Origin of the sequence: Dokdonia sp. R78006, from assembly GCF_042466145.1 — a bacterium.
GTDB lineage: Bacteria > Bacteroidota > Bacteroidia > Flavobacteriales > Flavobacteriaceae > Dokdonia.
In genome coordinates, this window is record NZ_JAXHBU010000001.1 from 755,687 (window position 1) to 871,029 (window position 115,343).

The 115,343-nt window shown below is 38.4% G+C and carries 81 protein-coding genes and 1 tRNA gene (2 of these 82 running past the window's edge); 44 read left to right on the top strand and 38 right to left on the bottom strand.

The genetic code is table 11. The features are described from left to right. The 7 genes from SJY37_RS03490 to SJY37_RS03520 all read left to right on the top strand — a co-directional run. Positions 1–1,096: the 3' end of a VCBS repeat-containing protein gene (locus SJY37_RS03490; RefSeq protein WP_298329659.1), read on the top strand. 2,189 nt of this gene lie to the left of the window's left edge; 1,096 of the gene's 3,285 nt are visible here — the last part of the coding sequence; its start codon lies beyond the left edge, outside the window; the stop codon is at positions 1,094–1,096. A gap of 5 nt (positions 1,097–1,101) precedes the next feature. Continuing rightward, positions 1,102–4,440, top strand: a complete 3,339-nt coding sequence (locus SJY37_RS03495; RefSeq protein ID WP_298329662.1) for a VCBS repeat-containing protein — start codon at positions 1,102–1,104, stop codon at positions 4,438–4,440. Between the two features lie 3 nt (positions 4,441–4,443). Next, a complete protein-coding gene (locus SJY37_RS03500) occupies positions 4,444–7,683 on the top strand; it encodes a VCBS repeat-containing protein (protein ID WP_298329665.1) in 3,240 nt (1,079 codons plus the stop codon). Next, complete coding sequence (locus SJY37_RS03505; RefSeq protein WP_298329668.1) at positions 7,683–9,035, top strand: vanadium-dependent haloperoxidase; 1,353 nt, start codon at positions 7,683–7,685, stop codon at positions 9,033–9,035. Before SJY37_RS03500 ends, SJY37_RS03505 begins: the two co-directional genes overlap by 1 nt. 11 nt (positions 9,036–9,046) lie before the next feature. Next, positions 9,047–9,937 carry a GyrI-like domain-containing protein gene (locus SJY37_RS03510; RefSeq protein ID WP_298329671.1) on the top strand — a complete coding sequence of 297 codons (891 nt, stop codon included), beginning with the start codon at positions 9,047–9,049 and terminating at the stop codon, positions 9,935–9,937. Between the two features lies 1 nt (position 9,938). After that, entirely contained in the window at positions 9,939–10,508 is a 570-nt protein-coding gene (locus SJY37_RS03515; protein ID WP_298329673.1) for a pentapeptide repeat-containing protein, read from the top strand. A 170-nt stretch (positions 10,509–10,678) separates the two neighbouring features. Beyond that, positions 10,679–11,284, top strand: coding sequence for a DUF4230 domain-containing protein (locus tag SJY37_RS03520; protein WP_298329676.1), 606 nt, complete (start codon positions 10,679–10,681; stop codon positions 11,282–11,284). A gap of 76 nt (positions 11,285–11,360) precedes the next feature. Here the strand turns inward: SJY37_RS03520 and SJY37_RS03525 are convergent, their stop codons facing one another. The 3 genes from SJY37_RS03525 to SJY37_RS03535 all read right to left on the bottom strand — a co-directional run bounded on the left by SJY37_RS03525 (position 11,361) and on the right by SJY37_RS03535 (position 15,520). Further along, on the bottom strand, positions 11,361–13,652 hold the full coding sequence (locus SJY37_RS03525; protein WP_379952821.1) for a glycoside hydrolase family 65 protein: 2,292 nt from the start codon (positions 13,650–13,652) through the stop codon (positions 11,361–11,363). An 89-nt stretch (positions 13,653–13,741) separates the two neighbouring features. Then, positions 13,742–14,398 carry a beta-phosphoglucomutase gene (gene pgmB, locus SJY37_RS03530; RefSeq protein ID WP_298329681.1) on the bottom strand — a complete coding sequence of 219 codons (657 nt, stop codon included), beginning with the start codon at positions 14,396–14,398 and terminating at the stop codon, positions 13,742–13,744. Between the two features lie 81 nt (positions 14,399–14,479). Continuing rightward, positions 14,480–15,520: a LacI family DNA-binding transcriptional regulator gene (locus tag SJY37_RS03535; RefSeq protein WP_013750926.1), complete on the bottom strand. Its 1,041-nt coding sequence runs from the start codon at positions 15,518–15,520 to the stop codon at positions 14,480–14,482. Between the two features lie 286 nt (positions 15,521–15,806). Between SJY37_RS03535 and SJY37_RS03540 the strand changes: the two genes are divergently transcribed. Together SJY37_RS03540 and SJY37_RS03545 are read left to right on the top strand one after the other, a co-directional pair. Further along, positions 15,807–17,156: a sugar porter family MFS transporter gene (locus SJY37_RS03540; protein ID WP_298329686.1), complete on the top strand. Its 1,350-nt coding sequence runs from the start codon at positions 15,807–15,809 to the stop codon at positions 17,154–17,156. After that, positions 17,146–18,090, top strand: coding sequence for a carbohydrate kinase (locus SJY37_RS03545; RefSeq protein WP_298329689.1), 945 nt, complete (start codon positions 17,146–17,148; stop codon positions 18,088–18,090). The genes SJY37_RS03540 and SJY37_RS03545 overlap by 11 nt, the downstream gene beginning before the upstream one ends. Positions 18,091–18,236: 146 nt before the next feature. Here SJY37_RS03545 and SJY37_RS03550 read toward each other — a convergent pair. Together SJY37_RS03550 and SJY37_RS03555 are read right to left on the bottom strand one after the other, a co-directional pair. After that, a tRNA-Leu gene (locus SJY37_RS03550) sits at positions 18,237–18,318 on the bottom strand. A 178-nt stretch (positions 18,319–18,496) separates the two neighbouring features. After that, positions 18,497–19,882: a cell wall anchor protein gene (locus SJY37_RS03555; RefSeq protein ID WP_298329692.1), complete on the bottom strand. Its 1,386-nt coding sequence runs from the start codon at positions 19,880–19,882 to the stop codon at positions 18,497–18,499. Between the two features lie 288 nt (positions 19,883–20,170). On the opposite strand from SJY37_RS03555, the gene SJY37_RS03560 reads away from it, so the two are divergent. From SJY37_RS03560 to SJY37_RS03585, 6 genes are all read left to right on the top strand, one after another. Continuing rightward, on the top strand, positions 20,171–21,559 hold the full coding sequence (locus SJY37_RS03560) for a dipeptidase (RefSeq protein WP_298329695.1): 1,389 nt from the start codon (positions 20,171–20,173) through the stop codon (positions 21,557–21,559). A gap of 202 nt (positions 21,560–21,761) precedes the next feature. Continuing rightward, a complete protein-coding gene (locus SJY37_RS03565) occupies positions 21,762–22,433 on the top strand; it encodes a hypothetical protein (protein ID WP_298329698.1) in 672 nt (223 codons plus the stop codon). 88 nt (positions 22,434–22,521) lie between these two features. Further along, positions 22,522–22,893, top strand: coding sequence for a BlaI/MecI/CopY family transcriptional regulator (locus SJY37_RS03570; protein ID WP_298329701.1), 372 nt, complete (start codon positions 22,522–22,524; stop codon positions 22,891–22,893). Continuing rightward, positions 22,890–24,944: a M56 family metallopeptidase gene (locus SJY37_RS03575; RefSeq protein WP_298329704.1), complete on the top strand. Its 2,055-nt coding sequence runs from the start codon at positions 22,890–22,892 to the stop codon at positions 24,942–24,944. The genes SJY37_RS03570 and SJY37_RS03575 overlap by 4 nt, the downstream gene beginning before the upstream one ends. Positions 24,945–25,344: 400 nt before the next feature. Then, positions 25,345–26,358: a mechanosensitive ion channel family protein gene (locus SJY37_RS03580; protein ID WP_379952822.1), complete on the top strand. Its 1,014-nt coding sequence runs from the start codon at positions 25,345–25,347 to the stop codon at positions 26,356–26,358. A gap of 211 nt (positions 26,359–26,569) precedes the next feature. Continuing rightward, complete coding sequence (locus SJY37_RS03585) at positions 26,570–27,673, top strand: DUF4407 domain-containing protein (protein ID WP_298329709.1); 1,104 nt, start codon at positions 26,570–26,572, stop codon at positions 27,671–27,673. Positions 27,674–27,729: 56 nt separating this feature from the next. Here the strand turns inward: SJY37_RS03585 and dinB are convergent, their stop codons facing one another. Then, positions 27,730–28,842 (bottom strand): DNA polymerase IV, encoded by a 1,113-nt coding sequence (gene dinB / locus SJY37_RS03590; RefSeq protein ID WP_298329711.1) that lies wholly within the window; start codon positions 28,840–28,842, stop codon positions 27,730–27,732. A 57-nt stretch (positions 28,843–28,899) separates the two neighbouring features. Between dinB and SJY37_RS03595 the strand changes: the two genes are divergently transcribed. From SJY37_RS03595 to SJY37_RS03615, 5 genes are read left to right on the top strand one after another with little or no spacing between them, the layout of a single operon-like run. Beyond that, a complete protein-coding gene (locus tag SJY37_RS03595; protein ID WP_298329714.1) occupies positions 28,900–29,568 on the top strand; it encodes an NAD(P)H-binding protein in 669 nt (222 codons plus the stop codon). Next, positions 29,552–29,920: a VOC family protein gene (locus SJY37_RS03600; protein ID WP_298329718.1), complete on the top strand. Its 369-nt coding sequence runs from the start codon at positions 29,552–29,554 to the stop codon at positions 29,918–29,920. The genes SJY37_RS03595 and SJY37_RS03600 overlap by 17 nt, the downstream gene beginning before the upstream one ends. 5 nt (positions 29,921–29,925) lie before the next feature. Beyond that, positions 29,926–30,303: a VOC family protein gene (locus SJY37_RS03605; RefSeq protein WP_298329721.1), complete on the top strand. Its 378-nt coding sequence runs from the start codon at positions 29,926–29,928 to the stop codon at positions 30,301–30,303. Positions 30,304–30,326: 23 nt separating this feature from the next. After that, positions 30,327–30,794, top strand: coding sequence for a CYTH domain-containing protein (locus tag SJY37_RS03610; RefSeq protein WP_298329724.1), 468 nt, complete (start codon positions 30,327–30,329; stop codon positions 30,792–30,794). Position 30,795: 1 nt separating this feature from the next. Next, a complete protein-coding gene (locus SJY37_RS03615) occupies positions 30,796–31,278 on the top strand; it encodes a YciI family protein (RefSeq protein WP_298329727.1) in 483 nt (160 codons plus the stop codon). Positions 31,279–31,281: 3 nt separating this feature from the next. Here SJY37_RS03615 and pbpC read toward each other — a convergent pair whose 3' ends face one another. The 6 genes from pbpC to ruvC form a co-directional block, all read right to left on the bottom strand. Next, a complete protein-coding gene (gene pbpC / locus SJY37_RS03620) occupies positions 31,282–33,651 on the bottom strand; it encodes a penicillin-binding protein 1C (protein WP_298329731.1) in 2,370 nt (789 codons plus the stop codon). Between the two features lie 2 nt (positions 33,652–33,653). Continuing rightward, the gene (locus SJY37_RS03625) at positions 33,654–39,245 is read right to left on the bottom strand and encodes an alpha-2-macroglobulin (RefSeq protein WP_379952823.1); all 5,592 of its coding nucleotides are present in this window, start codon (positions 39,243–39,245) and stop codon (positions 33,654–33,656) included. Positions 39,246–39,457: 212 nt separating this feature from the next. After that, positions 39,458–39,772: an antibiotic biosynthesis monooxygenase gene (locus SJY37_RS03630; protein WP_298329736.1), complete on the bottom strand. Its 315-nt coding sequence runs from the start codon at positions 39,770–39,772 to the stop codon at positions 39,458–39,460. Further along, entirely contained in the window at positions 39,772–40,530 is a 759-nt protein-coding gene (locus SJY37_RS03635) for a cyclase family protein (protein ID WP_298329739.1), read from the bottom strand. Before SJY37_RS03635 ends, SJY37_RS03630 begins: the two co-directional genes overlap by 1 nt. A 112-nt stretch (positions 40,531–40,642) precedes the next feature. Continuing rightward, the gene (gene hemW, locus SJY37_RS03640) at positions 40,643–41,776 is read right to left on the bottom strand and encodes a radical SAM family heme chaperone HemW (RefSeq protein ID WP_298329742.1); all 1,134 of its coding nucleotides are present in this window, start codon (positions 41,774–41,776) and stop codon (positions 40,643–40,645) included. A gap of 16 nt (positions 41,777–41,792) precedes the next feature. Continuing rightward, a complete protein-coding gene (gene ruvC / locus SJY37_RS03645; RefSeq protein ID WP_144782357.1) occupies positions 41,793–42,347 on the bottom strand; it encodes a crossover junction endodeoxyribonuclease RuvC in 555 nt (184 codons plus the stop codon). Positions 42,348–42,390: 43 nt separating this feature from the next. On the opposite strand from ruvC, the gene SJY37_RS03650 reads away from it, so the two are divergent. Next, positions 42,391–43,350, top strand: coding sequence for a lysylphosphatidylglycerol synthase domain-containing protein (locus SJY37_RS03650; RefSeq protein WP_298329748.1), 960 nt, complete (start codon positions 42,391–42,393; stop codon positions 43,348–43,350). Positions 43,351–43,353: 3 nt separating this feature from the next. After that, positions 43,354–44,490: a glycosyltransferase gene (locus SJY37_RS03655; RefSeq protein ID WP_298329751.1), complete on the top strand. Its 1,137-nt coding sequence runs from the start codon at positions 43,354–43,356 to the stop codon at positions 44,488–44,490. Positions 44,491–44,516: 26 nt separating this feature from the next. On the opposite strand, the gene SJY37_RS03660 is transcribed toward SJY37_RS03655, so the two are convergent. The 9 genes from SJY37_RS03660 to rseP all read right to left on the bottom strand — a co-directional run bounded on the left by SJY37_RS03660 (position 44,517) and on the right by rseP (position 81,186). After that, positions 44,517–45,008, bottom strand: a complete 492-nt coding sequence (locus tag SJY37_RS03660; RefSeq protein WP_298329755.1) for a hypothetical protein — start codon at positions 45,006–45,008, stop codon at positions 44,517–44,519. A gap of 54 nt (positions 45,009–45,062) precedes the next feature. After that, positions 45,063–46,265 carry a lipopolysaccharide assembly protein LapB gene (locus SJY37_RS03665; RefSeq protein WP_298329759.1) on the bottom strand — a complete coding sequence of 401 codons (1,203 nt, stop codon included), beginning with the start codon at positions 46,263–46,265 and terminating at the stop codon, positions 45,063–45,065. A gap of 3 nt (positions 46,266–46,268) precedes the next feature. Beyond that, the gene (locus SJY37_RS03670; RefSeq protein WP_298329762.1) at positions 46,269–47,702 is read right to left on the bottom strand and encodes a M56 family metallopeptidase; all 1,434 of its coding nucleotides are present in this window, start codon (positions 47,700–47,702) and stop codon (positions 46,269–46,271) included. Between the two features lie 32 nt (positions 47,703–47,734). Then, entirely contained in the window at positions 47,735–49,321 is a 1,587-nt protein-coding gene (locus SJY37_RS03675; protein ID WP_298329765.1) for a M56 family metallopeptidase, read from the bottom strand. A gap of 2 nt (positions 49,322–49,323) precedes the next feature. Next, the gene (locus SJY37_RS03680) at positions 49,324–49,683 is read right to left on the bottom strand and encodes a BlaI/MecI/CopY family transcriptional regulator (RefSeq protein WP_298329769.1); all 360 of its coding nucleotides are present in this window, start codon (positions 49,681–49,683) and stop codon (positions 49,324–49,326) included. 448 nt (positions 49,684–50,131) lie between these two features. Continuing rightward, a complete protein-coding gene (locus SJY37_RS03685) occupies positions 50,132–52,081 on the bottom strand; it encodes an OmpA family protein (RefSeq protein ID WP_298329772.1) in 1,950 nt (649 codons plus the stop codon). A 35-nt stretch (positions 52,082–52,116) separates the two neighbouring features. Further along, a complete protein-coding gene (locus tag SJY37_RS03690; protein ID WP_298329775.1) occupies positions 52,117–53,064 on the bottom strand; it encodes a type IX secretion system membrane protein PorP/SprF in 948 nt (315 codons plus the stop codon). Between the two features lie 55 nt (positions 53,065–53,119). Further along, positions 53,120–79,144 (bottom strand): Calx-beta domain-containing protein, encoded by a 26,025-nt coding sequence (locus tag SJY37_RS03695; protein WP_379952825.1) that lies wholly within the window; start codon positions 79,142–79,144, stop codon positions 53,120–53,122. A 734-nt stretch (positions 79,145–79,878) separates the two neighbouring features. Further along, a complete protein-coding gene (rseP, locus tag SJY37_RS03700; protein ID WP_298323867.1) occupies positions 79,879–81,186 on the bottom strand; it encodes an RIP metalloprotease RseP in 1,308 nt (435 codons plus the stop codon). Between the two features lie 143 nt (positions 81,187–81,329). Between rseP and SJY37_RS03705 the strand changes: the two genes are divergently transcribed. From SJY37_RS03705 to SJY37_RS03720, 4 genes are all read left to right on the top strand, one after another. Next, on the top strand, positions 81,330–82,034 hold the full coding sequence (locus SJY37_RS03705; RefSeq protein ID WP_298323830.1) for an SCO family protein: 705 nt from the start codon (positions 81,330–81,332) through the stop codon (positions 82,032–82,034). A 73-nt stretch (positions 82,035–82,107) separates the two neighbouring features. Next, positions 82,108–82,338 carry a FeoA family protein gene (locus SJY37_RS03710; protein ID WP_108877254.1) on the top strand — a complete coding sequence of 77 codons (231 nt, stop codon included), beginning with the start codon at positions 82,108–82,110 and terminating at the stop codon, positions 82,336–82,338. Between the two features lie 3 nt (positions 82,339–82,341). Then, positions 82,342–84,468 (top strand): ferrous iron transport protein B, encoded by a 2,127-nt coding sequence (gene feoB / locus SJY37_RS03715; protein ID WP_379952826.1) that lies wholly within the window; start codon positions 82,342–82,344, stop codon positions 84,466–84,468. A gap of 37 nt (positions 84,469–84,505) precedes the next feature. Then, positions 84,506–84,646, top strand: a complete 141-nt coding sequence (locus SJY37_RS03720; RefSeq protein WP_108877256.1) for a FeoB-associated Cys-rich membrane protein — start codon at positions 84,506–84,508, stop codon at positions 84,644–84,646. Here the strand turns inward: SJY37_RS03720 and SJY37_RS03725 are convergent. From SJY37_RS03725 to SJY37_RS03760, 8 genes are all read right to left on the bottom strand, one after another. After that, entirely contained in the window at positions 84,643–85,047 is a 405-nt protein-coding gene (locus SJY37_RS03725; protein ID WP_379952827.1) for a hypothetical protein, read from the bottom strand. The two genes, SJY37_RS03720 and SJY37_RS03725, sit on opposite strands and share 4 nt — an antisense overlap. Before the next feature lie 84 nt (positions 85,048–85,131). Continuing rightward, positions 85,132–86,289 carry a metal ABC transporter permease gene (locus SJY37_RS03730; RefSeq protein ID WP_379952828.1) on the bottom strand — a complete coding sequence of 386 codons (1,158 nt, stop codon included), beginning with the start codon at positions 86,287–86,289 and terminating at the stop codon, positions 85,132–85,134. Beyond that, entirely contained in the window at positions 86,289–87,401 is a 1,113-nt protein-coding gene (locus SJY37_RS03735) for a metal ABC transporter permease (protein ID WP_379952829.1), read from the bottom strand. The genes SJY37_RS03730 and SJY37_RS03735 overlap by 1 nt, the downstream gene beginning before the upstream one ends. Positions 87,402–87,435: 34 nt before the next feature. Continuing rightward, complete coding sequence (locus SJY37_RS03740) at positions 87,436–87,810, bottom strand: four helix bundle protein (protein ID WP_298323815.1); 375 nt, start codon at positions 87,808–87,810, stop codon at positions 87,436–87,438. Positions 87,811–87,863: 53 nt separating this feature from the next. Then, positions 87,864–88,604 (bottom strand): metal ABC transporter ATP-binding protein, encoded by a 741-nt coding sequence (locus SJY37_RS03745; RefSeq protein ID WP_298323813.1) that lies wholly within the window; start codon positions 88,602–88,604, stop codon positions 87,864–87,866. A 4-nt stretch (positions 88,605–88,608) separates the two neighbouring features. After that, a complete protein-coding gene (locus tag SJY37_RS03750; protein WP_298323811.1) occupies positions 88,609–89,526 on the bottom strand; it encodes a metal ABC transporter solute-binding protein, Zn/Mn family in 918 nt (305 codons plus the stop codon). 6 nt (positions 89,527–89,532) lie between these two features. Next, positions 89,533–90,324 carry a transporter gene (locus SJY37_RS03755; RefSeq protein ID WP_298323809.1) on the bottom strand — a complete coding sequence of 264 codons (792 nt, stop codon included), beginning with the start codon at positions 90,322–90,324 and terminating at the stop codon, positions 89,533–89,535. Positions 90,325–90,345: 21 nt separating this feature from the next. Beyond that, a complete protein-coding gene (locus SJY37_RS03760; RefSeq protein WP_013750882.1) occupies positions 90,346–90,999 on the bottom strand; it encodes a metal-dependent transcriptional regulator in 654 nt (217 codons plus the stop codon). A gap of 163 nt (positions 91,000–91,162) precedes the next feature. On the opposite strand from SJY37_RS03760, the gene SJY37_RS03765 reads away from it, so the two are divergent. Beyond that, entirely contained in the window at positions 91,163–91,648 is a 486-nt protein-coding gene (locus tag SJY37_RS03765; RefSeq protein ID WP_298323807.1) for a PAS domain-containing protein, read from the top strand. Positions 91,649–91,779: 131 nt separating this feature from the next. Here SJY37_RS03765 and SJY37_RS03770 read toward each other — a convergent pair whose 3' ends face one another. The 3 genes from SJY37_RS03770 to SJY37_RS03780 all read right to left on the bottom strand — a co-directional run bounded on the left by SJY37_RS03770 (position 91,780) and on the right by SJY37_RS03780 (position 94,511). After that, on the bottom strand, positions 91,780–92,259 hold the full coding sequence (locus SJY37_RS03770; protein ID WP_041295834.1) for a regulatory protein RecX: 480 nt from the start codon (positions 92,257–92,259) through the stop codon (positions 91,780–91,782). Between the two features lie 85 nt (positions 92,260–92,344). Then, positions 92,345–93,895 (bottom strand): ribonuclease E/G, encoded by a 1,551-nt coding sequence (locus SJY37_RS03775; RefSeq protein WP_298323804.1) that lies wholly within the window; start codon positions 93,893–93,895, stop codon positions 92,345–92,347. Between the two features lie 325 nt (positions 93,896–94,220). Beyond that, on the bottom strand, positions 94,221–94,511 hold the full coding sequence (locus tag SJY37_RS03780; RefSeq protein WP_013750876.1) for an HU family DNA-binding protein: 291 nt from the start codon (positions 94,509–94,511) through the stop codon (positions 94,221–94,223). 128 nt (positions 94,512–94,639) lie between these two features. Between SJY37_RS03780 and mutY the strand changes: the two genes are divergently transcribed. Beyond that, on the top strand, positions 94,640–95,695 hold the full coding sequence (gene mutY, locus SJY37_RS03785; RefSeq protein ID WP_298323796.1) for an A/G-specific adenine glycosylase: 1,056 nt from the start codon (positions 94,640–94,642) through the stop codon (positions 95,693–95,695). Between the two features lie 4 nt (positions 95,696–95,699). Here the strand turns inward: mutY and SJY37_RS03790 are convergent, their stop codons facing one another. After that, positions 95,700–96,572: an AraC family transcriptional regulator gene (locus SJY37_RS03790; protein WP_298323794.1), complete on the bottom strand. Its 873-nt coding sequence runs from the start codon at positions 96,570–96,572 to the stop codon at positions 95,700–95,702. A 211-nt stretch (positions 96,573–96,783) separates the two neighbouring features. Between SJY37_RS03790 and SJY37_RS03795 the strand changes: the two genes are divergently transcribed. From SJY37_RS03795 to SJY37_RS03815, 5 genes are all read left to right on the top strand, one after another. Beyond that, positions 96,784–97,185, top strand: coding sequence for a DUF3244 domain-containing protein (locus SJY37_RS03795; protein WP_298323793.1), 402 nt, complete (start codon positions 96,784–96,786; stop codon positions 97,183–97,185). Positions 97,186–97,394: 209 nt separating this feature from the next. Next, positions 97,395–97,886: a single-stranded DNA-binding protein gene (locus SJY37_RS03800; RefSeq protein WP_013750872.1), complete on the top strand. Its 492-nt coding sequence runs from the start codon at positions 97,395–97,397 to the stop codon at positions 97,884–97,886. A 21-nt stretch (positions 97,887–97,907) separates the two neighbouring features. After that, entirely contained in the window at positions 97,908–99,230 is a 1,323-nt protein-coding gene (locus SJY37_RS03805) for a gliding motility-associated protein GldE (RefSeq protein WP_298323790.1), read from the top strand. After that, positions 99,227–99,787 (top strand): gliding motility lipoprotein GldD, encoded by a 561-nt coding sequence (gldD, locus tag SJY37_RS03810; RefSeq protein ID WP_298323788.1) that lies wholly within the window; start codon positions 99,227–99,229, stop codon positions 99,785–99,787. Before SJY37_RS03805 ends, gldD begins: the two co-directional genes overlap by 4 nt. A gap of 88 nt (positions 99,788–99,875) precedes the next feature. Next, on the top strand, positions 99,876–100,760 hold the full coding sequence (locus tag SJY37_RS03815) for a DMT family transporter (RefSeq protein ID WP_298323786.1): 885 nt from the start codon (positions 99,876–99,878) through the stop codon (positions 100,758–100,760). A 139-nt stretch (positions 100,761–100,899) separates the two neighbouring features. Here the strand turns inward: SJY37_RS03815 and pckA are convergent, their stop codons facing one another. Further along, a complete protein-coding gene (gene pckA, locus SJY37_RS03820; RefSeq protein ID WP_298323785.1) occupies positions 100,900–102,513 on the bottom strand; it encodes a phosphoenolpyruvate carboxykinase (ATP) in 1,614 nt (537 codons plus the stop codon). Between the two features lie 74 nt (positions 102,514–102,587). Beyond that, positions 102,588–102,968 carry a DUF423 domain-containing protein gene (locus SJY37_RS03825; RefSeq protein ID WP_298323783.1) on the bottom strand — a complete coding sequence of 127 codons (381 nt, stop codon included), beginning with the start codon at positions 102,966–102,968 and terminating at the stop codon, positions 102,588–102,590. Positions 102,969–103,058: 90 nt separating this feature from the next. Between SJY37_RS03825 and SJY37_RS03830 the strand changes: the two genes are divergently transcribed. Further along, complete coding sequence (locus tag SJY37_RS03830; RefSeq protein WP_298323781.1) at positions 103,059–104,429, top strand: saccharopine dehydrogenase family protein; 1,371 nt, start codon at positions 103,059–103,061, stop codon at positions 104,427–104,429. A 72-nt stretch (positions 104,430–104,501) separates the two neighbouring features. Further along, a complete protein-coding gene (locus tag SJY37_RS03835; protein ID WP_013750864.1) occupies positions 104,502–104,972 on the top strand; it encodes an Lrp/AsnC ligand binding domain-containing protein in 471 nt (156 codons plus the stop codon). Between the two features lie 95 nt (positions 104,973–105,067). Here SJY37_RS03835 and SJY37_RS03840 read toward each other — a convergent pair whose 3' ends face one another. Further along, the gene (locus SJY37_RS03840; RefSeq protein ID WP_298323777.1) at positions 105,068–105,412 is read right to left on the bottom strand and encodes a TM2 domain-containing protein; all 345 of its coding nucleotides are present in this window, start codon (positions 105,410–105,412) and stop codon (positions 105,068–105,070) included. A gap of 50 nt (positions 105,413–105,462) precedes the next feature. Here SJY37_RS03840 and SJY37_RS03845 point away from each other — a divergent pair, with 50 nt between their 5' ends. Beyond that, positions 105,463–106,341 carry a hypothetical protein gene (locus SJY37_RS03845; protein WP_298323775.1) on the top strand — a complete coding sequence of 293 codons (879 nt, stop codon included), beginning with the start codon at positions 105,463–105,465 and terminating at the stop codon, positions 106,339–106,341. Between the two features lie 78 nt (positions 106,342–106,419). Here the strand turns inward: SJY37_RS03845 and SJY37_RS03850 are convergent, their stop codons facing one another. Further along, entirely contained in the window at positions 106,420–107,199 is a 780-nt protein-coding gene (locus SJY37_RS03850; protein ID WP_298323773.1) for a hypothetical protein, read from the bottom strand. A gap of 229 nt (positions 107,200–107,428) precedes the next feature. Then, positions 107,429–108,745, bottom strand: coding sequence for an adenosylhomocysteinase (gene ahcY, locus SJY37_RS03855; RefSeq protein ID WP_298323771.1), 1,317 nt, complete (start codon positions 108,743–108,745; stop codon positions 107,429–107,431). 71 nt (positions 108,746–108,816) lie between these two features. Here ahcY and SJY37_RS03860 point away from each other — a divergent pair, with 71 nt between their 5' ends. The 8 genes from SJY37_RS03860 to SJY37_RS03895 all read left to right on the top strand — a co-directional run. After that, positions 108,817–109,440 carry a 4'-phosphopantetheinyl transferase superfamily protein gene (locus tag SJY37_RS03860; RefSeq protein WP_298323769.1) on the top strand — a complete coding sequence of 208 codons (624 nt, stop codon included), beginning with the start codon at positions 108,817–108,819 and terminating at the stop codon, positions 109,438–109,440. Between the two features lie 99 nt (positions 109,441–109,539). Beyond that, positions 109,540–110,253 carry a geranylgeranylglyceryl/heptaprenylglyceryl phosphate synthase gene (locus tag SJY37_RS03865; protein WP_298323767.1) on the top strand — a complete coding sequence of 238 codons (714 nt, stop codon included), beginning with the start codon at positions 109,540–109,542 and terminating at the stop codon, positions 110,251–110,253. Positions 110,254–110,273: 20 nt separating this feature from the next. Further along, positions 110,274–111,233 (top strand): carboxypeptidase-like regulatory domain-containing protein, encoded by a 960-nt coding sequence (locus SJY37_RS03870; RefSeq protein WP_298323765.1) that lies wholly within the window; start codon positions 110,274–110,276, stop codon positions 111,231–111,233. Between the two features lie 5 nt (positions 111,234–111,238). Then, a complete protein-coding gene (locus tag SJY37_RS03875; RefSeq protein ID WP_013750857.1) occupies positions 111,239–111,499 on the top strand; it encodes a hypothetical protein in 261 nt (86 codons plus the stop codon). Further along, the gene (gene pnuC, locus SJY37_RS03880; RefSeq protein ID WP_298323761.1) at positions 111,483–112,115 is read left to right on the top strand and encodes a nicotinamide riboside transporter PnuC; all 633 of its coding nucleotides are present in this window, start codon (positions 111,483–111,485) and stop codon (positions 112,113–112,115) included. Before SJY37_RS03875 ends, pnuC begins: the two co-directional genes overlap by 17 nt. Then, on the top strand, positions 112,076–112,636 hold the full coding sequence (locus tag SJY37_RS03885; protein WP_298323759.1) for an ATP-binding protein: 561 nt from the start codon (positions 112,076–112,078) through the stop codon (positions 112,634–112,636). The genes pnuC and SJY37_RS03885 overlap by 40 nt, the downstream gene beginning before the upstream one ends. Then, positions 112,633–114,186: a DUF4301 family protein gene (locus SJY37_RS03890; RefSeq protein ID WP_298323757.1), complete on the top strand. Its 1,554-nt coding sequence runs from the start codon at positions 112,633–112,635 to the stop codon at positions 114,184–114,186. Before SJY37_RS03885 ends, SJY37_RS03890 begins: the two co-directional genes overlap by 4 nt. Positions 114,187–114,264: 78 nt before the next feature. Beyond that, on the top strand, positions 114,265–115,343 hold the 5' portion of the coding sequence (locus SJY37_RS03895) for a DASH family cryptochrome (protein ID WP_298323755.1). 220 nt of this gene lie beyond the right edge of the window; the window shows 1,079 of its 1,299 coding nt (coding positions 1–1,079); it begins with the start codon at positions 114,265–114,267; its stop codon lies beyond the right edge, outside the window.

A 115,343-nucleotide genomic window follows, 5' to 3' on the forward strand; every position in this document is an offset into this window, starting at 1 on the left:
ATTATATATTAATAATGGAACATCATTAACCTATGACGCGACTGTATTCTCAGATATAGCAGTAAACGCATCTACAGTAAAAGCCATAGATATCGATAATGATGGAGATCTCGATATCTCTATAACTAGTGACGTAATCCCTCAACAATTTGGCACTACTCCACTGCAATATATTCTTGAGAATAATGGGGAAGGTGTTTTTAAGGATGCTACAACTCAGTACAGCACATCGTTTCAGCATTTAGGAAACGTCCGAGATATTGAATGGATAGATATTGATAACAACGGATACAAGGACGCTGTGGTTGTAGGGCACTGGATGTCTCCTGCAATTTTTCTCAATGATGGAATCAAGCTTTCAAAGCAAGATAATAACGGATTAGAAGCGTCTACAGGATGGTTCAATTCGTTAAAAGTAGCAGACTTTGACAATGACGGAGATTTAGATATCATTGCAGGAAATTGGGGACTCAATTCAAGGCTCACTGCTTCTACAAATCAACCGTTACAATTATATATTCAAGATTTTGACAGCAACGGAACTCAAGACCCTATTGTAACCTATTATTATCAAGGAGAAGAAACTACCATTGCAACAAAAGATGAACTCGTAAAACAGCTACCTCAACTTAATAAAAAATACTTGTCTTATAACGCTTTCGCGAAAGCGAGATTTAAAGAAATACTACCTCAAGATAAACTAAGAGAGGCTCAAGTAAAGTCTGTCACACAACTTGCTTCCATGTATTTTGAAAACGACGGAAACAATACATTTACAGCACATGAACTACCACTACTTTCTCAAATCTCATCTGTTCATGACATTCTAGTGGATGATATAAATGACGATGGTTATAAAGATGTATTGTTAGTAGGCAATGATTATGAAATAAGCACTCAACTAGGAAGACTAGATGGATCACAAGGCGTTCTACTTATCAACGATAAAAAGGGCTTCTTCCGCATAGAAAAACAACCAAAATTTAATATTTTAGGAGCCTCTAGAAGTATACAAAAAATAACTATTTCTGGAATCACCTATTACCTTATAGGAAGGAATAATGACACCCCATTATTCATGAGAAAAGACGACTAAACTTTATGGAAACACTACAAAAATATGGGCTTTTATTAATAGTCCTTCCCCTATTATTACTTTCTTGTGATGAGCAGTCTAACACAACCCATAATACAGAGAGCGATACGTTATTTACGGAGATGCCCTCAGACAGTACTGGTATCAATTTTATAAATAGCATCAAAAATGAATCCGACTTCAATATTTTTAAATACCGAAACTTCTATAATGGTGGTGGAGTTGCCATAGGTGACATTAATAATGATGGCCTTGCAGATATTTACCTAACGGCAAATATGGGTAAGAACAAGCTCTTTTTAAATAAAGGAGATTTTAAATTTGAAGATATTTCAGCATCTGCAGGAATTGAAGGTAACAAGCCTTGGTCTACAGGAGTAACAATGGCAGATGTAAATGCAGATGGACTTCTTGATATTTATGTGAGTAACGCAGGAAACCTCGAAGAAGACAGTCATGATAATGATTTATACATAAACAATGGCGACCTAACCTTTACTGAAAAAGCAAAAGAATACAACCTAGCGACTTCAGGATTTTCTACTCAGGCTTCCTTTTTTGATTACGATAAAGATGGTGATCTTGATGTGTACATCCTTAATAACAGTAATGTTCCTGTAAATAGTTTAGGTAATAGAGGCCAGCGAGATAAGCGTGCTCAAGACTGGGCAAATGTAAATGAAGATATACGCGGCGTAGGAGACTTACTAATGCGCAACGACGGTGGGATATTTACAGACGTAAGTGAAGAGGCAGGTATTTATGGTTCCTTGATAGGCTTTGGGCTGGGTGTCGTAGTTACTGATATTAACCAAGATTTATGGCCAGACATTTACATCTCAAATGATTTCTTTGAGCGTGACTATTTATACATCAACAATCAGGATGGAACATTTACAGAAGAAATAAAAGAATGGACCTCTCACTTATCCCTATCGGCGATGGGAATTGATATTTCTGATATAAATAACGATGGTTTACAAGATATTTTCATCACAGATATGTTGCCCGAAAATGAGCAACGTGTTAAGTCTGTTATGGAGTTTGATGGGTACAATATTTACAAGCGCAAACAACGTGATGATTTTTACCAGCAGTTTATACAGAACACATTACAAATAAATAATGGCAATGGTTCATTTTCTGAAACTGCATATCATAGTGGAGTGAATGCTACAGACTGGAGCTGGTCTGGACTCGTATTTGACATGGATAATGATGGTTTCAGAGATATTTATGTTACAAATGGTATAAATCATGACCTAACAGATCTTGACTTTGTAGACTTCTTTGCAAACGAACTCATTAGAAGTAAGGTTAATGGCAAAACACATCCTGTTGATTCTATTATCAATAAAATGCCTATCAAACCTCTGGCAAATTATGCGTATCACAATCAAAAAGACATCACGTTTAAAAATAAATCTAAAGACTGGGGACTTGCTACACCAAGTATGAGTAATGGTGCAGCTCACGCAGATCTTGATAATGATGGTGACTTAGACATCGTGGTTAACAACGTAAATATGCCTTCCTTCATTTACCGCAACAATACGAAGGTCGATAAAGATCATAACTATATTAAACTCACTTTTAAAGGAGGTGACAAAAACAAGTTTGCCGTAGGTACCACAGTAAGGCTCTACCACAATAACCTTTCTGTATTGCAAGAACTTATACCTTCTCGCGGATTCCAATCATCTATGGATCATAATATGACTATAGGACTAGGAAGCTCTACTACTATAGACTCACTTCGCGTTATATGGCCTGATGACAAAACACAGCTTCTAAAAAATGTAAAAGCAAACAAGACACTTAGGTTATCAATTACAGACGCATCTGAAACATATATCCCTGTAAAAAAGAATAAGCCTACATTACTTAAGGAAATTACAAACCCTACACTTATTGCTCACAAAGAGAATAATTATAGTGACTTTGATTTTGAGGGACTCATTGCAAAAAAACTTTCTCAAGAAGGCCCTGCAATTGCAATAGGAGATATAGATAATGATGGCAATGACGATATCTTCATAGGTGGAGCCAAAGGACAAACTAGTATGCTCTTTCTTCATAAAGGAAAAGGTAATCTTGTTCCATCTAGTAAAATTACTTTTGAAAAGGCTGCATTATTTGAAGACACAGCAGCCACTTTTGTAGATGTAAATAATGACGGCTTTTTAGATCTTATTGTATCCACTGGAGGTGGTCAAGTAGATGCGGAGGCTTACTACATTTCTAGACTTTACATAAATAACGGTAATGGAACTTTTAAAGATGCACGTAGTTTGCCATCTGCACATCAAAGTGCATCTGTAATTGCATCTAACGACATTGATGGCGATGGAGATATCGATTTATTCATTGGTAGTAGAAGCGTCGCAGGTGTTTATGGTATTAATCCGCCGCACGCATTATTAATTAATGACGGAAAAGGGAATTTCATTAAAGACAATCTACTGTCTAAGCAGCTTAATCCTGCTGGAATGGTAACAGACGCACTATGGATAGATCTTGATGGTGACAACAACAAAGAATTAATAACGGTTTCAGACTGGGGGACTCCTACTGCATTTAACATCACAAGCGAGTCCATTAAAGTTATAGATACTGGACTATCATCTTATGCAGGATGGTGGAATGCTATACAAAGCGCAGATCTTGACAATGATGGCGACTTAGACCTTATACTCGGTAATGATGGAACAAATGTGCATTACAAACCAGGAAGTGATGGCCCGCTTAAAATGTTTATCACAGACTTTGATGGAAATGGTACGATAGAACAAATCACCACCTACTCAGAGGGTGGCAAAGACTTTCCAATACATCAAAAAAGCGAAATCACATCACAAATAGTTTCTCTCAAAAAGAAAAATCTCAAAGCATCAGATTATGCAAAGCGATCCATTGATGAACTTTTTCCTAAGGATATTTTAGCTAACGCAATTATAAAAGAGGTCAATACAGCCGAGACTGTAATAGCTATAAATGAAGGAAACGGCAACTTTACCATCAAAGCATTACCTACCCGAGTGCAACTATCTTGCATTTGTGGCATTACGTGTACAGATGTAAACAATGACGGCAATCTTGATATTTTAATGGGAGGTAATAATTTTGAATTCAAACCTCAGTACTCCCAACTTGATGCTGGATATGCTCATGTGTTATTAGGTGACGGTAAAGCAAATTTTGAATGGCAAGATTATACAGACACTGGCTTCTTTGTACGCGAAGAAATGAAACATCTAGAATCATTTAAGGATGCTCAAGGCAATGTATTTCTTGTAGCGGCAATTAATGATGGAAAACCTAGAATTTTCACTGCAAATAAATAATTCATGAAGTGGGGAGTTCTATTAAGTCTGTGTTATCTGCTTATTGGTTGTACTAATCAACCAGTACAAGAAGCGCCTGCACTTTTTTTAAATCCTACAAGCACGAGTACTGGAATCACTTTTTCAAACAATCTCACAGAGACAGATAGTCTCAATATACTCGACTACTTGTACTTCTATAATGGTGGTGGCACCGCTGTAGGAGATATTAACAACGATGGGTTACCAGATATCTACCTCTCTGGAAATCAAGTAAAAAATAAGCTCTACCTCAATAATGGCGACCTTACGTTTAAAGATATCTCGGCTAGTGCTGGCGTAGCAGGCAAAAGCTCGTGGAGCACTGGAGCGATAATGTTTGACGCAAACTCAGATGGACTCTTAGATATTTATGTACGTGCCGTAGTAGGCATAAACAATTTCCAGGGACACGACGAGCTTTTTATAAATAATGGTGATGAGACCTTTACAGAGCGCGCTGCAGAGTTTGGTCTTGATTTTCAAAATTATGGAACCACGGCCGCCGTTCTTGATTATGATAAAGATGGCGATCTCGACCTGTATATACTCAACCATGCGGTACATACAGAATCCTCATTTGGTCATGCAGATTTACGTTTAGAACGTAACGAGCAAACAGGAGACAAACTTCTTAGAAACGATGGAAACATTTTTACAGACGTCAGTGAGGAAATGGGCATTTTTGGTGGTATCAATGGGTATGGGCTAGGGATTTCTATTGCAGATTTTAATCAGGATGGTTATCCAGATATTTACGTAGGTAATGACTTTCATGAGGACGACTATTACTATATCAATGAAGGAGGATTACGCTTTCGCGAAAGCTTAAAAGAACAATTCCCACACACCTCAAGATTTTCAATGGGTAATGACGTGGCCGACGTTAATCATGATGGTTTCCCTGATCTCATGTCACTCGATATGTTACCAGAAGACGAGAATGTTCTAAAGGCTTCCGAAGGTGATGATAATATCCAAACACAAAAACTGCGTACAGAACGTTTTGGGTATCACTACCAGTTTACCCGCAATATGCTATTTGTAAATCAGCCGGGATATCAATTTCAAGAACGTGCCCTTTCCTCTGGAGTTGCAGCAACAGACTGGAGCTGGAGTGCCCTATTTGCAGATTTTAATCAAGATGGAAATCAAGACTTGTTTATTTCAAATGGTATCCCAAAACGACCTAATAATCTTGATTTCATTAATTTCATTTCTAGCGGTAAGATTCAAAACAGGCTCAACGAGACAAGGCTTCTAGATAACGAAGCTCTTAATCTTATGCCTAATGGTGCTTCACACAATTACGTGTATCAAGGAAATGAAGACCTCGTATTTACAGATCAATCTGGAGTGTGGATTGACAAAAAACCTACGGTGTCTGGTGCATCTGCGCTGGCAGATCTTGATAATGATGGAGACCTTGATGTTGTTGTAAATAACATCAATCAAGAAGCCACTATCTACGTGAACCAAACAGACACTACAGCAACCTTTTTAAAATTAAAGTTTAACTATTCCAAAGCTAATTCGCTCGGTATAGGCACTAAGGTTTTTGCATATCAAAATGGAACATTACAATACAAGGAATTGTATACTGCACGAGGATTTCAAGCATCCTCTGAGCCGGTTGTTCATTTTGGTTTTAAAAAGAACACTTCCATAGACTCACTTCGTATTATTTGGCCAGATAACAAGCACCAAGTATTATACAATGTTACCACAAATCAAACATTGTCTATATTACCAGAAAACACAACCACTTTTGACTATAGTTTACTTCAAATAAAAAGCAAGACGCTATTTACTAAAGAACCAAGAAATCTAGGTATAGACTATGTACACAAGGAAGATGCTTATATAGACTTTAACAGGCAGCAACTAATTCCTTATCAAATATCCGACCGTGGTCCTGCAACAGCAATTGGCGATATAAATGGTGATGGTAATGACGACATCTATTTTGGTAGTTCTAAGTTTATACCTTCGGCCGTGTATACTGGAGGAAATAACGCTTTCGCGAAAGCGTACTCAACCCCATTAAAATCTCTTTCAAAAACAGAGGATGTGACAGCTACTATACTAAACAATGAAATTATCGTAGGCACAGCAGGCGGCGATTTTTCTGAAGTAAACGAGGCTTTAGAAAACTATTATTTGAAAATCACAGACACGCTGACTACCACCATGTCAGGTCTAAGAGCTAACACCTCAATTATAATCGCAAGTGACTATGACCAAGATGGAGATGAGGATCTCTTTGTAGGTAATCATGCCGTTACGGGTGACTTTGGAAAAGTTCCAGCATCACTTCTTTTAAAAAATGATGAAGGTAAGTTTATAAAAGATCAAGACAACCCTCTAGGTGAACTAGGAATGGTCACAGATGCCGTCTGGACAGATTTTAATGGAGATGGCGCTACTGATTTAATTGTCATAGGAGAATGGATGCAGCCGCTTTTTTATAAAAATGAAGATGGTATTCTTAAAAAAGAAGAAGTACTAGACGCTACGCTCAATGGTTTATGGCAAAGCATACAACCGTTTGATATAGATCATGACGGTGATATGGACTACCTACTTGGGAACTGGGGAACAAACAGTAAGTTTACAGCATCTACAGCGTTTCCCATGACAATGTATTACTCAGATTTTGATAATAATGGGCAAACAGAAACCATTGTTACTACGGCAAAAGACGGAAACTACTACCCTATTCAAAATCTTCAAGAGCTAGGTGCTCAACTCGTATTTCTTAAAAAGAAATATGCAAATAACAATGATTTTGCTGGAGATACCGTGTCCCAAATTTTTGGAGAAAAAGCACTCAATACCTCTCAACGATTTGAAGTAAACACCTTGGCCTCCGGATATTTAAAAAATGAAAAAGGAATTTTTACTTTTGTACCTTTCACCGGTGCATTGCAAGTAGCTCCTATTATGGATTTCGTGGTTCACGACTTTAATAGCGATGGCACCGAGGAAGTACTAGCAGGAGGAAATTATTTTGGCACAAAACCATATCACGGTAGGCTAGATTCATTTTCTGGGGCACTTATAGCTTCAGAAAACGAGGTGACTTTAGGATATGAACTAGGGCTAGATTTTGCACAAAAATCGATAAGACATTTAGACATTATAACCGTAAACAATATTTCATACTTGCTCGTGACTTTTAATAACGAAGCCGCACAAGTTTATAACATACAAATCCCTGATTAATGAAAACAGCATATTACATTTTATTATTCATTGTTGCCACAGGAATCACTTCATGCTCTTCAAAAGATGAGCCTATTGTAATTACTCCTGAACATTTTCACAATGCAATAGACAAGGTTACTGAGGTTATTATACACGACATTTTCTCACCACCTGTTGCGAGTCGTATTTATGCGTATCCTAATATTGCAGCTTATGAAATACTAGCTGTAAATGATACTGAATTTAACTCTCTTGCTGGACAGCTAGCAGGTCTTAAAAGTATTCCAACTCCATCAAAGGAAACATCTATAAACTTTGAACTTGCAGCACTGGTTGCTCATATGGAAATGAGCAAGCGCCTCATATTTTCTGAGCAAGAAATTGAGACATATAGAGATAGCCTCTACACGACATGGAAAGAGAGCAATGAAGATGTTTTTATACAGTCTCGAGATTATGGGCTAGAAGTAGCAGGTCATATCGCACAATGGATGGATGGAGATAATTACAAACAGACGCGCACAATGCCAAAGTTTTCTGTGTATGCAGATGAGCCTTCTCGCTGGCAACCTACCCCTCCAGCATACATGGATGGTATAGAGCCTCACTGGAATAAAATTAGACCATTTACACTTACATCTGCAGATCAATTTAAGCCTGTACCGCCACCTCCATTCTCACTAGAAGAAGATTCAGATTTTTATAAGGAGCTTAAAGAGGTTTATGACATAAGCAAGCAAATCACAAAAGATGGTGACACCTCAGAAGAGATTGCGATTGCTCAGTTTTGGGATTGTAACCCATACGTATCTGTAACTCGCGGTCATTTAATGTTTGCAACTAAAAAGATTACTCCTGGAGGACACTGGATCGGTATTACTAAGATTGCTTCAAAGAAGGCAGATTTTGATGTAATGAATACATTACATGCCTATGCAAAAACATCTATTGCCATGAACGATGCGTTTATCTCTTGCTGGGATGAAAAATATCGCTCTAACCTGATACGCCCAGAAACGCTAATCAACAATCACATAGATGACTCATGGAAACCTATATTACAAACGCCTCCGTTTCCAGAATATGTGAGTGGACACTCTGTAGTATCTGGTGCAGCATCTGAGACATTGACTAGCATTTTTGGCGATGACTTTTCTTTTGATGATGATACAGAAATAGCATACGGACTTCCGGTGCGTAGCTTCACATCATTTAAAGCTGCGGCTGAGGAAGCTGCTGTAAGCCGCATGTATGGGGGGATTCACTATCGTGCTGCAGTAGCAGTAGGACTGGACCAAGGTCAAAAATTAGGGAAGTTTGTTGTCTCTACACTTGAGATGAAAAATGAAACGATGGTTGCAACTAACTAAGGTTTGAAATAATGAAAAAAGTTATAGCGATATTATTTATTGCCTTGATTGCAGCTGCAGGCTGGTATTTCTTTTTAAAACCAGGAGACTTTACCGCCAAAATAAAAGCCAAAACTACCCTAGGCACCATAGAGCAATCTATAAAAAACTGGAAAGACGGAGCTCTTATTACTGATGTAAAACTAGGAGAGGAAAATATCCAAATTACTCAAGAGTTCACAAGGCAAGACTCCACTCATATCTATGAGTGGCATATAGCCAAAATACACGACTCGCTTTCTGAAATCACGGTACACGTAACAGACCCTACACATTCATTAAGTAACCGTTTACAAGGTGTTTTTAAAACTACAGACTTTAAGAAAAGTGCCACGGCAACAGTTTTAGAATTTAATGAACTACTGCAAGATCACTTAGATAGAATTACAGTAACTATAATAGGTGAAGAAGAGTTACCAGCAAAGTTTTATGCCTATACAACGTTAGAGGGATTACAAATTCTCAAAGCAGGCGGAATGATGCGCGACATAAACCACCTACAAGGCACAATGGCGTCTTATGACATAGCACTTGATGGTCGGCCATTTGTACAAATCACAGACTGGAACCGTGATACAGATAGTATAAAATACCACTTTGCTTTTCCTATAATTGAGCGCGACTCGCTACCACAGGTAAAAGATATAAAGTATGGATCAAGACACGCGACAAGAGCTATTAAAGCTATCTATAATGGCAATTATATTACTTCAGACCGCGCTTGGTATGCCTTACTTAATTATGCAAAAAGCAATAACATCAACGTAGATCCAAAGCCAACTGAAGTGTTTTATAATAATCCTAACATGGGTGGAGACGAGAGCAATTGGAAAACAGAAATCTACATGCCTATAATGAACTAGTATGTCTAATTTTTTTGATGACCAAGATTTTGTATCCACAGACTTCACCTTACAATCCTTTAAAAAAGGTGAGTATGACAATTGCACATTTACAGACTGTAATTTTGAAAATCTTCATGTCTCAAATATAAGCTTTCTAGAATGTACATTCATAGATTGCAACCTTACTAATGTAAAATTTGGCGGTACAACACTCAACCAAGTTACTTTTGAGTCGTGTAAATTACTAGGCGCAGATTTCAGTGTTTGCCAGCCGTTTATGTTGGATATACGCTTTCGCGAAAGCATACTACAGCTAGCAAATTTCACACAACTACCTTTAAAAGGAACATCTTTTACTTCTTGCCAAGTTACCGAGGTTGATTTTACTAGTGCAGATTTATCACAGGCCACATTTACTGGATCAACATTAAGTAAAACCATCTTTGACAATACAAATCTTACTAAAGCAGATTTTATAGAAGCGCTCGATTTTACTATTGACACTACGAATAACAATATGAAAGGCGCTATGTTTTCTAAAGACAACTTAGAAGGACTCGTAGCACACTTACAGCTTAATCTTAAGTGAGATTTGTAATACATAAAAGGGGGTAAATGCCCCTACTAAAAAGCTATCCCTCAAACTATATTTACATCAATAATCAATGAGGGATTAAATTGGGGGATTTATAAACTCATATGGCCACACTAACGTGTGGCTTTTTATTTTATGTACCTTAGTTATGGAAAAACACAACTATGCGTAACATACTTTTTGGTGCAATACTCACCTTATTTATTGTTTTTGGCTTACGGTATTGCGAGCATACTCAAAGTGAGAAAGAACAGCTGCGAGCAAATACCGCTCTTATAGAAAAACAAATCAAAAATGTAGGTAAGCTCATTGTTACAGAAGGCAATTATGCACAAGTCTTTACTTATGAAGATTCAAAAAAATTCTATGTAGATGTGCTATCTGCTACAAAAAAAGCACTGGTTGTTGTAAATGCAGAAGCAACCATCGCCTACGATCTTTCTAAGGTTACTACAGAAATCGATAAGCTCACAAAAACTGTTCGCATTACTAATATTCCAGAACCTGAGTTAAAGATTAATCCTAATATAGAATATTATGATGTGCAACAAGACTACCTCAACCAGTTTAATGCTCGAGACTATAATATTATAAAGTCACGCGTACAAAATGGCCTTGAAAAAGAAATTAAAAATTCTACCCTGTATACAAATGCACAAAACAGACTCATCTCAGAGCTTTCTAAAATTTATCTTCTTACTAGCTCGCTAGAATGGACGCTAGAGTATAATGGCAATATTATAGATGAAGCAAACCCTATTAAACCTTAACAAACTAGTTTCATAAAATAAAAACGCATCATAAAGTGAATCTCTATGATGCGTTTTTAAGTATATTAAAAATGACTTATGCGCTTACTGTTTGCTTATTACCGTTTACAATAATATCTAGCTCATCTCCACTCATAAGGGTAAATGCTGTCTCACTTTTATTGACCTCAACCTTAAGAATCTGTCCTCTAAAGTTCACTTTAAATGAATAAGCTTCCCATGCATCTGGGATTTTAGTTTCAAAAGATAGCGTATCATTTTTCACACGCATTCCCCCAAAACCTTCTACCACACTCTGCCAGGTTCCAGCCATACTCGTGATATGTAAACCTTCTTCTACTTCTTTATTATAGTCATCTAGATCAAGCCTTGACGTGCGTAAGTAGAATTCATATGCCTGATCCATCCTACCTAGCTTAGCAGCCTGTATAGCGTGTACACATGGCGACAGCGAACTTTCATGTACCGTAAATGGCTCATAAAAGTCGAAGTGCTTTTCTAGATTTTCTTGAGTAAAGTGGTCCTCAAAGAAGTAAAAACCTTGTAATGTATCTGCTTGTTTAATGTAAGGCGAACGCAAGATGCGATCCCAAGACCATTTTTGATTAATAGGTCGGTTGGATTTTGGTAAATCTGCTACGGTGATTAACTCTTTATCTAAGAAACCATCTTGTTGTAAGAATACGTCATGCTCTTCAGAATATGGGAAATACATCTGTTCTGCAGTAGATTTCCAAGAGAGCATCTCGTCATAAGACAGATGAGTTTTACCATATATACGAGACCAGTCCTGCTTTTGAGTGTCTCTTATCAATTCAGCTTTCGCGAAAGCGAACTCCATACACCACTTTGCAATATAATTTGTAAACCAGTTATTGTTTACATTATTTTCATATTCATTAGGCCCTGTAACTCCTAGAATCACATAGGCATTCTTAGCTTTAGAAAAAGTAGCTCGCTGTCTCCAGAAACGTGCTACAGCTATAATCACTTCTAGCCCCATTTCTGGAATATAAGTAGTATCGCCTGTGTAGCGTTCATAGTTATAAATAGCATATACCATAGAGCCGTTACGGTGTATCTCCTCAAAGGTAATCTCCCACTCGTTATGGCACTCTTCCCCATTCATTGTGACCATAGGGTATAATGCAGCACCTCCTGAAAAGCCAAGCTTCTCTGCATTCTCAATGGCTTTATCTAATTGATTATAGCGATAGGTGAGTAACTGCCTAGCCACTTGTTGATCCTTAGTCGCCATGTAAAACGGAATACAATATGCTTCTGTATCCCAATAAGTGGATCCTCCATACTTCTCTCCAGTAAATCCTTTAGGGCCTATGTTGAGACGACTATCTTGTCCCGTGTATGTCTGATTGAGATGAAAGATATTAAAGCGTATACCTTGTTGCGCCTTTACATCACCCTCTATGGTGATATCAGACATTTCCCAGGTTTGTGCCCACAACTCCTTTTGAAGTTGTTGTAACGCATCAAAACCAATCGCAGCTGCTTCATTAATTACTGTCGTAGCAGCGTTTACAAGATTATCTTGCTCATGATTAAGACTACTTACATACCCTCCTAATTTATGAATACTGAAGGTTTCTCCTTGAGAGATTTCTGTTTCATAAATATGCCCAATATATGTTTCTGTAGCATTAGTACGCTTTCGCGAAAGCGCAACTTTTCTACCATCAATATTAAAGCTATTATGCATCATAGTGCACACGTGGAATTCTGTTTTCATGGTGTGTGACGTAATAAAAGCCATATCACCATCCTCTGAAACCTTTAGCGTGTTCCAGAACTTATCATCCCAATTAGAATCTTCATTAGTAATGCCGCTATCTAAATACGGCTCATAACTTATAGTTGCATCCTCATTAATAGGTGTTACTTCGTAGTTAATAGCACCTACCTCATCCATCTTCATACTCAAAAAGCGTGTAGACTTTACTGCAACCTCTACATCATTTTGTAAGGTCGCTTTAAAGCTTCTGTACAATACACCGCTTTTCATATCAAGCTCGCGACGGAAATCTTTTACCTCTTTACACGTATGTAAATCTAGGCTCTCACCATTTACTGTCACTTTTATGCCTATCCAGCTAGGAGCATTGAGCACCTTTGCAAAGTACTCTGGATATCCATTTTTCCACCAGCCTACGCGAGTTTTATCTGGATAATACACACCTCCTATATAGCTTCCTTGAAAAGTGGCTCCGCTGTAATCTTCTTCAAAATTTGCGCGTTGTCCCATGGCTCCATTTCCTAGTGCCATCAAGCTTTCTGAAGACTTTACATTATCCGGATTCCATCCCTCTTCTATAATGGACCAATGATTTGGTGTGATATAATCTATATGCATACTCTCAATAAAATTTTAAACAATAATGCTCTACTTATAAATTGGCACTGTAAACCGTTTACTTAAATAACTGTTGTGCTATAGTACTCTTATGCTTCAATAAGTGACTCTAAAAATGCATCACTCATTTCTGTAAAGTCTGTAAATACATAATCTGCTTCATGTAATACAACTTTTTCTCCTATACCTATACTTACCATTCCAGCAGCATTTGCCGCCTGTACTCCCGCAATAGAATCTTCAAAAACGATACAATCTGTACGTTCTATTTTTAAAGCTTCTCCTCCTTTTAAAAATACTTCTGGATCTGGCTTTGCAGCCGTCACATCATTACCATCAACTATAGCTTCAAATTTCTGTATAAGATTAAGCTTTGTTAAGATAGGCCTAGCATTTTTACTAGCACTTCCAAGAGCTACACCTTGATTCTTTTCATGTAAAAAATCAAGTACGCGCACAACGTCTGGAAGAATCTCACTGTCATCCATTGCTTCTATATACTTGAGATATTCTTCATTCTTCTGTATAAGCCAGCGTTCTTTTTGTTCTTGCGTAGCTTGATATGATGCTAGATCTAATAATATTTCAAGTGATCGCACACGGCTTACTCCCTTAAAAAGTTCGTTCTGCTCTTCGGTAAAATCAAAGTTCATTTCTTTGGCAAGATTACGCCATGCGAGGTAATGAAACTTTGCTGTATCTACGATGACTCCGTCTAGGTCAAATAGGAATGCTTTCTTTTTCAATGTTAAGTTATTTTCGTGCGTATTGCTTTTTAATGAAAGGCAAACGCTTGTGTTGATTTTCATTTTTTCGCGAAAGCGATACTATTTAATTCGCTTCGTACTTTCTCGTTCTACAAGGCTCGTTTCTATGTAAGCTGTTGTGTACTCTTCTATCTCCTCTTCCGGACGTTCTAGTTTATTAATGAGAAGCTCTGCTGCCTTACGCCCCATTTGTTCACCGTGCTGACTTACCGTAGTAAGACTAGGCACAAAATGCTTAGACAACTCACCATCTGAGAAGCTCACAATGCCAACGTCATTAGGAATTGATTTACCTGCCTCCATGATATATTTGGCAGCAGTTACTGCAAAAATCTCATTTATGGTAAACACGCCATCTATATCTTTTCCCTTTAAGAAATGCTTGATGCGCGCCATAGTCTTATCATTAAGATCATCTATTGCGTCTAACTTTAAAATAAGATCTGTGTCTATTTTTATTCCTGCAGACTCTAGTGCTTCTATGTAACCTTTGGTTCTTAATTTCCCTACTGTTATATAGTCATCTGTAGTAATGATTGCAATTTTTTTACATCCTGTTCTTATAAGATGATTCACTCCTAGTTTTGCACCTTCCCTATCATCTATGAGTACTTTATCACATGGAATTTCATCCACAATACGGTCAAACATTACGACTGGCATTCCTTGATCAATAGCCTCTGTAAGGTGTCTAAAGTCATCCTTTTGCATAGTTTCCTTAGACAAAGAAAGGATAAATCCATCTGTACTACCATTTGCGAGAAGTTCCATATTGAGAACCTCTTTATCAAAATCATTATTTGACAGCGTTATAATCACATTATAATTATGCTCCCTAGCCATTTGCTCTACTCCACGTATAACGGTAGTAAAAAAGTGGTGTACAATCTGTGGTATAATTATCCCAATAGTGCGCGTCTTCCTATTTTTAAGACTTAATGCAATATTATTAGGCTTATAATTATAGAGTTTTGCAAAGGCCTTGATCTTCTGGCGAGTGTCCTCACTTATCTCTGCACTATCGCGCAATGCTTTAGAAACAGTAGAGATAGAGACGTCAAGTTCTTTGGCAATTAATTTTAAGGTGAGTTTTCTTTTCATAATGGTATTGTAAAAATAGGATTACTAGTGGCTAGAGTACAATTTAGTTAAAACCTTTTGGGTACGAAAACGATGTATTCTTAATAAGTTATTATTATTTACACGAATTTGTTATTTTTCTTTCTACTTTAAAGCATTTTATGCAAAATACGAGTTTGCTTACAGCACCTTTAAAAAACACGTTTTTTAAAGAGAAATCTAAAAAAAACAACTCATAACGAGTGTTTATTATGCTCCTAATCAACTCAAATACTTAACGTTACACCATTAATACTATATCATATATATGAAAGAAATTACAAAATGGAGTATCACAGTAGCTCTAGCCGGATTTTTATTTGGTTTTGACACTGTAGTAATAAGTGGGGCAAATTCTCCTATTAAAGAACTTTGGAACTTATCTCCATTTATGCACGGTACCTTTATCATGAGTATGGCTTTATGGGGAACGGTAGTAGGTTCTTTACTAGGTGGTTTTCCCACCAAAATATTAGGACGTAAAAAAACGCTGTTCTGGATAGGTATTTTATTTTTTGTCTCTGCCTTAGGGTGTGCACTTACTCAAGACCCTTATACCTTTTCTGCCTTTCGATTTATAGGAGGCATAGGTGTAGGAGTATCCTCTGTGGCGGCTCCTATTTATATAACAGAAATAAGCTCGGAGTCTAACCGTGGTAAGCTGGGAGGTTTATACCAATTTTGGTTAGTTTCTGGTATTCTCATAGCCTTTGTATCAAACTGGTTACTCAAAGGTGTAGATGGCGCAAATGACTGGAGATGGATGCTTGGTATAGAAGCAATACCTGCGCTTATTTATACACTTATGGTAATGAAGGTTCCTAATAGTCCGCGATGGTTAGTTTTACAAAAGAAAGACGATGCAGCAGCGATGCTCGTGCTGCAAAAAATATATAATGGAGCCGCTTCTGCACAACAACGACTTGAAGAAATTAAGCTAGACTTACAACAAAAAACAAGCTCAGAAAATCTATTTCAAAAAAAGTACTCACGCATTTTATGGCTAGGGTTTCTCATTGCATTTTTTAATCAGTTATCTGGAATCAACTTTGTGCTATACTACGCACCTCAAATTCTAGAACAAGCGGGGCTAGGAGGAGCCGAGTCACTCTTCAATTCCATCTCTATAGGAATTGTAAATCTTATATTCACATTCATAGGAGTGCGTTTACTGGATAAATTGGGAAGAAAACAGCTTATTATTATAGGCTCCATAGGCTACATTATAAGCCTAGTCATGGTAGGTATATGTTTCCAGATGGAGCTAAGCGCTACACTACTACTTATCTTCATTTGCACATTTGTTGCATCACACGCTATAGGTCAAGGAGCTGTAATATGGGTATTTCTCTCAGAAATATACCCAAATCGCGTGCGAGCTTATGGTCAATCCTGGGGAACAAGTACCCATTGGGTATTTGCTGCTATCATTACACTCGTGACACCATTCTTTATAGATGATAAAGAAGGGATCATGAGGGACAATCTTTGGAATATTTATTATTTCTTTGCAGGAATGATGGTACTCCAATTGATATGGGCAATTATATACATGCCAGAAACAAAAGGACGTACCTTAGAAGAACTAGAAAAAGACCTCGTAGACCATGCCAAATAATCCACTTAAAGTTGCCTGTTATGGCGAAATCCTCTGGGATGTATTTCCAGATAAAAAACACCTAGGTGGCGCTCCACTCAATGTGGCATTGCGCTTACACTCTTTTGGAGTAGATGTAGCTATGATTTCCACCCTAGGTAATGATGCTTTAGGTAAAGAAGCACTTGCCGAGATTAAAGAGTTTGGGCTAAAGACCAAATATATTCAACGCAATGATAAACCTACGGGTCAAGTAACCGTAGCTCTTGATAAAAAAGGTGTTGCTTCTTATGAGATAGGAGACAATGCTGCTTGGGATGCAATTGCATGGACAGAAGATAATGTAGCAGCAGTCACAGATGCAGACGCCTTGATTATAGGCAGTCTCGTTTTTCGCGAAAGCGTAAATCTAGACGCTATGTTACTTGACACAGAAGAAGAGATTACACCTCCGGTAAATCTGGAAGCGATAGAGGTACTCATAGAACGATCTAAGTTTACAGTTTTTGACTTAAATCTTCGTGCTCCCCATTACGATCTTGAAGTCGTTGTAGGGCTTATGGAAGCGGCCGACATGATAAAGCTCAACGATGAAGAGCTAGAGCTTGTTGTACTAGCAATGGGTATAGAGGCCGAGACGCTGGAAGATGAGCTCAAAATGCTTAGTGCAATGACAGAGACTCCTACCGTTTGCGTTACACTAGGTTCAGAGGGAGCGATGTTACTACATAAAGGTGGCATCCACACTCAAGTAGGTTTTAAAACTAAAGTGGCAGACACCGTAGGCGCAGGAGATAGCTTTCTAGCAACCCTAGTCTTTGGTTTATTATCTGGAGAAACGGCAGAAGATGCACTTGAGGTAGCCTGTGCTATGGGTAGCCTAGTCGCTAGCAAAGCTGGTGCAAATCCAATAGTGCATAATGATGAAGTAAATGACTTACTTGATGATGTTTAGTAATTACGCTTTCGCGAAAATTTGAATTCAATACACTTAGTACGCATACAAAACAACAAAGCCGACTTTAAAAAGTCGGCTTTGTTGTTTATAAATATGAAAGTTTATTGCAAAAGAAAACCTCCCAATTTCTTGAGAGGTTTTTGTACGGGCGAGAAGACTCGAACTTCCACACCGTGAGGCACCAGATCCTAAGTCTGGCGTGTCTACCAATTCCACCACGCCCGCATTTCAACACATCGTCACGTAATAACTTCGTAACGGGGTGCAAATATAATACTTTTTTTCAATCTCAAAATAAATAATTAAAAAAAATAACATTTTATTTCCACATTCTATAACGACACCAGAAGATTTAAATGCTAGCTTATTGACTATGAGATAAATGAAAATATTTTAATAAAATCTACCTAATAGTCAAATTTTCTGAAAAGACAACAAGTGTATCTGTACCAGTCCCTGTTAATCGTTGAGCATATATTTCTATAAAATCTCCGCTCTCCATGGTGACAACTGTATTTATAGATACTGACTGTATTTGTGTATCACCAACAATGAGTACCAATGCGTCAGAGTCATCTACTACAACGCCATTTTTTGCAATAATGAAACTATAAAAATTATTGTCAGCGTTAGTAACTCGCACAGATAATGATGCATTAACTTGAAAATTTCTAACCTTCTTCCCTTCGTAAATTAATCTATTTTTGGCAGGGTTTGATGTAAAACGAAATAATTCCGTATTATCAAAAGACCCATTACCTACTATTGGAACTGCTGTATTATTATTTATGGTTTGTGTAAAACCGGTAGTTATAGCCGAAGTACTATAAAAATTGGCTGTAGATTGATCATCAGTCTCTGTAGGAATACCTGAACAGTTTACATTCCAATCTGTAGTAAAACTAAAATCTGTATAACTTCCAGCAGTATATCTAGACACTAATGTGCCAGCGCCTACAAAGCTTAACCCATTTAAGCTAGCCTCATTAATAATAGTAGGGTTTGCACTTACATCTATACCTATTTCACCAGCGTCTGCCTCTATCCTACCACTTGACATTTGAAAATTATTAAACGTCCCTGAAACCGTCGCAAATGTCCCTGTGTTTGTAGTAGTCCAGAAAACGTTACTCATAAGCAAAGAACCAATATCAGACAGCTCAAAACCATCATTATTATTCACATACTGAGCAATACTAAAAAAAGCCGTTCCTAGAGAATGTAATGTCCCCATAGTGCTAGCCCCAGTAAACACAGTATTATTAACTACCAATAAGTCTGAGCCTGTTCCCGTAATATCAAAAATAGGAGCGCCTCCTCCTGATATGGTGATATTTCTTATTCTACCTGGAGCCCCTTGAAAAAGTGCTGCGCCAGAACCATTAACTATGATATCTTGGGAAGAGTCTACACCTTCAATATAAGCTCCATTCATATTTATAGGAGCATTAAAAATAATGGCTCCATTGATTTCATATAAGAAGTTTGAACTCAGTAAATAAGTAGATCCACCACCTGCAGCCAGCTCTTCTGCCAGATCAGATATATCCTTAACTAGCTTATAATTTTCTCTAGAATTATTAATACTAACTTTTTGCCATGCACCTTCATAATAATAAAAAGCCTCCAATGTAATATCATATACTAATAATCCCTGTGCTGGACTTGTTATGGCCAGCCTTTGAGTGGTTGACATTCTAGGAGTTAAAAGTCCTCCTACTTCAGATTGTATATCAAGTACTGAAGAAGGGTCAGGGCTAGTGGTATTAATTCCAACCTGCGCTGTCATATTCAATGTTAAAAAACAGCCCAGAAAAGACAAAAAAGTAAATATATATCTCATGATATTTTTTTTCAAAAATATATTTTAACAGCAATAGAGAGGTTGAAATTAACATTTTAATCGACGAAATACACAATATTTTATTATTTTAAATGTAAATGCATTTTTATATTGATTTGTTACTAGTAATAATTTGATCAAAACAGATAAAATAAATGAAAAACTGCACATCTAAAAAACTACATACTATCAAAGAACTACCCTTATTTGTACTTTTGAAAAAATTACTATTTGATGAAAAATTCTAAAGAATATATAGCTGAACATAAAGATCGATTCTTAAACGAACTTATTGAGTTATTAAAATTACCAAGTGTAAGTGCAGATCCAGCATTTGCCTCATCTACTAAAGAAACAGCAGAAACTGTAGCGCAGAGTTTACGTGATGCTGGTTGCGATACGGTAGAAATTTGTGAGACCCCTGGTTACCCAATTGTCTATGCAGATAAGATTATAGATAAAAACTTACCTACAGTACTCGTTTATGGACACTATGATGTACAACCAGCAGATCCTATAGAACTATGGGATTCTCCTCCATTTGAACCTGTAATTAAAAAAACAGAGAAGCATCCAGAGGGTGCCATCTTTGCACGTGGCGCTTGTGATGACAAGGGACAAATGTATATGCATGTAAAAGCGCTTGAGTACATGGTTGCAAATGATAAACTTCCTTGCAACGTAAAGTTTATGATTGAGGGTGAAGAAGAAGTAGGAAGCGCAAACCTTGCTTGGTATGTAGAGCGCAACCAAGAAAAACTTGCAAATGATGTCATCCTTATTTCTGACACAGGGATGATTGCCAATGATATTCCTTCTATCACAACCGGCCTTCGTGGTTTAAGTTATGTAGAGGTAGAAGTTACAGGACCTAATCGTGACTTACATTCTGGATTATATGGAGGTGCTGTGGCAAACCCTATAAATGTAATTGCAAAGATGATTGCTAACTTACATGATGAGAACAATCACATCACCGTAAAAGGGTTTTATGACAAAGTGGAAGAGCTTAGCCAACTCGAAAGAGATAAAATGGCAGAGGCTCCATTTTCACTTGAAAATTATAAGAAAGCTCTGGACATCGATGATGTGTACGGAGAAAAAGGATACACCACAAATGAACGCAACTCAATACGACCTACACTTGATGTAAATGGTATTTGGGGAGGCTATATTGGAGAAGGAGCCAAAACAGTAATCGCAAGCAAGGCATATGCAAAAATATCTATGCGCTTAGTTCCTAATCAAGACTGGAAGGAGATTACAGAACTGTTTAAAGCTCATTTTGAAAGCATCGCTCCGGCAGGTGTTACTGTAAAAGTAACTCCTCATCATGGAGGACAAGGTTATGTAACTCCTATAGACAATGTGGCCTATCGAGCTGCTGAGAAAGCATATGAAAAAACTTTTGGAAAGACTCCAATACCTCAACGTAGTGGAGGTAGTATCCCGATTGTAGCTTTATTTGAAAAGGAACTAAAAAGTAAAACTATCCTTATGGGCTTTGGGTTAGATAGTGACGCCATACATTCACCTAATGAACACTTTGGCATTTGGAATTACTTAAAAGGCATTGAGACAATCCCTTATTTCTACGAGTATTTTACAGAGATGAGTAAATAGTACTGCTTTATAAATAAGAAAAAAAGCGTTTTGGTAATCTAGTGATTACTAAGGCGCTTTTTTATTTCACCCCTAACTACCTACGTTTTGGTTCTTAAAATACATCTGTTAGGTCGTCAAATACATAACAAATAATTGTGGTATCATAAATTTTCATAAATTCGGTACAAATATTGATAATAAACCACTAAACATCAATCATATGAAATTTTTTTTAGTAATTATATCACTATTGTTATCAGTTTCTCACTCCTTTGGTCAAACCCTATCGGCGACTCAAGATTATAGAAGTAATAAAGATAAGGAGCATGATCTCAGTACATTTAAAGGTTCTCAATATCTTGAAGATGATTTTAAATTAAGTATTGTTCAAGATAAACTCACTAATAAGGAGACTAAACTATATCTAAGGTATGATGTCTACAGTGATACTTTTGAACGCAAAGTAACTCCAACTAGCTCATCACACACATTTTTAGAGAAAGCTTACGGTGTTGAAGTTTTATATAATAGCCGCTCCTTTACGTACACAAACTTTTCAGATAAAAACAACAACTCGATAATTGGATACATAGAATACATCGGCAACTATGATTCAAATTCATATTTTATTAAACACGAAAAAACACTAAGACTTCCTGAAAAAGCACCAAATCCTCAAGTACCAGATAAGGCTGGAAAAATTAGTGATGATTATTATTTCTTGATTAGTGACAAAACTGGCAAAAAACCTCTCGACGTGACAAAGCGCAACATATATGATTTATTTGCAAATGAAGATAAGGATGCCATAAAAAACATACTCAAAGAAAATAAACTGAAATTTAAAGACCCACTTGATTTAAAGATTTTCCTCAAGAATCTGAATAAATAAAAATTTCAGAAAAAGATTACTACTCTACACTTGTAGAATTAAAATATTATTCTACATTTGTAGAGTAATATTTTAATTTCATACAACAATGACTCTTTCTACTGCCGAAGAACAACTTATGCAACTCCTCTGGGTGAAGGAAAAAGCCTTGATGAAGGATCTTATTAATGGTTATCCAGACCCAAAACCTGCCATCACCACCGTTGCTACGCTCCTAAAACGTATGCAAGACAAGAAGTTTATAGATTATACGCAAAAAGGTAGGTCAAGAGAATATTTTCCCCTCGTCAAAAAAACAGATTACTTCTCAAAGCACGTAAATGGCCTGATTAAAAATTTCTTTAACGATAGTGCTGGACAGTTTGCTTCGTTCTTTACTAGAGAAACAGATTTATCTAAAAATGAATTAGAAGATCTACGAAGGATTATAGATAGTCAACTAAAAGCCAAAAAGAAATGATACTCATCTATCTCTTAAAAAGCGCTTTATGTTTAGGTATCCTATTTGGCTTTTACAAGTTAGCGCTAGAAGGAAAAGCGATGCACCACTTTAAAAGGTTTTACCTCCTGGCAAGTCTTGTATTTTCATTTACGATACCGCTTATCACCTTTACCTACCAAGCAGAGAATGCGCCACAGATTACTCCCATATTTCAAGAATATGTAGAGACCGTTTCTGCGCCAAACGAAGTGCCTGAAGTTTCCGAAGTAGATTATACAAACACCGTTATCTGGGGAATATACCTTCTAGGGATATTCATTTTTGGCACTCGTTTTATTATAAATCTTGTGCGCTTAAAGCGAAAGATAAACCAGGCAGAGCTTCACCCATCATCACACTTTACGCTTGCCCTATTAGAGCAAGTGATAGTACCACACTCTTTTCTTAAATGGATTTTTGTAAATAAACAATCATACACGCAAAAAGAAATAGCTCCAGAAGTACTTGCTCACGAGGCAACTCACGTGCGCCAAAAACACTCCCTAGATATTATTGCCATAGAGTTCATACAGGTCTTGTTCTGGTTTAATCCGCTGGTGTGGTTATATAAGAGTTCTATAAAATTAAATCACGAATTTCTAGCAGATCAAGGTGCTATAGTTGATAAAAGTAATATTGCTATATATCAAAATATACTCTTAAGTTATGCAAGCAGTACTCATCACACTGCGCTCGAGAGTCCTTTTAATTATTCATTAACCAAAAAACGAATCGTTATGTTATCACAATCATTTAGTCGTAAAAAAGTAGTGCTGCGCGCATTACTACTCATTCCTATCATAGGTTTGTGCGTTCTCTTTTTTAATCAAGGAATCATTGCTCAAGAAAAACCTAAAGAGCAAAAGGCACCTCAAACCTCAACCTACGCCACACAGTTTGTAGAAGGAGCAGCACGTAATGGGAAAAATGCGCTTGTAATAGAAGTGAAAAATGACAGCATCTATGTAAATGGACAATATAGTCCACTTGAGAGCTTTCGCAAAAGCGTAGATAATATCACCGCACAGTGGACAAAAGAGGAGTTTGCACAGCCGGTGAGGTCTATGATTTTCAAGGGCAACTCAAAAGAGTTTATTAAAAAAGCAGAAGCAGTTTTTAGACAAACGCAATTGTATAAGGCAAATAACAGTTTACGCCTTATCCCGCCAGCGCCTCCTGCTCCACAAGGTCAATTACCTCCACCGCCTCCACCACCATCGGCAGAGGAGTATTTGGTAAGAATGAGAAAACTAGGCAGTCTATTTATATATGAAGAAAAGGAAATATCATTTGACAAAGCTGTGCTATTAGTTAACAGCAATACATACAATGTAAAAACACCATTTCCATATACAAATCCTCCTAAAACGTATATCTCTAGCATATCTCAAAGTGATCAATCTGCAGAACCAAATAATAAAATTAAAGCTACAAATACAGAGATCAACACTTATAATAAACTAGCAAAAAAATACAATGCAGATCCTGAAAGGGTTATAAATGGAAAAGAAGTCGGTCAGATATATGAAATTTATGATAAAATGACTTCTGCACAGCGAGAGAAGGCTGTTGCATTTCCTAAACTACCGCCACCTCCACCGCCTTCAGCACCTAAAATGGATAAAAAAGTTGGTGTTATATACTCAGACAAAAATGATCAGAGAAAAGCTTTTCAGGATCCAAATAAATATCAAACCATTTTTTCAAATATCGTGGTGCAAGAAACTGAAATCACTCCAGAGTCTCATCCAGAAGAAATAGGTTTCACAGCAAGCTCGATAAATGATGTTTCGAAAAAAATAAACGCTTTTGAGTCATCAGAAAAAGCAATTGCATCTGCACTAGATAAAGAAAATATAAATAGTGAGAACATAACTCTTATAGGTATAAGTAATGGTTCCTTAAATAAGGAAACAATTAAAAATTATAAACTAGGTGGTCAATCTGTAGTCTTAGGTCTCACTAAACAGGAAGACGGCTATCAATATACAGAAACAACATATTTGATAAAAAAAGCAAAGGAAGATTAGTTTTAAAATCAACTCATAACTATTTAGCATTAAGGGCTACACGTTGATACGAAATGAAACTGCTTTCACAACGACCTTCTCTTAAAACAAAGCCAATAACACAGCTATTTATGATCATATATGTAGCTTTGCGGCAATGGATTATAAAAAGGAATTAAGCTGTTTTTTTTACGACTATTTCATGGTCTGGGGAATATCTGATGATGTTGCTAAATATCTGAATGCCCTTATTTTAGGAGTTCTCCTTGTTATTTTAGTTTTATTAGTTGACAGGCTTTTTCGCAGGGTATTGAGGACCATCGCTTACCGCTTTTCAAAAGGATCAAAAACTAATTTTGATGATCTTCTTATTGAAAATAGGGTCCCACGTAGGTTAGCCCATATTTTACCTCTGTATCTTATGTTGGGCTTTTTGCCTATCGTTTTAGGCGACTTTCCAGAGATTCAGCGATTATTTTCTATACTCCTCACATTAGTAGGTATTATACTCGCTTTGCGTATCATACGTGCGTTTCTCCATACTTTACGAGATTATTTTAAAACAGTCCCAGGCCTTAGAGACAAGCCTATAGATAGTTACATACAAGTATTCATGATTATCGCATGGATTCTTATGATCTTCTATGCCATCAGTTTACTTACAGATGTTTCTATAGGTGCTGCCTTAGGAACTTTTGGAGCAGCATCTGCTATTATTCTGCTTATTTTTAAGGATACTATTCTAGGTTTTGTAGCCAGTATTCAAGTTGCCATAAATGATATGGTGCGCATAGGTGACTGGATTACTTTTGAAAAATTTGGCGCAGATGGTGATGTGATTGAAATCAATCTTTCTACTGTAAAAGTGCAAAACTTTGATATGACTATTACTACTATCCCTACCTACTCTCTTATTTCAGATTCTTTCAAAAACTGGAGAGGGATGACAGATAGCCCTGGACGTCGTATCAAAAGGTCGTTATTAATTAAGCAAGACAGCATCAAATTTTTATCTAATGATGATATAGAGAGACTCAAAAAGATTGGGCTAGTATCTAGTTACTTGACTAATATGCAGGGCAAACTAGACAGACTCAATGCAGATGATGATATTGACCGATCTTTACAAATAAATGGTGTAAACCTTACTAATATAGGGCTCTTCCGCAAGTATATGGAGACTTACATCCAAAATCACAGCGCCATTAATAAAGAAATGCTTCTTATGTGTCGCCAGCTTGCGCCTACCGCTCAAGGTGTTCCTCTTGAGGTATACTGTTTTAGTAAAGATAAAGTTTGGGAAAATTATGAGTATATCATGGCAGACCTTTTTGACCATTTTCTAGCTGCCGTATCTTACTTTGATTTGGAATTATTTGAATACCCAAGTGGTGACAATTCTCCAAAATTTATTGACTCTTCAGATTTTGAGTAGGTACGCTTTCGCGAAAGCGTAAAAGAAAAACACTGCAACATTTTATAATTTATACAGTCTCTATGTTATAGAGACTGGTACTCGTGTGCGCTACTCTGAAAAGTGATACATACGAAAAGCAGCCAAAGCATCGTTCTATACACCATACACATCATCAATCATCTTGCTGAACTTCAATCACCCAGCGACTATTAAATAAACGAACCGTACTATGATTCAATCTTTCTTTATTCTTTGCTCTGGAGCAGATCGTGACGTGCTGGACACCTGCTCTCGCGGCGAAAAAAACAAATATGCAGGTATAGGTGCTACTGTATTTTTTACGGCAATTCTTGCAACCATTGCTGCTACTTACGCACTATTTACAGTATTTGATAATGTATATAGAGCTTTGCTATTTGGTATGCTATGGGGCTTAGTTATCTTTAATCTTGATCGCTTTATTGTCTCTACACTTAAGAAACGTGACCAGTGGTGGAAAGAATTTGGGATGGCAGTGCCTAGACTTATTCTTGCGGTCATTATCGCTGTAGTAATCTCAAAACCACTAGAACTTAAAATCTTTGAGAAAGAAATAGACCGCGTGATACTCAGTCAAAAAAATGAGTTTACCGTTCAAAATCAAGGAGAGATACTCGCGCAGTACACCCCAGAAATCAATAAACTGGATGACCAAATAGCTGCTGCAAAACAGGAAATCGCTACCAAAGAAACAGAAGTAAATAACCTTTATGAAATCTACATAGACGAGGCCGAAGGCACTGCTGGGACAGAACTTCTAGGCAAAGGACCAGTATACCAAGAAAAACGAGACAAACACGATGCCGCTCTTACAGAACTCGCACTTCTTAAAACCACAAATGCAGAAAAGATAACTCAAGCCGAAGCCCAGAAAACACTGCTACGTGATGAGTTCAATACTGCTGTAAGCACGAGTCAGCCCATTATAAATAACTTTGACGGATTAATGGCGCGCATAGATGCGATGGAAGAACTCCCATGGATGCCTTCTCTTTTTATTTTCTTACTATTTCTTGCGATAGAGACGGCACCTATATTTTCTAAGCTCATCTCGCCTATGGGTGAGTATGATATAAAACTTGCAGACCACGAGCTCACCATAAAAGAATGGAGTGCACAAAAAGCCTTACAACGCAAGATCCTTACAGAGACAGATCATATTGTAAATGATCGCGTGTATACAGACATCGCTCAAGATGAAGAGCTATACAACTACAAGAAAAAAATGGCTAAAGAAATTATGAAACGCCAGCAAGATGCCTTTTACAGGCGGCAGACTAAAATTTTAGGATAACGAATTTGATTCTTTTTTCTAAGATGAATATTAGGTAGAATCCTCACAAATGGTTGCTAGAAGGTAAAGCGCATTTGCACATCAATCTCTTCTTCTTTTACAGCCTTTTCTGCATCCTTCTTTTTGCGGTCTTCGGTATTAAGATTAGATAAAGAAATGCCTAAGAGACGCACGCTATTTTTCATTTTCTCTTGATAGAGCAAATCTTTTGCGGTTTCTAAAATAATTTCCTTTGACCGCACATAGAGCTCCAGTGTTTTAGACCGAGTTTGTAATGTAAAGTCTGAGTACTTTATTTTTAGAGTGATTGTTTTTCCTGCGACTTTACTTTTAGCGAGACGCTTCTCAACCTCTTCGGCGATAAGATCTAGTTTTTCAAGCATAAAGACTTCAGAAGTGATGTTTTCAGAAAAGGTACGCTCGGCGGCTAGTGACTTTCTAATACGGTTAGGTCTCACCTCACTATATTGGATGCCACGCACGATGTCATAATAATATGCACCACTCTTACCGAAGTTTTCAGAGAGGTATTCCTTAGATTTCATCTTCATATCCATGCCTGTAAAGATGCCATGTAAGTACATCTTCTCGGCAGTCTTCTTACCTATACCGTAAAATTTTCTAATATCTAATTTCTCAAGAAACTCAATAACTTCCTCTGGCGGGATTGTCTTTTGGCCGTTAGGCTTATTAATATCGCTGGCAACCTTGGCAATAAACTTATTGATGCTTATTCCAGCACTCGCATCTAATCCTGTTTTTTCTTTAATGCGTTGTCGTATCCACGAGGCAATAACAGTTGCGCTAGGCATTCCTACTTTATTTTCGGTAACATCTAGGTAGGCTTCATCTAGTGATAACGGTTCTACAAGGTCTGTAAACTCGTGAAAAACCTCTCGTATCTGTGCCGAAATCTCCTTGTACCTGTCAAAATTGGTTTTTACAAAGATGAGCTCGGGACATAGTTTTCGCGCAAGCGCACCTGCCATTGCAGAGCGTACTCCATATTTACGAGCTTCATAACTCGCTGCACTCACTACACCTCGCTCTCCACCACCACCTACAGCAATAGCTTTACCGCGTAAATCTGGATTGTCCAGCTGCTCTACAGATGCATAAAATGCATCCATATCTACGTGAATTATCTTTTTTATAGGCAGCTCAGACATTGTATGCAAGGTACAAAGTACTCAGAAAGTTTTGCACTATAAATCGTAACTTTGAGTATGTCAAAAACAGCAATCGTACTCGGCGCCACAGGACTTACCGGTGGCTTACTAACAGAATTACTTATAAAAGATGCTACGTTTTCTAAAGTGAAAATCTTTACAAGGCGGCCTACCTCTTTTACACACGAAAAGGTAGAAGAGATTATCTGTGACTTGCTCGATACTAGTACTTTTGACAAACAATTTACAGGCGATGTCGTTTATTGTTGCATAGGCACCACAAAAGCCCAAACGCCAGATAGAGATAAGTATCGCGCTATAGACTACGGCATTCCTATTCACACTGCCGAGCTAGCAAAACAACATGGGATAGCAAGTTATATGGTTATTTCTTCGGCGGGAACTTCGGCTAAGAGTCCGTTTTTCTATGTGCGTACAAAAGGTGAGATGGAGCGCGACTTGAGTAAGGTAGGAATTGAGAACACCTACATTATTAAACCTGCTTTTATAAATGGCCGCCCAGATGACGCTCGCAAAGGCGAGAAAGCTCTCAAAATGATGATGGCCGTTATGGACTTCTTTATGGTAGGACCGCTCAAAAAGTGGAAGTCTACACAAGCAAAAGACATTGCTAGAGCAATGGCACAACTTGCAAAACAAACAGTAACCCACACAGACATCACCAATATTGAGATTAAAGAACTAAGCAGTGCCTACCACGTTTAACCACATCACCGTTCCCTCCCAAGACCTTAAAGCGGCGATTGCGTTTTATACAGGCATTGGAATGCAACTTATTGAGCACGAGCCTCAGCATCACGCACATTTTGAAAACAAGGAGCACGAAGTCATTTTTACAGCTTATTATAACCCAAAGCTTTCAGAACAACCCGTAACCGTTTACTTTGAAACAGACGGTATTGAGGTGTTTGAATTACGCTTTCGCGAAAGCGTACTCAGCCCCACAATACACAGAGACTGGGGTGGTAAAGACTTAACACTGCAAGATCCCGATGGGAATCATGTAGTGCTTTACCAAAAGGACACCCCTACTACGGTAACTCCCTGGCAAAAATAAAAGCTATGAACCTCAACCAAATCACCGTACCGTCACTAGATCTTGCAACTTCCATTGCTTTTTATGAGCAACTGGGATTGCGTCTTATTGTAAAAGCCTTGCCACATTATGCACGCTTTGAGTGCCTGGAGGGAGATGCTACGTTTTCTATACATCTTGTAGATGATTTACCTGCAGGTGCTGGAGTAACGGTATATTTTGAAACAGAGCGTTTAGACCAAGAAGTGTCACGATTACAAGGGGAGAATGTTACTTTTGACCTATTGCCCACAGATCGGTCGTGGTTGTGGCGAGAGGCAAGACTTAAGGATCCAGATGGAAATCAAATTATTCTTTACTACGCTGGTGATAATCGCAAAAATCCGCCGTGGCGCATTAACTAAAGGCTAGATATAACAGCAACATTATGTTAGAAATAGAACGAAAATTCCTAGTAACCTCAGCAGCTTTTAAAGAAGTTGCTCAAAAGGCAACTCGCATTACTCAAGGATATCTAAGTACAGATCCTGAGCGAACTGTAAGAGTGCGAATTAAAGGCGAGAAAGGCTTTCTTACCATAAAAGGAAAATCAAACGATAGCGGTACTACCCGTGTAGAAGTAGAAGAAGAAATCGCAGTAGATAAGGCGCAAACGCTTCTATCTCTATGCCTTCCCGGAGTTATAGATAAAACACGTTACGAGTATACCGCAGGTAATCACACTTGGGAAATAGATGAATTTTATGGAGATAACGAAGGGCTAACCATCGCCGAAATAGAACTCAACGCTGAAAAAGAAGATTTTACAACACCAGAATGGATAGGTCAAGAAGTGACAGGAGATAACAAATATTACAACTCGCAGCTATCTAAGAATCCTTTTAAAAATTGGTAATATGAAAATTACATTCACTTTCTTAGCACTCGTACTACTATTAAGTTGTCAATCTAAGGTTGAGACAAACACTAGCACAGTCGCAGCTTCACCTAGTAAAGCACAACAAATTGCAGATCTTAAGGCCAATGGTTTTGAGATATTCGATTATTACGATAATGATATTCAGGACACGGTAATTATGCAAAAGTATTTTCTAGCTTTTCTCAATACGGGACCTAATAGATCACAAGATGAGGAAGAAGCTACAAAGATTCAAAGAGGACACCGCGCACATCTAGGTCGTATGTACAAGCTAGGCTATGCAGATATATCTGGACCTCTTGAAGATAGCTTAGGTATTACACAGGGAATTACAATTTACAATGTCCCAAACCTTGCTACAGCAGATAGTCTAGTACGCCTAGATCCCGCAGTACAAAGTGGCAAGCTTGTGGTAGACATAAAACCGCTTTGGGCTGGAAAAGGATTTGCTTTGAGATAGACATTACCCTCTAGAAACCTCAACTTGCTTCTTGAGTTCATTACCCTGAGCATCTACTACGGTAAGCACATAGGTTCCTACTTGTGGAGCAATGGCTAGTTCATGAAAAAATTCTGTACTGCCTATAAAGTTATTGTCTAAATACCAGAAGAGCTTCGTCTCTGGATTGCGATGAGCTACTTTAAGCACCACATCATTTATTTCCGAATCAAAATTCTTAGGTAAAATAACGCCATCGTTATTTTTGGGATATATAAAAACCATAGGTTGCTCCCCTGAGAATCCGCAATTGGGGAGATAGGGTGGTAACTCTTTATAATCTGGATGCTTTCCTGAATAATAAAAAGCTAATGAAGCCGGTAACGCAAAGTAATTCTTAGCCTTCATTTTATCGAGTTCATAACAATCAGAATTAACGCGATAGGTCTCACTATGATCTACATATACCTGTTTATGATATGGACAGGCAGCACTATGCTCTCCAGCAACAGGAGCCAGAATACTTTCTGTATGCGGGCAATAGACGCTCGCTTTCATTCCACTTTTTGTGCATACGTCTATTTCGGAAAGGGCATCATAAGGCGTGTCAAACCAATTACCGCTCATGGGTAAGCTACGAAGTATATCAAAAAACAATGGAGCCGCTGCTTGAATACCCGTGATGCCTGGTCTACCTTCTCCATCTGCATTTCCTACCCAAACACCTATAGCATATTGAGGTGTAACCCCAACTGCCCAGGCATCTTTAAAACCAAAACTTGTCCCAGTTTTCCAAGCTATGGGCTGCGCATCTTCATAAAACTGCCAGTTCTCCTCACCATTAGGCCTATTTACCGTACGTAAAGTTTCTAACGTATTATATATTGCTCCAGCAGAAAAGACACTCGGTTCACTATGCAAACTCTCCTCGTTCTTATCACAGGTAGCACAACGCTTGCGCAACGTGTATTCCTCAAATGAAGACGCCGAGTACTCACTACTGGACTTATTAAATATATGCAGTGTGTTTGCAATTCCTGCATAGGTTTTTGTCAACTCAAACAGGCTACTTTCTGCCCCACCCAAAATCATAGCAAGTCCATAATGAGAAGCCGGTTTATTAATACCGCCTAGGTTCATTTCCTTAAGATTGCCATAGAATTTATCAAGACCGTATTGTCGTAACAAACGTACAGCAGGAACATTAAGCGATCGAGCCAAAGCAACATCTGCAGCTACTGCGCCACTGTATTCATTATTAAAATTTTGTGGCTGGTAATTATTAATACTCGTGGGAATATCTGCCACCAGCGTTTTAGGTAAGAGCATGCCTTCATCTAGCATTCCGGCATATAAAAAAGGTTTCAGCGTGCTTCCTGTGCTTCGTGACTTTGTTACAATATCAACATCCTTTTGATGCGCGGCATCTGTAGGTGCGTTTCCCACATAACCCACTACTTCCTTCGTATTTACATCTATCACAACCATGGCAAGGTTGTAAATCTCATTCTGCTTTAACTGTCCGTAATGCTCTTTGGCCAGTCTATTTAATGAGCGTTGCAGTGGTACTTTTATAGTGGTCTGGATACGCTCTCCCTCAGACTCTTGTTTTATTCGCTCAACCAGATGTGGCGCTAGTTGTGGTAATGGATAGGGTTTTCCTGGGAGTTTTTCAAGGAGTGATAGCTCGTAAGTAGTTTCATCTATTTCTCCAGTTTCCCAGAGTTTTTTAAGGAGCTCATTACGCTTTCGCGAAAGCGTAACCTCATTTTTACCCGGTCGCACCATACTAGGATTATTAGGTAAAACGGCTAAGGCAGCCATCTGCCCCCAGCTCAAACGATCTGCTGGAAGTCCAAAATATCGCCAAGCGGCAGTCTCTAATCCCACCACATTACCGCCAAAAGGCGCGTAGGTTGCATACATATTAAGAATCTCATCTTTAGCATATCCAGCTTCGAGCCTTGTCGCCTTTATGAGTTCGACTAGCTTTTCCATATAAGAACGTTCTGTTCCTTTTCTAGAAAGTCTAATTACTTGTTGTGTAATGGTACTGCCACCACGGCGCTTATCTGTGGTTATATTTCCCCAGACTGCCTTCCCCATAGCCACGGGATTAAACCCGGGATGCGTATAAAAGTACTCATCTTCAAAAAGAAGAATACACTTCTCAAACTTTACAGGAACGCTTTCTAGCGCAGGAAAACGCCACTGCCCATCACCCGCAATACGCGCACCCAGCAACTCACCTTCTGTACTCTCCACCACTGTCGCGTGCGGATCTTCAAACAATGGTGAAGGCAAAGAGAACAACCAATACATAAAAAATCCCGTCAATATAATGAGCTTGACTTTGTGAGATTTTAAAAACTGTATGATGGAGGTTTTGGTCATTACTACTTCTCAATCAATACCCAATTACCTTTGTTTCTTGCATAATAATTTGCATCATACATTGCTTCTACCTGAGTTCCCGGCAAGTAATACCTACCTAAGTAACTTGCATTGAGACGTACCGTAAACGTTTTTGTGCTGGCTTTACTCATATCAAAATAAAAATTGACTCTATCATCTCTTATATCTGTGTAGCGTGCGCTGCCTTCTGTACCGGCTTGTGCATCTGTAAAGCGTGTATTTACAATTTCCCACCCGCTTGGAAAGATTTGTGTGAGTGCGATATTATCTACATAGTCGCGACTGTTATTACTTACTGTAATTCTTGCAGTAAACTCCTCTCCTTGACGTAGTTTACTAATCGCAATAGGATTTCCTGACCCATCCACAAAGGTGGTATTCACTCTCAGATTTTTACTATCTGTGAGCTCTTTACCTAGTGGTAATTTTCCACTCTGTACTAAGCGCACAAATACAGTATTTTCTTTCTGATTTTTAAGTGTGATGCTATTCTTACCATCTTGTGTCTTAAGATCTCTGATCGCTATGGCTTGTGGCGTGTTTATCACCACTTCCTTAGCGTTTTTCATCATAGACAGCTGCATGGCTTTACCTCCATTTTTAGTCACCATTTTTGCCATCGCGAGTAACGCATAACTTGTCTCTTGCGTACTCAGCCATCTATCTGACGCTAGCGTTTTGGCAATTGATATAGCCAATTCTTTTTGCTTAGCATCATTCATAACCACCATTGTTTCTAGTGCCATCGCTCTGTTACGATACACAGAACCATAGGTGTGGTAGTCATAATTTTTGGGCTTAAAATCAATATTTGCCGTTACTGTTAGTTCGCGAGCTACTTTCTCCTGCCCCACAAGTGCATAGGCTCCTGCTAGTCTCCATTTGCTCTCGTTTGATAGGTTTCCGTTTTCGCGCAAGCGGTTCATTGCCGCAAGATCTGGTTGTCCAGCTAGAGCAAGGGTATATAAACGATACGCTTGCATTAAGGTGGCATTATAGGCATACTGCCCTGCTCGCCACTCGCGGGCTGCTTTTTTCTGGAAACGCAGCCAGTTACTCATAAAAGTGAGTGGCAATGCATAGCCTTTCTTTTGTGCTTCTATCATAAAATGACCTGCGTAACTTGTGCCCCAGTCATCTGCTTCTGATTCTCCTTGCCAGTAACCAAGACCACCATCTGCATTCTGGAATCTTCCTAGACGGGTAATTCCGTTTTTGATGTGTTGTTGTGATTCGGCTTTTTGCTCATAAGTCAGATCAAAAATATCACTCAAGAATAATTGCGGAAATACGCCAGACGTAGTTTGCTCTACACAACCGTGTGGATAGCGTATCAAATATTGCATACGCTTTGTAAAATCCATAGGTGGTAATGTCGAAAATTCTAAAGCGCTTTCATTTGTTCCTGCTACACCAAAGGTTGAATAATCAATGGTAAGATCTCCGCTAGCGTCTAGTTCATAATCGGTTACTTGTTGCGTGATAGGGTTTGGATTTTCTACATCGATTTCTACTTCATAGGTTGCACGTTCTCCGTGACCCTCTACGATAATTTGTACGGTTTGCACTTCTGTTGCGGCTTGCATATCAAACTCAAATGGCACTATTTTTTCTCCCACTTGCGTGAAATTTACCGTTTTCACATTCCCGTCAGACGCTTTAAAAGCTTCAGAAGTTTTTATCGTAATCTTAGCCTGCTTGATTTTACTTTCCATGGCAAACACGGTAACGGGTAAAATCACGTGCTCTCCTGGAGATAATTTTCGCGGAAGCGAACCTAGCACCATCAATGGTTTACGCACAGCCACCGTTTTGTCTGATTTACCGTAAGCGCTTTTTGTGGCATCTCCAGCAATCACCATCGCACGTACAGAGCCTACATAATTTGGCATTTTTATAGTGTGTGATTTTGTTTCATTTTCGCTTAAAGCAAAAGGACCTAAAAAGCTAACAACGGGTTTAAAACGTTCTGCTTTTCGGTTTTTGGCAGCACTTCCTGCATCACCTCCACCTATTGCATAAATATTATCTACACTACCAGAATATGCACCGATTACATAATCATACATGTCAAACGACTTTACTCCGAGCGCTTCCCTACTATAAAAATGCTTGTGAATCTCTGGTGTTTGAAATCTCGTAAGATCCAGCAAGCCATCATCTACCACAGCGATGGTATAAGTCATTGCTTTGCTGTTTTTCTCACTTACCTTTATCGTATAATTCTCCTCTGGCTTGAGAACATCTGGCATGGATATTTGTGGTTGTAACACCGTATTAACATCCTCCACAAGCAACGGAATCACACCGTATAACCTGATAGGCAAATCATTTGCCGACTGTTCATGGGGCTGCAATAAAGCAATGTTTACATACACATTAGGCGCCATCTCTGAGGTAACAGGAATACGTACTTCCGTTTCTCCTTTAACCGCATCTACCCAGTACGTTTCTAATACGTTTGTACCATTTTCAATACTTACGAGCGCTCTTCCAGCAGACGATGAAGGGAATTTAATGATGGCTTTTTCTCCTACATTATATTTCTCTTTATCTGCAGAGAAAACGAGCATCTTTGCACTCTCAGGATCACTTTGTAAACCACTCCAGTTTCTATAGAAATATGCGATGCGTCCCGTGGCGTGACCACTCTCTGGGTCTAAAATTCTAATGAGATAACGACCGCTTTCTTTTTCTGGGATATTTACATTAAAACTTGTTTTTCCATTTGCTCTAGAAGTAACCGTGAAGTTTTGCACGGGCGTGTGCACAGTTCCTGTCTCGTAACTTGAGTAATTATCATTATTCCGATTCCACCACCAGCGCCATTCCATTTTAAAGACTTTTACTTCCAGCTTACGATTGCCCGCTGGATTTCCTTGTGCATCTGTTGTCGCAAGATCAAATGCTGTATTCTCATCTGTATAGTAGCTGCCGTAGGCTCTACTTTCTGGTGAGCGTAAGCCTACAAAATGCTCAAAAGGCGAGACATCTTTACTAACGACATCTAGTGAAAAATCACCACCACCTTCATATGCTTTTGTCACAAACGTAGCTTTAAGCATTCCTGAAGCGCGCTTACTGAGTTCTAGTTTCTTATTGATTTTAGTACTTCCCTCATTGTCTAGTTTACCATCTAGCACATTAATTTCTACCTCATCAAAACGACGGATAGGATCATAAAAATTATATTTAGGAAACTTCTTGAAACCGCTATTTGAACTGCGGATGGTAGCGTCACTTACAATTTTGAGATTGCGTGCTAGTGCTCCGTGGAGCCATTTTACGGTTGCAGTACCCTCTATACTACCACTTGCATCTAGTATTTCATCCTCAAATTCTAAATTAACCTTGAGTCGGTTAGGCTTTATAGTTTCTACTTTAAGAGACTTATAAAATGTTGCTCCTCCTACAGAGATGGTCGCATTATAATTTCCAGTAGGAGCCGTTTGTGTTGTTGGGACAGGGAAATAGTAAAAATTATTAAGCGAGCGTTCATTACTTTGAGATGTTCCCTCTTTACTAGTGAGTACCTTTCTGTACATCAACTTCCCTCTAGGGTCTGTAACTTCAAGTTTTACTGGATGATCTTTAGGCAGCGGATTTGCTTTATCGTCTAGTGTAAATGTAAGATGTATCGTATCTCCTGGACGATGCACACCGCGCTCCAAATATGTAAAACCTTTAAGACCTTTTTCTAACTGGTTACCAGAAATATCAAACTTACTCATAGACAAACTATGCCCGTCTTCTAGTTTTAAATATGCATAATTGTTATCCTTTACTGCTATGGCAAACACAGGAAAACCTTTTGGTGTAACTCTTGCTATCCCTGTCGCATCTGTAGTTACAGTACCTATAGCTTGTTTCTGGTAGTTATATAATGTGATCTTTGTATTTGCTTCTGGGGTAGTTGTAATAATATCTGCCGCTGCAAAAAGGTAAGAATTGTCTTTTCCTTTCTTAACAATAAGACCAAGGTCAGAACCTAGCAGGTTGCTATTGATAAATCTACCTTCTTGATAATAAGCAGGGTGGCAAGGATTATCTTCTTGCTCCCAGTTATACACTTGCTTACGCCATCTATAGATACGGTTATCCCAGTATTGTTCCTCTCTCGTATCTTCATCTGCACTTTCTGCTTCTGTGTTTGAGTTATCATAATAATCTTCTTCATAGTAATAATCATCATAGCTATCATCATCTACAGCTGTAGATGTATCATCTGTACATTCAAAGATTGCGTATGCTGGCTTATAACTTATCTCTATACGATATAGTGCTCCTGGATCTGCCTTAAACACCGTTGATAGATCAATACCATGAGCTTTCCACTGCCCATTATCTAGGTCTTCTTTATTTGCTATTTGTATGGTTTTCTTTGCTATCCTGCGGCCTACTCTTTTTAGGTTATAGGTACTTTCATCATTGAGTTGTCCATCTTGTAAAAACTGTAACACATTGTTTTCAAAAATCTTAATGATTCTTACATCTACGTGGCTCAAGCTTACGGCTTCAAAGTAAAAAGGAGTGCTCGCAGAATTAGGTAAAATCACCCCATTAGTTATGGCGCGCACAGCAGGTTTTACCTGCTCAAAACTTATTGATTCTTGAAACTGCTCTTTAAGCCTATATCCATCTGTGCTTTTAATACCTTCAAAAACCTCAACCAGTGCATTACCTACAATTTTAGTCTCTGGATATACGGTAAGTACATTACCATTTACCTCAAAACGAAGGTTACCACCTTGCTGGATAGTTACCAGTCCGGCAAAATTTTGCTTGTCTTGTATAGGGTCAGAAAAGTTAATTGCCAGTGAGGCATTTGCTCCTCTAGTTTGATCAATACCTATAATTTTAAAGTTACTACGACCAGGGATTTCTACGGTATTTTCTCCTTTAGTTTCTTTTGCTCCTATCGCTTTACCATTCCATGATATTTCAATTTTTGAGTCCTCTTCGGCTCTTGAGATACTGTCTATTCTAAAGGAATGAAATCTAGCATAAGCATCTTCGCTAAACCATTTGATAGATAATGCGTTTCCATTTTGTGTAGCATTTATGAGTTGTTGCGCTTTCGCGAAAGCGATATCATCACTTCCCTCTATCTGTCCTTCTAGATAGTTATATTCTTTACTATACGACTGTAATGCACGCAGATTCACTTTAAAATCTGGCGTGATAGTCTTGAAAGAAAAGTGAAATTCATCCATCCCTTTTTCTAGATCATCATAGAGTTTGTCTAGAAAAACAGTCACCTCATACGCCACATCTGCTTCTAGTGGTTCACTAGGCACAAATTCTAATAATCGCTGGTTACGCACGGTTAACTTTCCAGAGATACTTGGACTTATTTTTAATATATCTGCAGGTATTTCTTGATCTAGCTCAAACTGCGTGAGTGCCTTTGCTAGCTCTACTCTTATAGGACTCTTTACAGACTGGCGCCCCTCTGTTGTGTATGAAATATAGTCTTTAAATTTAAAAAGGTTATCTGTTGCAGATGGTGTTTTATCGCAAGAAATGACAATTAGTAGTACGGCGAGAAAGGCGAGTAGATGGTTTTTACGCATTGATAGTGATTGTGTTAGGTGCCCAAAACTAAGGTTTACTCATTGATAAAAAAACGTAAATCGCTTAAATAATGAGTGCTTAAATTCAAGCCGAAAACAGCTCATATTAAACAAGTTAGTGACTGATTGATATAGAATTCTGGTAGTGTGGTTACTTGTTCAACGGAAATGTTAAAACAACTAGTATAAGGCAATTAACTTTTAGGAGGATTTTAACTTTTATCAAAAGAGTACTCGCGTTCTACTTTGCAAATTCTCACTGTATAGTTATCGTACCAATCTGATTTACCCATGCGCTGGGCACCTTGATGCTCTGCTTGTGCTTTCCAGTGAGCGATATCCTTTAATGTTTTCCAGTAAGAAACAGTAATCCCGAGATGATCGCTATCATTCCTAGCGCCCTCTACTCCTAAAAAACCAGGCATTGTTGCTGCCAGCTCTTCCATAAGATCTGCGGCTTGTTTATAGCCTCTTGTGCTACTGGTTTGTGTAGATGTAAAAATTACAGCGTAGTAAGGTGCTTGCATTATTCGGCTTCTATTTTGTACAACACAGGTTTACTTGGTGTGGCATCATTCTCAAAAGAGGCAATTTGTAAATTGAGTAAATACCTGCCATCTGCCACTTTGTGCGGCACATAAATCATCTCTGTAATGGTGGCATCCAGGCGTATATTTTCTTCTACATTCCAGAAGGCGTGATGTGCTTTAAGAGCACCGCCATCTTTTTCTCTATCTACACTTGGAAGATCTATGAGAAGGTGTTTGATTCCGCTTTCGCGAAAGCGTACCATTGCTTTTTCTTCTATAAACGGCCAGTTTGTGTGAGACCAATTCATTGATTTCTTTTCGCGTGCATTAGGCAGTGTGCGGATCACTAAAGCTTCTGGAGATTTACCTTTAAGCAGACTGTGGAACTGCTTATCTCTTAGTATAAAATCGTCTTCGTCATTATCTAAAGGTTCAGGAATTACAGTAATCACCTCTGCCACAAAAAAGAAAGTTTTGAGATTTTTATTGATACTGTGTACCTTCTCTGTAATATGGCCAACGGTTTCTGTGTGGGTTCCGTGCGCGTGAGGATTAAAGGTGATAGTGGTGAAGTTTACATCTCCGCCTTCACTCACTTTACCTACCCACTCGCCATCTGTGACTGTCTCAAACTTAGGCGGTTCAATATACCAAGCCAGCGGATTCTTCTTAGGAGTAAGAGGAATCGAGAGATCAATAGGTTTTAAAAGATCGACCTTAAAAGTTTCTTTATTATGGGATATTGTTGCAAGCATAGCGTAATTCAAAAGAAGACTAAAGATAAAAATCCTGAATAGATTAACCTAAGTCTTTTGCCTTATAGATAATTGAAATATCTACTAGTGCAAATTAAAAGATTAGAAAGCGCTACTTTAAATTTAAGATAAACAAATCACTAGCGATTCCGTCGCTTAAGAACTTCCCTTTTTTTGACACATATACACGATCACCTTCTTTAAACAAGAGATGTTCTTCTACATGCTTTTGTGAATACTCAATAAAATAGTCTTTGTACTTATCGCCATATAAAGTGGCTATCTCTGTAAGTGAAACACCAAACTGCGTGCGCAATCTAGTCATCACATACTCATTGTATTGATCTGTAAGTGAGAGCTCTTCCACCTCTTGTGGCAACTCTCCGGCAGTGATTGCTTTTATGTACTTCGGGTTGTTATTAATATTCCACGCGCGACGATTATTATCATAACTATGTGCAGAAGGTCCTATCCCAATATATTTTTTCCCTTGCCAGTATGCCGTATTGTTTCTAGAGTGGAAACCAGGCTTTGCAAAGTTTGAAAACTCATAGTTCTCATAGCCTGCTTCTTCCATTTTACGTATTAAAAGCTCATGATGCTCTTGAGCAACCTCGTCCTCTACGGGTGGAACAATTCCTTTTTTGATAAAGTTTTCTAGTGCTGTCTTAGGTTCTACGGTAAGTGCGTATGCAGATATATGAGGTACATTAAGTTTTAACGCTTGATCAATATTTTCTTCCCAACGCTCATTAGTCATCCCAGGGATTCCGTAAATAAGATCAAGCGAACTATTAGGAAATTGTTTTCTTGAAAGCACTAGGCAATCTATGGCTTCTGTAGCATTGTGGGCACGGTTCATTAACTTGAGATCTTCTTCAAAAAACGATTGTACGCCTATGCTCAACCTGTTAATTCTTGATTCGGCTAGTTCGCTTATTTTCTCTGGAGTAAGATCATCAGGATTTGCTTCTAGCGTAATTTCTGGATCTTCTTCAATCGTATAATGCGTATAACAAGCATCTATAATTTGTTCAATCTCTGCAGTGTTCAAAACAGAAGGTGTCCCTCCACCAAAGTAGACATTAGACACTTCGTCATTTTCAAACTCCGCTTTACGCATCTCAAGTTCGCTTATGATTGCCGTTATCATTTCCTCCTTTTTACCCATGGTGGTCGAAAAGTGAAAATCACAATAGTGACAAGCTTGCTTGCAAAATGGTATGTGAATGTAGATGGATGCCATAATTTTTAAAAGAATATTATTTCTTAACCCGCTTATCATTTTGCTTTACAAAGCTCTCCCAGCCAGAATAGCTTTTACCTATTTCTACTTTTCCAGAGTTGTAATAATGACACACTGCAGCTGCGAGTCCATCTGTGGAGTCTAAGTTTTTAGGCAAGGTTTTTAGTTTCAATAAAGACTGCAGCATTCTTGCCACTTGCTCCTTACTTGCATTACCGTTTCCAGTAACTGCCATTTTTATCTTTTTAGGAAGATATTCTGTTATGGGGATTTCTCTAGATAACCCTGCAGCCATCGCCACACCTTGTGCTCTACCTAACTTGAGCATACTTTGTACATTCTTTCCAAAAAACGGCGCCTCTATCGCAATCTCATCTGGGTGATAGGTGTCTATTAATTGGATAGTTCGCTCAAAAATAAGCTTAAGCTTCACGTATGGGTCATTATACTTTTGAAGCAACAACTCATTAAGCAGCATGAATTCCATCTTCTTTCCTACTATTTTAATGAGCCCAAAACCCATAATTGTGGTTCCTGGATCAATCCCTAATATGATTCTTTCGTCTGCCACTGCTTTTATTGTTACTTTGTAAACATCCTTAACAAAGAAATGAATGCCTAGATTATCTCACAAAGCTACGCAATTACTCTGGGCGACTCTTAAGATTCTCATTGTAGTACTCGCTGGATATTTTATTTATAGCAAACTCAACCAAAGCGCACTAATTAATCTCCAGTTTCAACTTTCTGAAATAAACACGTCATCGTTATATTTCTATATTATAATAATACTATTATTTACAGCTTCCAATTGGTTTTTTGAGTTTAAAAAATGGCAAGTTTTAGTAGGTTACTTTAGGCAGTTAAGCTTTCGCGAAAGCGTACAACAAACCCTTACTGCGCATCTTGCTGGTTTTGTAACTCCAGCAAAAGCGGGTGATTATGGAGCCAAAGCGCTGTATTACCCAAAAGAGCAACGCAAAAAACTTCTCTTCTTAAATTTTATAGGAAACATGTACCAGCTGCTAGCAACGCTTGTCGTAGGTTTTGTAGGCTTAGGTATGCTAGCGTTATTTACAAGTGGCACTGCAATCTTTTTCTGGGGTCTAAGTATTTTTATGACACTGGTCTTTTATCAAATATTACCAAAAGTTCTCAAGCGTTTTAATTGGTCATTAAAAGGAAATGCATGGCATAAAATCAAGAGTTTCTGGAAGGCTATACCTAAAGATATCAAACGCAAGACTCGCTTATATTCCTTTATACGTTATGCGATATTTGCACATCAATTTTATATTATTTTACTGATGTTGGGAGCAGATATTCCCTACGTATTTGCCATGTCGTGTATTGCCGCTATGTATATTTTAAGTTCTATAATACCCGTGATGCAACTACTTGATGTAGTAGTGCGCGGCGGAGTTGCCGTACTTGTTTTTAGCTGGTATTTTGTACCTGAAGAAATTGTGTTAAGCACCGTGCTCATCATGTGGTTATGCAATGTCGTGTTGCCGCTTCTACCAGGAGCTATCTACCTATTTAAAAATAAAAAGCGCTCAAGCGTAGCCCTATAATAAATGATCTGGATACTGCTTTTCGTTTTTATTTTTTACGGTATTATCATACTTGGCTTCACCATTAAAACAACGTATGCTGGTACTTTTAATAATCGTACTACAGCGCATGAAAACGGATTTACGGTAATTGTACCTTTTAGAAATGAAACTAAGAACCTCCCACGATTATTAACCTCACTAGCCGCGATAGATTACCCTTCTCATAATTGGGAACTTATTCTTGTAAATGACGAGTCTACAGACAACTCCCTTGAGGTTATAAATCAATGTCTCAAGAATAATCCTATTTCTAATGTGAGCATTATAAACAACGTGCGTACTACAGCCTCACCAAAAAAAGATGCGCTACAAGCCGCTATTAACAAGGCTCAACATAACTGGATTGTTACAACAGATGCAGATTGCTACGCCCCAACACAATGGCTCGCCACACTAGATGCTGCGATACAACAAGAGCAACCACTTATGGTCATTATGCCGGTTGCTATCGCTACCACAGCGCGTCCTTCTTTCTTAACTGCATATGAGCAACTCGACTTTTTAAGTCTAATGGGAGCGACTGCTGGAAGCTTTCATTTTGGTCTTCCTTTTTTATGTAACGGAGCAAATCTTGCGTATGATAAAGATGCCTTTATAAAAGTGCAAGGATTTTCTAATAATGATCATATAGCTAGTGGCGATGATCATTTTTTACTAGAAAAATTTCAAGAAAGGTTTAAAGATAAGATAAGCTATCTACGCTCTCAGGATGCCATTGTAAACACGCAGCCACAAGAGTTGTGGAGTACATTTATAGCACAGCGCACACGATGGGCAGCCAAGTCTAGCGCTTACACGTTTTGGTTTTCAAAACTTATGGGTTTATTGGTTGTGAGCGGTAATCTTATGAGTGGCTTAGGTTTGATTTATCTCGCTTTCGCGAAAGCGGAAACCCAATCTCTAATTATCATCGCACTGTTACTCAAAATAATCGCCGATGGAATTCTTATCGCAACCGAAGCCCAGTTTTACAAGAAACTTAGCTATTTGAAATGGTATCCAGTTGTGATGATTTGTTACCCGTTTTTAAGTACTTACATAGCCATAAGATCGCTTACTAGTAGTTACCAATGGAAAGGTAGGAACTACGCGAAATAATAGCCGATAACACTATTTAAAGTTATTTACTCAACCTTGAGTACTACGGGAATTTTAAATTTTGTCTTTACAGGAACCCCTTGTTTTGTAGCAGCCTTAGCTTGAGGAAGTTGTTTGGCCGCTTCATGAATCCACTGCTCTAATTTTGGAATTTCTGCGCGAATTTCTGGTGTAATGGCAAGGGTGTCAATACAGTATTTACCTTTTTCATTTACCACAAAATTGACTACAATGGTATCGTTGAGCTCTCTATTTACAACAATCGTGTGTTTACCAAAAGACTCATAAAACGTGCTCGTTACTGTCTCTTCAAAACATACTCTCAACGCCTCCCCTTCTGCTTGTGAGCTACATGTATCAAAGGTAGGATACCCGTCAACTTTATGGAGATCTATGGCCTTCCAGCTTTCTGAAAGATACTCGGAAGATGAGATCTTTTTTGTTTCTATACGGTCGCAAGAAGTCATTACAGCTATTGCTGTAATCATTACTAAACCACGATATAATAAGCCTCTCATACGTACTTCGAAAGTACGATTTTTAAATCTCGTTTAAAAGTGCTGTAAATAGGGTTAGTCCTGCGCTTTTTTAGCTTCAAAAATTTCTCTTTTAAGGATTACAATTCTCTCCTTAGCAATTCTTATCAAATATGGCTTTGATTTTGATTTTTCAGATTGAGTTACAAACTTCTCATACAATTGGACTACCTCTTCCTTGTCTTCATAATAATTATCGGCTGCTACGGCAATGGCATATATGGCATCAAGGTTATCAGGATCTTCTTTAACTGCTAGTTGATAGTGCTTCATTGCCTGAGTGAACTCTTTCTTAAACTCGTAAGCTCTACCTAATGTAAAGTACACATCATCAAGCGGCAAATCTTTATACCTAAGCGCTTTGGTCGAATAATCAACGGCCTTATCGTATTCTCTGTTAAAGTTATACAACCTAGCAAGGGTAATAAGTGTTCCCCAGTCTTCATCATCATAAGCGAGTACCTCTTCATAAGCTTCTATAGCCTCTGGATACATTCTTTTCTCGTAGTAGGCACGCCCTAGTTTATTTCTCACAAACGCGGTATCCACACCTAAATCTAGTAGTTTATTAAACCACGCTATGGCCTCAACCCACCATCCTTTTATGTAATAGTTTTGAGCTAGAATATTAGTTATCTTAATATTCTCTGGGTAACTCTCAAGAGCTTTCTCAGAAATCTTTTCTACGATGTCGTATTCTTTTAATCCTAGATGATGCTTTGCAAGCTCATACATCGCATTTTGATGTGTAGAATCTAGCTGTACTGCCTTTGCAAAAGCTTTTTCTGAAGTGTCTATCTTTTCATTATCTACTTTTCTATTTAAAACCAAGGTATCCTTTACCGCGGTCTTTTTAAGTGCTCGTCCCCATTGATAGTAATACTCAGGATTAGTAGGGAATCTCATTGCTAAATCAGAAAAAATTGAGTCTGCAAGATGATGCTTTGAATTTGACAGTAATAATCTACCGTACTCTGTTTGAGCTATGGGTTGCTTGTTATTTAGTTCTAATGATTTTTTATAATAGACTAAGGCATCAGTTTTTACCCCTTTACCGTTATAGGCTCTTGCTATTTGCAAATATGTTCTAGCCGAAGGATCTTTTATAAATTCATACTGAGCAATTGCCTGTGTATAATCTCCCACAGCATATAAACTATCTGCAATAGCCAAAGCCGGAGCTTGTGCTCCGGCTTTTGAAAATGCTATGATACTTAAAAGTATAATTAGTTTTCTCATAGGTTACTCTGCTATTTTAAAAATAATAGGTAAGCTGTAAAGAACTCCTACTTCTTCGCCATTGTGTTTACCAGGTTTCATTTTTGGCAACATAGAAATTACGCGCTGTGCTTCTACATCAAGATCTGGGTGTGGTGAGCGAGTTCTTAGATTTGTAACATATCCGTTTTTATCAATTTTAAAACTTGCAAAAATCCTGTTAGTCCCAGTAAGATTTAACTGTTTACCTAATCCAATATTAAAGTTAGAATTCACCAAGGCACTTATTTTTTGTGACATACAGTCTCTACGTTGCTCATTTGAAGCGACTGACTCACATCCAGGAAATACTGGAACTTCATCTATCACTGCAAATGGGATATTACCATTCTCATCTAGATTGTACACAACTTCTTGCTTAACAACTTCTATTAATTCGCCATCATCCTTATTCATATTAAAAGTATGCACAGATGTTCCTTTTGTTTTTTTGGCTGATGTCATACTTAGATCATTGATCATTAGAGACTCTGTTTTTGAAAGGTTCTCTTTTTGCTCTACTAGCAGTTGTAATTCACTAATTTTTTGCTCTAATGATTGATTTTCCACCAGCTCATTATCTTCACTACATGAAACATAAACTAACATTGATAATACTAATGGTGCGATAAACATGTACTTGATTAACGCACTCTTTTTTGATTTTGATTTTTGTAACATAATGATTCGATTTTTGATTAATGATTGATTGAAAAATGTATTTGTAAAAGAAAGGTTATTAGTGCCAAAAGCAGTATTTAACAACTTTTCATAGTATGCCTTTTTTGATGTGGCTGCTGTTGCTTTTTGATCTGCTAGATATTCATGAACTGTGCTTATCAGTTTTTGATTGAAATATATTAATGGGTTGAACCAAAAGATAATTTTCATGATCTCAAAAAAGATAAGATCCCAAGTATGCCCCTGTTTTGCGTGTATCTGTTCGTGGGTAAGAATTTGCTTTCGCGAAAGCGTATCTATATCCTCTCCAATAAATATGTATTTAAAAAAGGTAAAAGCTTCTGTACTGTTAGGGACATTAATAATGTGCTCCCCACGTCGTTTAAAAGATAAATAGCTAATAAAACTTTTGACCTTTATCAAAAGTAGTAATACACTTACTGCAACACCTACGAAGTAAATACTCAACCACGGAATAATAAAGGAGTTTGTTTGTTCTGTTTGGCTCGTAGTTGCTTCACCTATTACTACTTCTGGTAACATGACAGACATCACCTCTACGGGCACGACTGTTTGTAAACTTGCAATTTTTATAAATGGTAATAAAAGCGCTATGAGAGGTGTCATTAGAAGGTAAATTCTATTGCATACAAAGAAGGTTTCCTTTCTTAATAGGAGATAATACACTGCTAAGAATATTGCTTGAAAACAGATGACTTGTATAATGTACGCTATCATATCGCATGATTTAATATGGTTATTCTATTTAATTACTCTGCTATTTTAAACGTAATTGGTAAGCTATAAAGAACTCCAACTTCTTCTCCTGCCTGACTTCCGGGTTTCATTTGAGGTAGATTGTAAATAACTCTTCTAGCCTCTTCTGCTATATCTGGATGTGATGCGCGTGCCTCAACGTTATCTACCTGTCCCCTTTTATTAATTCTAAATGATACAAACACTCTGTTAACTCCTGTAAGACCTAGTGGTTTTGCAATACTTGTATTAAAATTAGCACTTACATATTTTGAGACTTTATCTGACATACATGTCTTTTTATCTTCATTCCCTTCTAGTTCATTACAACCAGGGTAGGTAGGGACATTATCTATAACTGCAAATGGTATTTCGAGTTCCTCTTGAGTTTCGACAACTTCTACTTCTTCTTTATATATAGCCTGAGAAGTATAAGTATTTTTTAACTTATATTTTTTACGTAGCTCCTCAACTGTGTAAGATTTTATATCAAATTTTTCTTTGAGCTCCACAATGTCATCCTTACTTGAAAACATAAGTAATTTATCCATACCGTTGAGTGTAGAACTTTTGTCCTCTATTAGGTCAAAATCTGAAACATCTAAAGATTTATTTTTATGTATTGCTTCTAAAAATGCTTTCTCATTACTTGCTAACTTTAAGGTATCTATAATTATAATAGAGTAATTAACTTTCTCGTTATTAAAATCACTTTCCATCAATGTAAAATTCTCTCTCTCCACCTCTCCTGATTTACTCGAATTTTGCGCCCAAGAAACTTGCACTAGCATTGCTAGTATAAGAGGTGCTATAAGAAAGTACTTGATGAGAGCACTCTTTTTTGATTTTGATTTTTGTAGCATAATAATTCGATTTTTGATTAATGATTGATTGAAAAATGTATTTGTAAAAGAAAGGTTATTAGTGCCAAAGGCTGTATTTAACAACTCTTCATAGTATGCTTTTTTTGATGTGGCTGCTGTTGCTTTTTGATCGGCCAGGTATTCATGTACGGTACTTATCAGCTTTTGATTAAAATATATTAGTGGGTTGAACCAAAAGATAATTTTCATGATCTCAAAAAAGATAAGATCCCAAGTATGCCCCTGTTTTGCGTGTATCTGTTCGTGGGTAAGAATTTGCTTTCGCGAAAGCGTATCTATATCCTCTCCAATAAATATGTACTTAAAAAAGGTAAAAGCTTCTGTGCTGTTAGGGACATTTATGATGTGTTCCCCACGTCGTTTAAAAGATAAATAGCTAATAAAACTTTTGAACTTTATCACAAGAAGTAATGCACTTACTGCAACACCTACGAAGTAAATACTCAACCACGGAATGACAAAGGAGCTTGTCTGTTCTGCTTGACTCGTAGTGGCATCACCTATTACTACTTCTGGTAACATGACAGACATCACCTCCATAGGAACTACTGTTTGTAAACTTGCAATTTTCACAAATGGTAGTAAAAGCGCTATGACAGGCGTCACTAGAAGGTAAATTCTATTGCATACAAAGAAGGTTTCCTTTCTTAATAATAGGTAATACACCGCTAAGAATATTGCTTGAAAACAGATGGCTTGGACTACATATGCTATCATGACTAGTCGTTTTTATTAATTTCTTTGAGTATGGCTTCTAGGTCTTGTACACCTACATCATTCTTTTTTACAAAGAAGCTCACCATGCTTTTAAAACTTCCATTAAAATAGCTATCCATCATTTTGTGCATAGAATCATTGCTATACACCTCCTTTGTAACTAAGGGATAGTAGAGGTATCCTCTTCCTTCTTTCTCATGGCCTACAAAACCTTTGTTCTCCAATATCCTTATGATTGTTGAGATGGTGTTGTATGCTGGTTTTGGCTCTGGCATTTTATCAATAAGAGTTGCGACATTTGCTTTTTTGGCTACCCATAATAGCTGCATCACCTCTTCTTCTGCCTTTGTAAGTTGTTTCATAGTCGAGCTTTGTATTCCTTTAGATCACAATAACTTATAATCCTTATTTCTATTAATTACTCAAATATAACTAAAACATTAGTTTAAACTAATGTTTTAGTTTAAAATTTTAAAAATATGCTTTTCGGCTTACTATCAGCAATTAGATAATTGAAAAATAAATTTTAAGCTATACGCAGTGGAAGGCTAACGCTCTATGGTTTAGTAGGACGTTCGTTGTGACATTACTCATAGATTACGACAATTGATAGCTCGACTATCTAAAACTTCATTAAAGGAGCTTAAAACCTTCTTGAGTGCGGATTTATCTTTGACAGATTTCTCTATATTGAAGCTACATCGTCTAGTGAAGTACTAGGCGGGTTTATATAACGCTTTCGCGAAAGCGTACAAACAAAAAAAGCCCCCTCTTCAAAAGAAAAGGGGACTTTGTATTAAGAAACTAAAGTTAGTTCTTTATCACTATAAATTCTGAACGTCTGTTAAGTTGATGCTCCTCTTCTGAACACTTAACTCCGTTAGAACATGTATTTACTGGTTGCTTTTCTCCATATCCTTGTCCGGTGATTCTAGAAGAGCTTATGCCTTGTTCAATAATATATGCAACTGTTGACTTTGCACGCTTATCTGACAAGCTTAGGTTATAAGAGTCCTTACCTCTACTGTCTGTATGAGATCTTGCATCTAAAACCATAGTAGGATACTCACGCATTACTGCTATTACTTTTTCTAATTCAAGCGCAGCGTCTGGACGAATATTGAATCGATCGAAATCAAAGTAAATAGGATTGAGTTCTAAAACCTTTGCAAGATCATCACCTACATTGATTGGTTTTTGGAGAAGGCTCAATACTAAGTCGTTTGTAAGTGTGCCTGTTACATCTGGAGTTGTAGTTATAGCCTCTGCAGTACTATATTCTTCTTTTGAAGCACGTATAACGTACTGCGTAACACATGTTGCCTCAAATGCATAAGCTCCTGCAGCTGTTGCCTGAACAGCCTCAATTACCTCACCTTCACTATCTATAAGCTGGACTGTTGCTTCTGAAATAGGATTGCCACTATCTTTATCTGTAACAACACCCACTAGTTTAATATCACATGGTATTTCCTCTTTTAAGAACTTATAAATATCATCACTTCCCTGACCACGTTTACGATTTGAAGCAAAGTAACCTACTTGCGTATCCTCATTCAATATAAAAGTAAAATCGTCAAAAGAACTATTAATAGGCTCACCTATATTACTAATAACCTCTTTTTCATTACTATTTGTTCTAGGAGTTGTTGCAAATACATCAAGTCCCCCTAGACCAGGATGACCGTCTGATCCAAAGTACAATACTCCTTTTGAGCTCATGAATGGGAAAGTCTCTCTACCTTCTGTATTTACCGGTCTTCCTAAGTTTATAGGTGTTCCTACAGAATCTGTTGCATCAATTGTTGCAACCCATATATCTGAAAGTCCTACGGTACCAGGCATATCTGATGCAAAATATAATTTAGTCTCATCTGCATTAAGTGTAGGGTGTGCTGTAGAGTACTCGTCACTGTTAAATGGCATTTCTACAGGTGTAGACCATTTACCATTTTCTTTTTTAGACTTATAAATCTTAAGCTTGTTTGTTCCATTCTTTGATTTACGGTAATTTCCTTTATTGAAATTATTTCTAGTAAAATATACCGTGTTACCGTCTTTTGTAAATGCTGTAGTGCTCTCGTGAAATTTTGAATTTAATTCTCTACTAAAAGTTTTAGGCTTAGTATACGATCCTGAACTTGCTCCAACTTTAGATTCGTATAAATCTAAGAAAGGTTCGTTATTCCATTTGTGAATTTTCTTTGTTGCTCCACCAGTATCACGTGATGACGCAAAAATCAATTTACCTTCATATTCTGTAGGAGCAAAATCTGAGTATCTAGAGTTTATACTACGTATATCTTCTATGGTATACTTGCTCTTTTTATAATCGATATTACTAAGATAGTTAGGCTCTTCAGTAAAAAGCTCTGCTCTTAAATCACCACTATTAACCTCGTTAAACTTAGCCATCATATCATCTGCACGATCATAATTTTTAAGAGCACGCAAGGTTTGTGCAAAACGGAAATAGTATTCTGGTTTTATCTCTTCTGCATAGTTGCTTACAAGCTTGTTGTACCACATCTCTGCTTCTCCATATTTCGCATTGAAATAGTAGCTATCTGCTATCTTTTGAAAAAGATCGGCAGATTTATATCCTTTCTCTGCAACTTCTAGGTAGATTTTTCTGGCATCTACAAAGGCATATTGATCAAACTTTTTATCAGCTTTATCAATTTTTCCTTCTTGAGCATTTACTGTAAAAATTCCTAAGAAAAGAAGGCTAAGGCAAAAACAAATTATATTTTTCATCATGTAATCAATTTAGATATACTACTAGAGTATACGTATTAAAAGAATCTAGGGGTAAGCATTCTATCATACTCATTGAAGAGTTCAAAACGAAGAAAAACTTCGAAACTCCCGTCATTATAGACAGTCTCTCCAAGATCAGTGCTTTCACGATCATAAGCAAGACCGATAAGCATACTATCTGACACTTGAAAACCTACAAGACCACTTAAAGCTGCGCTCCATCTATAAGCTGCTCCTAAGTGTAATTTTTCCATCACCAAAAAATTTGCCGTAAGATCAACTTGAAGTGGAGCTCCAGCAACTACCTTGACAAGAGTACTAGGTTTAAATTTCAGTTGCTCGTTAATATCAAAAGTATATCCCATTATTCCATAATAGTGGATACGCTCCTTTGCTATAAAACTAGCTGAGTTACTATTGTTACTTTCATCAAAATGCTCAGTTTGAATTAAATTAGGAGCACTTAAACCAGCATAAAATCTATCTGTATGATAATATAATCCAGCACCAATTACAGGAGAAATTTTATTATCTATATTTTGAGAAAATCTAGGATCTGTAACGTCAAACAGTGACAATTTAGAAAAGTCAACATCTAAAACGTGACCTCCCGCTTTCAATCCAAAACTTAATTTTCCTGAATTTGAGGTATTTATTGTGTAGCTAAAGTCTGCACCAATGTATGTTTCTTGAGCTGGCCCTAGTGCATCATTTACTATAGATAATCCTAACCCTACTTTACCTTCACCTATAGGTGAGTGAATACTTAAACTTTGAGTTCTAGGAGCACCTTCAAGACCAACCCACTGACTTCTATGAAGTCCCACAATACTCGTCACACCTCTATTCCCTGCATAAGCTGGGTTGATAGCAACTGTATTGTACATATACTGAGTATACTGCGGATCTTGTTGTGCAGTTAGCGTAAATGTACTTAGCACTAGTGTTGCTAAGAAAACAACTGTTAATATTATATTTTTCATATATACATCTAATAAAATCGTTGAGTGCATAATGCACTCAACGATTTAAAATTATTTATCTAGTTAAATATAGATATCCAGAGTTATTGATAGTCTCTCCTACAGAATTAACATATTCTAGTATCCAGTAATATGTTCCTACAGGTAAGAATTTATCTTGAGATATCGTAGTTCTACCTTCTGATAATCCTATGAAAGTTTTACCATCAGACCCATATCCTTCTGCATTATATACTTCTACACCCCATCTATTAAAGATTCTTAATCTATTTTCTGGGAAGTTCTCTATTCCTTGTATTCTGAATGAATCGTTACGACCATCTCCGTTCATGGAGATACCATTGTTAAAGATAAGTCCTGAACTCTGACTTAATACGGTAACTGTAGGATCATCATCACTAGTGGTATCTGTTACATCATCAGATACGTCTGAGATCTCTAGACCATTATTAGTCAATCCAATCGCTAGTGCAGTATTTACAACCTCACCATTATTAACATCCTGTTGAGTAATAATATATACCGCTGTAAATGTAACTGATTCACCTGGAAGTAAACTTACTGCATCACCTATCACTTCTACCATCTCATCGGTTACTATAACATCATTTAATATCACGTTACCCGTATTAATAACATCAAAGGTATAAATAATCTGATCACCTGCATTTGCAAACCCATCTTGATTAAAATCTTGGAATACTCCATTCTTAGTAATCATGATATCCGGAGACTGATCTAAGATAGTCACTGTAGGATCTTCAAAATCTCCATCACCATCAACATCTACGTTTGTTGTATCGGTTGGATCATCAGATTGATCTGTAATTGTATTACCCGCCTGATCAGTTCCTTCTGCAGTTGCAACGTTTACAACTCCTCCAGCTTCAATATCATCTTGAGTGATTGTATATGTCCCAGTAAATGAAGCACTCTCACTTATTGCTAATACCGCAACTGGACCTTCATTGATAATGATTAATGGATCCACAACGAGAACATTAGTAAGGTCTTCGTTTCCATTATTTGTAACTGTTAAAGAGTAAGTGATAGTATCACCAGCATCAACTACATTATTACCATTTAAATCATTTAAAACGCCCACTTTAACAAGATCTAAATTAGGTGTTGTAACCGGAGCATCATTATCTGTAATAGTTACTGTTCCGCTTGGATCTGTATTGGCAGTGTTGCCACTTGTTACTGTTCCATCTACTGTGAAAATCTCATCTTCCTCATCTAATGTATCATCAGTAATTGGAATTACAACTTCACCAGCAGTCTCTCCAGCAGGAATCGTTACTGTAACAATAGTTTCTGTGTAATCATCCTCACCAGCAGTACCAGTCGTCGTTACAATCTCGATAACAGTATCCTGATCACTTGGGTTACTTAAGGTTACAGGAATTGTTACCGTACCAGCTCCTTCATCTACTACTACATCTTCGATAGTCACCGTTGGTGCACCATCATTATCTGTAATAGTTACTGTTCCACTTGGATCAGTATTATCAGTGTTGCCACTTGTTACTGTTCCATCTACTGTGAATGTCTCATCTTCCTCATCAAGCATATCATCCGTAATAGGAATCACAACTTCACCAGTAGTCTCTCCTGCAGGAATCGTTACCGTTACAATAGTCTCTGTGTAATCATCCTCACCAGCAGTACCAGTCGTAGTTACTATCTCGATAACAGTATCCTCATCACTTGGGTTACTTAAGCTTACAGGAATTGTTACAGTTCCAGCTCCTTCATCTACAATCACATCTTCGATAGTCACCGTTGGTGCACCATCGTTATCTGTAAGCGTTACTGTTCCACTTGGATCAGTATTGTCAGTGTTACCACTTGTTACTGTTCCATCTACTGTGAAAATCTCATCTTCCTCATCTAATGTATCATCAGTGATTGGAATTACAACTTCACCAGCAGTCTCTCCAGCAGGAATCGTTACCGTTACAATAGTTTCTGTGTAATCATCCTCACCAGCAGTACCAGTCGTCGTTACAATATCGATAACAGTATCCTCATCACTTGGGTTACTTAAGGTTACAGGAATTGTTACAGTTCCAGCTCCTTCATCTACTACTACATCTTCGATAGTCACTGTTGGTGCACCATCATTATCTGTAATAGTTACTGTTCCGCTTGGATCTGTATTATCAGTGTTGCCACTTGTTACTGTTCCATCTACTGTGAATGTCTCATCGTCTTCATCTGTAGTATCCTCTGTAATTGGAACAATTACTTCTCCTTCTGTTTCACCAGCAGGTATTGTTACCGTTACAATAGTCTCTTCAAAATCATCCGCTCCAGCAGTACCAGTCGTCGTCACAATCTCGATAACAGTATCCTCATCACTTGGGTTACTTAATGTTACAGGAACTGTTACTGTTCCAGCATCTTCATTTACTACTACATCTTCGATAGTTACCGTTGGTACACCATCGTTATCTGTAATAGTTACCGTTCCACTTGGATCTGTATTATCAGTGTTGCCACTTGTTACTGTTCCATCTACTGTGAAGATCTCATCTTCTTCATCTGTCGTGTCTTCTGTAATTGGAACAACTACTTCTCCTTCTGTTTCACCAGCAGGTATTGTTACCGTTACTATAGTCTCTTCAAAATCATCCGCTCCAGCAGTACCAGTCGTAGTTACAATCTCAATAACAGTATCCTCATCACTTGGGTTACTTAATGTTACAGGAACTGTTACTGTTCCAGCATCTTCATTTACTACTACATCTTCGATAGTTACCGTTGGTACACCATCGTTATCTGTAATAGTTACCGTTCCACTTGGATCTGTATTATCAGTGTTGCCACTTGTTACTGTTCCATCTACTGTGAAGATCTCATCTTCTTCATCTGTCGTGTCTTCTGTAATTGGAACAACTACTTCTCCTTCTGTTTCACCAGCAGGTATTGTTACCGTTACTATAGTCTCTTCAAAATCATCCGCTCCAGCAGTACCAGTCGTAGTTACAATCTCAATAACAGTATCCTCATCACTTGGGTTACTTAATGTTACAGGAACTGTTACTGTTCCAGCATCTTCATTTACTACTACATCTTCGATAGTTACCGTTGGTACACCATCGTTATCTGTAATAGTTACCGTTCCACTTGGATCTGTATTATCAGTGTTGCCACTTGTTACTGTTCCATCTACTGTGAAGATCTCATCTTCTTCATCTGTCGTGTCTTCTGTAATTGGAACAACTACTTCTCCTTCTGTTTCACCAGCAGGTATTGTTACCGTTACTATAGTCTCTTCAAAATCATCCGCTCCAGCAGTACCAGTCGTAGTTACAATCTCAATAACAGTATCCTCATCACTTGGGTTACTTAATGTTACAGGAACTGTTACTGTTCCAGCATCTTCATCTACAATCACATCTTCGATAGTCACTGTTGGTGCTCCATCGTTATCTGTAACCGTTACTGTTCCGCTTGGATCTGTATTATCAGTGTTGCCACTTGTTACTGTTCCATCTACTGTGAATGTCTCATCTTCTTCATCTGTAGTATCCTCTGTAATTGGAACAATTACTTCTCCTTCTGTTTCACCAGCAGGTATTGTTACCGTTACTATAGTTTCTTCAAAATCATCCGCTCCAGCAGTACCAGTCGTCGTCACAATCTCGATAACAGTATCCTCATCACTTGGGTTACTTAATGTTACAGGAACTGTTACTGTTCCAGCATCTTCATTTACTACTACATCTTCGATAGTTACCGTTGGTACACCATCGTTATCTGTAATAGTTACCGTTCCGCTTGGATCAGTATTATCAGTGTTGCCACTTGTTACTGTTCCATCTACTGTGAAGATCTCATCGTCTTCATCTGTAGTATCCTCTGTAATTGGAACAATTACTTCTCCTTCTGTTTCACCAGCAGGTATTGTTACCGTTACTATAGTTTCTTCAAAATCATCCGCTCCAGCAGTACCAGTCGTCGTCACAATCTCGATAACAGTATCCTCATCACTTGGGTTACTTAATGTTACAGGAACTGTTACTGTTCCAGCATCTTCATTTACTACTACATCTTCGATAGTTACCGTTGGTACACCATCGTTATCTGTAATAGTTACCGTTCCACTTGGATCTGTATTATCAGTGTTGCCACTTGTTACTGTTCCATCTACTGTGAAGATCTCATCTTCCTCATCTGTCGTGTCTTCTGTAATTGGAACAACTACTTCTCCTTCTGTTTCACCAGCAGGTATTGTTACCGTTACAATAGTCTCTTCAAAATCATCCGCTCCAGCAGTACCAGTCGTAGTTACAATCTCAATAACAGTATCCTCATCACTTGGGTTACTTAATGTTACAGGAACTGTTACTGTTCCAGCATCTTCATCTACAATCACATCTTCGATAGTCACTGTTGGTGCTCCATCGTTATCTGTAACCGTTACTGTTCCGCTTGGATCTGTATTATCAGTGTTGCCACTTGTTACTGTTCCATTTACTGTGAATGTCTCATCTTCTTCATCTGTAGTATCCTCTGTAATTGGAACAATTACTTCTCCTTCTGTTTCACCAGCAGGTATTGTTACCGTTACTATAGTTTCTTCAAAATCATCCGCTCCAGCAGTACCAGTCGTCGTCACAATCTCGATAACAGTATCCTCATCACTTGGGTTACTTAATGTTACAGGAACTGTTACTGTTCCAGCATCTTCATTTACTACTACATCTTCGATAGTTACCGTTGGTACACCATCGTTATCTGTAATAGTTACCGTTCCACTTGGATCTGTATTATCAGTGTTGCCACTTGTTACTGTTCCATCTACTGTGAAGATCTCATCTTCTTCATCTGTCGTGTCTTCTGTAATTGGAACAACTACTTCTCCTTCTGTTTCACCAGCAGGTATTGTTACCGTTACAATAGTCTCTTCAAAATCATCCGCTCCAGCAGTACCAGTCGTAGTTACAATCTCAATAACAGTATCCTCATCACTTGGGTTACTTAAGGTTACAGGAACTGTTACTGTTCCAGCATCTTCATTTACTACTACATCTTCGATAGTTACCGTTGGTACACCATCGTTATCTGTAATAGTTACCGTTCCACTTGGATCTGTATTATCAGTGTTGCCACTTGTTACTGTTCCATCTACTGTGAAGATCTCATCGTCTTCATCTGTAGTATCCTCTGTAATTGGAACAATTACTTCTCCTTCTGTTTCACCAGCAGGTATTGTTACCGTTACAATAGTCTCTTCAAAATCATCCGCTCCAGCAGTACCAGTCGTCGTCACAATCTCGATAACAGTATCCTCATCACTTGGGTTACTTAATGTTACAGGAACTGTTACTGTTCCAGCATCTTCATTTACTACTACATCTTCGATAGTTACCGTTGGTACACCATCGTTATCTGTAATAGTTACCGTTCCACTTGGATCTGTATTATCAGTGTTGCCACTTGTTACTGTTCCATCTACTGTGAAGATCTCATCTTCTTCATCTGTCGTGTCTTCTGTAATTGGAACAACTACTTCTCCTTCTGTTTCACCAGCAGGTATTGTTACCGTTACTATAGTCTCTTCAAAATCATCCGCTCCAGCAGTACCAGTCGTAGTTACAATCTCAATAACAGTATCCTCATCACTTGGGTTACTTAATGTTACAGGAACTGTTACTGTTCCAGCATCTTCATCTACAATCACATCTTCGATAGTCACTGTTGGTGCTCCATCGTTATCTGTAACCGTTACTGTTCCGCTTGGATCTGTATTATCAGTGTTGCCACTTGTTACTGTTCCATCTACTGTGAATGTCTCATCTTCTTCATCTGTAGTATCCTCTGTAATTGGAACAATTACTTCTCCTTCTGTTTCACCAGCAGGTATTGTTACCGTTACTATAGTTTCTTCAAAATCATCCGCTCCAGCAGTACCAGTCGTCGTCACAATCTCGATAACAGTATCCTCATCACTTGGGTTACTTAATGTTACAGGAACTGTTACTGTTCCAGCATCTTCATTTACTACTACATCTTCGATAGTTACCGTTGTTGAATCATCATTCGTGATCGTTCCTGTCGCTGTGGTTGCTAAAGGATCAATCGTTCCATTGGTAGTATTTGTAATTGTTACCTTAAAGTCTTCATCTGACTCTACAACATCATCTCCATTTACTGTCACCGGGAATACCGCAGTAGTCTCTCCAGCAGGGATTGTTACTGTAAGTTCTGTTGGTGCTACATAATCTGCATCACCTATCGTTCCTGTTCCATCTGCAACTGTAAAGGTTACTACTGTATCTGTATCAGCTGCTGCACTTAATGTTACAGGGAATTCAGCGACAACCGTAGTTCCATCTGCTCCTTCTGTTACTGTTACATCGCCAATACTTACTACCGTAGCATCATCATTCGTTATTGTTCCTGTTGCTGTGGTTGCTAAAGGATCAATCGTTCCATTGGTAGTATTTGTGATTGTTACCGCAAAGTCTTCATCTGACTCTACAACATCATCGCCATTTACTGTCACCGGGAATACCGCAGTAGTCTCTCCAGCAGGAATTGTTACTGTAAGTTCTGTTGGTGCTACATAATCTGCATCACCTATCGTTCCTGTTCCATCTGCAACTGTAAAGGTTACTACTGTATCTGTATCAGCTGCTGCACTTAATGTTACAGGGAATTCTGCTACAACCGTAGTTCCATCTGCTCCTTCTGTTACTGTTACATCGCCAATACTTACTACCGTAGCATCATCATTCGTGATCGTTCCTGTCGCTGTAGTTGCTAAAGGATCAATCGTTCCATTGGTAGTATTTGTAATTGTTACCGCAAAGTCTTCATCTGACTCTACAACATCATCGCCATTTACTGTCACTGGGAATACCGCAGTAGTCTCTCCAGCAGGGATTGTTACTGTAAGTTCTGTTGGTGCTACATAATCTGCATCACCTATCGTTCCTGTTCCATCTGCAACTGTAAAAGTTACTACTGTATCTGTATCAGCTGCTGCACTTAATGTTACAGGGAATTCAGCGACAACCGTAGTGCCATCTGCTCCTTCTGTTACTGTTACATCGCCAATACTTACTACCGTAGCATCATCATTCGTTATTGTTCCTGTTGCTGTGGTTGCTAAAGGATCAATCGTTCCATTGGTAGTATTTGTGATTGTTACCGCAAAGTCTTCATCTGATTCTACAACATCATCTCCATTTACTGTCACCGGGAATACCGCAGTAGTCTCTCCAGCAGGGATTGTCACTGTAAGTTCTGTTGGTGCTACATAATCTGCATCACCTATCGTTCCTGTTCCATCTGCAACTGTAAAGGTTACTACTGTATCTGTATCAGCTGCTGCTCTTAATGTTACAGGGAATTCAGCGACAACCGTAGTTCCATCTGCTCCTTCTGTTACCGTTACATCGCCAATACTTACTACCGTAGCATCATCATTCGTTATTGTTCCTGTCGCTGTGGTTGCTAAAGGATCAATCGTTCCATTGGTAGTATTTGTAATTGTTACCGCAAAATCTTCATCTGATTCTACAACATCATCGCCATTTACTGTCACTGGGAATACCGCAGTAGTCTCTCCAGCAGGTATTGTTACTGTAAGTTCTGTTGGTGCTACATAATCTGCATCACCTATCGTTCCTGTTCCATCTGCAACTGTAAAGGTTACTACTGTATCTGTATCAGCTGCTGCACTTAATGTTACAGGGAATTCAGCGACAACCGTAGTGCCATCTGCTCCTTCTGTTACCGTTACATCGCCAATACTTACTACCGTAGCATCATCATTCGTTATTGTTCCTGTTGCTGTGGTTGCTAAAGGATCAATCGTTCCATTGGTAGTATTTGTGATTGTTACCGCAAAGTCTTCATCTGACTCTACAACATCATCTCCATTTACTGTCACCGGGAATACCGCAGTAGTCTCTCCAGCAGGAATTGTTACTGTAAGTTCTGTTGGTGCTACATAATCTGCATCACCTATCGTTCCTGTTCCATCTGCAACTGTAAAGGTTACTACTGTATCTGTATCAGCTGCTGCACTTAATGTTACAGGGAATTCTGCTACAACCGTAGTTCCATCTGCTCCTTCTGTTACTGTTACATCGCCAATACTTACTACCGTAGCATCATCATTCGTTATTGTTCCTGTCGCTGTGGTTGCTAAAGGATCAATCGTTCCATTGGTAGTATTTGTGATTGTTACCTTAAAGTCTTCATCTGATTCTACAACATCATCGCCATTTACTGTCACCGGGAATACCGCAGTAGTCTCTCCAGCAGGAATTGTTACTGTAAGTTCTGTTGGTGCTACATAATCTGCATCACCTATCGTTCCTGTTCCATCTGCAACTGTAAAGGTTACTACTGTATCTGTATCAGCTGCTGCACTTAATGTTACAGGGAATTCAGCGACAACCGTAGTTCCATCTGCTCCTTCTGTTACTGTTACATCGCCAATACTTACTACCGTAGCATCATCATTCGTGATCGTTCCTGTCGCTGTAGTTGCTAAAGGATCAATCGTTCCATTGGTAGTATTTGTGATTGTTACCTTAAAGTCTTCATCTGATTCTACAACATCATCGCCATTTACTGTCACCGGGAATACCGCAGTAGTCTCTCCAGCAGGAATTGTTACTGTAAGTTCTGTTGGTGCTACATAATCTGCATTACCTATCGTTCCTGTTCCATCTGCAACTGTAAAGGTTACTACTGTATCTGTATCAGCTGCTGCACTTAATGTTACAGGGAATTCAGCGACAACCGTAGTTCCATCTGCTCCTTCTGTTACTGTTACATCGCCAATACTTACTACCGTAGCATCATCATTCGTGATCGTTCCTGTCGCTGTAGTTGCTAAAGGATCAATCGTTCCATTGGTAGTATTTGTAATTGTTACCGCAAAGTCTTCATCTGACTCTACAACATCATCGCCATTTACTGTCACTGGGAATACCGCAGTAGTCTCTCCAGCAGGGATTGTTACTGTAAGTTCTGTTGGTGCTACATAATCTGCATCACCTATCGTTCCTGTTCCATCTGCAACTGTAAAGGTTACTACTGTATCTGTATCAGCTGCTGCACTTAATGTTACAGGGAATTCAGCGACAACCGTAGTGCCATCTGCTCCTTCTGTTACCGTTACATCGCCAATACTTACTACCGTAGCATCATCATTCGTTATTGTTCCTGTCGCTGTGGTTGCTAAAGGATCAATCGTTCCATTGGTAGTATTTGTAATTGTTACCGCAAAGTCTTCATCTGACTCTACAACATCATCGCCATTTACTGTCACTGGGAATACCGCAGTAGTCTCTCCAGCAGGTATTGTTACTGTAAGTTCTGTTGGTGCTACATAATCTGCATCACCTATCGTTCCTGTTCCATCTGCAACTGTAAAGGTTACTACTGTATCTGTATCAGCTGCTGCACTTAATGTTACAGGGAATTCAGCGACAACCGTAGTGCCATCTGCTCCTTCTGTTACCGTTACATCGCCAATACTTACTACCGTAGCATCATCATTCGTTATTGTTCCTGTTGCTGTGGTTGCTAAAGGATCAATCGTTCCATTGGTAGTATTTGTGATTGTTACCGCAAAGTCTTCATCTGACTCTACAACATCATCTCCATTTACTGTCACCGGGAATACCGCAGTAGTCTCTCCAGCAGGAATTGTTACTGTAAGTTCTGTTGGTGCTACATAATCTGCATCACCTATCGTTCCTGTTCCATCTGCAACTGTAAAGGTTACTACTGTATCTGTATCAGCTGCTGCACTTAATGTTACAGGGAATTCAGCGACAACCGTAGTTCCATCTGCTCCTTCTGTTACCGTTACATCACCAATACTTACTACCGTAGCATCATCATTCGTTATTGTTCCTGTCGCTGTGGTTGCTAAAGGATCAATCGTTCCATTGGTAGTATTTGTGATTGTTACCGCAAAATCTTCATCTGATTCTACAACATCATCGCCATTTACTGTCACCGGGAATACCGCAGTAGTCTCTCCAGCAGGAATTGTTACTGTAAGTTCTGTTGGTGCTACATAATCTGCATCACCTATCGTTCCTGTTCCATCTGCAACTGTAAAGGTTACTACTGTATCTGTATCTGCTGCTGCACTTAATGTTACAGGGAATTCAGCGACAACCGTAGTTCCATCTGCTCCTTCTGTTACCGTTACATCGCCAATACTTACTACCGTAGCATCATCATTCGTTATTGTTCCTGTCGCTGTAGTTGCTAAAGGATCAATCGTTCCATTGGTAGTATTTGTAATTGTTACCGCAAAATCTTCATCTGATTCTACAACATCATCGCCATTTACTGTCACTGGGAATACCGCAGTAGTCTCTCCAGCAGGAATTGTCACTGTAAGTTCTGTTGGTGCTACATAATCTGCATCACCTATCGTTCCTGTTCCATCTGCAACTGTAAAGGTTACTACTGTATCTGTATCAGCTGCTGCACTTAATGTTACAGGGAATTCAGCGACAACCGTAGTGCCATCTGCTCCTTCTGTTACCGTTACATCGCCAATACTTACTACCGTAGCATCATCATTCGTTATTGTTCCTGTCGCTGTGGTTGCTAAAGGATCAATCGTTCCATTGGTAGTATTTGTAATTGTTACCGCAAAGTCTTCATCTGACTCTACAACATCATCGCCATTTACTGTCACTGGGAATACCGCAGTAGTCTCTCCAGCAGGAATTGTTACTGTAAGTTCTGTTGGTGCTACATAATCTGCATCACCTATCGTTCCTGTTCCATCTGCAACTGTAAAAGTTACTACTGTATCTGTATCAGCTGCTGCACTTAATGTTACAGGGAATTCTGCTACAACCGTAGTTCCATCTGCTCCTTCTGTTACTGTTACATCGCCAATACTTACTACCGTAGCATCATCATTCGTTATTGTTCCTGTCGCTGTGGTTGCTAAAGGATCAATCGTTCCATTGGTAGTATTTGTAATTGTTACCGCAAAATCTTCATCTGACTCTACAACATCATCTCCATTTACTGTCACCGGGAATACCGCAGTAGTCTCTCCAGCAGGAATTGTCACTGTAAGTTCTGTTGGTGCTACATAATCTGCATCACCTATCGTTCCTGTTCCATCTGCAACTGTAAAGGTTACTACTGTATCTGTATCTGCTGCTGCACTTAATGTTACAGGGAATTCAGCGACAACCGTAGTTCCATCTGCTCCTTCTGTTACCGTTACATCGCCAATACTTACTACCGTAGCATCATCATTCGTTATTGTTCCTGTCGCTGTGGTTGCTAAAGGATCAATCGTTCCATTGGTAGTATTTGTAATTGTTACCGCAAAGTCTTCATCTGATTCTACAACATCATCTCCATTTACTGTCACCGGGAATACCGCAGTAGTCTCTCCAGCAGGGATTGTTACTGTAAGTTCTGTTGGTGCTACATAATCTGCATCACCTATCGTTCCTGTTCCATCTGCAACTGTAAAGGTTACTACTGTATCTGTATCAGCTGCTGCACTTAATGTTACAGGGAATTCAGCGACAACCGTAGTTCCATCTGCTCCTTCTGTTACTGTTACATCGCCAATACTTACTACCGTAGCATCATCATTCGTTATTGTTCCTGTCGCTGTGGTTGCTAAAGGATCAATCGTTCCATTGGTAGTATTTGTGATTGTTACCTTAAAGTCTTCATCTGATTCTACAACATCATCGCCATTTACTGTCACCGGGAATACCGCAGTAGTCTCTCCAGCAGGAATTGTCACTGTAAGTTCTGTTGGTGCTACATAATCTGCATCACCTATCGTTCCTGTTCCATCTGCAACTGTAAAGGTTACTACTGTATCTGTATCAGCTGCTGCACTTAATGTTACAGGGAATTCAGCGACAACCGTAGTTCCATCTGCTCCTTCTGTTACCGTTACATCGCCAATACTTACTACCGTAGCATCATCATTCGTTATTGTTCCTGTCGCTGTGGTTGCTAAAGGATCAATCGTTCCATTGGTAGTATTTGTAATTGTTACCGCAAAGTCTTCATCTGATTCTACAACATCATCTCCATTTACTGTCACCGGGAATACCGCAGTAGTCTCTCCAGCAGGGATTGTCACTGTAAGTTCTGTTGGTGCTACATAATCTGCATCACCTATCGTTCCTGTTCCATCTGCAACTGTAAAGGTTACTACTGTATCTGTATCAGCTGCTGCACTTAATGTTACAGGGAATTCAGCGACAACCGTAGTTCCATCTGCTCCTTCTGTTACCGTTACATCGCCAATACTTACTACCGTAGCATCATCATTCGTTATTGTTCCTGTCGCTGTGGTTGCTAAAGGATCAATCGTTCCATTGGTAGTATTTGTAATTGTTACCGCAAAATCTTCATCTGATTCTACAACATCATCGCCATTTACTGTCACTGGGAATACCGCAGTAGTCTCTCCAGCAGGTATTGTTACTGTAAGTTCTGTTGGTGCTACATAATCTGCATCACCTATCGTTCCTGTTCCATCTGCAACTGTAAAGGTTACTACTGTATCTGTATCAGCTGCTGCACTTAATGTTACAGGGAATTCAGCGACAACCGTAGTGCCATCTGCTCCTTCTGTTACCGTTACATCGCCAATACTTACTACCGTAGCATCATCATTCGTGATCGTTCCTGTCGCTGTGGTTGCTAAAGGATCAATCGTTCCATTGGTAGTATTTGTAATTGTTACCGCAAAGTCTTCATCTGATTCTACAACATCATCGCCATTTACTGTCACCGGGAATACCGCAGTAGTCTCTCCAGCAGGGATTGTTACTGTAAGTTCTGTTGGTGCTACATAATCTGCATCACCTATCGTTCCTGTTCCATCTGCAACTGTAAAGGTTACTACTGTATCTGTATCAGCTGCTGCACTTAATGTTACAGGGAATTCTGCTACAACCGTAGTTCCATCTGCTCCTTCTGTTACCGTTACATCGCCAATACTTACTACCGTAGCATCATCATTCGTTATTGTTCCTGTTGCTGTGGTTGCTAAAGGATCAATCGTTCCATTGGTAGTATTTGTAATTGTTACCGCAAAGTCTTCATCTGATTCTACAACATCATCGCCATTTACTGTCACCGGGAATACCGCAGTAGTCTCTCCAGCAGGGATTGTTACTGTAAGTTCTGTTGGTGCTACATAATCTGCATCACCTATCGTTCCTGTTCCATCTGCAACTGTAAAGGTTACTACTGTATCTGTATCAGCTGCTGCACTTAATGTTACAGGGAATTCTGCTACAACCGTAGTTCCATCTGCTCCTTCTGTTACCGTTACATCACCAATACTTACTACCGTAGCATCATCATTCGTTATTGTTCCTGTTGCTGTGGTTGCTAAAGGATCAATCGTTCCATTGGTAGTATTTGTAATTGTTACCGCAAAATCTTCATCTGACTCTACAACATCATCTCCATTTACTGTCACCGGGAATACCGCAGTAGTCTCTCCAGCAGGAATTGTCACTGTAAGTTCTGTTGGTGCTACATAATCTGCATCACCTATCGTTCCTGTTCCATCTGCAACTGTAAAGGTTACTACTGTATCTGTATCAGCTGCTGCACTTAATGTTACAGGGAATTCTGCTACAACCGTAGTTCCATCTGCTCCTTCTGTTACTGTTACATCGCCAATACTTACTACCGTAGCATCATCATTCGTTATTGTTCCTGTCGCTGTGGTTGCTAAAGGATCAATCGTTCCATTGGTAGTATTTGTGATTGTTACCTTAAAGTCTTCATCTGATTCTACAACATCATCGCCATTTACTGTCACCGGGAATACCGCAGTAGTCTCTCCAGCAGGAATTGTCACTGTAAGTTCTGTTGGTGCTACATAATCTGCATCACCTATCGTTCCTGTTCCATCTGCAACTGTAAAGGTTACTACTGTATCTGTATCAGCTGCTGCACTTAATGTTACAGGGAATTCAGCGACAACCGTAGTTCCATCTGCTCCTTCTGTTACCGTTACATCGCCAATACTTACTACCGTAGCATCATCATTCGTTATTGTTCCTGTCGCTGTGGTTGCTAAAGGATCAATCGTTCCACTGGTAGTATTTGTAATTGTTACCGCAAAGTCTTCATCTGATTCTACAACATCATCGCCATTTACTGTCACCGGGAATACCGCAGTAGTCTCTCCAGCAGGGATTGTTACTGTAAGTTCTGTTGGTGCTACATAATCTGCATCACCTATCGTTCCTGTTCCATCTGCAACTGTAAAGGTTACTACTGTATCTGTATCAGCTGCTGCACTTAATGTTACAGGGAATTCAGCGACAACCGTAGTTCCATCTGCTCCTTCTGTTACTGTTACATCGCCAATACTTACTACCGTAGCATCATCATTCGTTATTGTTCCTGTCGCTGTGGTTGCTAAAGGATCAATCGTTCCATTGGTAGTATTTGTGATTGTTACCTTAAAGTCTTCATCTGATTCTACAACATCATCGCCATTTACTGTCACCGGGAATACCGCAGTAGTCTCTCCAGCAGGAATTGTCACTGTAAGTTCTGTTGGTGCTACATAATCTGCATCACCTATCGTTCCTGTTCCATCTGCAACTGTAAAGGTTACTACTGTATCTGTATCAGCTGCTGCACTTAATGTTACAGGGAATTCAGCGACAACCGTAGTTCCATCTGCTCCTTCTGTTACCGTTACATCGCCAATACTTACTACCGTAGCATCATCATTCGTTATTGTTCCTGTCGCTGTGGTTGCTAAAGGATCAATCGTTCCATTGGTAGTATTTGTAATTGTTACCGCAAAGTCTTCATCTGATTCTACAACATCATCTCCATTTACTGTCACCGGGAATACCGCAGTAGTCTCTCCAGCAGGGATTGTTACTGTAAGTTCTGTTGGTGCTACATAATCTGCATCACCTATCGTTCCTGTTCCATCTGCAACTGTAAAGGTTACTACTGTATCTGTATCAGCTGCTGCACTTAATGTTACAGGGAATTCTGCTACAACCGTAGTTCCATCTGCTCCTTCTGTTACTGTTACATCGCCAATACTTACTACCGTAGCATCATCATTCGTTATTGTTCCTGTCGCTGTGGTTGCTAAAGGATCAATCGTTCCATTGGTAGTATTTGTGATTGTTACCTTAAAGTCTTCATCTGATTCTACAACATCATCGCCATTTACTGTCACCGGGAATACCGCAGTAGTCTCTCCAGCAGGTATTGTTACTGTAAGTTCTGTTGGTGCTACATAATCTGCATTACCTATCGTTCCTGTTCCATCTGCAACTGTAAAGGTTACTACTGTATCTGTATCAGCTGCTGCACTTAATGTTACAGGGAATTCAGCGACAACCGTAGTTCCATCTGCTCCTTCTGTTACTGTTACATCGCCAATACTTACTACCGTAGCATCATCATTCGTGATCGTTCCTGTCGCTGTAGTTGCTAAAGGATCAATCGTTCCATTGGTAGTATTTGTAATTGTTACCGCAAAGTCTTCATCTGACTCTACAACATCATCGCCATTTACTGTCACTGGGAATACCGCAGTAGTCTCTCCAGCAGGGATTGTTACTGTAAGTTCTGTTGGTGCTACATAATCTGCATCACCTATCGTTCCTGTTCCATCTGCAACTGTAAAAGTTACTACTGTATCTGTATCAGCTGCTGCACTTAATGTTACAGGGAATTCAGCGACAACCGTAGTGCCATCTGCTCCTTCTGTTACCGTTACATCGCCAATACTTACTACCGTAGCATCATCATTCGTTATTGTTCCTGTCGCTGTGGTTGCTAAAGGATCAATCGTTCCATTGGTAGTATTTGTAATTGTTACCGCAAAGTCTTCATCTGACTCTACAACATCATCGCCATTTACTGTCACTGGGAATACCGCAGTAGTCTCTCCAGCAGGAATTGTTACTGTAAGTTCTGTTGGTGCTACATAATCTGCATCACCTATCGTTCCTGTTCCATCTGCAACTGTAAAAGTTACTACTGTATCTGTATCAGCTGCTGCACTTAATGTTACAGGGAATTCTGCTACAACCGTAGTTCCATCTGCTCCTTCTGTTACCGTTACATCGCCAATACTTACTACCGTAGCATCATCATTCGTTATTGTTCCTGTCGCTGTGGTTGCTAAAGGATCAATCGTTCCATTGGTAGTATTTGTAATTGTTACCTTAAAGTCTTCATCTGACTCTACAACATCATCTCCATTTACTGTCACCGGGAATACCGCAGTAGTCTCTCCAGCAGGGATTGTTACTGTAAGTTCTGTTGGTGCTACATAATCTGCATCACCTATCGTTCCTGTTCCATCTGCAACTGTAAAGGTTACTACTGTATCTGTATCAGCTGCTGCACTTAATGTTACAGGGAATTCTGCTACAACCGTAGTTCCATCTGCTCCTTCTGTTACCGTTACATCGCCAATACTTACTACCGTAGCATCATCATTCGTTATTGTTCCTGTTGCTGTGGTTGCTAAAGGATCAATCGTTCCATTGGTAGTATTTGTAATTGTTACCGCAAAGTCTTCATCTGATTCTACAACATCATCGCCATTTACTGTCACCGGGAATACCGCAGTAGTCTCTCCAGCAGGGATTGTTACTGTAAGTTCTGTTGGTGCTACATAATCTGCATCACCTATCGTTCCTGTTCCATCTGCAACTGTAAAGGTTACTACTGTATCTGTATCTGCTGCTGCACTTAATGTTACAGGGAATTCTGCTACAACCGTAGTTCCATCTGCTCCTTCTGTTACTGTTACATCGCCAATACTTACTACCGTAGCATCATCATTCGTTATTGTTCCTGTCGCTGTGGTTGCTAAAGGATCAATCGTTCCATTGGTAGTATTTGTGATTGTTACCTTAAAGTCTTCATCTGATTCTACAACATCATCTCCATTTACTGTCACCGGGAATACCGCAGTAGTCTCTCCAGCAGGAATTGTCACTGTAAGTTCTGTTGGTGCTACATAATCTGCATCACCTATCGTTCCTGTTCCATCTGCAACTGTAAAGGTTACTACTGTATCTGTATCTGCTGCTGCACTTAATGTTACAGGGAATTCAGCGACAACCGTAGTTCCATCTGCTCCTTCTGTTACCGTTACATCGCCAATACTTACTACCGTAGCATCATCATTCGTTATTGTTCCTGTCGCTGTGGTTGCTAAAGGATCAATCGTTCCATTGGTAGTATTTGTAATTGTTACCGCAAAGTCTTCATCTGATTCTACAACATCATCGCCATTTACTGTCACCGGGAATACCGCAGTAGTCTCTCCAGCAGGGATTGTTACTGTAAGTTCTGTTGGTGCTACATAATCTGCATCACCTATCGTTCCTGTTCCATCTGCAACTGTAAAGGTTACTACTGTATCTGTATCAGCTGCTGCACTTAATGTTACAGGGAATTCTGCTACAACCGTAGTTCCATCTGCTCCTTCTGTTACCGTTACATCGCCAATACTTACTACCGTAGCATCATCATTCGTTATTGTTCCTGTTGCTGTGGTTGCTAAAGGATCAATCGTTCCATTGGTAGTATTTGTAATTGTTACCGCAAAGTCTTCATCTGATTCTACAACATCATCGCCATTTACTGTCACCGGGAATACCGCAGTAGTCTCTCCAGCAGGGATTGTTACTGTAAGTTCTGTTGGTGCTACATAATCTGCATCACCTATCGTTCCTGTTCCATCTGCAACTGTAAAGGTTACTACTGTATCTGTATCAGCTGCTGCACTTAATGTTACAGGGAATTCTGCTACAACCGTAGTTCCATCTGCTCCTTCTGTTACCGTTACATCACCAATACTTACTACCGTAGCATCATCATTCGTTATTGTTCCTGTTGCTGTGGTTGCTAAAGGATCAATCGTTCCATTGGTAGTATTTGTAATTGTTACCGCAAAGTCTTCATCTGACTCTACAACATCATCGCCATTTACTGTCACTGGGAATACCGCAGTAGTCTCTCCAGCAGGGATTGTTACTGTAAGTTCTGTTGGTGCTACATAATCTGCATCACCTATCGTTCCTGTTCCATCTGCAACTGTAAAAGTTACTACTGTATCTGTATCAGCTGCTGCACTTAATGTTACAGGGAATTCAGCGACAACCGTAGTGCCATCTGCTCCTTCTGTTACCGTTACATCGCCAATACTTACTACCGTAGCATCATCATTCGTTATTGTTCCTGTCGCTGTGGTTGCTAAAGGATCAATCGTTCCATTGGTAGTATTTGTAATTGTTACCGCAAAGTCTTCATCTGACTCTACAACATCATCGCCATTTACTGTCACTGGGAATACCGCAGTAGTCTCTCCAGCAGGAATTGTTACTGTAAGTTCTGTTGGTGCTACATAATCTGCATCACCTATCGTTCCTGTTCCATCTGCAACTGTAAAAGTTACTACTGTATCTGTATCAGCTGCTGCACTTAATGTTACAGGGAATTCTGCTACAACCGTAGTTCCATCTGCTCCTTCTGTTACCGTTACATCGCCAATACTTACTACCGTAGCATCATCATTCGTTATTGTTCCTGTCGCTGTGGTTGCTAAAGGATCAATCGTTCCATTGGTAGTATTTGTAATTGTTACCTTAAAGTCTTCATCTGACTCTACAACATCATCTCCATTTACTGTCACCGGGAATACCGCAGTAGTCTCTCCAGCAGGGATTGTTACTGTAAGTTCTGTTGGTGCTACATAATCTGCATCACCTATCGTTCCTGTTCCATCTGCAACTGTAAAGGTTACTACTGTATCTGTATCAGCTGCTGCACTTAATGTTACAGGGAATTCTGCTACAACCGTAGTTCCATCTGCTCCTTCTGTTACCGTTACATCGCCAATACTTACTACCGTAGCATCATCATTCGTTATTGTTCCTGTTGCTGTGGTTGCTAAAGGATCAATCGTTCCATTGGTAGTATTTGTAATTGTTACCGCAAAGTCTTCATCTGATTCTACAACATCATCGCCATTTACTGTCACCGGGAATACCGCAGTAGTCTCTCCAGCAGGGATTGTTACTGTAAGTTCTGTTGGTGCTACATAATCTGCATCACCTATCGTTCCTGTTCCATCTGCAACTGTAAAGGTTACTACTGTATCTGTATCTGCTGCTGCACTTAATGTTACAGGGAATTCTGCTACAACCGTAGTTCCATCTGCTCCTTCTGTTACTGTTACATCGCCAATACTTACTACCGTAGCATCATCATTCGTTATTGTTCCTGTCGCTGTGGTTGCTAAAGGATCAATCGTTCCATTGGTAGTATTTGTGATTGTTACCTTAAAGTCTTCATCTGATTCTACAACATCATCTCCATTTACTGTCACCGGGAATACCGCAGTAGTCTCTCCAGCAGGAATTGTCACTGTAAGTTCTGTTGGTGCTACATAATCTGCATCACCTATCGTTCCTGTTCCATCTGCAACTGTAAAGGTTACTACTGTATCTGTATCTGCTGCTGCACTTAATGTTACAGGGAATTCAGCGACAACCGTAGTTCCATCTGCTCCTTCTGTTACCGTTACATCGCCAATACTTACTACCGTAGCATCATCATTCGTTATTGTTCCTGTCGCTGTGGTTGCTAAAGGATCAATCGTTCCATTGGTAGTATTTGTAATTGTTACCGCAAAGTCTTCATCTGATTCTACAACATCATCGCCATTTACTGTCACCGGGAATACCGCAGTAGTCTCTCCAGCAGGGATTGTTACTGTAAGTTCTGTTGGTGCTACATAATCTGCATCACCTATCGTTCCTGTTCCATCTGCAACTGTAAAGGTTACTACTGTATCTGTATCAGCTGCTGCACTTAATGTTACAGGGAATTCAGCGACAACCGTAGTGCCATCTGCTCCTTCTGTTACCGTTACATCGCCAATACTTACTACCGTAGCATCATCATTCGTTATTGTTCCTGTCGCTGTGGTTGCTAAAGAATCAATCGTTCCATTGGTAGTATTTGTAATTGTTACCGCAAAGTCTTCATCTGATTCTACAACATCATCGCCATTTACTGTCACCGGGAATACCGCAGTAGTCTCTCCAGCAGGGATTGTTACTGTAAGTTCTGTTGGTGCTACATAATCTGCATCACCTATCGTTCCTGTTCCATCTGCAACTGTAAAGGTTACTACTGTATCTGTATCAGCTGCTGCACTTAATGTTACAGGGAATTCAGCGACAACCGTAGTTCCATCTGCTCCTTCTGTTACCGTTACATCGCCAATACTTACTACCGTAGCATCATCATTCGTTATTGTTCCTGTCGCTGTGGTTGCTAAAGGATCAATCGTTCCATTGGTAGTATTTGTAATTGTTACCGCAAAGTCTTCATCTGATTCTACAACATCATCTCCATTTACTGTCACCGGGAATACCGCAGTAGTCTCTCCAGCAGGGATTGTCACTGTAAGTTCTGTTGGTGCTACATAATCTGCATCACCTATCGTTCCTGTTCCATCTGCAACTGTAAAGGTTACTACTGTATCTGTATCAGCTGCTGCACTTAATGTTACAGGGAATTCAGCGACAACCGTAGTTCCATCTGCTCCTTCTGTTACCGTTACATCGCCAATACTTACTACCGTAGCATCATCATTCGTTATTGTTCCTGTCGCTGTGGTTGCTAAAGGATCAATCGTTCCATTGGTAGTATTTGTAATTGTTACCGCAAAATCTTCATCTGATTCTACAACATCATCGCCATTTACTGTCACTGGGAATACCGCAGTAGTCTCTCCAGCAGGTATTGTTACTGTAAGTTCTGTTGGTGCTACATAATCTGCATCACCTATCGTTCCTGTTCCATCTGCAACTGTAAAGGTTACTACTGTATCTGTATCAGCTGCTGCACTTAATGTTACAGGGAATTCAGCGACAACCGTAGTGCCATCTGCTCCTTCTGTTACCGTTACATCGCCAATACTTACTACCGTAGCATCATCATTCGTGATCGTTCCTGTCGCTGTGGTTGCTAAAGGATCAATCGTTCCATTGGTAGTATTTGTAATTGTTACCGCAAAGTCTTCATCTGATTCTACAACATCATCGCCATTTACTGTCACCGGGAATACCGCAGTAGTCTCTCCAGCAGGGATTGTTACTGTAAGTTCTGTTGGTGCTACATAATCTGCATCACCTATCGTTCCTGTTCCATCTGCAACTGTAAAGGTTACTACTGTATCTGTATCAGCTGCTGCACTTAATGTTACAGGGAATTCTGCTACAACCGTAGTTCCATCTGCTCCTTCTGTTACCGTTACATCGCCAATACTTACTACCGTAGCATCATCATTCGTTATTGTTCCTGTTCCTATATTTTCACCAACCGTAGTTGTGATTGTTCCATTATCTGTAGCCGTTAAGGTTACTAAGAAATCCTCATCTAATTCAACAGTCTCATCACCATTTACAACAACCGTTACAGTTCCTTCTGTCTCACCAGCAGGTATGGTTACTGTTAATGTAGTAGGTACTTCATAATCATTACCCCCTTCAACACTGTTACCAGCATTCTCAGCACTATCATCTGTTACCGTGAAAGTTACGGTAGTTGCTGTATCAGTTGGATTTGTTAAAGACACTGTAAACTCTGCGTTCACAGTTCCGGCATCACCCTCAGTTACTGTTACATCATTAATACTTACAACTGTATCATCATCGTTAGTAATCGTTCCTGTTCCTACATTATCTACACCATCTGTATCGTCAGTGTCTAACATTCCATTTGAAGTGCTCTCAAGAGTCACTGTAAATGTCTCATCCCCTTCTACAGTTGTGTCTCCCACTACAGGAATACTAATCGTTCCTGTTAATGTATTTGCAGGAATTGTGATAGATAATGTAGTAGGTGCTGTAAAGTCATTATCGGCAGCAGTTGCCGTATCATCCTGAATAGAGTAAGTAATTACTGTTGGCGTAGATGAAGGTTCTGTAAGTGTTACTACAAAATCTGCAGTTACTGTTCCAGTATTTCCTTCTATGATAGTAACATCTCCAATACTAACTAATGAACAAGCACTACTTTCTGTATCATCAAGGAAATCATAAACTCCATCACCATTAGTATCTTTTGGCTCTGTGTATCCCTCTCCATTTTCACCAGAAGTTACAAGTCCATTTACATCTACCGTTGCTGGTGATGTATTACCTAACTCTCCATCTTCGTTCGCTTTCGCGAAAGCGTCAGTAAAACCAGCCTCGATAGTATCATTACAACCATCATTATCTGAATCAATATCTAAATAATCTGGAAGTGCATCTCCATCTGTATTTTGTGCATTTATAAATACATGACTTGGATCATTATATAAGTTAATTCTACACTCGTCAAATTGAATAGAATAATAACGATCTACTTGAGCATTGGTTCTTTTATTTGCTCCAATTGTAAAGTTGAATGTATTAGTTTCTGTTTTTTGGAAAAATACTCTCCAAGGATTACCTGTATCAATAGGCTCGATTGGAGCACTACCGCTTCCATCTGCAATAAATTGAACTACACCACCATCTAATTGCTGAGCAATAACACGAGTAGGATTTCCAATAGAATATCCCGAAATATTTTGAACTCTATAAAATTCACGAATTGCACTAGTTTCTGGACCACCGTTAGACCCACTGTCAATATCTTGAATAAATCCGCCGATTCTATCTACGGTCGCATCAGTATTTGTATTATCCTGAACAAGTCTGAAATTAAATACTGCACTTCTATCTCCAGTGGTATTGGTACTATATCTAATGATAGGTTGAAAAGCAACTGTTCCTCCAGTAGTTTGATCTATATTTATAACTCTAGCTCCAGAGCTTATAGCTGTTAAAGTAACAAGTGCATCAATAGTATTTCCATCTGTATCAACTCCTACATCCTCAAAACGCCAAACAGAATTTACAAGACCAGCTCCGCCAGTTCCAGTTCCAGTCTGATATGTACCTCCATTGAAATCATAGTTTACACCAGTACATCCCGTACCTGCTGCCCCTACTCCTTCATAAAATCCGTACCCTTCAGTAACATCTGTGATACCATCATTATCATCATCACGATCTTCATTATTATTTACTCCGTCACCGTCAGAATCTTCATTGCTCGTGCGATCTCTAAAATCTACATTTCCTCCATCGTTAAGATCTCCTTGAGCCACTCCACCTACAATAGGTCCATCTGTATCTGGAAGACTTGACGTATTATTAATTGTTCCGTTAGGATCATTATAATTAGGAATTCCTCCAGCTAGTGGAGTATCTGTTTCATCTACAGCATTATCTAAACCGTCACCGTCTGTATCATTTCCTGATAACGTGATTCCTGCCTCTGCCGTATCATTTCCACCTTGATTATCTGAATCTAAATCTAAATAATCTGGGTTATCAACGGTATCTGTATTAACCGGGAAAAGACCAAGCTCTTCACCAGAATCGTTTACATAAACAGTAGGAAGTCCTGAAGCTGTAACATCTGTCACACCGCCAGTGGTTGTCACTGGGGTATAACCTAAAGTAGATTGCGCCTCATTATTATCTGGAATACCATCTCCATCTGCATCTAGATCTAAATGGTTAGGTACACCATCACCATCTGGATCAAGATTTGCACAAACACCATTTGCAAGCGTACAAAAATCTGCGTCTTGGTAATTTGGAATACCATCGCCGTCTGCATCTGCAGAAGGGTCGATACCACCAGACTCCACGGTATCAAGGATACCATCATTGTCATCATCGATATCTAATGTATTTATTACACCATCTCCATCAGTATCAGAACCATCAAAAAAATCATTTTCTTGTGATGACTCAAACCTAGTAATCACAACAGTTATTATATTGTCGTTAGCACCGTCAGCATCACTTAATGAAACAGTACTTGCAGGATCACTTTCCGTAATAGTGTAACTCCCATTGCCAGGCACTGTAAAACTATATTGTCCATTTGCATCTGTAGTCACAGTTTGTGTCGAATCTCCCGAAACATTTACAATGACCCCTTCTGCTGGAGCACCATCTACAAATACCTGTCCACAAATTATAGGGTTTGTAATAACATTTACTTCTTCAGTAGGGTACGCAATATCTTCAAACAATAAAGAGAACTGTCTATCTTCAAATCCTGGTGTTGCATTATAACCATCCTTACTAATGGTATATTGTATAGAGGTAAATGAGTTATAATAAGCCGTAAATGCATAATTAGGATCTGTATTAATCCCACCTACAATCCCAGCATCTGTAGACATTCCAATTAATTGAGAAGGGCTTGAATCGACTACAAGTGTTGAATTTGCTCCATTTGTATAATAAACATCTGGCGTCTCAAATTTTACGCGCTCAACATCAGTAAGTGTATTACTATCAAGGTCTAAGGCTGTAAAATATACTGATACTGCTTGAGGAATTGTCGTATCTGCTTGCACGTAAGATATCGTAAAGACCACTTCTTGACCATTTACTCCTGGCGTACCATCCATTTGAGGCTGGAAGGCTCTTGAAAAACCACCAAAACCAGGGATATTTTCCTCTTCACCATCAAGTACTAAAATTCCTGCTCCATTAACAAATGCGTCAATTGAAACTAAACAATCAAGACCCGCCGTTACATCTGAAAATCTAAACACATCTCCCACATCAAAAGCACCTGGAGCACCTCCTTCTGTCTCTACAACTACCGTATTTGCATCAAAGTTTGCAGAAGTAATAAATACTGGGTCATCATCACAAGATCTTGGAGATGGTGGTCCTGGATCTGGTGCAAAACCAAAATTACTAGTAAACGTATTTTGACCCGCGACTGTAGTATATGTTCTACCGTCATTACCAAAACCTTCTATTAAGACAGATCCACTTGGGATATCTGAATCATTTTCATCAACATTAATTACTGTATTCCCGCCAGCTACAAACGCAGAAAAATCGCCATTAGCCTCTGTGGTTACAACTTGAACTACATTTAAAGCATCAGTAATAGTAATTGTAACATTAGGAAGATTTGGCTCACTCGCATCTTGAAAGCCATTTGCATTTAAATCATTATATACATGACCACTTACGGTAGCTTGTGAGGTAACAATTGCCCCAAGACCACCATGTATGTCTGCTCCACCTCCATTTGCATTAGGAAAATCATTAGGATCTGTTACATCTAATAGATCTGCATTAAATGGTACATTATTATCAAAGAAAGAAATACCATAAACAGTATCTCCCACACTGTAACCTAAATCTGCAAGGGTAATTAAAGATATACCCACAACTTCAGTAATACCACCTACTCTATAAGGATTTCCAGTCGCTGTTGGACTATTTACTAAGAAACTCCACTCTAACGGAGCAGTTACAGCTCCAAAATCATTAGTGCCATCTACAGCATTTGCACCTCCTATTTCAATTATAGGACCAAATGAGGTAGGCTCACCAGTTACTGCATCTACAGAAAGAATAGGCGCTGCTCTATAACTACTATTACCATTTTTTTCAGGAGCAATAAAACCTACTTGAGTTAAACTAGCTGCCGAAGGAACATCAAAGGCTTGATAAAGAACATCTATTCTCTCAATATTTTGCGCTGTAATCGTAGCATTCTTAAAGACATCATTTGCACCCCTCGTTACAATTGGGTCTCTGAGAACTTCCTGCATTGAGCAGTCTCCTAAAGTTCCTGGAAAACTTGATTGATAATTAAAATCATTACCTCCGTTCTCAAAAACAAAGAAGCCACAACGATCTCCAGTAACCCCACCATTCCCGTCTACACGAACAATGTTATAACTAATTTGCGTAAAGTTATTATCTAAAAAATAGTTTTGTCCACCTAAGGTCACTGTAGACATCCTAAAGTCAGAACCTTGACCCCATGAATACGTGCTATTTACAGCAGTATTAGGATTTGTCTCTGAATACACCAAAGGAGTTGCTCCAGTCGTAACAAAAGTAGCTCCTGTCACAGGACTTTGAGCTAATAGGGTAAAACAAGAAGTAAAAAAGAAAAGCGTGTATAAAAGCGTTCTTTTCAAAGGAGTAAATTTTATCATATACTATAGGTAGCTGAAAGCATAAGCTTTCTGTTTTAGTCGCAATTAATGGGGGTAACTATAAAAACCATTACAAAAATACAATGGACTTAAAAAACGGATTTCAGAACTACGCATCTTCACTAAAAATTCGATTAAAGAGGCAAATAATTCGACGTTATACACATGTTATAAACAATTAAAATTCTAAACAACACATTTCCCCCTATGTACGCAATAAATAGCGTTAAGGTTTTAAAAAAAATAAAATTTGTTGATTCGCCTAACTCACTGAACATCAGAACAGATAAGGGATAAGCGGCTTCACACTCGAAAAATCTACCCCAAAACAGGATACAAATGATCTCTTAAAATATGTTAATATTCTAGCAGTCAACGAAGTAAAGAGTGTAAATTTTGATAATAATTAACAGATTTCCCTGCAATATTAAGCTTACAATTATGCTTCACTGAAAAAGCGTTTTTATCGTATTTCAGCGAAAAGAACGTACCGCTTAAAATCGTAAAATTTTAAAGAAAAAAGAAGAATAACGAATTTAAGAGCTTTTCTGGACAGATAATTAAAAAGACAAGCATGTGTTCATAATTTCCAAAAAACACCCTCAAACGAGTCGTGATAGCAGGCAAAATTACGCCTGCATAATTTTTTACTATTTCAAAATAGTAAGGTGATAGAATAAAATTATAAATGCAATTTTCGCGAAAGCGTAATAAAATTATCCTTTAATCAAGTTCCAAATGTCATTTCCAAAAATTACAACCATTAATCCCATCACAATGACAAAACCAATAATTTGACCTCTTTCTAATGTTTTTTCTGAAGGAGCCTTTCCAGAAATCATTTCATATAATAAAAACATAACATGACCTCCATCAAGTGCTGGAATAGGAAGGATATTTACAAAACCAAGCCAAACAGAAAACATCGCTGTGAATCCCCAGAATTTATACCAATCCCACTCTGGTGCCATCATCTCTACAATACCTATAGGACCTTTTACTTTCTTGTAACCTTGTACTTTTCTATTAAAGATTAATTTAAACTGGCGTACTTGCTTAGAAAGTACATCCCATGTCTTTGTAAGACCAGCAGGAATTGCCGCTCCTATACTATACTCATCTTTTACTAGCAACTCCTCTACGTTTGCACCTACTCCAAAGGAACGACCCTCGCCCACTGCAAAGGTTTTCTCTATACGTTGCCCGTCTCTATCAAGTGTCATAGCAACATCTCCACCTTTTACTTGATCAAAAAGAGATTGGAATTCTGTCCATTCATTAACAGGACTTCCATTAATAGCAACAATTTTATCTCCTACAAGAACGTCATTATTGTAAGCTATTGAGTCTTTGGCTACAAGACCTATAGTATTACTAAAACGCGGTCTTATAAAACGCTCTTCTGCATCAAGTACAGATTTTTTTGCTTCGTCTGGGATAGGGAATGTAAGTTCATTACCATCACGCACTACAGTAACATTATCGCCTAAAAGAATATCAATCTGTACATCGTCAAAACGAGTTACCGTTTTATCGTCTATTTTTATAACCTGGTCACCGTTGCGCAATCCTATCTCCTCTCCTACTTCACCTACAGCAATACCATACTTAAGACGGTCTGCAGGCACATACTCATCACCATAATACACAAGCATTGCACTATAAATAAACCATGCAAGAAGGACATTTACCGTCACACCACCTATCATCACAATAAGACGTTGCCATGCTGGTTTTGATCTAAACTCCCAAGGTTCTGGATCTTTTGCCATTTGCTCCTTGTCCATACTCTCATCAATCATTCCAGCAATCTTCACATAACCTCCAAGTGGAAGCCAGCCGATTCCATAAACAGTATCTCCTATTTTTTTCTTGAACAATGCAAACTTTACATCAAAGAAGAGAAAGAATTTCTCCACTTTAATCCCGAAGTAACGAGCTGGTGCAAAGTGACCAAATTCATGTAAAATTACAAGGATAGAAATAGCAAGCGTAAACTGGGCAATCTGTATAAAAGTCTCCATAGAAGGATATAAGTCAAATTTTGAACGCACAAAAATAGGCTTTTAGATGCGCATACTAAAGTTATATGAGCGTAGGATAGCATTTTTCAAGCCATACTTTATATAACTGCCACTTGGATTGTAACTTTGTAAAAAAATGCACTATGGCACATCATCTAGCTCGCTATAAAACACTGTTTATTACTCTCGGTATTCTTTCTGTCATTATTATGACCTTAATATATAGCCAACTCAAGGTGGCTCCTACTTTACCGGTCTACCAACCAGATATGGTTGATAAAGAACTCGTAGACAGCACTATGCAGTATGTTAAGAAGTATCATACTATTGCAGATTTTTCACTCACTAATCAGAATGAAAAGACCATCACGCAGAAGGATTATGAGAATCACATCTACGTAGCAGATTTTTTCTTCACCACTTGCCAGACCATTTGCCCTATCATGACAGAGCATATGGTACAAATACAAAAGGAGCTAGAGGGAGATACACTAGTTAAACTACTTTCTCACTCAGTAATCCCTACCTATGATACTCCAGAAGTTTTGAAGGCGTATGCCATAAAAAAGGGAGTAGATGACTCACGATGGAACCTTGTTACTGGTTCTCAAGAAGAAATTTTCACGCTTGCGCGAAAAAGTTATTTGGCCGTAAAAGATATACCAGGAACAGAAGATGATCTTGATATGATTCACACTGAGAACTTTATGCTTATAGACAAAAAACGTCAAATACGTGGTTATTATGACGGTACAGATCCAGAAGCAATAGATCAATTACTTGAGGATATTGAGATTTTAAAGGCATCTTATGAGCCCAGGAAAGCTTGGTACCAAAAGATTTTTTAGAATGAATTACGTACGCTTTCGCGAAAGCGTAAAATGCATTACTTTTGTTATCTAAATTCAATCTAAATAAACATTGAAGAAAACAGTCGCCCATTTACAAAAAGGAGAACGCGCTATCATCATAGATGTGATGACAGACGAAGTTCCTCTTAAGCTACTCGAGATGGGTTGCCTACCAGGCAATGAAGTACGATTGATACAACTCGCACCATTTTCTGATCCTCTATATATAGATGTGAATGGAAGTCACCTAGCGATACGCCGAGAAACGGCTCTTCATATAATCATAGAAACGCCATCCTAAATTATGGCCAAACAGATTAACGTTGCCCTCATAGGAAACCCAAACACGGGAAAGACTTCTGTCTTTAACCATCTTACGGGTCTTAACCAACAAGTAGGTAACTACCCGGGGATTACTGTAGAAAAGAAAGAAGGTATCTGTAAACTAGATCGTGGTGTAAAAGCACACATCTTAGACTTACCCGGTACTTATAGCCTTAACGCATCATCTCTTGATGAAAATGTGGTTATAGAGTTACTTCTTAATAAGAATGACAAAGACTATCCAGATGTTGCCGTTGTAATTTCTGATGTAGAAAATCTTAAACGCAACTTACTACTCTTTACACAAATTAAAGATCTTGGCATCCCTACTATTCTTGCTATTAACATGGCAGATCGTATGGAGCGTAAGGCAATCTCTCTTGACATTCCCAAGATGGAAGAACGCCTTAAAACAAGAATTGCACTTATAAGCAGCCGTAAAAACACGGGGATTGATACGCTCAAAGAACTTATTACCGAGTACAGATCTATCAATACAGAACCTTGTATTAATGCTTCTGTAATTGCTCCAGAATATTTTGACAGATTACGTAAAGCATTTCCAAAACAAGATTTATATAAGTTATGGCTTGTAATCACCCAAGACGTAAACTTTGGAAAGCTAGAGCGCAACGAGATGAAAACCATCTCTTCTTTCAAAACTGAGTCAGAGAGTAATCTTAAAAGACTACAGCAAAAAGAAACGATTGTTCGCTACAAATATATCAATGAAGTTTTGAGAGAAACTCAAACAATAGATGTAGCAAATGCAAAAGATTTAAGAGCTCGCTTAGACCGCTTACTTACACATAAGGTATGGGGCTATGTAATTTTCTTTGCGATATTACTACTCATTTTCCAAGTAATTTATGACTGGTCACAGTATCCTATGGATGCTATAGACTCCGCATTTGCTAGTATGAGTGAGTGGGTGCAAAATAACCTTCCAGAAGGCAAACTCACAGACCTTCTAGCAGAGGGTATTATTGCTGGACTAGGTGGAATCGTAATTTTTATCCCTCAGATTGCCTTTTTATTCCTCTTTATCTCTGTACTAGAAGAAAGTGGCTATATGAGTCGCGTGGTTTTCTTAATGGATAGAGTGATGCGTCGTTTTGGACTGAGTGGTAAATCTGTAGTTCCTCTTATTTCTGGAACTGCTTGTGCCATCCCTGCGGTTATGGCCACACGTAACATTGAGAACTGGAAAGAGCGATTAATCACGATATTAGTTACTCCGTTTACTACCTGTTCGGCGAGATTACCTGTGTATTTGATTATCATTTCACTCGTGATTCCTGATGAGAAGTTTCTATTTTTTAATCTACAGGCACTTACGTTGATGCTTATGTATCTCATAGGCTTTGGTGCTGCGATAGGTTCTGCGTGGATTCTCAATAAAATTCTTAAGATAAAAAGTAAGTCATTTTTTGTAGTAGAAATGCCTAACTATAAAATGCCGCTGCTTAAAAACGTAGGAATCAATGTTCTTGAAAAAACAAAATCCTTTGTAGTAGATGCAGGTAAGATTATCCTTGCTATTAGCATTGTATTATGGGTACTAGCTTCCTTTGGACCTAATGAAAAGTTCAATCAAGCAGAAGATATTGTAACCACGCAACTAGAAGCAGCTGGAGGCATAAACGCATTTCCAGATGTGGAAGCTTACCAAGCAGAAATAGACAAACTAGTTGCGAGCCAGAAGCTAGAACACAGTTACATAGGCTATATGGGTAAAGCGATAGAGCCTATTGTAGAACCACTAGGTTATGACTGGAAAATAGGAATTGCCCTTATTACTTCGTTTGCCGCAAGAGAGGTTTTTGTGGGAACACTAGCCACCATATATAGTGTAGGTGACGCCGAAGAAGAGACTATCAAGAACCGTATGGCTGGAGAGGTAAATCCTGTTTTGGGCACTCCAAGGTTTAATTTTGCAAGCGGAATTTCATTATTACTCTTTTATGCATTTGCCATGCAATGCATGAGTACGCTGGCTATTGTAAAAAGAGAAACAAACACTTGGAAATGGCCTGCAATACAGCTTGTAGCGATGACTGCAATTGCATATGTAGCAGCACTTGCGGCTTACCAGATTTTAAAATAATTTGTAAGCTAGACACTTATTTAACTACTAAGAACACATGGAACTTATACAAAACATAATCGTGATTCTTATTTTTCTAGTAGCTCTAGGGTATCTAGTTACAAAGTTTGTATGGACACCAGCTTTCCTAAAAAAGAAAGACGACAGCGGCTGCGGCACTGGGAGTTGTGGGTGTTAATTACTCACTTCTACTCGTAAATAATAATCACTTGCTTTAATTTTTGATAAAGATGTAGGGTACGGAGCTAGCCCATTAATTGATATTACAAGACCTTCTTCTGAGTATATAGGCGCTACTCGCCCACCATTGAGTATAATTTCTTTAGTGGTTTTTCTACCACTTTCGCTAGTTATTTCTACAAGCACTTTAGCATTTCCTGCCCAGATACAATCTACTCCTTTTGGACATCTACTATCTTCAAGAACTTCAACTAATCTTATCGTTGTTGCTTCTATCTGCGCTAGTTTTCCGTTATAGGCTTTAATATAAATCTTAGGAACCTCTACTGTTGTGGAGTCTTGCGCTTTCGCGAAAGCGGAAAAAAGAAATAGAATCGCAACGATGTAATAAGTTTTCATAATGTTAGATTTTACACTGCCTAAACAGATAGACACTTGTGCTTTATATTGCTAAATACTCCAAAAGCAATGCCATGTTACAAATTACCCTCTAAATAAGAAAAAATCATCTTTCATATGCTCGATATGCTCATCCTTATTTGTGATAATATATTCTAACGCCAGATCTGTAAACTCTTTACCTTTTGGTGTGAGGGCAACAATCTCCTTATTAATTTTGATAAGATTATTTTTTTCAGCGAGTTCAAGTACCGTTTCAGATCTCACTTTTTGCCAATTTATATGCTCATTGAGATGCTTCACGTGTCTCTCACTTTCTTCCTCATGGTTATTAAGGTGTAATAAAAAGGTAAGTAACGACACTTCTGTGCGCTGCTGTCGCTGCCTATACATCACAGCAATAAGTCCTTTACTAGGCGCAAACAAGTAGACGGCAAGAAATACTAGTCCTAGCACTGTAGTCATAGATCCTGCGATAGATGCATCGAGAAAATGAGCCATCCAATAACCACCAATTGCCGAAAAGACTCCAAATATCACCGAAAGCACTAACATCTTTTTTAAGTCTGATGTAAGTAAATAGGCCGTTGCTGCGGGCGCAATCATAAGTGCAACAACAAGTACTGCTCCTACCGCTTCAAAAGCACCAACAACCGTTACTGAAGAAATAGTCATTAATCCATAATGTAAAACCACCGGAGAAAAACCAAGCGCTGCAGACAAACCTGCATCAAAGGTACTCACCTTAAGTTCTTTAAAGAATGCAAAGAGCATTCCCACAGTGATGCTTAAAATTGCTCCCATCACCCACAGTGACTTAGGCCCTACATCTGTTCCACCTATAATAAGCCTATCAAAAGGCGCAAATGCTAGTTCGCCTAGCAATACCGCATCCACATCAAGGTGCACATCGTTTGCATTTTTGGCAATAAGAATAACGCCTATACTAAAGAGTGCTGGAAAAACGAGTCCTATAGCGGTGTCCTCTTTTACTAATCCAGTTTTCTGGATAGACTCTACCATCACAACAGTAATAACACCCGTCACAGCTGCTAGTAATATTAATAGTGGCGAGTTGAGATCTTCAGTAATAAAAAAGCCAATTACAATCCCTGGTAATATAGAGTGACTAATGGCGTCACTTATAAGTGCCATTTTACGTAGTACTAAAAAGACTCCTGGGATGGCACAAGCAATGGCTACTACTGCGGCAATCAATTGTATTTCTATTTGTGCATCCATTAGTTATTGTTATATAAGTTTGCGGCTGCATCGTATCCCTTTTCAGTAAGTGACCAGTTTTGCCCTTTAACTTTTACCCATTCCTTTTCTTCTAGCTCCTTCAATGTAGATTTTGCATATCCTTGAAAATTGTTTAGGATTAATATTGCGTGAGGGTGAGAGATGTCTTCATGTGTTTTTGCAATATCAAACATAAACTGCAATGTCTTTTGTAATTCTAAATCTCTTCTGTTTTGATATTTACGTAGTTGTTTAAAAAGAATACCTCGTCCAGGGGAAAAGATGAAAGAAAAAAGCACAAATACACTAGCTACAAGTACAATCACTGGCCCTGTAGACAAGTTGTTTTGACTAGCACTAATTGCCGTTCCAAAGACTCCTGAAAACACACCAAATATAGCCGCGAGTACAATCATCACACTTAACTTATTTGTCCACTGCCTTGCCGCTGCTGCAGGTGCGAGTAGCATCGCACTCATTAATACAACTCCTACAGTTTGTAGTCCTAGTACAATAGCAAGCACGATAAAAAAGGTAATGAGTATATCAATAAAACGAGTGTTAAACCCTAAGGTTTTGGTGTAGTCTGCATCAAAAAGTAAGATTTTAAACTCCTTCCAGAATAGTAACATTATAATTAAACAGATCCCTGTAACTACTGCCATCAATGTTACATCCTTCTCAACTAGCGTAGCCGCCTGACCAAAAAGATATTTATCAAGCCCCGCTTGGTTTGCATTTGGCTGTTTCTGTATAAACGTGAGCAATAACATTCCAAAACCAAAAAATAACGACAAAACAAGCCCTAGTGCTGTATCACTTTTAAGATGTGTTTTGGTCACCATCCCACGTATCCAGAAAGTCCCTATAAGTCCGCTTACTAAAGCTCCTAGCAACAATACATTAGTATCCTTTGTACCTGTGATTAAAAAAGCTATAGCAATACCAGGCAGCGCAGCATGAGAAATCGCGTCACCAAGTAAACTTTGCTTTCTAAGTACTGCAAAACTACCAAGCATACCACAAATAGCACCAAGTATAGCAGTACCCAGCGTGATGGTTCTGAGGGTATAGTCAGAGAAGAGTTGGGAGAAATATTCTGAAAGTTCCATGGGTTATTAGACGTTAGTCTGCAGTCGGTAGACGTTAGTTATTATTATTTTTCTTTAAGTAGCGTTGCAATGAAGTTATCATTTTTGCCAACTCTGATAATTTACTTCTTGCTTCTAAATCCTCCTCTGATGATATAAAGTCTTGTCGCCTAGCTATTGTTGAGCACACTACACATTCTTTTACCGAGTCCCAGGCCATTTGTAGGTATCGATTAAACTGAGCATCTGTATCCCCAGATCCTTCTGCTATATTTAAAGGTACAGAAGCCGCAGCACGTTTATACTGCGATGTTAATCCATACAACTCATGCTTTGGAAACTTCTTAGTAATACTATAAACATCATCTACAAAGTCTAAAGCCTTTTGGTATACTATTAATTCTTCGAACTTAAACTTAGGATTTTCCATATGCCCTTTTTTCTACCGACTATCGACTATCGACTAAATACTATTGTCTAGATTTATTTATTTACCGCCACCTTGTAATTAATACCGTAAGTCTTGGTAAGATTGCCATCATTAAAGATGTCTTTTACGGGTCCTGTTGCGATTTTCTTTACATTTAAAAAAGTTACCCAGTCAAAATATTCTGGTACCGTTTGTAAATCGTGATGTACTACCACTACCGTTTTTCCTGCTTTACGTAATTCTTTAAGGATATTAATAATCGCAATCTCCGTGGTTGCATCTACTCCTTGAAAAGGCTCATCCATAAAATAGATGGCTGCATCTTGCACTAGTGCTCTCGCAAGGAAAACACGCTGCTGCTGCCCTCCTGATAGTTGGCTTATTTGTCTCCCCTTAAACGGAAGCATCCCAACTTTTTCCAGTGCTTCTAGTGCTGCTCTTTTTTCCTTACTTCCAGGACGTTTTATCCAGCCTAACTTTCCATAGGTTCCCATAGTTACCACGTCAAGTGCCGTGGTGGGAAAATCCCAATCTACACTTCCCTTTTGAGGAACGTATGCTACAAGTTTTCGCTGCTTATCATAGGGTTTACCATAGATAGAAACGCTCCCAGCAATAGGATCTATAATACCGAGTATAGATTTTATAAGCGTAGACTTACCTGCACCGTTAGGCCCCACAATAGCCATGAGCACTCCTTCTGGCACTTCCAGATCTATATCCCAAAGTACCGGCTTGTAGTTATATGCAACCGTAAGGTCATCAACACGAATGGCTATTTTTGAATGTGACATATTGTTATTTTAAAGCTTTTACAATAGTAGTCACGTTATATTTGAACATGCCTATGTATGTCCCCTCTACGCTTCCTGCATTACCTAACGCATCACTATATAATGAACCACCTATCACTACTTCTTGCCCTCTAGATTGTACCGCTGCTTGCAATGCCTCTATGGTTCTTCTAGGTACAGAGCTCTCTACAAAAATAGCTTTCACTTTATTGTCAATTATAAATTGAGAAAGACGCTGTACATCCTTAACTCCTGCTTCGGTAGCGGTAGATAGTCCTTGCAACCCTACTACTTCAAAACCATAACTCTTTCCAAAATAGTTAAAGGCATCATGAGCCGTAACAAGAATCCTTTTTTCGGCTGGGAGTGTAGCTATTGTAGCTTTGATTTCAGCTTCTAACTCGTCTAATTGTGCAAGATAATTTTGGGCATTTGCTTCGTAGCTTTTTGCGTTCTGAGGATCTTTTCGCGAAAGCGTACTTACCACCTCTGTTGCAAATTGCTTAAAATACTGAATATTAAACCACACATGCGGATCATAGTTAGACGCAAAATAATCTGAGCCTATGAGCGTATTTTTATCCAGCGACTCTCCTAAGGGAATTTGCGTTACTTGAGTGGCATTCATCTTTTCAAAAACTTCTACAAGCTTACCCTCTAGGTGTAGCCCATTATAGAAAATCACATCTGCTCCAGCGAGTTTTGTAACATCACCAGCACTTGCTTTGTATAAGTGAGGATCTACACCGGCGCCCATCAACCCTTCAAGATTAATGAGATCACCTCCTATATTTTTTACAAGATCTGTAATCATTGAGGTGGTAGCAACTACATTTAATTTGCCATTACTTTCTTTCTCACCCTTGCAACTTATAACGCTTAAAGCGAAAATGACAATTACTATATATAGACTCTGTTTCATTATTTCTTATTTTTTATCTATTCTAAAACTAACTCCTGCGCTGATCAATAAATCTTGTCCATCTGTAATACTCTGACCGATTGTTGCATCGAGTTGCACTAATGGAGCAATGGCATATGTAAGACCAGCATCCCAAAAATGGTTTGCGCTATTATCTTCTGGGAAATCCCCATAAACCTCTGCATAAGCCCCGAGTTTATCAGTTATTGCATAGCCGTATGAGATTGTGTACACATATGCAAGCTCTGGCGAGTCACCTCCATATTGTCCTCCAAGGTTGTATGCAATCCCTGATCGCTCACCAAGTGTATGATTAAACGCAAAGCGAAAATCTGCACTAGTAAATTCTGGCTTAAAGTCTGTACTTGCGGTAAATGGAAGAAATAAATGACCTATTAAACCTATTTCTGGCTTCCAGCCATCTTCTTTTGTAATCGCCACTTTTGCTCCAAAAAGTAACGGAGACATACCGTTAAGGCTACTTACTTCTTGATCATTGATTTTTGTTTCTATCTCTTGGTATGCCCAGCCCACTCTAAGTTCGAGATTGTCTAGTATCCCATAACGCAGCAGCGTGGTATTGTAACCCCACACGCGTTCTTCTATATTATTCTCTTCAAAAGTAGTTGTGTATGCTCCTGTTTCTACTTGCAGACTTCCTCTAGGCACCACTGTAGGTGCCTCTGTTGCGTCTGGGCGGTCTGTAATAAGACCTATTTGAGCTTCTGTCTTTTGTGCAAACAGTTGTGCACTTAGTGAAAAACATAATAATGAAGTAAGGGTAACTAATTGTTTCAACGTTGTTGATTTTGGTAATTATTAAATCTGGATATACAGATTATCTGCTATCTTTTTGGAGATAAAAAACTGTTCTTTTTTAACTTGTATAACCATCGAGCCGTCAAAAAACTCTCGCCCTAGTACTTTTATAGTTGCCCCTATTGCGATGTTTCTTTTATCCAAAAATTGAAGAAACTCTGCCGATGTTTCTCGCACTCCTACAAGTTGGCCCGTATTTCCCTTGTTTAATTCTGATAGTAACTTTTTTATAGCACTTTTAATATTTCCATTTTTATCAGGAATGGGATCTCCATGAGGATCGTAGTCTGGATAGTCAAGAAATTTGTCTAACCGATTAATAAGCTCCGTAGAGTTTACATGTTCTAATTGCTCTGCAATATGGTGTACCTCGTCCCACTGGAAATTGAGTTTTTCCACCAGAAAAACTTCCCAAAGCCTGTGTTTACGCACAATATAAATCGCTGCTTTTTCGCCCTCTTTTGATAAGCGGGCACCTCTATATTTTCGGTAAGAAACTAAGCCTTTGTCTGCTAGTTTTTGCACCATATCTGTTGCACTTGACGCCTTAGTTTGCATCGTTTCTGCAAGTGCGTTTGTGCTTACCTCCTTGTTAAATTCTTGTTCAAGGTGGAAGATTGTTTTAAGATAATTTTCTTCTGCGAGTGTGTACATATATTAATCAAAGGTAATAAACAGAAGTAGAGTAGTAAAAAAATATATTTAGTCTAATCTAAAATTAAACACTAAATTAATGTCCCTTAAACGTTTGTGTTAATTAATATATTAAATAATTGTACTGAACATCACTTTCCTATATTTATCAAAATTTTATAAGATGCAAAGAGTAAAAGTCACCGCTCCCCTACAATCGTGGGATATTTTTTCAGAATACTTAGTCGCTAGAGCTACTAAAGCTGCTAGAGAACTTGACTATTCTCAGGTGGCAGATTTCATCTCAAAGTACAATTGGGATTTTGACACTTCACTACTAGCAACAGAAGATTTTACCACGATTGTAGTAACAGATCGTGACCAAGTTATCCAATGGGTGAATGGTGGTTTTACGGAAATGACTGGCTACCCAAGAAATCATGCTGTAGGTAAACACCCTCGTTTCTTACAAGGACCAGAAACCTCAAAAGAAACCAAGAAAGTTATAAGTAACACACTACGTCTTGAGAAACCTGTAGTCAAGCAATTACTTAATTATAAAAAAGATGGCACGCCATATCTCTGTGATATAAAAATCATACCTCTTTTTAATAAGGATCAAGAACTCACACACTTTATGGCTCTTGAAAAGAAAGCACGTGTAGCTTAACATTTACTTATCTCCCTCTTTGCACTAGTAGATAAGAGAATATCTAAGACATTTATTTAAACTTGACCCACATGTTTTACTTGTGGGGTTTTTTAGTTTTTTTACAAACTACGTATACTGAGTTATCGTTTCTAAGGCACCAGCTCCTTTACCTTTTCATACACAAGATCACCTTCCCAACCTCTGTAGGTGAGGTAGTCTGCTAGTTTTTTACGCTTGCGGTATTTATCGGTTTCTGAGGAGAGTTGTTCATAACGCTTTCGCGAAAGCGTATTAAAAACCGTATCATACTCCTCATCTTCTATCTCAAGTAGGGCTGTTTTGAGATTATAAGCTCCTATGCCGCGTTGTTTGAGTTCGCGGGTGATTCTTGTCCTTCCCCAACTTTTGTGACGAAATTTACCCCTCGCAAAGGCTTTTGCAAAACGTTCTTCGTTTAGAAAGTTGTGCTCTAGTAAATGACCTATCACTACATCTATTGCGTCTGGTATCATACGCATGTCTCGTAACTTTTGAGCGACTTCTTTATGACAACGGTCTTGGTAAGCGCAGTAGGCTTCTAGCTTACGTTTTGCTTCTTCTACAGTATATGTTTTTACGGGTTGTTGCACTGGGCAAAAGTACTTGTTTGCAAGGATACCTTTTTTACATTAGGGCATAAAAAAACCCCATTCTCAAAAGAGAATGGGGTTTTTGCTAATTTTCAATCTTAATATCCTTACCAGAAGCGTCTGTAAAGTTATACTCAAGATACGTGTATGCATCTCGTGGCATTACTTTTACCCACTTCTTGTGATCTAAAAACCATTTAGATCGTATGGACGGGAAGCCTTTTGTTAAATAGGCTGCTACAAATGGGTGTGCATGTAGCGTCACCTTCTTTGTTCCAGATTTTAATATGCGGTTGAGCTGTCCTTGAAGTTTCTCTACAATTACAATAGGAGCTTCTATCTCATTAGTACCACCGTTAGGATTTTCTTCACGGGTCTTAATGTTCATTTCTGGACGTACTCGCTGCCTAGTGATTTGGATGAGTCCAAATTTACTAGGAGGTAAGATTTTGTGTTTTGCGCGGTCATCTTTCATCTCATCTTTGAGGTGATTAAATAACTGTCGGCGGTGTTCAGCTTTACCCATATCGATAAAATCGATTACGATAATTCCTCCCATATCACGGAGGCTAAGCTGACGTGCAATTTCTGAAGCGGCGATCATGTTTACCTCAAGTGCTGTGTCTTCTTGACTTTTGGCTTTATTTGATCTGTTACCACTGTTTACGTCTACAACGTGCAAGGCTTCTGTGTGTTCAATTACAAGATAAGCACCACGGCTCATTGATACTGTTTGGCCAAAAGACGTTTTAATCTGTCTCTCTACTCCAAATTTCTCAAAAATAGGCAGTTGGTTATTATATAATTTCACAATATTCTCCTTGTGTGGAGCAATCTCGCTTAAGTAATCCTTAATTTGATAATACAACGTCTCATCATCTACTGTGATGCTCGTAAAGCTATCGTTAAAAATATCCCTTAGGATAGACGATGCACGATTCATCTCTCCTAGTACTTTGCTAGGATGGTGAGCGTTTGGAATTTTTTTGCTCATAGTGGTCCATTTGTCCACTAGATTTTGCAGGTCTTTGTCTAGTTCTGCAACTTTTACACCTTGAGCTACTGTGCGTACGATAACGCCAAACCCTTTAGGTCTGATACTTGTTACAAGTCTTTTAAGACGTGCTTTTTCTTCTTTACTCTCAATCTTTTGTGAGATAGAGATACGGTCAGAAAAAGGAACGAGAACAATATAACGTCCAGCTATGGATAACTCGCTACTTATACGAGGTCCCTTGGTCGAGATAGGTTCTTTTGCAATCTGTACAAGTACACTTTGTTTAGACTTAAGAACTTCGGCAATTTTACCGTTTTTGTCTATGTCTTTCTCAAAGGTGAAATTTTGTAAGGAATAGTCTTTTAATTTACCTGTAGTAACACTTTTTATGTATTTCTGAAGCGTAGGAAGTTTTGGACCGAGGTCATGGTAATGCAAAAATGCATCTTTCTCATAGCCCACATTTACAAATGCGGCGTTGAGACCAGAAACGGTCTTTCTTACGTTTGCGATATAAATATCACCTACGTTAAACTTATTTTTATCTTCTTCTTTATGAAGTTCTATAAGTTTTCCATCTTTTAATAAGGCAAAATCAACTACGGAGGAACTAGATCTAATGATCAATTCTTTATTCACTGTGTAGTAATTTTATCCCAATAGCTATCGGGATGGTTGATAATTCTAATTCATTACAGATTGTGGTGTATGCCATGCGCATACGTTGTGTAATAAATACCGGTGCAATAATGACTTACCCAAGGTGCGGGTAGTGCTGTTATTGCAATGTCAATGAACTCAGAATTACACCCGGAGGGTGTAATAAAAGAAAAAGTAGTCTTAAGACTACTTTTTCTTTTTGTGGCGATTTGCTCTACGTCTTTTCTTACGTTTGTGAGTCGCTACCTTGTGTCTTTTTCTTTTTTTACCGCTTGGCATAAAAATGATAGTTTTTAATTACTTATTAGTCTACACTAACGTTCGTTTTTACACCTTCTACAAAAACTTTAGCAGGCTTGAACGCTGGAATATTATGTGCTGGTATTTTGATAGTCGTATTTTTTGAAATATTTCTACCTGTTTTTTCCGCTCTGGTTTTGATAATAAAGCTACCGAATCCTCTTAAGTACACGTTATCTCCACCTTCTAAAGAAGTTTTTACTTCTTCCATGAAAGATTCAATAGTTGCTTGCACGTCATTTTTTTCGATACCTAGTTTCTCAGAAACTTTAGCTACGATATCAGCTTTAGTCATAATGTCAAATATTTAGGGGTTAAAAATTCAAGACTGCAAATATAGGGATTATAATAACAAAGAATCAAACATAATCTTTTAAAAAATAGATACATAACATCTAGCTTTGTGTAAAACCCTATTTTACATTGTCATTTTCTAACAAACTCATTGCTTGGTACTTAGAACACAAACGCGATATGCCATGGCGCAACACTAAGGACCCTTATAAGATTTGGCTCTCAGAAATTATTCTTCAACAGACGAGAGTAGCGCAAGGATTACCCTATTATTTAGCTTTTACAAAGTCATTTCCTACAGTACAAGATCTTGCAAATGCAACCGAAGAGGAAGTACTTAAACTTTGGCAAGGATTAGGCTATTATTCCCGTGGTAGAAACCTCCACGCATCTGCTCAAATTATTGTAAATGAGTACGACGGAGTCTTTCCAGACACCTATGAAGAAATTAAAAAGTTAAAAGGAGTAGGTGATTATACGGCAAGTGCCATTGCAAGCATAAGCTTTAACGAGCCTACCGCGGTGGTAGATGGTAATGTATATAGAGTCCTCTCAAGGGTATATGGTATAGATACTCCTATAAATAGTACGCCCGGGATTAAAGAGTTTAAAGCACTAGCCCAAGAACTCATAGATGTAAAACGCCCAGCAGATTTTAATCAAGCTATTATGGAGTTTGGCGCTATACAATGCAAACCTCAAAATCCATACTGCCTGCATTGCATATATAATGACAAGTGCGTAGCCTTGCAAAAGAACAAAGTTTCTGAACTCCCTGTAAAGCTTAAAAAGACTAAAGTGCGTAATCGCTACCTCAACTATCTTGTCTTTAGAGATAAAGACGGACAGACCTTATTACAACAACGCACCGGTAAAGGAATATGGCAAGGACTCTATGAGTTTCCAGTTATTGAACTTGATACCGCGCTTACTGATAGTGAAGAATCCCGCTTTCGCGAAAGCGTTAGATCCTCAAAGCATGCTCAAGAGATGAACATTACAGAGGTGGTAAGATTTAATGAGAAACCAATCGTTCATAAATTATCTCACCAGCACCTCCATACTACTTTCTGGGTGGTTGATGTAACAGCCACTGGTGCAAAAGGAACACCCTTAGCAACTATAAGAGATTTTCCTGTACCTATATTGATAGGTAGATTTTTAGAAGAGTTTTTACCTCAATAGTTCGTTACTCTAAGACAGTCTTAAGCTCCTTTCTATAATCTGAAGGATTCTGACCCGTAAAGGCTTTAAATTTTTTATTAAAGTGGGAGAAGTTATTAAAACCGCTCTCATAGCACACTTGGGTAATACTCATGGGTTGCTCTGCAAGCAGTCTAGATGCATGGACGAGTCGGTACTCATTTACAAACTGCGTAAATGTTTTATGAGTGATTTTTTTAAAATAGCGACAAAATGATGGAATGGTCAAGTTTGTTATGCTAGCCATTTCCTCTAGAGGTATCTCCTCTTTAAAATGTGTTTTTACATAATTAAAGACCTCATTAATACGGTTATTATCTTTTACATCAGAGAGCAATGAGAATCCATCTGCATTAAGTATTCTAAACTCTTTTGTAGTTGCCAGCTCATTTAAAACAGTTATTTGAGTCATGAGACGAGTAAAATCTGATTGTCCCTCCATAGATTCCATCATTGCCCCTACTCTCTTTTTAGTCTCTCCAGAAAATACAATCCCACGTTGTGCTACTTGCAATAATCTTTTTATTGCCGCTGTTTCTGGAAGGTTAAAGAATGTATCGCCCAAGTAATCTGCTTTCATATGTATAACGGTCTCACTCTTATTACCCGTGAGTTCATCTGTAAAACCACAATGAGGTAAATTACTACCCACAAGAATGAGTGTGCCCCATGTATAATAAGACAAGTTACTTCCCACCTGTCGTCTTCCTGTACCACCGTTTACATAAACTAGCTCAATCTCTGGGTGATAATGCCATAAGCTGTTATCATTAATATGATGCTCATCAAACCGTTGATACGTAAATGAGTTTCCAAAATCTGGAGTAATAGATTCAAAAGTGGGTTTATGCAGAAGCATGGCCTTTTTTTACAAATTTATAAATGACTACAAAATGAAAACTACATTAATTTACCTTAAATGTGTTCTAAATTAACACATACACCCCTATTAACCATACTGTAGGTTAAAAATGAACATATTGCTGCACAATTAGCAGTGGTGATCCCTTAATAACCACCGTATGTTTGTACCATAATAAATAATTAATCAATTACTTAAATCAACAGTTATGAAACAGACACTAAAATTTTCAGCAATTGCATTTTTATTATTTACTGCTATCACAACATTTGCAGCTACTAGTGAGATGACACATTATGACGTACAACCTGAGCTTTTAATTGAGACTTCAAATCCAGGTGATAAAATCAAAAAAGCGTCTAACGCAATAGACAAAGATGTTTTTACAGAAGGAACAGACATGGTATATGTGAGTTTTTCTAATCCAGAATTACAAACTATCAAGCTCGAAGTGAGAGATGGTCTTAATCGTATCGTTTACTCAAAAGAGATTGACGGAGAAGCTTCTGTAAGTAAAACATTCAATTTTGAAGGGGCTTACAAAGGATACTACACTATCCAAATTGAAAATGAAAAAAAGAGCTTTAGTAAAGAGTTTGAAATACTATAATATCTGTTTGCTTGCAGTAAACAATTAGTATGCTTAGTTATCCCTAGATGGTAGTTCGTCTAGGGATTTTTTTGTTCATTTATTTCTTGCAACAACCCCTTAATCTCAAAAAAAGAACGTCTTTAATATTTGTAGATAATGGTGTATGAGAGCATATTTTCGCGAAAGCATAACACACTTGCATTGCAATATTTACTACATTTGAAATTATGGCAGGAACAATCAATAAAGTGATCTTAATAGGTCACACGGGAGATGATGTAAAAATGAACTACTTTGAAGGTGGTAATTGTATAGGACGTTTTCCGCTGGCGACTAATGAAGAATATGTAAACCGCACCACTGGCGAGCGAGTTAGCAATACAGAGTGGCACAACATTGTAGTGCGCAACAAGGCTGCCGAAATTTGTGAGAAGTACCTCAAAAAAGGTGACAAAGTATATGTAGAAGGACGTCTTAAAACGCGCAAGTGGACAGATGATAAAGGAATGGACAGATACTCTACAGAAATCCAGTGCCAAGAGTTTACTTTTCTTACTCCTAAAGGAGAAAACCAAGGACAGTCACAAGGAGGTGGACAACAAGCACAACAACCTGCACAAGCAGCACGTCCTCAAGCACAACCTTACAATCCCAACCAGCCAGCACAACCGGCACAGCCCTCTACAGACACTAGTGATGTAGATGATTTGCCATTTTAATTTAACTAAACGATAAAACTTTTGGACCCCGATCCCGAACCCTTATTTATTCTTCTCTTAACTATAGACCCTACCACTATCATAAGCATTGTGGTACTTATAGTTTTACTCATGTGCTCCGCACTTATAAGTGGCGCCGAGGTTGCTTTTTTCTCCCTATCACCTAGTGATCTTCTAGAAACAGAAGAGCAAGTCGCAGATAGAAAAATGATGGTAGTAAAGAGGCTACTCACAAAGCCTAAAAAACTTCTTGCAACTATTCTTGTTGCAAATAATGCCATAAATATTGCGATTGTACTTCTCTTTGCAAGTCTAGGCGAAGTAATATTTGCAAATATTACAGCAGAGATTCTAGGTATTCCTTTACGATTTTTACTAGAAGTGGTACTTATTACGTTCTTGATCTTACTTTTTGGGGAAATCCTTCCTAAGATTTATGCAAACCGTAATAACAAGAAATTTGCGGCACTTGTAGCATATCCGCTGCGCGTACTCGATGTAATTTTCACACCACTTAGCAGCCCTATGCGTGCTGCTACCTTATGGATACAAAGAAAATTAGGAGAACAAAAAACTAGTTTTAATGTAGATCAGCTCTCGCAAGCGCTGGAACTTACAAGTGAAGAGGACACCACAAAAGAAGAGCAAAAAATCTTAAAGGGTATTGTTTCCTTTGGTAACACAGACACCAAGCAAGTGATGCGCCCTCGTATGGACGTATTTGCACTTAATAAAGAGGATGATTACAACTATATTTTAAAGCAGATTACAGAAAACGGCTTTTCTCGTATTCCAGTCTTTTCTGAGAGCATTGACACCATCGTGGGAATCCTCTATGTAAAGGACTTACTACCTCATCTCAACGAGAAAGAATTTGACTGGGCCAAGCTAATACGCGATCCTTATTTTGTGCCAGAAAACAAGAAACTAGATGACCTTCTCGCAGAGTTTAAAGAGAAGAAAAATCATCTCGCTATTGTAGTAGATGAGTATGGTGGCACAAGTGGTTTGATCTCTCTAGAAGATATTATAGAAGAAATTGTAGGAGACATTGCAGATGAGTTTGATGATGAAAATATCATTTATTCTAAACTTGATGAGCACAATTGGATTTTTGACGGAAAAACATCTCTCAAAGATTTTTACCGAATCATAAAGCTTGAAGAAACTACTATTTTTGAAAACAAGAAGGGTGAGGCAGAAACCATTGCTGGTTTTGTGCTAGAAGTTTCTGGAGGCTTCCCTCGTAAAAATGAGGTAATAATATATCAAGACTACACGTTTACGGTAGAGGCAATAGATAAGAAACGTATTAAACAGATTAAATTCACTATAAAATCTTGAGATTTACAGCTTTCATAACATCATTTCTTGCAGCTATAATGCTCGCATCATGCGGTGGCGACACATTACCTAAGCCTAAAGGACAGCTCAGTTTATCATACCCCAGACCGTCATATTCTTTTACCACATCAGATTGTGATTATAATTTTGACCTCAACTCACTAGGCAAAGTGCGCTATAAAGATAATTGCTCTGCTGTTATTGATTACCCATCGCTTAACGGAAGTGTATTCCTAACCTATAGAGCGGTAAATAATAATATTAATGCGTTACTCAATGATGCACAAAAACTCACATACGAGCATGTGCGCAAAGCAGACGACATTATAGAAGAGAAGTATGTAAACCAAGAGCAAGGTGCATACGGGATGTTTTATGACATCAAGGGAGATGCGGCTTCCCAGTCCCAATTTTACATCACAGACAGCACCACACACTTCCTTACCGGTTCTATCTACTTCAACACAAAACCTAACTACGATAGCATTTATCCTGCGGCTATGTATCTTAAAAACGATATTAGGCACTTGATGGAAAGCATTAAGTGGAGAGAATAACAGTAGCTTTTTTCAGGGTTCGCTTTCGCGAAAACTTCTCATATTCCTAATAACTTATTACCGAACTTTGCATTTCTAAATTCAAGCAATGCCAAATAATTCACTCAAGTGGATATACCTTGTCGTACTATCCATTATTTGGGGAAGTTCGTTTATCCTTATCAAAAAAGGACTAGTAGGCTTAGAACCACTACAACTAGGAGCTTTACGAATCTTATTCTCCGCATTTGTTCTGTTACTATTTGGATGGAAAAGTTTGAAAAGCATAAATAAATTAGCGTGGAAATGGATAGGAATTTCTGCATTGCTAGGAACTGGTATACCCGTGTTTCTCTTCGCCTTTGCCGAAACCGAGATTGATAGCGCCGTAGTAGGAATTTTAAATTCTAGTGTACCACTACTTGCTTTCGTTTTTGGGATACTAATATTTGGTGCTAAATTTATTAAACAACAGTTTATAGGTGTTCTTTTAGGGCTTATAGGCGCCGGCGCTCTTATTTACATAGGCGCTCAAATAAATGAAGAACAAAACTACTGGTACGCTTCGCTAGTAATCATAGCATCATCGCTCTATGCGCTCAATGTAAACATCATAAAACGTCACCTTCAAGATGTAAGCGCACTAGCTATTGCTGCAGGAAATTTTGTTTTCTTGATCATTCCTGCACTTATCATACTTTTTTACTCAGACTTTTTTGAGCTTCCATTAAGCACGGATACTACGATACAACAATCCATTGGCTACATTGTTCTACTTTCTATTTTTGGGACTGCCATTGCAAAAGTGATGTTTAACAAGCTAGTACAAATAAGCAATCCAGTGTTTGCCTCCTCTGTAACCTACTTAATGCCTATTATTTCTGTCACTTGGGGATTACTAGATGGAGAAGCATTTACGAGTCTTCAGGTTATTGCTACACTTATTATCCTTACTGGTGTTTATATTGGGAATACTGGGAAAAGAAATACCTAATTAAATCTGATTCGACTCAAACAAAGGCCTCTAGATTTAAAAAGCTCATAAAAATTACTAGCTAACTTTCGCGAAAGCGCACAAAAAAAGCGACTTACATTGCTGCAAATCGCTTTTATCAACTAAACTATCTTTTCAACTACCCTAGTGGTGGTTGTCCATTCATTATTTCTTCACTTGCATACTCTTCAAACTTCTTGAAGTTATCTTTAAAAGATCTAGCGAGCTTATTTGCAGTTGCATAGTATCCTTCGTCGTTATTCCAAGTTGCTCTAGGAGATAATACCTCTGTAGGTACTCCTGGACATGTGCGTGGCTGCGCTAGTCCAAAAACAGAGTGTATGTGGTAGTGATCGTGAGAAGTCTCTTGTGTTAACTCTCCATTCATCGCTGCCTTAATCATAGCACGTGTATACTTAAGTTTCATACGTGATCCTACTCCGTAAGGTCCGCCAGTCCACCCAGTGTTGATAAGCCATACATTTACTCCCGATGCCTTCATCTTCTCACTAAGCATCTCTGCATATTTAGTAGGGTGTAATGGCATAAATGGAGCTCCAAAACACGCCGAAAATGACGGTTGTGGCTCTGTAACTCCTGCCTCTGTCCCAGCAACCTTAGCTGTGTAACCACTTATAAAGTGGTATGCCGCTTGACCTGGTGTTAATTTTGAGATAGGAGGCAGTACTCCAAAAGCATCTGCTGTTAAGAAGAAGATGTTTTTAGGATTCTTACCTACAGAAGGCTCTTGTATATTATCAATGTGGTTAATAGGGTAACTCACACGTGTATTTTGTGTAATAGAAGTATCTTCAAAAGCTACATTACCTTGTTCATCAAGAATTACATTCTCTAGTATTGCTCCTGGCTTGATTGCATTAAAGATATCTGGCTCATTTTCCTTAGATAGGTTAATCACCTTTGCATAACAACCTCCTTCAAAGTTGAAGATGGTATTTTCCTTAGTCCATCCGTGCTCATCATCTCCTATAAGCTTACGCTCTGGATCTGCCGAAAGTGTTGTCTTTCCAGTACCAGAAAGTCCAAAGAAAATTGCAGTTTCTCCATTATCTCCTACGTTTGCACTACAGTGCATAGGTAATGTTTCCTTTTCTACAGGAAGGATAAAGTTTAATGCAGAGAAGATTCCTTTCTTGATCTCACCGGTATAACCAGTTCCACCTATGATGATTGTCTTTTCTGTAAATGAAAGAATTGCAAAGTTGCTCTGGCGAGTCCCATCTACTTCAGGGTCTGCTAGAAATCCTGGAGCGTTAAGAATAGTCCACTCTGGATCAAATGTTTTAAGTTCTTCGACCGTAGGGCGAAGAAACATGTTATAAGCAAACATGTTAGACCAAGGATACTCGTTTATCACTCGTATATTTAGTCTGTAATTCTCATCTGCACAAGCATAACTGTCTCGTACGTAGATTTCTTTTTCAGAAAGATAGTTGGCTACTTTTGCTTTTAATTTTGCAAAAGCCTCTTCGCCAAATGGAAGGTTAATGTTACCCCACCAGACTTTATCTTCTGTTTTGGCATCTCTTACAATAAAGCGATCTAGAGGTGATCGTCCTGTAAAAGTACCAGTGTTTACTGCTAGTGCGCCAGAGGACGCAGTAGTTCCCATATCATTTTCTACGCTTATTTCGTGTAGTTTCTCAGGGGAGAGTTGGTAGTTGATTTTGGCATTTTTGATGCCTAATTTTTCTAATGAAAGTGTCTTCGAAGCTAAGCTATCTGCGACCATAACAATGAGTTTTGTGTTGTTTTAGATCACAAAAGTAGTAAGACTTTGCTCAGCACTATAACGTTTTCGCTGTTTTATTTGGATTTTATGAAATGTATAACTATCAAAAGCCAACTAACAATGAGCAAAGTCCCACCTATTGGGGTAATCAGAGCGATTTTAGTAAAATCAAAAGATGTTAATTCATTGGTTGCCAGCCCATATATAGAACCCGAAAAGAATAAAATTCCTAGCAACAGCAGCACCCATACTGTTTTTTTTGTTTTTTCGCTTAAAGCGAAAACTGGAATAAGCAACAACAATAAGGCATGATACATTTGATACTTTACTCCCGTCTCAAAAGTCGCAATCGCCGATGCATCAAGCACTTTCTCGAGGCCATGCGCACCAAAAGCTCCTATAATAACTGCGGTAAGACCAAAAATCCCACCTGTCACTCTTAATTTTTTATCCATGCTATTTGTTTAAGATGTGGCCCAAAACCGTACTTTAGACCAGCAGAATTCAATTTGAACTCTCATACAAAATTACAAAACTAACTACCCATGCGAAAGATTCTCGTAATAGGCGCTGGAAAATCCACGAGCCAACTCGTAAACTACCTACTTTCTAAATCTGACACCGAAGATTTACACATCACTGTGGGGGACATCTCTATAGACAATGCTCAAAAACTCATCAATAACCATAAAAATGCTACGGCAATAAGCCTTGATGTATTTAACAAGGAAGAACGTGAGCAGGCTATTAAAGCAGCAACTATAGTAATCTCTATGCTTCCTGCTCGTTTCCATATTGAGGTTGCTAGAGACTGCGTTACTTTTGAAAAGTCTATGGTAACTGCTTCTTATATTTCTGAGGAGATGGAAGCGCTTGATAGCGCAGTAAGAGAAAAAGGTCTTGTATTTATGAATGAAATAGGCCTAGACCCAGGTATAGATCACATGAGTGCCATGCAGGTAATAGACCGTATACGTGATAAAGGAGGAAAGATGATTCTGTTTGAATCTTTTACAGGTGGTCTCGTTGCTCCAGAAAGTGATACAAATCTCTGGAACTATAAATTTACTTGGAACCCTCGTAATGTCGTTCTCGCAGGTCAAGGTGGCGCAGCCGAGTTTATACAGGAAGGGACTTATAAATATATTCCGTATCAACGATTATTTAGGCGCACAGAGTTTTTACAGATAGAAGGTCACGGTCGTTTTGAAGGATATGCAAATCGCAATTCTCTTAAGTATCGCTCTGTATATGGTCTTGATGACATACCTACATTGTACCGTGGTACCATACGTAGAGTTGGCTTTTCTAGAGCTTGGCAAATGTTTGTGCTTCTAGGAATGACAGATGATAGCTATCAATTAGAAAAAACGGAGCACATGAGTTACCGTGATTATGTAAATTTATTTTTACCCTACTCCCCTACAGATTCTGTAGAGCTTAAACTGCGTCACTACCTCAAGATTGATCAAGATGACTTACTCTGGGACAAACTATTAGAGCTTGATCTTTTTAATGCCAATAAAAAAATAGGGCTTACAAACGCAACTCCTGCTCAAGCATTACAACGCATCCTAGAAGACAAGTGGACACTAGCTCCAGAAGATAAGGACATGATTGTCATGTATCATAAATTTGGCTATGAGCTTGACGGTAAGCGCAAGCAGATTGATGCAACCATGGTAAACATAGGAGAGGATCAAATAGAAACAGCAATGGCAAGAACAGTTGGCTTGCCAGTAGCTATGGCAACCTTACGCATTCTTAATGGAGAGATTACTACACCTGGAGTGCAACTCCCTATTAAAAAGGAAGTCTATGAACCTATTCTCAAAGAACTGGAAGAGTATGGCATCACCTTTAAAGAATACGAGGTTGACTATCTAGGTTATAGTCCAGATATCGTAGGAGGATAACCTTTTTAAAAATTGAATTACAGTTTATAACTATTTATATATCTTGTAGTTTCAATATAGAACCTTCTTGAGATGAAAATTGTAAAAGACGAACTTATAATAGATGGTATTGACAAGATAATCTTGCGCCAACTTATGGAAGATGCTCGTAAGCCTATTCTTGAAATTGCTCGTAAAGTGGGCATTTCTGGAGCTGCCATACACCAGCGTTTACGCAAGCTAGAGAAGTCTGGACTCATAGCTGGCTCTAAGTTTATTATAGACCCAAAAGTACTAGGCTACCGCACACAAGCATTTATAGGAGTATATCTTGATAGAGCTGCAAATAATGCAAGAGCAGTACGACAACTTAAAGATATTCCCGAGGTGATAGAGTGTCATTACACTACTGGAAACTGGTCTGTACTTATCAAAATTCTCTGTAAAAATAACGAGGACTTGATGAATTTACTCAATAAAAAGATTCAAGCGATAGACGGTGTATCACGCACTGAAACCTTTATCTCGCTTGATCAACAAATAGACAGACAGATTAAAATCTAACTTTTTACGCTTTCGCGAAAGCGTAACATTCACTAATATTTACGCATAAAAAAACCTCTCACTTGGAGAGGTTTTTCCATTATAAAAATCTTGAATTATAGTCCAGGATAGTTTCCAGTAAGGATATCTATTCCATCGATAATCCACCATACTCCTAGACCTCCTAGTGTAAGGATAAATAAGATGTTCCACCCTATTGGGCTTCCTAAATACCATCTGTGAGCTGCAAAACCTCCTAAAAATAACCATAATAAAATAGCAACTAGCTGGCGGTCTGCCTCTACTGCTGCTGGAGAAGTAAGTACTTCTGCCTGATCATCTTCAGTAAGTGTAACTCCGTTTACAGCAGCAACTGCTGTTCTCTGTACTGGAAATCCAGCATAGGTATTTGTAACGGCAAGCATCACAAACGCAAATAATAGTGTAATTTTGAGTCTCATAGTTTGGTTTTGTTTTTATTAGACCTAACTAAATTACCTAAAAAACAGCTATGTACTTACGAAGAATTCTCTTTTTTGCATATTTCTTGTTCGGAGCAACTGCTTACGGCCAACTTACTGCTTATGAATATATGGGCGTTATAAAACTTAATGACTCGGCTTTTATTTCTTACAAACTCGCCTTTGAAGAAGTAGATGGTAGAGTACAAGGGTACTCTATGGCTGATCTAGGCGGCAAGCATGAAACTAAGTCTAATATTAAAGGAATTTATGATAGTGAAAACAAAATATTCTCCTTTGCCGAATATGATATTGTCTACACAAAGTCTCCACTAGGTGAGGTAGATATGTGCCTCATAAACTTTGAAGGCAAAATGAGAAAACTTGAAAACAACAAAGCTTTTAGCGGTGATTTTAAAGGCCTCTACCCAGATAAGAGCTCATGCCTAGATGGAATGCTCATCATGTCTGCCACAGAAGAGGCGCAAGCTAGAATTGCCAAATTGGACAAGAAGATTCAGAAATCTAAAAAGGTAAGTCAAGAATTAAAAGATAGGATTTCGGCAAAGCGTTCTGTAGATACGCTTACCATGAGTATCGTAAGAAAAAACGAAAACCTCAACGTTTTTACTAAAACTAAGAATATCGTGATTTCTATTTATGACTCTGGTAAAGTAGATGATGACCGCATAAACCTTTATGTGGATGATGTACTCATACTAGAAGATTACTCAATAGAAAAAGCTAAAAAGCAAATACCAATCACTATTACCAAGAAAACAACAGTAGTGCGCGTAGAAGCCCTTACAGAAGGGACCTCTGCTCCAAATACCGTTAAGGTAGAGATACAAGACGGCATGAGTTTAATCACTACAAGAACAAGTCTTAAAACGGGTGAAAAAGCAGAGCTTACCTTAGTGAAGCAGTAAAAAAGCTAGTACTCTTTATAATTAAGCACAAAAAAACCCACGCTATAAACGTGGGTTTTGATTAACTTTAGCAAATTATTAGTTACACTGTAAATTGGTGAGATAGTTAGTTATATTCCTATCCTCATCTACTGAGAAGAGATTGTAATGATATTTCTTATTAAACATCTTATTCCCATGTTTAAAACTATTTCTAACATTACTCTCCATACCAGATATAAGTGTTGAACAGTCACCGAAATATTTTTTTACAATATCTATTGAATTTATACTTTTCTCCTGAGTTAAGGAATGAGCCCATTCCTTTTCTACGACATTACCTTGCTTATCAAATACAGTAAAGAAATTTACATCTCTATACACTCTACTAGCAAGGGTATAATTATCACTTTCAGCTACTACTTCCATTAATCTATAGGTTTTTTTCTTTGGAACCAACATTTTTAACACAACCGCCTTTGTTCCAGAATTAGAAAGATTAAAATAATATGTGACCGCGCCTCCACCAACTGATTGTCCAATAAATTCAAATTTCTTTAAGGCTTCTACTTCTAGAACCACCTTATTTATATCTTTAATAGCTATATCGTTTATTTCCCCATCTTCATCAAAATAATATAAAATCTGCGCACCATAAGTTATTCTACCCCAAATGCGTTGACTTACACCTACGTTTTTATTAGCTAATTGTAATTTTGGTGTATGCTTCTTTTTTCCAGATTTAGCCTTCTGATTATTTTCTCCATCATGCAAAGTAATTACAGATCCATCTTGCATAGTAATCTCACCGAAAATTTTTTGAGCATTAGTCGTTGCAAATAGTGAACCCATAAAAAGGGCAAGTAGCAATTTTTTCATATCATTTTTTTATTTAAGATGCTCAATATATGCATATTGCAAAAATTCACTTGCATAATTCTATTTAAAATGTGTCAAATTTTGTTTCCCCGCCCCTAAAGGGAGCAAAATTCTCTAACTGTCAGTACTTCTAAACTAACGCACAAAAAAACCCACGCTATAAACGTGGGTTTTTCTATTTAATATTTTCGCGAAAGCGAAAATAGTTTTATGTCTGTGCGACTCTCGCCTAGTATCTGTAGTACTCAGGCTTAAATGGCCCTTCTACTGTAACACCGATGTAATCTGCCTGCTCTGTAGAAAGAGTTTCTAGCTCTACGCCTAGACGTGATAAGTGCAACGCTGCTACTTTCTCATCAAGGTGCTTAGGAAGCATATATACTTCGTTGTTATAGTTTGCACTGTTCTTCCAAAGTTCGATTTGTGCTAGTGTCTGGTTTGTAAATGAGTTACTCATTACAAAACTAGGGTGACCTGTTGCACAACCTAAGTTTACAAGACGACCTTCTGCAAGAACGATAATATCTTTACCATCTATAGTATACTTATCTACTTGTGGCTTGATTTCATCTTTAGAAGCTCCGTGCGTGCTATTTAACCAGCCCATGTCGATCTCATTATCAAAGTGACCTATGTTACATACAATTACTTTATCCTTCATAGCCTCAAAGTGCTCTGGGCGTATGATGTCCTTGTTTCCAGTAGTAGTAATCACGATATCTGCGTTACCTACTACAGAGTTAAGCTTCTTTACTTCAAATCCGTCCATTGCAGCTTGAAGCGCACAGATAGGATCAATTTCTGTTACTGTAACAATAGAACCTGCTCCTTTAAAAGAAGCTGCAGTTCCTTTACCTACATCTCCGTATCCACATACTACTACACGCTTTCCAGCAAGCATAGTATCTGTAGCACGACGTATAGCATCTACCGCACTCTCACGACATCCGTACTTGTTGTCAAACTTAGACTTAGTTACAGAATCATTTACGTTTATTGCTGGCATAGGTAATGTTCCTTTCTTTACACGCTCGTAAAGACGGTGTACACCAGTCGTAGTTTCTTCAGAAAGACCTTTAATATCTTTTGCAAGTTCTGGGTAACGATCTAATACCATGTTAGTAAGATCACCTCCATCATCAAGGATCATGTTTAATGGCTTACGATCTTCTCCAAAGAAAAGTGTTTGCTCGATACACCAGTCAAATTCTTCTTCATTCATCCCCTTCCAAGCATATACTGGTATTCCAGCGTCTGCAATTGCTGCAGCAGCCTGATCTTGAGTAGAAAATATATTACAAGAAGACCAAGTTACCTCTGCTCCTAGTGCTTTTAATGTTTCAATTAATACAGCTGTCTGTATTGTCATATGCAGACATCCTGCGATACGAGCACCTTTAAGCGGCTGCTCATCTCCATACTCTTCACGTAGAGACATAAGCCCAGGCATCTCTGCCTCTGCAAGTTCGATCTCTTTGCGTCCCCAGCCCGCTAGGGAAATATCTTTTACTTTGTACGGTACGTACGGTACTGTCTTTGTGCTCATAATTTGTATATTTAGCTTATTTCTTAGCAGTGGCAAATTTACGCAATACCTTACAGAAAACCTTTTAATCGATGCCTCTTTACAAAACGATAACAGTTAGCTCGAGTACAACAGTCTATATTTGGAAGATTGAAGAAGATATTACTACGCTTTCGCGAAATATAAAACTTACAGATCATTGCCAGAATAGACTACAAGGAATGAAGTCTGAGCTTCATCAAAGAGGTTTCATGAGTATACGCCATCTTCTAGCCGAAGCTGGATACACGGACTTTGATTTATATTATGATAAGAATGGAAAACCTCATCTTCATGATGGGAACCACATTTCTATCACACATAGCTACACCTTCACTGCCATTATTGTAAGTGATCAACCTGTAGGTATCGACATAGAAAAGCAACGTAACAAAATCTTGCGCATTGCTCATAAGTTTACGCCTATAGAAGAATATTACACACTTACTAATGCAGATGCTCGCATGCGCAAACTCACCATTGTATGGGGAGCAAAGGAATCACTTTACAAACTATATTCACAAGAAGGTCTGAGTTTTTTAAAGCATATAGACGTTACAGATTTTGATTTTGACGATGGCAAGACTACAGCCACGGTAAATTATGAAGGCGCAGTCTCCACCTATGATCTCACCTTTATGGAGTTTGAAGGATTTACCTGTGTATATGGGTTTTGATTTTGGTCCCGATAGCTATCGGGATTGAGGGATTTACCTGCGTCTACGGTTATTAATAATGAATAGCATTCTTTGTACTGCAATTCCTACCTTCGTGTGGTGACTATATATTCCCAAATCATACATAAAAAAGAAGAAGGCGGTAAACTACTCGCAATTCTCATAGATCCAGATAAGTTTGAATTGGATTCCGCTTTCGCGAAAGCTTACTTGAAAAAAATACCCGCTACAACAACTCACATTTTTATAGGGGGAAGTACAGACCCAGCACGTAAAACAGCAACTGTGGTCCAACTTCTAAATGCCGAAACAGCATTACCAATTATTCTGTTTCCTGGAAATTACAATCAGGTTACTCCAGATGCAGACGCAATATTATTTTTATCATTACTATCTGGTGATAATGCCGAATTTTTAATAGGTCAGCAAACCAAAGCTGCGAGAGCAGTGCAGCAGAGCGAGCTTGAAGTAATCCCCACTGGATACTTACTCATAGACGGCGGCTCTGTAACTGCCGTACAACGTGTAAGCCAGACCAGCCCAATGTCGCAAGATGATACAGAACGCATAGTAGACACGGCACTTGCAGGACAATATTTAGGTAAAAAATGTATTTATCTAGAAGCAGGAAGTGGGGCAAAAACCGCAGTACAACCTTCAATTATCAAAGCCGTTTGCAATGCACTTACCATCCCAGTAATCGTGGGCGGAGGTATTAGAAATTCTACTCAAATGGAGCTAGCATATGAGGCTGGGGCAACAATGGTCGTTATAGGCACAGCTTTTGAAAATAACTCATGGAATGACTGCTAATTGAATATTAAATCATCCTTATGAAATACATCATTTATCTAATAACGATTTTCATCACAACACAACTACTGGGTCAAACGACCTATGTAGTTGATGCGGTGTCAAAAACACCCGTATCCTTTGCTACTATTTCTTTTGGTGATGGAAGAGGAACATTTGCAGGCGATGTTGGTGAATTTACATTTATTAGCTCAAAATATAAAGATATAGACAGTCTTTACATCTCGGCAATAGGTTTTAAAGAGCAAGCTTTTGCTGCCGCTAGCTTACCAAAAAAAATATTTCTAGCCCCAGAAGCGAGCTTACTTTCTGAAGTTATCGTTACCGCAGAGAAGAAAGGGAAATACAAGAAAAAAAAATACAAGGAGACTACACACACTAATTATTACAACTGCTGGCTCCCTACCGTAGAAAGTGAGGTTGCTGTCCTTTTTAATCGTGAGGAAGGAAAGTCTTCAAAAATTGCACAACTGTGGATTCCTATAAACTCAGAAAAGGAATATCGCAAAAAAGGTAACATGCAATTTTCTACCTTGTTCCGCATTCAGTTTTATAAAAATGAGAATGGACTGCCTGGGACACCGGTAATACATAGAGATATTGTTTTTCGCGTAAGCGAGCAAGATGACGAGATGTACGAATTAGATATAGATAAATATCAAATTTTCATTCCTAAAGACGGGATTTTTGCCTCCTTACAAGTACTAGGATATGCAGATAAACAAGGAAAGCTCATACAGACTAAAAAATATAATGAAATTGAAACTCCTAGAGGAATTCAAAAAGTATCTGTTACTTTTAGGCCTTTATTACCGTTTACAAATGAATTGCCGTCACAAAAGACATATGTAAGGAGAGTCTTTTTTAATAATAAAAAATGGCAAGTATTTGACCACACTTACAATGAGCATTCTGCGCTCGTAAAAACTGGAAATGTAAATTATGGAATGGGTGCATTGCTGCACGTTTATCAAGAATAATAACTATGCAAATCTCTGTAGATCTTACTTTTAGTCCGCTACAAAATGATTACGAAATGTATATCATTAATTTTATAAAGCGACTACGCGATTCTGGCCTTACCATTATAGAAAATCCTCTTGCCACTCAAGTATATGGGGACTATGACAAGGTGATGACTACACTTACTAAAGAAATGAAGCGCAGCTTTGAAGAAATAGGCATCGGTCTATTTTATATAAAAATTGTAAAAACAGATCGCTCTGATTATGTCGCAGATTTTTGATTTCCTTTTTGGCCAGTACGCCACATACGACACCTTAGATATTGTCTTAGAACTTATAGCAGCGATATTTACAATCGCATCTGTAGTCTACTCAAAACAAAATAACGTTCTCGTTTTTCCTACCGGAATGATTTGCACAGCAATTTTTGTATATCTGCTACTCAAATGGGGACTACTGGGAGACATGATGATTAATGGATACTACTTCATTATGAGTGTTTATGGATGGTACATCTGGACGCAAAAAGTAGACGGCGTTGCAGTTACTCCTATTACGAGAACTACTAGAAAAGAGCACCTCCTCTCTGTAGTTATATTTATTACATCTGCAATTTTTGTGTATATCGTATATATCATTTTTGATAAAATTGAACACTGGACATCTTACGTAGATATGATTACCACAGGCATCTTCTTTGTAGGCATGTGGCTTATGGCTAGACGTAAGATTGAGAACTGGATATACTGGATCATAGGTGACATTATCACTGTACCTCTTTATTTTTACAAAGGACTCACTTTCAGTAGTATTTTATATTTTGCACTCACTATTATTGCCATTTTTGGATATTTAGCATGGAAGAAGAACTTAGACAAGTCACCAGTAATTGCATAAGAGTTTGCCTTATTGGACCAGAAAGTAGTGGGAAAAGTACGCTTTCGCGAAAGCTAGCTCAGCATTACAACGCACCCTTAGTTCTAGAATATGCAAGAGAATATCTTCAAGATTTATGGGACACAAAGCAAAAGATATGCAGACCAATGGATCTGCTACCTATTGCCAAAGGCCAAATGAAATTAGAAAATGCTGCCGTAGCTAATGCCACAAATCTAGTTATTTGTGATACTGATTTACTCACCACAAAAATATATAGCGAGGCTTACTATGATGGCTGGTGTCCAGAATTATTAGAGAAAATGGCATTGGAAAACACATATGATTTGTACCTTTTAACGTACATAGATACTCCATGGGAGAAAGATGATCTAAGAGATCGCCCAGAAAGAAGAGAGGAAATGTTTAATTATTTTAAACATACCTTAGAGAAATATAAAAAACCATTTATTCTTGTAAAAGGCACTGTGCCTGAAAGAATGAAAACTGCAACTACATCTATAAATACACTTTTAGTTTGAATATCACAGAACAAGACATAGAGCACATCACAAATTTAGGTGTAACCAAGGATCAAGTAGAACAACAGTTCCAGATACTTAAGGAAGGAATTCCTTTTGCAAACTTGCGCAGTGCCGCTACAAAAGGTAATGGTCTTGTTGTGCTTAAGCCAGAAGAAGAAAAACAATTAGTACAACATTACGAGGATAATAAAAGCTCAATACATCCCTTAAAATTTACTCCAGCATCTGGTGCAGCAACTAGAATGTTCAAGTTTCTATTTGAATTTGTAGAAGACTACAACCCTCAGGATGGAAGTATTAATGCATATATAAATAAGAAAGGAGTTCCTGAGCTTAGATTATTTTTTGTGGGCTTGGAAAGCTTTCCTTTTTACAAGAGAATACGCGCACGCATTAAAGAAAAGTATGGCAAAGATGGAGCAGACATTAATGAAAATAGATTGCGTTTTGTAAAAATAATGCTTGAAGAGAAGGAACTCAATTTTGGAAAAAAACCTAAAGGATTATTCCCTTTTCACAGTTATAAGAAATATGTTGCCGCTGCTTTTGAAGAGCATCTTTTTGAAGGCGCTTTGTATGCCACAAAAGACACCGTTACCCGACTTCACTTTACGGTTTCCAAGGAACATCAAAAGAGATTTACAAAACGTTTTCATAAACGCAAAGACTATATAGAACGTAAGACAGGCATGACCTTTGACATATCTTATTCTTACCAAGACTCAGCTACAGATACGGTTGCCATTACAGAGTCAAATACACTTTTAAGAGATCAGGAGGGGAAACTCATATTTAGACCTGGAGGGCACGGAGCTTTAATAAAGAACTTAAATGAGCAAGATGCAGATATTATATTCATTAAGAATATTGATAACGTTGTTGTAAATAAGTACAAGACTCAAGTTGCTTATTATAAAAAGATGCTTGCTGGAAAGTTACTTTCACTTCAAGCAAGGTCTTTTGAATATCTAAAGAAAATTGACAATCAAAGCGAACTTGTAGACAGCGAGCGTCAAGAGATTGCGGCTTTCTTAGAAAATGATTTATTCTTAAGGCTTCCTGCAACCTTTAAAAAACTTGAAAACGCCGCACAAACAGACCTTTTGAGGAAATTACTAGATCGCCCCATACGCGTTTGTGGTATGGTAAAAAATGAAGGCGAACCAGGAGGCGGACCTTTCTGGGTGCTTCATGAAGATGGTACTGAGAGTTTGCAAATTATAGAAAGTGTACAGATCAATCCTGATGACAAGGAGCAGCAAGAAATTCTTAAAAATGCGACTCACTTTAATCCAGTAGACATTATTTGCGGTGTAAAAAATTACAAAGGAGAGAAGTACAATCTTCTCAATTATGTGGATTACAAAGCAGGATTTATTGCATCAAAAAGCTACCAAGGAAAGAAAATAAAAGCACTTGAACATCCAGGACTTTGGAATGGTGCTATGGCACATTGGAATACCATATTTATAGAAGTTCCACTAGTTACTTTCAATCCAGTAAAAACGGTTAATGACCTTCTTAAACCAGCTCACCAAGTAAAATAACACAATCATAGGTTAAATTTTGTTTAATCTTATTTATTAAAAGATAAACAATAAGTATCTTTATTTCAAAATAGAAATATGGATACCGCACTGGTATGGTTTAGAAATAATTTACGCGTTCAAGATAACAGTTCGCTATCCAACGCAATTGCTTCAGGCAAGCGAGTTATTGGGTTGTATAGTTTTGACCCTAGACAATTTCAAATAGGTGATTTTGGTTTTAAAAAGACGGAGAAATATCGAGCTCAGTTCCTGATTGAGACTGTCCAAAATCTCAAAAAGAATCTCAACAATCTCAACATCACTTTGATTGTAACTCACGAGCATCCAGAAATAACTATACCAGAACTCATAGACCAACACAACATCTCAGAAATCTACTCTCAAAAAGAGTGGGCGAGTGAAGAAAATGAAGTTACCCTTGCTGTTGAAAAAAAGTTAAGTAACGTAAAACATCACACCTATTATGATCAGTTTCTCTTTCATCCCGAAGATATTCCTTTCGATACTTTCGGAGACATTCCTCAAGTATTCACTCAATTCCGTAAAAAGTGCGAGAAAGAAGGCAGTGTCCAGCCTTTACAAGAAAAAATCGAAGCGCTTCCTTCAAAAAATCTACTCGATGAAGAAAGCGACATGCCTAACTTGCAAGAGCTAGGCTTAGATACTTTTATTAAAGACCAGCGCTCTGCTTTCCCATGGAAAGGTGGAGAAGACGAGGCTTGGAACAGGCTCAATGATTACTTCTGGAATACTAAGAAACTCCAGTACTACAAGAAAACACGCAACGGACTCGTAGGCGAAGATTATAGCTCAAAGTTATCTGCATGGCTAGCAAACGGATCTATATCTGCTCGCCAAATTTATTGGGAGGTAAAAAAGTTTGAAAATGAAATTATTTCAAATCAAGATACGTATTGGCTCATTTTTGAATTGATATGGAGAGATTATTTTAAGTATGTCTCTCTTAAACACGGTAACGACCTGTTTAAAATAGGCGGCATTCTGAATAAAGAATACGACTGGAAACGTAATGATAAAGCCGAGCGCGAATGGATTAATGGCAATACAACATATGACTTTGTAAATGCCAATATGATAGAGCTCAAAGAAACAGGATGGATGTCTAATCGCGGTCGTCAAAACGTTGCGAGCTT

Excerpts from the sequence above, each read along its gene's own strand:
- SJY37_RS03800 (WP_013750872.1), top strand. The coding sequence starts at position 97,395 with ATGGCAGGAACAATCAATAAAGTGATCTTAATAGGTCACACGGGAGAT.
- SJY37_RS03815 (WP_298323786.1), top strand. The coding sequence starts at position 99,876 with ATGCCAAATAATTCACTCAAGTGGATATACCTTGTCGTACTATCCATT.
- SJY37_RS03595 (WP_298329714.1), top strand. The coding sequence starts at position 28,900 with ATGTCAAAAACAGCAATCGTACTCGGCGCCACAGGACTTACCGGTGGC.
- SJY37_RS03615 (WP_298329727.1), top strand. The coding sequence starts at position 30,796 with ATGAAAATTACATTCACTTTCTTAGCACTCGTACTACTATTAAGTTGT.
- SJY37_RS03510 (WP_298329671.1), top strand. The coding sequence starts at position 9,047 with ATGAAAAAAGTTATAGCGATATTATTTATTGCCTTGATTGCAGCTGCA.
- SJY37_RS03570 (WP_298329701.1), top strand. The coding sequence starts at position 22,522 with ATGACTCTTTCTACTGCCGAAGAACAACTTATGCAACTCCTCTGGGTG.
- SJY37_RS03630 (WP_298329736.1), bottom strand. The coding sequence starts at position 39,772 with ATGCAAGCACCTTACTACGCTGTAATTTTTACATCTACACAAACCAGT.
- SJY37_RS03850 (WP_298323773.1), bottom strand. The coding sequence starts at position 107,199 with ATGAAAAAATTGCTACTTGCCCTTTTTATGGGTTCACTATTTGCAACG.
- SJY37_RS03555 (WP_298329692.1), bottom strand. The coding sequence starts at position 19,882 with ATGACAGCGCAGGTTGGAATTAATACCACTAGCCCTGACCCTTCTTCA.
- SJY37_RS03725 (WP_379952827.1), bottom strand. The coding sequence starts at position 85,047 with ATGAAAACTTATTACATCGTTGCGATTCTATTTCTTTTTTCCGCTTTC.
- SJY37_RS03565 (WP_298329698.1), top strand. The coding sequence starts at position 21,762 with ATGAAATTTTTTTTAGTAATTATATCACTATTGTTATCAGTTTCTCAC.
- SJY37_RS03535 (WP_013750926.1), bottom strand. The coding sequence starts at position 15,520 with ATGAAAAGAAAACTCACCTTAAAATTAATTGCCAAAGAACTTGACGTC.
- feoB (WP_379952826.1), top strand. The coding sequence starts at position 82,342 with ATGGCCAAACAGATTAACGTTGCCCTCATAGGAAACCCAAACACGGGA.
- pckA (WP_298323785.1), bottom strand. The coding sequence starts at position 102,513 with ATGGTCGCAGATAGCTTAGCTTCGAAGACACTTTCATTAGAAAAATTA.
- pnuC (WP_298323761.1), top strand. The coding sequence starts at position 111,483 with ATGTCGCAGATTTTTGATTTCCTTTTTGGCCAGTACGCCACATACGAC.
- SJY37_RS03520 (WP_298329676.1), top strand. The coding sequence starts at position 10,679 with ATGCGTAACATACTTTTTGGTGCAATACTCACCTTATTTATTGTTTTT.
- SJY37_RS03705 (WP_298323830.1), top strand. The coding sequence starts at position 81,330 with ATGGCACATCATCTAGCTCGCTATAAAACACTGTTTATTACTCTCGGT.
- SJY37_RS03635 (WP_298329739.1), bottom strand. The coding sequence starts at position 40,530 with ATGCTTGCAACAATATCCCATAATAAAGAAACTTTTAAGGTCGATCTT.
- SJY37_RS03790 (WP_298323794.1), bottom strand. The coding sequence starts at position 96,572 with ATGCTTCTGCATAAACCCACTTTTGAATCTATTACTCCAGATTTTGGA.
- SJY37_RS03500 (WP_298329665.1), top strand. The coding sequence starts at position 4,444 with ATGAAGTGGGGAGTTCTATTAAGTCTGTGTTATCTGCTTATTGGTTGT.
- SJY37_RS03885 (WP_298323759.1), top strand. The coding sequence starts at position 112,076 with ATGGAAGAAGAACTTAGACAAGTCACCAGTAATTGCATAAGAGTTTGC.
- SJY37_RS03860 (WP_298323769.1), top strand. The coding sequence starts at position 108,817 with ATGCCTCTTTACAAAACGATAACAGTTAGCTCGAGTACAACAGTCTAT.
- SJY37_RS03545 (WP_298329689.1), top strand. The coding sequence starts at position 17,146 with ATGCCAAATAATCCACTTAAAGTTGCCTGTTATGGCGAAATCCTCTGG.
- SJY37_RS03835 (WP_013750864.1), top strand. The coding sequence starts at position 104,502 with ATGAAAATTGTAAAAGACGAACTTATAATAGATGGTATTGACAAGATA.
- SJY37_RS03540 (WP_298329686.1), top strand. The coding sequence starts at position 15,807 with ATGAAAGAAATTACAAAATGGAGTATCACAGTAGCTCTAGCCGGATTT.
- SJY37_RS03670 (WP_298329762.1), bottom strand. The coding sequence starts at position 47,702 with ATGATAGCGTACATTATACAAGTCATCTGTTTTCAAGCAATATTCTTA.
- SJY37_RS03795 (WP_298323793.1), top strand. The coding sequence starts at position 96,784 with ATGAAACAGACACTAAAATTTTCAGCAATTGCATTTTTATTATTTACT.
- SJY37_RS03750 (WP_298323811.1), bottom strand. The coding sequence starts at position 89,526 with ATGAAACAGAGTCTATATATAGTAATTGTCATTTTCGCTTTAAGCGTT.
- SJY37_RS03610 (WP_298329724.1), top strand. The coding sequence starts at position 30,327 with ATGTTAGAAATAGAACGAAAATTCCTAGTAACCTCAGCAGCTTTTAAA.
- SJY37_RS03875 (WP_013750857.1), top strand. The coding sequence starts at position 111,239 with ATGCAAATCTCTGTAGATCTTACTTTTAGTCCGCTACAAAATGATTAC.
- SJY37_RS03655 (WP_298329751.1), top strand. The coding sequence starts at position 43,354 with ATGATCTGGATACTGCTTTTCGTTTTTATTTTTTACGGTATTATCATA.
- SJY37_RS03680 (WP_298329769.1), bottom strand. The coding sequence starts at position 49,683 with ATGAAACAACTTACAAAGGCAGAAGAAGAGGTGATGCAGCTATTATGG.
- pbpC (WP_298329731.1), bottom strand. The coding sequence starts at position 33,651 with ATGACCAAAACCTCCATCATACAGTTTTTAAAATCTCACAAAGTCAAG.
- SJY37_RS03730 (WP_379952828.1), bottom strand. The coding sequence starts at position 86,289 with ATGGATGCACAAATAGAAATACAATTGATTGCCGCAGTAGTAGCCATT.
- SJY37_RS03660 (WP_298329755.1), bottom strand. The coding sequence starts at position 45,008 with ATGAGAGGCTTATTATATCGTGGTTTAGTAATGATTACAGCAATAGCT.
- SJY37_RS03870 (WP_298323765.1), top strand. The coding sequence starts at position 110,274 with ATGAAATACATCATTTATCTAATAACGATTTTCATCACAACACAACTA.
- SJY37_RS03690 (WP_298329775.1), bottom strand. The coding sequence starts at position 53,064 with ATGAAAAATATAATATTAACAGTTGTTTTCTTAGCAACACTAGTGCTA.
- SJY37_RS03580 (WP_379952822.1), top strand. The coding sequence starts at position 25,345 with ATGTTGGGCTTTTTGCCTATCGTTTTAGGCGACTTTCCAGAGATTCAG.
- SJY37_RS03515 (WP_298329673.1), top strand. The coding sequence starts at position 9,939 with ATGTCTAATTTTTTTGATGACCAAGATTTTGTATCCACAGACTTCACC.
- SJY37_RS03505 (WP_298329668.1), top strand. The coding sequence starts at position 7,683 with ATGAAAACAGCATATTACATTTTATTATTCATTGTTGCCACAGGAATC.
- SJY37_RS03605 (WP_298329721.1), top strand. The coding sequence starts at position 29,926 with ATGAACCTCAACCAAATCACCGTACCGTCACTAGATCTTGCAACTTCC.
- SJY37_RS03720 (WP_108877256.1), top strand. The coding sequence starts at position 84,506 with ATGGAACTTATACAAAACATAATCGTGATTCTTATTTTTCTAGTAGCT.
- SJY37_RS03760 (WP_013750882.1), bottom strand. The coding sequence starts at position 90,999 with ATGTACACACTCGCAGAAGAAAATTATCTTAAAACAATCTTCCACCTT.
- SJY37_RS03665 (WP_298329759.1), bottom strand. The coding sequence starts at position 46,265 with ATGAGAAAACTAATTATACTTTTAAGTATCATAGCATTTTCAAAAGCC.
- SJY37_RS03525 (WP_379952821.1), bottom strand. The coding sequence starts at position 13,652 with ATGCATATAGATTATATCACACCAAATCATTGGTCCATTATAGAAGAG.
- SJY37_RS03765 (WP_298323807.1), top strand. The coding sequence starts at position 91,163 with ATGCAAAGAGTAAAAGTCACCGCTCCCCTACAATCGTGGGATATTTTT.
- SJY37_RS03495 (WP_298329662.1), top strand. The coding sequence starts at position 1,102 with ATGGAAACACTACAAAAATATGGGCTTTTATTAATAGTCCTTCCCCTA.
- SJY37_RS03740 (WP_298323815.1), bottom strand. The coding sequence starts at position 87,810 with ATGGAAAATCCTAAGTTTAAGTTCGAAGAATTAATAGTATACCAAAAG.
- SJY37_RS03575 (WP_298329704.1), top strand. The coding sequence starts at position 22,890 with ATGATACTCATCTATCTCTTAAAAAGCGCTTTATGTTTAGGTATCCTA.
- SJY37_RS03825 (WP_298323783.1), bottom strand. The coding sequence starts at position 102,968 with ATGGATAAAAAATTAAGAGTGACAGGTGGGATTTTTGGTCTTACCGCA.
- hemW (WP_298329742.1), bottom strand. The coding sequence starts at position 41,776 with ATGGCATCCATCTACATTCACATACCATTTTGCAAGCAAGCTTGTCAC.
- SJY37_RS03685 (WP_298329772.1), bottom strand. The coding sequence starts at position 52,081 with ATGATGAAAAATATAATTTGTTTTTGCCTTAGCCTTCTTTTCTTAGGA.
- SJY37_RS03845 (WP_298323775.1), top strand. The coding sequence starts at position 105,463 with ATGTACTTACGAAGAATTCTCTTTTTTGCATATTTCTTGTTCGGAGCA.
- SJY37_RS03585 (WP_298329709.1), top strand. The coding sequence starts at position 26,570 with ATGATTCAATCTTTCTTTATTCTTTGCTCTGGAGCAGATCGTGACGTG.
- SJY37_RS03745 (WP_298323813.1), bottom strand. The coding sequence starts at position 88,604 with ATGTCACATTCAAAAATAGCCATTCGTGTTGATGACCTTACGGTTGCA.
- SJY37_RS03735 (WP_379952829.1), bottom strand. The coding sequence starts at position 87,401 with ATGGAACTTTCAGAATATTTCTCCCAACTCTTCTCTGACTATACCCTC.
- SJY37_RS03675 (WP_298329765.1), bottom strand. The coding sequence starts at position 49,321 with ATGATAGCATATGTAGTCCAAGCCATCTGTTTTCAAGCAATATTCTTA.
- SJY37_RS03560 (WP_298329695.1), top strand. The coding sequence starts at position 20,171 with ATGAAAAATTCTAAAGAATATATAGCTGAACATAAAGATCGATTCTTA.
- SJY37_RS03840 (WP_298323777.1), bottom strand. The coding sequence starts at position 105,412 with ATGAGACTCAAAATTACACTATTATTTGCGTTTGTGATGCTTGCCGTT.
- ahcY (WP_298323771.1), bottom strand. The coding sequence starts at position 108,745 with ATGAGCACAAAGACAGTACCGTACGTACCGTACAAAGTAAAAGATATT.
- rseP (WP_298323867.1), bottom strand. The coding sequence starts at position 81,186 with ATGGAGACTTTTATACAGATTGCCCAGTTTACGCTTGCTATTTCTATC.
- SJY37_RS03780 (WP_013750876.1), bottom strand. The coding sequence starts at position 94,511 with ATGACTAAAGCTGATATCGTAGCTAAAGTTTCTGAGAAACTAGGTATC.
- SJY37_RS03650 (WP_298329748.1), top strand. The coding sequence starts at position 42,391 with ATGCCTAGATTATCTCACAAAGCTACGCAATTACTCTGGGCGACTCTT.
- SJY37_RS03830 (WP_298323781.1), top strand. The coding sequence starts at position 103,059 with ATGCGAAAGATTCTCGTAATAGGCGCTGGAAAATCCACGAGCCAACTC.
- dinB (WP_298329711.1), bottom strand. The coding sequence starts at position 28,842 with ATGTCTGAGCTGCCTATAAAAAAGATAATTCACGTAGATATGGATGCA.
- SJY37_RS03625 (WP_379952823.1), bottom strand. The coding sequence starts at position 39,245 with ATGCGTAAAAACCATCTACTCGCCTTTCTCGCCGTACTACTAATTGTC.